At 64.9% G+C, this 86384-nt stretch carries 80 protein-coding genes and 1 tRNA gene; 36 read left to right on the forward strand and 45 right to left on the reverse strand.

What is annotated here, in order from left to right; translation table 11 throughout:
• Window positions 1-143 precede the first annotated feature (143 nt).
• The 5 genes from ASG57_RS18635 to ASG57_RS18655 all read right to left on the reverse strand — a co-directional run bounded on the left by ASG57_RS18635 (window position 144) and on the right by ASG57_RS18655 (window position 6966).
• Window positions 144-971 carry a CarD family transcriptional regulator gene (locus ASG57_RS18635; protein ID WP_080654871.1) on the reverse strand — a complete coding sequence of 276 codons (828 nt, stop codon included), beginning with the start codon at window positions 969-971 and terminating at the stop codon, window positions 144-146.
• Window positions 972-1315: 344 nt separating this feature from the next.
• The gene (gene fdxA / locus ASG57_RS18640; RefSeq protein WP_024339238.1) at window positions 1316-1654 is read right to left on the reverse strand and encodes a ferredoxin FdxA; all 339 of its coding nucleotides are present in this window, start codon (window positions 1652-1654) and stop codon (window positions 1316-1318) included.
• 132 nt (window positions 1655-1786) lie between these two features.
• A complete protein-coding gene (locus ASG57_RS18645; RefSeq protein WP_080654872.1) occupies window positions 1787-2038 on the reverse strand; it encodes an RNA-binding S4 domain-containing protein in 252 nt (83 codons plus the stop codon).
• A gap of 21 nt (window positions 2039-2059) precedes the next feature.
• Entirely contained in the window at window positions 2060-5494 is a 3435-nt protein-coding gene (locus tag ASG57_RS18650) for a helicase-related protein (RefSeq protein ID WP_057196964.1), read from the reverse strand.
• A 617-nt stretch (window positions 5495-6111) separates the two neighbouring features.
• Window positions 6112-6966, reverse strand: coding sequence for a DUF3108 domain-containing protein (locus tag ASG57_RS18655; protein WP_502690803.1), 855 nt, complete (start codon window positions 6964-6966; stop codon window positions 6112-6114).
• A gap of 507 nt (window positions 6967-7473) precedes the next feature.
• Here ASG57_RS18655 and rpmB point away from each other — a divergent pair.
• The 5 genes from rpmB to ASG57_RS18680 all read left to right on the forward strand — a co-directional run bounded on the left by rpmB (window position 7474) and on the right by ASG57_RS18680 (window position 11393).
• The gene (rpmB, locus tag ASG57_RS18660) at window positions 7474-7782 is read left to right on the forward strand and encodes a 50S ribosomal protein L28 (RefSeq protein WP_057196965.1); all 309 of its coding nucleotides are present in this window, start codon (window positions 7474-7476) and stop codon (window positions 7780-7782) included.
• A 422-nt stretch (window positions 7783-8204) separates the two neighbouring features.
• Entirely contained in the window at window positions 8205-9071 is an 867-nt protein-coding gene (locus tag ASG57_RS36835) for a DUF3732 domain-containing protein (protein WP_230646688.1), read from the forward strand.
• A gap of 21 nt (window positions 9072-9092) precedes the next feature.
• Complete coding sequence (locus tag ASG57_RS18670; RefSeq protein WP_057196967.1) at window positions 9093-9572, forward strand: hypothetical protein; 480 nt, start codon at window positions 9093-9095, stop codon at window positions 9570-9572.
• Window positions 9573-9638: 66 nt separating this feature from the next.
• Entirely contained in the window at window positions 9639-10970 is a 1332-nt protein-coding gene (locus ASG57_RS18675; protein WP_057196968.1) for a T6SS phospholipase effector Tle1-like catalytic domain-containing protein, read from the forward strand.
• A gap of 171 nt (window positions 10971-11141) precedes the next feature.
• Complete coding sequence (locus ASG57_RS18680; protein WP_024339245.1) at window positions 11142-11393, forward strand: PilZ domain-containing protein; 252 nt, start codon at window positions 11142-11144, stop codon at window positions 11391-11393.
• Window positions 11394-11436: 43 nt separating this feature from the next.
• On the opposite strand, the gene ASG57_RS18685 is transcribed toward ASG57_RS18680, so the two are convergent.
• From ASG57_RS18685 to cobS, 5 genes are all read right to left on the reverse strand, one after another.
• Complete coding sequence (locus tag ASG57_RS18685) at window positions 11437-11844, reverse strand: hypothetical protein (protein WP_024339246.1); 408 nt, start codon at window positions 11842-11844, stop codon at window positions 11437-11439.
• Between the two features lie 260 nt (window positions 11845-12104).
• Window positions 12105-13217, reverse strand: a complete 1113-nt coding sequence (locus tag ASG57_RS18690) for an NADH:flavin oxidoreductase/NADH oxidase (protein ID WP_057196969.1) — start codon at window positions 13215-13217, stop codon at window positions 12105-12107.
• 153 nt (window positions 13218-13370) lie between these two features.
• A complete protein-coding gene (locus ASG57_RS18695; protein ID WP_057196970.1) occupies window positions 13371-14468 on the reverse strand; it encodes an esterase-like activity of phytase family protein in 1098 nt (365 codons plus the stop codon).
• Window positions 14465-16369 (reverse strand): cobaltochelatase subunit CobT, encoded by a 1905-nt coding sequence (gene cobT, locus ASG57_RS18700; RefSeq protein WP_024339249.1) that lies wholly within the window; start codon window positions 16367-16369, stop codon window positions 14465-14467. Before cobT ends, ASG57_RS18695 begins: the two co-directional genes overlap by 4 nt.
• Window positions 16370-16545: 176 nt before the next feature.
• Complete coding sequence (cobS, locus tag ASG57_RS18705; protein ID WP_057196971.1) at window positions 16546-17544, reverse strand: cobaltochelatase subunit CobS; 999 nt, start codon at window positions 17542-17544, stop codon at window positions 16546-16548.
• A gap of 295 nt (window positions 17545-17839) precedes the next feature.
• Between cobS and ASG57_RS18710 the strand changes: the two genes are divergently transcribed.
• The gene (locus ASG57_RS18710) at window positions 17840-18499 is read left to right on the forward strand and encodes a DedA family protein (protein WP_057196972.1); all 660 of its coding nucleotides are present in this window, start codon (window positions 17840-17842) and stop codon (window positions 18497-18499) included.
• A 63-nt stretch (window positions 18500-18562) separates the two neighbouring features.
• Here the strand turns inward: ASG57_RS18710 and ASG57_RS18715 are convergent, their stop codons facing one another.
• A complete protein-coding gene (locus tag ASG57_RS18715; RefSeq protein WP_024339252.1) occupies window positions 18563-19783 on the reverse strand; it encodes a citrate/2-methylcitrate synthase in 1221 nt (406 codons plus the stop codon).
• 84 nt (window positions 19784-19867) lie between these two features.
• Here ASG57_RS18715 and ASG57_RS18720 point away from each other — a divergent pair, with 84 nt between their 5' ends.
• Window positions 19868-20962, forward strand: coding sequence for a citrate synthase/methylcitrate synthase (locus ASG57_RS18720; protein ID WP_057196973.1), 1095 nt, complete (start codon window positions 19868-19870; stop codon window positions 20960-20962).
• A 153-nt stretch (window positions 20963-21115) separates the two neighbouring features.
• Complete coding sequence (locus tag ASG57_RS18725) at window positions 21116-21352, forward strand: hypothetical protein (RefSeq protein ID WP_057196974.1); 237 nt, start codon at window positions 21116-21118, stop codon at window positions 21350-21352.
• 85 nt (window positions 21353-21437) lie between these two features.
• Here ASG57_RS18725 and ASG57_RS18730 read toward each other — a convergent pair whose 3' ends face one another.
• A complete protein-coding gene (locus ASG57_RS18730; protein WP_024339255.1) occupies window positions 21438-22070 on the reverse strand; it encodes a J domain-containing protein in 633 nt (210 codons plus the stop codon).
• A gap of 127 nt (window positions 22071-22197) precedes the next feature.
• Here ASG57_RS18730 and ASG57_RS18735 point away from each other — a divergent pair, with 127 nt between their 5' ends.
• The gene (locus tag ASG57_RS18735; protein WP_024339256.1) at window positions 22198-22467 is read left to right on the forward strand and encodes a BolA family protein; all 270 of its coding nucleotides are present in this window, start codon (window positions 22198-22200) and stop codon (window positions 22465-22467) included.
• 163 nt (window positions 22468-22630) lie between these two features.
• Here the strand turns inward: ASG57_RS18735 and ASG57_RS18740 are convergent, their stop codons facing one another.
• The 3 genes from ASG57_RS18740 to ASG57_RS18750 all read right to left on the reverse strand — a co-directional run bounded on the left by ASG57_RS18740 (window position 22631) and on the right by ASG57_RS18750 (window position 25813).
• The gene (locus ASG57_RS18740; protein WP_024339257.1) at window positions 22631-23983 is read right to left on the reverse strand and encodes a hemolysin family protein; all 1353 of its coding nucleotides are present in this window, start codon (window positions 23981-23983) and stop codon (window positions 22631-22633) included.
• Between the two features lie 67 nt (window positions 23984-24050).
• Window positions 24051-25193 (reverse strand): 3-dehydroquinate synthase, encoded by a 1143-nt coding sequence (gene aroB / locus ASG57_RS18745; RefSeq protein ID WP_057196975.1) that lies wholly within the window; start codon window positions 25191-25193, stop codon window positions 24051-24053.
• A complete protein-coding gene (locus tag ASG57_RS18750; RefSeq protein WP_024339259.1) occupies window positions 25190-25813 on the reverse strand; it encodes a shikimate kinase in 624 nt (207 codons plus the stop codon). The genes aroB and ASG57_RS18750 overlap by 4 nt, the downstream gene beginning before the upstream one ends.
• A gap of 171 nt (window positions 25814-25984) precedes the next feature.
• Here ASG57_RS18750 and ASG57_RS18755 point away from each other — a divergent pair, with 171 nt between their 5' ends.
• The 4 genes from ASG57_RS18755 (at window position 25985) to ASG57_RS18770 (ending at window position 30283) form a co-directional block, all read left to right on the forward strand.
• A complete protein-coding gene (locus ASG57_RS18755) occupies window positions 25985-26131 on the forward strand; it encodes a hypothetical protein (protein WP_035698066.1) in 147 nt (48 codons plus the stop codon).
• Between the two features lie 17 nt (window positions 26132-26148).
• Window positions 26149-27105 carry a site-specific tyrosine recombinase XerD gene (xerD, locus tag ASG57_RS18760; RefSeq protein WP_024339260.1) on the forward strand — a complete coding sequence of 319 codons (957 nt, stop codon included), beginning with the start codon at window positions 26149-26151 and terminating at the stop codon, window positions 27103-27105.
• Between the two features lie 270 nt (window positions 27106-27375).
• Entirely contained in the window at window positions 27376-28338 is a 963-nt protein-coding gene (locus ASG57_RS18765) for an acetyl-CoA carboxylase carboxyltransferase subunit alpha (RefSeq protein ID WP_024339261.1), read from the forward strand.
• Between the two features lie 424 nt (window positions 28339-28762).
• Window positions 28763-30283, forward strand: a complete 1521-nt coding sequence (locus tag ASG57_RS18770; protein WP_051160668.1) for a L,D-transpeptidase family protein — start codon at window positions 28763-28765, stop codon at window positions 30281-30283.
• Between the two features lie 182 nt (window positions 30284-30465).
• Here the strand turns inward: ASG57_RS18770 and ASG57_RS18775 are convergent, their stop codons facing one another.
• From ASG57_RS18775 to ASG57_RS18805, 7 genes are all read right to left on the reverse strand, one after another.
• Entirely contained in the window at window positions 30466-31161 is a 696-nt protein-coding gene (locus tag ASG57_RS18775; protein ID WP_057196976.1) for a branched-chain amino acid ABC transporter ATP-binding protein, read from the reverse strand.
• Window positions 31154-31888, reverse strand: coding sequence for an ABC transporter ATP-binding protein (locus tag ASG57_RS18780; RefSeq protein WP_024339264.1), 735 nt, complete (start codon window positions 31886-31888; stop codon window positions 31154-31156). The genes ASG57_RS18775 and ASG57_RS18780 overlap by 8 nt, the downstream gene beginning before the upstream one ends.
• Window positions 31875-32966, reverse strand: coding sequence for a branched-chain amino acid ABC transporter permease (locus ASG57_RS18785; RefSeq protein WP_057196977.1), 1092 nt, complete (start codon window positions 32964-32966; stop codon window positions 31875-31877). The genes ASG57_RS18780 and ASG57_RS18785 overlap by 14 nt, the downstream gene beginning before the upstream one ends.
• A 71-nt stretch (window positions 32967-33037) precedes the next feature.
• Window positions 33038-34255: a substrate-binding protein gene (locus tag ASG57_RS18790; protein ID WP_024339266.1), complete on the reverse strand. Its 1218-nt coding sequence runs from the start codon at window positions 34253-34255 to the stop codon at window positions 33038-33040.
• Window positions 34256-34259: 4 nt separating this feature from the next.
• Window positions 34260-35117 carry a branched-chain amino acid ABC transporter permease gene (locus tag ASG57_RS18795; RefSeq protein ID WP_024339267.1) on the reverse strand — a complete coding sequence of 286 codons (858 nt, stop codon included), beginning with the start codon at window positions 35115-35117 and terminating at the stop codon, window positions 34260-34262.
• 36 nt (window positions 35118-35153) lie between these two features.
• Window positions 35154-36668: an amidase gene (locus ASG57_RS18800; protein ID WP_024339268.1), complete on the reverse strand. Its 1515-nt coding sequence runs from the start codon at window positions 36666-36668 to the stop codon at window positions 35154-35156.
• Between the two features lie 166 nt (window positions 36669-36834).
• On the reverse strand, window positions 36835-38019 hold the full coding sequence (locus ASG57_RS18805) for a substrate-binding domain-containing protein (RefSeq protein ID WP_024339269.1): 1185 nt from the start codon (window positions 38017-38019) through the stop codon (window positions 36835-36837).
• Between the two features lie 179 nt (window positions 38020-38198).
• On the opposite strand from ASG57_RS18805, the gene ASG57_RS18810 reads away from it, so the two are divergent.
• Window positions 38199-38642 carry a MarR family winged helix-turn-helix transcriptional regulator gene (locus ASG57_RS18810; protein ID WP_024339270.1) on the forward strand — a complete coding sequence of 148 codons (444 nt, stop codon included), beginning with the start codon at window positions 38199-38201 and terminating at the stop codon, window positions 38640-38642.
• Between the two features lie 428 nt (window positions 38643-39070).
• Here the strand turns inward: ASG57_RS18810 and ASG57_RS36840 are convergent, their stop codons facing one another.
• Together ASG57_RS36840 and secA are read right to left on the reverse strand one after the other, a co-directional pair.
• Window positions 39071-39475: a DUF6006 family protein gene (locus ASG57_RS36840; RefSeq protein WP_080654873.1), complete on the reverse strand. Its 405-nt coding sequence runs from the start codon at window positions 39473-39475 to the stop codon at window positions 39071-39073.
• Window positions 39476-39793: 318 nt separating this feature from the next.
• Window positions 39794-42634 carry a preprotein translocase subunit SecA gene (gene secA / locus ASG57_RS18815; protein ID WP_057196978.1) on the reverse strand — a complete coding sequence of 947 codons (2841 nt, stop codon included), beginning with the start codon at window positions 42632-42634 and terminating at the stop codon, window positions 39794-39796.
• A 352-nt stretch (window positions 42635-42986) separates the two neighbouring features.
• Between secA and ASG57_RS18820 the strand changes: the two genes are divergently transcribed.
• The 3 genes from ASG57_RS18820 (at window position 42987) to mutT (ending at window position 45685) form a co-directional block, all read left to right on the forward strand.
• Window positions 42987-43925: a peptidylprolyl isomerase gene (locus ASG57_RS18820; protein WP_057196979.1), complete on the forward strand. Its 939-nt coding sequence runs from the start codon at window positions 42987-42989 to the stop codon at window positions 43923-43925.
• A 102-nt stretch (window positions 43926-44027) separates the two neighbouring features.
• The gene (argJ, locus tag ASG57_RS18825) at window positions 44028-45269 is read left to right on the forward strand and encodes a bifunctional glutamate N-acetyltransferase/amino-acid acetyltransferase ArgJ (protein ID WP_057196980.1); all 1242 of its coding nucleotides are present in this window, start codon (window positions 44028-44030) and stop codon (window positions 45267-45269) included.
• Between the two features lie 5 nt (window positions 45270-45274).
• The gene (gene mutT, locus ASG57_RS18830) at window positions 45275-45685 is read left to right on the forward strand and encodes an 8-oxo-dGTP diphosphatase MutT (protein WP_024339274.1); all 411 of its coding nucleotides are present in this window, start codon (window positions 45275-45277) and stop codon (window positions 45683-45685) included.
• 72 nt (window positions 45686-45757) lie between these two features.
• Here mutT and ASG57_RS18835 read toward each other — a convergent pair whose 3' ends face one another.
• Window positions 45758-46606, reverse strand: a complete 849-nt coding sequence (locus ASG57_RS18835; RefSeq protein ID WP_057196981.1) for a methyltransferase domain-containing protein — start codon at window positions 46604-46606, stop codon at window positions 45758-45760.
• Window positions 46607-46670: 64 nt separating this feature from the next.
• On the opposite strand from ASG57_RS18835, the gene ASG57_RS18840 reads away from it, so the two are divergent.
• From ASG57_RS18840 to ASG57_RS18855, 4 genes are read left to right on the forward strand one after another with little or no spacing between them, the layout of a single operon-like run.
• Complete coding sequence (locus ASG57_RS18840; protein WP_057196982.1) at window positions 46671-47480, forward strand: ComF family protein; 810 nt, start codon at window positions 46671-46673, stop codon at window positions 47478-47480.
• 35 nt (window positions 47481-47515) lie between these two features.
• On the forward strand, window positions 47516-47791 hold the full coding sequence (gene grxC, locus ASG57_RS18845) for a glutaredoxin 3 (RefSeq protein ID WP_024339277.1): 276 nt from the start codon (window positions 47516-47518) through the stop codon (window positions 47789-47791).
• Entirely contained in the window at window positions 47788-48666 is an 879-nt protein-coding gene (locus tag ASG57_RS18850; RefSeq protein WP_057196983.1) for a carbon-nitrogen hydrolase family protein, read from the forward strand. The genes grxC and ASG57_RS18850 overlap by 4 nt, the downstream gene beginning before the upstream one ends.
• A complete protein-coding gene (locus ASG57_RS18855) occupies window positions 48663-49148 on the forward strand; it encodes a DUF1178 family protein (protein ID WP_057196984.1) in 486 nt (161 codons plus the stop codon). The genes ASG57_RS18850 and ASG57_RS18855 overlap by 4 nt, the downstream gene beginning before the upstream one ends.
• Here the strand turns inward: ASG57_RS18855 and ASG57_RS18860 are convergent.
• The 3 genes from ASG57_RS18860 to ASG57_RS18870 all read right to left on the reverse strand — a co-directional run bounded on the left by ASG57_RS18860 (window position 49145) and on the right by ASG57_RS18870 (window position 51565).
• Window positions 49145-50044, reverse strand: a complete 900-nt coding sequence (locus ASG57_RS18860) for an EamA family transporter (protein ID WP_057196985.1) — start codon at window positions 50042-50044, stop codon at window positions 49145-49147. The two genes, ASG57_RS18855 and ASG57_RS18860, sit on opposite strands and share 4 nt — an antisense overlap.
• A gap of 271 nt (window positions 50045-50315) precedes the next feature.
• Window positions 50316-51083 carry a bifunctional 2-polyprenyl-6-hydroxyphenol methylase/3-demethylubiquinol 3-O-methyltransferase UbiG gene (gene ubiG / locus ASG57_RS18865; protein WP_057196986.1) on the reverse strand — a complete coding sequence of 256 codons (768 nt, stop codon included), beginning with the start codon at window positions 51081-51083 and terminating at the stop codon, window positions 50316-50318.
• A gap of 14 nt (window positions 51084-51097) precedes the next feature.
• Entirely contained in the window at window positions 51098-51565 is a 468-nt protein-coding gene (locus ASG57_RS18870) for a PH domain-containing protein (protein ID WP_024339282.1), read from the reverse strand.
• A gap of 152 nt (window positions 51566-51717) precedes the next feature.
• Between ASG57_RS18870 and ASG57_RS18875 the strand changes: the two genes are divergently transcribed.
• The 5 genes from ASG57_RS18875 to ASG57_RS18895 all read left to right on the forward strand — a co-directional run bounded on the left by ASG57_RS18875 (window position 51718) and on the right by ASG57_RS18895 (window position 58872).
• Window positions 51718-52974 (forward strand): aspartate kinase, encoded by a 1257-nt coding sequence (locus ASG57_RS18875; protein WP_057196987.1) that lies wholly within the window; start codon window positions 51718-51720, stop codon window positions 52972-52974.
• Window positions 52975-53346: 372 nt separating this feature from the next.
• Window positions 53347-55614, forward strand: coding sequence for a phosphoenolpyruvate--protein phosphotransferase (ptsP, locus tag ASG57_RS18880; RefSeq protein ID WP_024339284.1), 2268 nt, complete (start codon window positions 53347-53349; stop codon window positions 55612-55614).
• Window positions 55615-55670: 56 nt separating this feature from the next.
• Entirely contained in the window at window positions 55671-56756 is a 1086-nt protein-coding gene (prfA, locus tag ASG57_RS18885) for a peptide chain release factor 1 (RefSeq protein WP_024339285.1), read from the forward strand.
• A gap of 3 nt (window positions 56757-56759) precedes the next feature.
• Window positions 56760-57638 (forward strand): peptide chain release factor N(5)-glutamine methyltransferase, encoded by an 879-nt coding sequence (prmC, locus tag ASG57_RS18890; protein WP_024339286.1) that lies wholly within the window; start codon window positions 56760-56762, stop codon window positions 57636-57638.
• Between the two features lie 460 nt (window positions 57639-58098).
• On the forward strand, window positions 58099-58872 hold the full coding sequence (locus ASG57_RS18895) for a DUF4167 domain-containing protein (RefSeq protein ID WP_024339287.1): 774 nt from the start codon (window positions 58099-58101) through the stop codon (window positions 58870-58872).
• Between the two features lie 53 nt (window positions 58873-58925).
• Here ASG57_RS18895 and ASG57_RS18900 read toward each other — a convergent pair whose 3' ends face one another.
• Complete coding sequence (locus ASG57_RS18900; RefSeq protein WP_057196997.1) at window positions 58926-59672, reverse strand: class I SAM-dependent methyltransferase; 747 nt, start codon at window positions 59670-59672, stop codon at window positions 58926-58928.
• Between the two features lie 107 nt (window positions 59673-59779).
• On the opposite strand from ASG57_RS18900, the gene gloB reads away from it, so the two are divergent.
• Together gloB and ASG57_RS18910 are read left to right on the forward strand one after the other, a co-directional pair.
• Window positions 59780-60547 (forward strand): hydroxyacylglutathione hydrolase, encoded by a 768-nt coding sequence (gene gloB / locus ASG57_RS18905; RefSeq protein WP_024339289.1) that lies wholly within the window; start codon window positions 59780-59782, stop codon window positions 60545-60547.
• Window positions 60548-60578: 31 nt separating this feature from the next.
• Window positions 60579-61001, forward strand: coding sequence for a cupin domain-containing protein (locus tag ASG57_RS18910; RefSeq protein ID WP_024339290.1), 423 nt, complete (start codon window positions 60579-60581; stop codon window positions 60999-61001).
• Window positions 61002-61007: 6 nt separating this feature from the next.
• Here the strand turns inward: ASG57_RS18910 and yddG are convergent, their stop codons facing one another.
• The 3 genes from yddG to ASG57_RS18925 all read right to left on the reverse strand — a co-directional run bounded on the left by yddG (window position 61008) and on the right by ASG57_RS18925 (window position 64166).
• Complete coding sequence (gene yddG, locus ASG57_RS18915; protein ID WP_024339291.1) at window positions 61008-61877, reverse strand: aromatic amino acid exporter YddG; 870 nt, start codon at window positions 61875-61877, stop codon at window positions 61008-61010.
• A 141-nt stretch (window positions 61878-62018) separates the two neighbouring features.
• The gene (gene phbB, locus ASG57_RS18920) at window positions 62019-62744 is read right to left on the reverse strand and encodes an acetoacetyl-CoA reductase (RefSeq protein ID WP_024339292.1); all 726 of its coding nucleotides are present in this window, start codon (window positions 62742-62744) and stop codon (window positions 62019-62021) included.
• Between the two features lie 243 nt (window positions 62745-62987).
• Complete coding sequence (locus ASG57_RS18925) at window positions 62988-64166, reverse strand: acetyl-CoA C-acetyltransferase (RefSeq protein ID WP_057196988.1); 1179 nt, start codon at window positions 64164-64166, stop codon at window positions 62988-62990.
• A 308-nt stretch (window positions 64167-64474) separates the two neighbouring features.
• Between ASG57_RS18925 and phaR the strand changes: the two genes are divergently transcribed.
• Both phaR and ASG57_RS18935 read left to right on the forward strand, forming a co-directional pair.
• Complete coding sequence (gene phaR, locus ASG57_RS18930) at window positions 64475-65059, forward strand: polyhydroxyalkanoate synthesis repressor PhaR (protein ID WP_024339294.1); 585 nt, start codon at window positions 64475-64477, stop codon at window positions 65057-65059.
• 42 nt (window positions 65060-65101) lie between these two features.
• Window positions 65102-65722, forward strand: coding sequence for a class I SAM-dependent methyltransferase (locus tag ASG57_RS18935; protein ID WP_024339295.1), 621 nt, complete (start codon window positions 65102-65104; stop codon window positions 65720-65722).
• Between the two features lie 46 nt (window positions 65723-65768).
• On the opposite strand, the gene ASG57_RS18940 is transcribed toward ASG57_RS18935, so the two are convergent.
• Window positions 65769-66656 (reverse strand): branched-chain amino acid aminotransferase, encoded by an 888-nt coding sequence (locus tag ASG57_RS18940; RefSeq protein ID WP_024339296.1) that lies wholly within the window; start codon window positions 66654-66656, stop codon window positions 65769-65771.
• 110 nt (window positions 66657-66766) lie between these two features.
• On the opposite strand from ASG57_RS18940, the gene ASG57_RS18945 reads away from it, so the two are divergent.
• Window positions 66767-67702, forward strand: coding sequence for an alpha/beta hydrolase (locus ASG57_RS18945; protein WP_024339297.1), 936 nt, complete (start codon window positions 66767-66769; stop codon window positions 67700-67702).
• A gap of 9 nt (window positions 67703-67711) precedes the next feature.
• Here the strand turns inward: ASG57_RS18945 and ASG57_RS18950 are convergent, their stop codons facing one another.
• Entirely contained in the window at window positions 67712-67957 is a 246-nt protein-coding gene (locus ASG57_RS18950; RefSeq protein ID WP_024339298.1) for a hypothetical protein, read from the reverse strand.
• Window positions 67958-68167: 210 nt separating this feature from the next.
• On the opposite strand from ASG57_RS18950, the gene ASG57_RS18955 reads away from it, so the two are divergent.
• Window positions 68168-69037 carry a hypothetical protein gene (locus ASG57_RS18955; RefSeq protein ID WP_057196989.1) on the forward strand — a complete coding sequence of 290 codons (870 nt, stop codon included), beginning with the start codon at window positions 68168-68170 and terminating at the stop codon, window positions 69035-69037.
• A gap of 20 nt (window positions 69038-69057) precedes the next feature.
• On the opposite strand, the gene ASG57_RS18960 is transcribed toward ASG57_RS18955, so the two are convergent.
• Window positions 69058-69522, reverse strand: coding sequence for an Lrp/AsnC family transcriptional regulator (locus tag ASG57_RS18960; RefSeq protein ID WP_024339300.1), 465 nt, complete (start codon window positions 69520-69522; stop codon window positions 69058-69060).
• Between the two features lie 162 nt (window positions 69523-69684).
• On the opposite strand from ASG57_RS18960, the gene ASG57_RS18965 reads away from it, so the two are divergent.
• A complete protein-coding gene (locus ASG57_RS18965; RefSeq protein ID WP_057196998.1) occupies window positions 69685-70698 on the forward strand; it encodes a 1-aminocyclopropane-1-carboxylate deaminase in 1014 nt (337 codons plus the stop codon).
• Window positions 70699-70742: 44 nt separating this feature from the next.
• On the opposite strand, the gene recQ is transcribed toward ASG57_RS18965, so the two are convergent.
• The 5 genes from recQ to ASG57_RS18990 all read right to left on the reverse strand — a co-directional run bounded on the left by recQ (window position 70743) and on the right by ASG57_RS18990 (window position 77718).
• Window positions 70743-72608, reverse strand: coding sequence for a DNA helicase RecQ (recQ, locus tag ASG57_RS18970; protein ID WP_057196990.1), 1866 nt, complete (start codon window positions 72606-72608; stop codon window positions 70743-70745).
• A 107-nt stretch (window positions 72609-72715) separates the two neighbouring features.
• A complete protein-coding gene (locus ASG57_RS18975; protein WP_024339303.1) occupies window positions 72716-73459 on the reverse strand; it encodes a polysaccharide deacetylase family protein in 744 nt (247 codons plus the stop codon).
• Between the two features lie 106 nt (window positions 73460-73565).
• Window positions 73566-74564 carry a homoserine O-succinyltransferase MetA gene (gene metA / locus ASG57_RS18980; RefSeq protein WP_057196991.1) on the reverse strand — a complete coding sequence of 333 codons (999 nt, stop codon included), beginning with the start codon at window positions 74562-74564 and terminating at the stop codon, window positions 73566-73568.
• Window positions 74565-74576: 12 nt separating this feature from the next.
• A complete protein-coding gene (locus tag ASG57_RS18985) occupies window positions 74577-75878 on the reverse strand; it encodes an O-acetylhomoserine aminocarboxypropyltransferase/cysteine synthase family protein (protein ID WP_024339305.1) in 1302 nt (433 codons plus the stop codon).
• A 268-nt stretch (window positions 75879-76146) separates the two neighbouring features.
• Entirely contained in the window at window positions 76147-77718 is a 1572-nt protein-coding gene (locus ASG57_RS18990; RefSeq protein WP_057196992.1) for an amidase family protein, read from the reverse strand.
• A gap of 454 nt (window positions 77719-78172) precedes the next feature.
• Here ASG57_RS18990 and ASG57_RS18995 point away from each other — a divergent pair, with 454 nt between their 5' ends.
• Together ASG57_RS18995 and ASG57_RS19000 are read left to right on the forward strand one after the other, a co-directional pair.
• A complete protein-coding gene (locus ASG57_RS18995) occupies window positions 78173-78850 on the forward strand; it encodes a nitroreductase (protein ID WP_057196993.1) in 678 nt (225 codons plus the stop codon).
• 33 nt (window positions 78851-78883) lie between these two features.
• Window positions 78884-79999, forward strand: coding sequence for a L,D-transpeptidase family protein (locus ASG57_RS19000; protein WP_230646690.1), 1116 nt, complete (start codon window positions 78884-78886; stop codon window positions 79997-79999).
• Window positions 80000-80011: 12 nt separating this feature from the next.
• Here the strand turns inward: ASG57_RS19000 and ASG57_RS19005 are convergent.
• Window positions 80012-80101 (reverse strand) — tRNA-Ser (locus ASG57_RS19005).
• A gap of 195 nt (window positions 80102-80296) precedes the next feature.
• Here ASG57_RS19005 and ASG57_RS19010 point away from each other — a divergent pair.
• Window positions 80297-80638 (forward strand): hypothetical protein, encoded by a 342-nt coding sequence (locus tag ASG57_RS19010; protein WP_024339309.1) that lies wholly within the window; start codon window positions 80297-80299, stop codon window positions 80636-80638.
• A gap of 90 nt (window positions 80639-80728) precedes the next feature.
• On the opposite strand, the gene ASG57_RS19015 is transcribed toward ASG57_RS19010, so the two are convergent.
• The 4 genes from ASG57_RS19015 to ASG57_RS19030 form a co-directional block, all read right to left on the reverse strand.
• On the reverse strand, window positions 80729-82192 hold the full coding sequence (locus ASG57_RS19015; protein ID WP_057196994.1) for a trehalose-6-phosphate synthase: 1464 nt from the start codon (window positions 82190-82192) through the stop codon (window positions 80729-80731).
• Window positions 82193-82435: 243 nt separating this feature from the next.
• The gene (gene otsB / locus ASG57_RS19020; protein WP_057196995.1) at window positions 82436-83254 is read right to left on the reverse strand and encodes a trehalose-phosphatase; all 819 of its coding nucleotides are present in this window, start codon (window positions 83252-83254) and stop codon (window positions 82436-82438) included.
• Between the two features lie 4 nt (window positions 83255-83258).
• The gene (locus ASG57_RS19025) at window positions 83259-84746 is read right to left on the reverse strand and encodes an MFS transporter (RefSeq protein WP_024339312.1); all 1488 of its coding nucleotides are present in this window, start codon (window positions 84744-84746) and stop codon (window positions 83259-83261) included.
• A gap of 581 nt (window positions 84747-85327) precedes the next feature.
• Window positions 85328-86384, reverse strand: a 1057-nt coding sequence (locus tag ASG57_RS19030) for a methyl-accepting chemotaxis protein (RefSeq protein ID WP_162250065.1), incomplete at its 5' end; no start/stop codon positions are given.

Consider the following 86384-nt stretch of genomic DNA (forward strand, 5'->3'; position numbering starts at 1 on the left):
TGATCCCGATCCTCGCCGGCTATGTATCCCATGAAAATGGCCACCCCGTTCCCGAGGCGGCCATCCTAGCCGATTTGCCCGGCTTTCCACACAGCCTGAAGCGGCCGGGCTTTTGATCTGTTGCGGTCGAGGCAGCGAGGGGCTTACGCCGCCTCGTCGGCGACGGTGGTGTCGTCGCCATCGGTATCATCGGCATCGCCCTCGGCATCCGTGTCACCCTCGCCATCGGCGGCTTCCGCCTTGGCGTTGGCGCGACGCGGGCTCTTGGCGAGCTGGGCCTCGATCTCCTTGACCGCTTCGGTCTCGGTCGAGTGCTGCACCACCGCGATCTCGCGGGACAGACGGTCGAGCGCTGCCTCATAGAGCTGGCGTTCGCTGTAGGACTGCTCCGGCTGCGATTCCGAGCGGTAGAGATCGCGCACGACTTCCGCGATCGCGACGATGTCGCCCGAATTGATCTTCGCTTCGTACTCCTGGGCACGGCGCGACCACATGGTCCGCTTGACGCGGGCGCGGCCCTTGAGCGTCTCCAGCGCCTTCTTGACCAGCGCCGGATCGGACAGCTTGCGCATGCCGACATTGGCGACCTTGGCGGTCGGAACGCGCAGCGTCATCTTGTCCTTGATGAAGTTGATGACGAACAGCTCAAGCTTGGCCCCGGCGATCTCCTGCTCCTCGATGGCGAGGATCTGGCCGACGCCGTGAGCGGGATAGACGACGAATTCGTTGGCCTTGAAGCCCTGACGCTGGGTCACGACCTTCTTTTCCTCGACCTTCGGCGCGGCAGCGGGCTTGGTGACGGCGGGCGCCTTGGCAGGCGCAGCAGCAACAGGGGCCTTCGTCGCGGGCTTGGCAGCGGGAGCCTTGGCAGTCACGGGCTTGGCGGCAGCAGACTTCGCAGCGGCAGGCTTGGCGGCAGCAGGCTTGGCAGCGGTCGCTTTCGCGGCCGGTTTGGCAGTCTTGTTAGGCATTGCGCTTCTTTTGTTCTTCGAGGACTTTGCAGCCGGCGCCTTCGTCGCGGTCCGACCCTTGGATGCGCTACGGCTGGCCGCGGCGACTTTTTTGGCCTCCTTATGGGAAGCCCTCGCTGAAGTACTCTTTTTACGCGTTTTCTGTGACACAGCCTGCGCGCGGAAACTGCCACGCCCCTGTTCGACATTTGGTTTTCACGGGAACCCAGAGGGGCCAACGGGCTGACGGGGTTCGGCTTAATGTGCCCAATATAGCACATTTCCCGCAAAAATCAATGATTTAGGGGTCTTCAGGGCTGGTTTTCGGCGGAAGGGCCGCTATTAGGGTTAAGTTTGGGCCCGAATTAATCGCCGGAGCCCGGGTTCGGAGAAAAATATTTCTCGAACTTGCCCTCCATGCCGTCGAACTCCTTGGCGTCGGCAGGCGATTCTTTCTTCTGGGTGATGTTCGGCCAGCTCTTGGCGTACTCGGCGTTGACCCCGAGCCACTTTTCCAGGCCCGGTTCCGTGTCCGGCTTGATGGCGTCGGCAGGGCATTCCGGCTCGCACACGCCGCAATCGATGCACTCGTCGGGGTGGATGACGAGCATGTTGTCGCCCTCGTAGAAGCAATCGACCGGGCAGACCTCGACGCAGTCGGTGTACTTGCACTTGATGCAGTTTTCAGTGACGACGTAAGTCATCCAACGCTCCGAAAAGCTCTTTCAAAAGTCGCGGCTTGCGTAGCGCGGATGGCCCGGCGCCGCAAGATCGGGAAGGCCCGATCATGACGGCTTTGTGCGCTTGATCGACCAAGAAATGAATAAGAAGCGCAATTAATTGCGCGTCCCGAGCTCCTCATAGAGGACCCGCGCCGAGGCCGCATCGCCGCGGCGTTCGTTGAAGGCGATGACCTTCAGGACGCGGACGGTGCGATCGAGCGCGATGGTGAGGACGTCGCCGGCCTTGATCGCATGCCCGGGCGATGTCTCGCGCGCGCCGTTGACGCGGACGTGGCCGGTGACGACGAGCTCAGCGGCCGAGCTGCGCGCCTTCACCACACGGGCGTGCCACAGCCATTTGTCGATGCGCTGCCGCTCGGTCGTGGGCTACTCCTTCCGCCCCGAGAGCTGCTCCTTCAACGCGGCGAGCTTGGCGAAGGGCGAGTTCGGATCAGCCGGACGATCGCGCTCGCGCGGGTTCGCGCTCGAGGCGTAGGGACGCAGCGACGGACCGCCCTGGCGATCGCGCCCCTTGTCGCGGTCGCGGCCGCGATGCTCGCGGCCCTTGTCACGATCGCCGCCGAATTTGCCCTTGTTGTCGCGGTTGCGATCGCGATCCTTGTTGTCGCGATCCTTGCCCTGGAAGCTGCGATTGCGGTCGTCGCGGCGATCGCCGCCCTCGCCACCTTCGCGGCCCTTGCGGAAGTCCTTGCGATGTCCGCCATGGCGATGGCCCGGCTTCGCGCCTTCGGCCGCTTCACCGGGCGCGGCGCTCGCCGCACCGGGTGCAGCTCCAGTCTCAGCACCCGGCTGTGTGCGCGGCTGGTTGTGGTGACGCTGATGGCGATGGCGCTCGTGGCGCGGCTTGCGATCCTCGTGACGGCCGGCGGGACGCCAGACTTCGACGAGTTCGGGCTCTGCGGGCGCGGCCGGAGCCTCGGGCGCCGCAGCGTCGGGCGATGCGGCAGCTTCAACCGCGGCAGTCTCGGCAGCAGCGGCTTCGAGCCCGGCAGCCTCGGTGGACGCAGGAGCCTCTTCGGCCGGCGGCGCTATGCCGGGGGCATCTTCGGGCGTGACGGGAGCCTCGGGAGTCGCTTCGAGCGCCGGCTCCTCTTGAGCGGGCTCGTCGCGCGGCTCCATTCCGGGCGCGTCTTCGACCGTGACAGCTTCGACAGCGGCTTCGGTCGCGGGAGTCATTTCCGCCGGCAGGCCGGCAACGGCCTCTGCCGCAGTCTCGGTCGAGGTCTCCGCGCTGCCTTCGACCGGCGGCGTCTCGGCCACGACCGTCTCTGTAGCGACCGTTTCTGCAGCGACCGTCTCGGCCACGACAGGCTTCGGCGGCAGCGGCGGACGCTTCTCCATGCGATAGCCGAGCGCGCGCAGCACCGAGGCGAAGTCCTCGCCGGCCGAGCCGGTGAGCGAGGTCATCGCCTGTGTGACGACGAAGCTGCGGCCGTCGAACGCGCCGGCCGGCTTTTCGCCGGGCGAATTCTCGCGCCAGGCCAGCGCCGGGCGGATCAGATCGGCCAGCCGCTCCAGGATGTCGACGCGAACGGCGCGTTCGCCGGCCTGCTTGTAGCCGAGCACGCGATAGGCGTCGCGCGGCAGAGCCTTGTCGACCGGAAACGAGGTGCGGCCCGACGATGCCAGATGCTGCGCGCCCGAGAGCGCGGAGAGATCGACATTGTCCTGCTTCAGCGCCCACAACAGCGCTGCGAGCGCACGCGCGGCGGGCTTGAGCAGGCCCGGGAAATAGATGTGATAGGCGCCGAAGCGGACGCCGTATTTGCGCAGAACGGCGCGCGAGGGCTGGTCGAGATCCTTCAGCTCGTTCGCGATCTTGGGCCGCTCCAGCACGCCGAGCGCCTCGACCAGCTGATAGGCGATGCCGCGAGCGATGCCGGTGACGTCCTCGGCCTTCGACAGCTCGAACATCGGCCCGAGCAGCTTCTCGATATGCGTCTTGAGCCAGAGCTCGAGCCGCGCCTGCACCTTGTCGCGAGGGGGGCCGGTCAGGCGCTCGTCGGAGATGATGCGGATGCGCGGATGCAGCGCCTCGTCTGCGGCAGACAGTCGCGCCACGGCATCGCCGGTCCAGCGGATGATGCCTTCGGAGGTCAGCACGAACTGCTCGTCCGGGGCATTGCCCAGCTTTTCGGCGCGGGCGTTGATCTCGCCGGCGAGCACGGCTTGCGCTGCAGCCTGCAAGGCTTTCGCATCGGAGCCGGCTTCCGCCGCATCCGGTGCAAAGGTGAAGCCGTCGAGGCGGCCGATGACATGGCCTTCGACGATGACTTCGCCGGTCTTGCCGATTTCAGTATTCAAGCTCGTGTTCTCCCGCAGGCGGCGCATCAATACACTGGTCCGGCGATCAACGAAACGCTCAGTCAAGCGTTCATGGAGCGCATCCGATAATTTATTTTCGACTTCCCGCGTGATCCCCTGCCAGCGCTCGGGGTCTCTCAGCCAGTCGGGGCGGTTGGCCACGAAGGTCCAGGTGCGGATCTGCGCGATTCGGGCCGACAGCGTGTCGATGTCGCCGTCGATGCGGTCGGCCTGGGTGACCTGGGCCTCGAACCAGGAATCGGGGATGCATCCCTTCTGCATCAGGAAGCCGTACAGCGTCGTCACCAGCTCGGCATGGGCGGCCGGCGACAGCTTGCGATAGTCCGGGACCTGGCAGGCTTCCCACAGCCGCTCCACCGCAACCTTGCCATGCGCGATATCGCGCACCTCGCCGTCGCGGGCGGCGTGATCGAGCACGCGCATGTCCTCGGCGATCGGCGCGCGCGTCAGCGCCTCATGGCCTGGAGCGAGGTTGAGCGAGACCTGGAGCGCGCCGAGCGAGGAGAAATCCAGCCTGGCGTTGCGCCATTGCAGCACCTTCACGGGATCGAAGGTGTGGTTCTGCAGCGCGTTGACGAGCTCGGGCTCGAACGGCGCGCAGCGGCCCGTGGTGCCGAACGTGCCGTTGCGGGTGGCGCGGCCGGCGCGGCCGGCGATCTGCGCGAATTCGGACGGCGTGAGCCGGCGGAACTGGTAGCCGTCGAACTTGCGGTCGGAGGCGAAGGCGACGTGGTCGACGTCGAGATTGAGGCCCATGCCGACGGCGTCGGTGGCGACGAGATAATCGACGTCGCCGTTCTGGAACATCGCGACCTGCGCATTGCGCGTGCGCGGGCTGAGCGAGCCCAGCACCACGGCGGCGCCGCCGTGCTGGCGCCGGATCAGCTCGGCGATGGCGTAAACTTCATCGGCCGAGAACGCGACGATGGCGGTGCGGCGCGGCTGGCGCGTGATCTTGCGGTCGCCGGCGAATTCGAGCTGCGACAGCCGGGGCCGCGTGATCATGGAGACGCCCGGCAGCAGCCGCTCGATGATCGGCCGCATCGTGGCGGCCCCAAGCAGCAGCGTCTCGTCGCGGCCGCGGCGGTTGAGGATGCGATCGGTGAAGACGTGGCCGCGCTCGAGATCGGCGGCGATCTGCACCTCGTCGACGGCGAGGAAGGAGACGTCGAGGTCGCGCGGCATCGCCTCGACCGTCGAGACCCAATAGCGCGGGTTCTTCGGCTTGATCTTCTCTTCGCCGGTGACGAGCGCGACGCTGGCTTCACCGGCCCTGGCGGCGATCTTGTTGTAGACCTCGCGCGCGAGCAGGCGCAGCGGCAGGCCGATCATGCCGGAGGGATGCGCGAGCATCCGCTCGATGGCGAGATGGGTCTTGCCGGTGTTGGTCGGCCCGAGCACCGCGGTGACGCCCGCGCCAGGCACTCGATCGTGAAGGGCGCGCTCGGAAGCGAAGGGGGAGGAGGAAAAAGCCATGTGTGGGGATTAGGTAGTGCCGATTTGGGCGAATGTCAGTGCTGGATGGGGCGGTGTGGGGGCTGGCAGTGTCAGCCATGTCTCCGAACGCCGGGCGGCCAGCCACGCGCTCCGCTGTCATGCCCCGGTGTGGGAACGCCCATCCCCCGAACCCCGCGCAACTGTTTCACTTTGCGACGCTTTTCCCGTTCGCTTTAAGCTTCGGAACGACTCTAGAACGAATCGCGGCCGAATCGCTGACTCCCGATTGAGTCCTGTTCCGTTCCCGCAACATGTCGCGGGACTCGCAATGGCTGCGCACTAGATGGAGTTTTGCGCAGGCGCACAAGCGGGCGAGACCGTTAAAACTGGGGACGGCCCCGAGTCGAATCAGAATCGGGCAGGAGTCAAATGGATTCCCGGCGCGTCATGCGCGGGCTTGGCCCGCATCCATCGTCTTCGAAGCGGATGGATGGCCGCCTTCCCAACCCATTTTGCAAAACAACCCCATGCACAGTAGGCAAGTCGTTGAAATCATTGGGGCCCGCTTCCGGACCCGATTTCGTTCGCCATTCCGTGGCGCGCCCCCTGGCGCGAGGGCGGAATGACGCCGAGAGAGAGCGAGCTGCGCAGCGCGCCTACTGCGTCTTGGCGACGCGCGGGGGCTGGGCCGAGGTGACGAAGCTGGTGGCTTCCAGCATGGCCGGCCCCAGCGGCGTCGGCACCTTCAGCCAGAACGGGACCAGGATGCGCGTGCCGGCGATGGGGGCGAACGCGATCTCCATGTTGCGCTGGGCGGCGAGGTACTTGATCACGGGGCGATCAGGGATGTAGCCGGCGATCGGCACGAAATAGATCGAGCAGACCACGACCGGGCCCTTGTAGCCCTTTTCCGCCTTCACCGTGTCCATGCGCTTGAAATCGAGCTTGAGTTCGTAGCGCATGCGGCCGTCGAACACCGGCGCCGCGTTGCGGCAGGCTTCCGGCGAGACGGGATCGCCGGTGCCGGGCACGCGCAGCAGCGAGGCGGTCATGGGGTCCCAGACGCCGCGGCGATGCGCCTCGGTGACGACGATGCGGTCAGGATCGACCGGCGGCTCCGGCAGGATGGAGAAATCCTTCACATTGCCCTTGTCGAGGGTGATGCGGATTTCCTCGGTCTTCTTCTGGGTGGTGGTGGAGGCCTGGTAGCCGGTCGCGACCAGCGCGCCACCCACGACGCGCCCCTGGCTGGCGCCGGTGCCGGCCCCGCCGGTGAACGACTTGAGCAGCCCCGAGGTGCCGCCGGAGGCGGCCGCCGAGAACACGTCGTCCTGGATATCGATGTTCCAGGCGCCCTTGCCGACGGGAATGCCGGCCAGCGAGGCCTCATATTGCGCCTCGAGCTTGCCCTGCGCCGCCGCCGGCGCCGCGCCGAACGCCAGGCCGGACCCGAGGCCCAGCGCGCAAAGCGCCACCAGCCTGCCGGCAAAACGCGGACGGACCGGGCGCAGCTCTTGCGCAAAATGAGGCGTTGTCGGCACGAAACAATCCAATCGGAGCGCGATGCGCTGTTACTTAAGCCAAAAACCGCGGCAAGCAATGTAGCCGGGCCCGAAAGGGCCGGGAACTCCACTGGACTCATCAAGCGCGAATACGCCCTTTATGTGATGGTAAGGCGCGACAAACATTGCCGTTTTGATGATGGGGCGGCTGCCGCGGGCTCCCGCCTCTCCCGCTCTCTCCGACGTCATGCCCCGGCTCGATCGGGGCATCCGGTACGGCGCGGCTCCTCTGGCCAGCCGCGCCGCCTCGGCGTACTGGATCGCCCGGTCAAGGCCGGGCGATGACACCAGGGTGGCGGCACGAAAACCCGCGTCCCAACAGCCCCGAAAACTTGACGCAACGCCCCTTCCCCCCTATACGTCCGCCCGCTCCCTGCAAGGACGAAAGAATTTGCCCCCGTGGCGCCCAGAATGGCGGCCGCAGATCGTTGGGGGCTTAGATTGAGGATTTCTACCATGTCTCGCCGCTGCGAACTGACGGCCAAGGGCCCCCTCGTCGGCCACAAGGTCAGCCACTCCAACATCAAGACCAAGCGCCGCTTCCTGCCGAACCTCGTCAACGTGACGTTCCAGTCGGAGGCTCTCGGCCGCAACGTGCGCCTGCGCGTCTCCACCAACGCGGTCAAGAGCGTCGACCACAATGGCGGCCTCGACCCCTTCCTGCTCAAGGCCGACGCCGACAATTTGTCGCCGCGCGCCCTCGAGCTGAAGCGCGCCATCCAGAAGAAGGTCGGCGACGCCGCTCCGGCGAAGCAGGCGAGCTGAGTTTTTTGAATCGGGCGGGGGCTAGGTTGCGTCGCGTGGCGTAGGCTTAGCCGAGTAGAGTTTGAGTGGCGGCCGGATCGGAAGATCCGGCCGTTTTTGTTGTGTATCAACGTAGCGGCATCCTACTGCGAGGACTCCCTTCGTTGCGATTCGCAGCCTATGCTTTAGCCCTATTTGCCATCAACCGCGGCGTGCATAAAAAGAAAAGGGAGAAAGACGTCTCGGTCCACGAAGTAGGGGCGGAATGAACGTTGCTGTAAAGGCTGCAAAGCATGCTGCACCCGGGCCATATTTGGGCTTCGCGCTGCAACCGGTTCGACTTTGCTATCACCTTCTGACTTGTCCCAGCGGGGCTCAGGTCTCCTTGGAATTATTAGATGATGTAGCTAGCCGAGCTTAGTGGAGGCGGCAGAGGCAAGCTGATGCAGCTTTGCGACAGTCTCGACGCCCTGGACGTAAGGCTCAAGTCCCTTCCAAGCGTATCAGGCACGCTTGACAAAGAAATGCTCAGACAGCGATCGGCCACAGAGGAAGTACTCAGCCAGCTGAACGAAACTCGAAATGAAATTTCCAACTTGGAACGAGCTTCCGAGATCGCACGTGAAGCTACCAACCATTTTGATCGGGTTGAACGTTTCTTAGGGCGTCTTGAGCAAGCACTGCAGTTGTATGACCGTGCGGACCAATCGTCAAACCTGCGTACGGAGATCGCCGCACTTCGAAAACAAATCGAAGATGTTCAAAAGGTCATTTCCGAAGCAGAGATCCGTCGCAAATTGAGCAATGCTCTTGCTAGAGTTGAGAGCATGACCAGCCAAATGGTCCCCCAACTCGATGCTGAATGGCCGGGTGCACCAGTCAAACTCATAATTGAGGACCTTACGATCAAAGTAATTCGCGGTAGTCGAGACGACTATCTTTGGGAAATCGGCAGTGGTGCAAATTGGCTTGCATATCACGTTAGCCTGACGCTTGCACTGCAAAAGTTCTTCCTGACAGAGCCCCAACATTTCGTACCGGGTTTTCTGGTCTACGATCAACCGAGCCAAGTCTATTTTCCAAAGCGGGCCGCGAGCGATGATACGGCCGAGGGTTTCACTCTCCGTGATCAAGACGTCGTAGCTGTCCGCAAGATATTTGCCCTGTTGGGGCGAGAAGCGGAAGCCGCCGGCGGTCGCCTTCAGATTATCGTGCTTGATCATGCTGACGAAGGCGTTTGGGGTGACCTTCCCGGAGTCGCTCTAACCGAAGAGTGGCGCGGCCAAGCTCTTGTACCTTCCGAATGGTAGTCTTAGCGAGTCCGGCCAAAGATGTCAGAATACGATAACTTCATTGACAAGTTTCGAGAGAGTTTGCGTCACGTCGAGAGTTCCATCGCAATCGCCCTGAATGCGCATTTGGAGATCGAAGGGAATCTCGACGACTACTTGAACGCCATCTTTGCCCATCCGAAATATCTTCACCAGGCTCGTCTATCCTACTACGACAAGCTGGCGGTGGCACGCGCATATACGCCAATTGCACATGACAGGCCAGAATGGGAAATGATGACACTGATCAACACGATCAGGAACAGGATCGCGCACCGTAACAAGGACGAGGTTCTACAGATTGACGTAAGCCGATTACGAGCCATTGTATTCCAGGCTTTTGAGAAGCTCCAAGCTGAACTGACGGGCGCTGCCCCTAGCGAAGTCATAATTTACGCGACTGCTATTTGCTGCGGCTTCTTGCTTGTACTGACAGAGGAAGTGTCGCAAACCGAAAGGGTCCGAATTCACAGCGAATAGATTCGACGCACACTTCCTCATTTCCCACTATACTCGCCCCGGTAGCATCACCCGGAGGCGCAGCCCATGGAGTCCGCAGCCACCGCCGATCGCAAGACGGAGCCGAAGCATCTCGTCATCTGCTGTGACGGCACCGGCAACGAGATCAGCGAGAACATCTCCAACGTCCTGAAGCTCTATCGCTGCCTGCGCAAGACGGACAGGACGCAGCCGCGGCAGATGGTGTTCTACGATCCCGGGGTCGGCACGGTGACGGAGCCGACGACGTGGCACCGCTTCAAGGCCAACGTCAACATGGTGCTGGGGCTCGCCACCGGCTACGGGCTCGATGACAATTTGCTCTCGGCCTATTGCTTCCTGGTCCAGCATTACGCGCCCGGCGACAGGATCTACCTGTTCGGCTTCTCGCGCGGGGCCTACACGGTGCGCGTGCTGGCGGGGCTGATCCACAAGATCGGCCTGATCTCGCCGGAGCAGGCGAACCTCGCAGGGAGCGGGCTGATCGCCTACAAGCAATATTCCGGCACCGGGCACGGCAACGATGCCGCCGACGTCGAGGACGTCGCTTTCGACGAGAGCGGGCCGGTCCCTAAGGACAAGTTCGATCTCGCCGCGCAGTTCGCGCGCATCACCTCGACGCGGTGGCCGACCATCCACTTCGTCGGCGTATGGGACAGCGTGGCCAGCGTGATCGTGCCGCGCCCCGACCGCCTGTTCTGGCCGAGCCTGGAGGAGCTTGCCTTCACGCTGCGCAACCCCAGCATCAGGATCTTCCGGCAGGCGATCGCGATCGACGAGCGGCGCTGCATGTTCCGCCTGAAGCAATACCGCGAGCCGCAGGAGTTCTGGAGCAACCGCTACGTGCCCGACGAGAAGAAGGTGCCGCAGGACATCCGGCAGGTGTGGTTCGCCGGCGTGCATGGCGACGTCGGCGGCGGCTATCCGGAGGCGGAGAGCGGGCAATCGAAATATCCGCTGCTGTGGATGATCGCGGAGGCCGCGAAGGCCGGGCTGAAGTTCAACCCGCGCACCGTGAACCAGCTCGCCTGGGGCGTCCAGCGCAAGAACTCGCCGTTCCACTACGTGGCGCCCGCCTTCACCGGCAAGACCGGCACGCTGCACGATTCCATGAACTGGGCCTGGCGCCTGCTGGAATATGTGCCGAAGCGCGCGACATACAGGGAATGGCCGGAGCGCAAGGTGGTGCTCGGCTTCTACATCCCCGACGCCGAGCCGCGCGTCATTCCCGAGGGCGCGCATGTGCACGAGAGCGTGCTGAAGCGGATGGCGGTGGAGCCGGACTACCGGCCGGTGAACATGCCGAAGGACTACGTGACCGTGCCGATGCCGGTGGAGCCGGGGGCGGACCTGGAGGCGGGGGAGATGGCGGAGCCGTGAGGATCGCGGCACGCTGTCCCTTACCCTCCCCTGGCGGGTGGCCAGCTACCGCCGCTTTTCAGCTTCGCCGACACTTTTCATTAAAATTCTCCTCCGCGCCTTAGCCGGATCGCATCATCTCCTTGCGATCATTCGGCACGATCACCGCGAACCTGCGGACTTGGAGGAGACGTGCCACAGCATCCGCGCCGATTTACCCGCGTGAAGCCCGCAGGGCTGGTGTCGCGGCAGGCCAAGATCATCACCGACCCGCGCGCGCCGGTGATCCCCTGCACGCTGATCGACTATTCGCCCGGCGGAGCCTGCGTCGATCTCGGCGGCCAGGTGAAGATTCCCGATCGCTTCGAGCTCCTGCACGTCAACACCAAGAAGCGCTGCCGCATCGCGTGGAAGCGCGGCACGCGCGTGGGCGTGGTGTTCTAGAGGGGGTGTGCTCGCGGCGCGACCTCTCGCACCACGACCGCAGCTACTTCCGCATCCTCGCCTTTGCGCCGGCGACAATCTGCATGACCACGCCGGCGAGCCAGCCGGCGAACACGAGCCAGGTCCAGGTCATGTGCGGGTCGAGCCGGAGCACGATGACGACGACGGAGACGAAGGCGGTGAGCGTCGCAAACAGCGTGCCGGCGGCGCTCATGAACTCGGCGGCGTCGATCTGGCTGTGCGCATCGTCGAACGGCATCTGCGGCGTGTCGATGCCGAGATAGAAGCCGATGGCGCCGAGCAGCATCATCAGCAGCAGGAAGCCCTGCGTCGTCAGCATCGGTATAGCCGACCCGACATGGGCGCCGACGAACAGCCCGCAGGCGGCGCCCGCCATCGCAAGGCCGACGCGCTCGAAGATGTGAGCCGCTTTGCGGACAGGATAACGCATGGGCAGCCCCTCCATTGCCTCTGGTTTCGCGGAAGGTTAGGCCAGTTTGGCGGGCCGTGGAAGCTCGGGGGAGTTACGGAGGGGTGAAGAACACCTGAATCACCTTGTGCACGCCTGCCTACTATTGTCATCGCGAGCCAACGGCTCAGCGCTTCGCGCGGCCCGATGACAGGCTCCGCGAAGCAATCCAGAGTCTTTCCGTGGAGGGATGCTGGATTGCTTCGCTGCGCTCGCAATGACGGGGGGCGGCAGCGCGCTGCCTACCTAGCGCCGAACGTGGTCTTGCCGAACAGCTCCTTCTGGGTCGAGGGCTGCGAGCGCCAGTATTGCGGCGGGGCTTCGACCTGGCCGCCGAGCTCGGCGGCGGCGTGCCAGGCCCAGCGCGGGTCGTAGAGCATGCCGCGGGCGAGCGCGACCATGTCGGCCTTGCCCGATGCGACGATCTCTTCGGCCTGCTTCGCTTCCGTGATCAGGCCGACGGCGATGGTGGGCAGGCCGGTCTCGCGCTTGATCGCGTCCGCGAACTGCACCTGGTAGCCGGGGCCGAGCGGGATCTTCTGCAGCGGCGAGACGCCGCCGGAGGACGCATCGATCCAGTCGACGCCGCGCGCCTTCAAGGCTTTCGCGAACGCGACGGTCTGCGCCAGGTCCCAGCCGCCCTCGACCCAGTCGGTCGACGACACCCGCATGCCGACCGGCTTGTCGGCGGGGAATGCCGCGCGGACCGCGTCGAACACTTCCAGCGGGAAGCGCATGCGGTTCTCGAGGCTGCCGCCATATTCGTCGGTGCGCCTGTTCGAGATCGGCGACAGGAATTGATGCAGGAGATAGCCGTGCGCGCCGTGCACCTCGATGGCGTCGATGCCGAGCCGCGCGGCGCGCCTGGCGGAATCGACGAAGGCCTCGCGGATGCGCTTCAGGCCCGCTTCATCGAGCGCGAGCGGGGCGGCCTCGCCTTCCTTGTGCGGCACCGCCGACGGGCCGACGGTCTGCCAGCCGCCCTCGCTCACCGGAATCAGCTGGCCGCCGTCCCACGGCCTGGCACTGCTGGCCTTGCGGCCGGCATGGGCGAGCTGCATCGCGATCGCGGTCGAGGAATATCTGCGCACCGAGTTGAGGATCGGCTTCAGCGCGGCTTCGCAGGCGTCGCTGTAGAGCCCGAGGCAGCCCGGGGTGATGCGGCCGATCGCCTCCACATGGGTCGCCTCGATGCAGAACATCGCCGCGCCCGACAGGCAGAGATTGTTGACGTGGGTGAAGTGCCAGTCATTGGCGACGCCATCCTCGGCCGAATACTGGCACATCGGCGACACCACGAGACGGTTCTTCAGGGTCAGGCCGCGCAGCTTGATCGGGGAAAACAGGACGGACATGCGGGGAGTTCCGGGGAAGGAGGATGATGCGGGAGAGTGTAGTGGGCGCGCGGCGGATTGCTAGTTGCGCGGCGGGAATGGGGGGTAGCCCGGGCGTGCATTTCCGCAATGGCGTTTTGAAGCAAGCCAGCGTCCCCACCGAGACAGACTGCCCTACTCCGTCAGCGTGAATTGCAGCAGCAGGGTCCGCTGCAGCATCGAGAAATTGTCGTCGGAGATCAGCGTCAGCACCGTCTCGCCTTCGCTCGTGACGTGGGCGTCGATGGCTTCCATGTTGTCGATCTCGTGACCGAGATCGGCGGCGAACAGCGCGGGACCGTCGACCAGCGCGCCCGGCGCGATCGATTTCAGCGGGATCGCGCGGATGCGGATGTTGACGCCGGTGAACCAGGAGAATTTGCGTTCGAGGATGAGCAGCTCGCCCGAGGGCAGCAGCACGGCATCGCTGATGTCGTAGGTCTCGGTGCGCCGCACGCTGAACTGGCCGGGCGAGGCGCCGCCGATCAGGAAGGCGATGAGATTGCCGTCGGCATCGAGCGCGCGCTCGGAGAAGGCGATCAGGCTGCCCGCGAGCGGCAACTTCTGGTCTTTGCCTTTCGGCACGGCCACCATCGCCTCAAGCCCCTTGTTGTAGGGCAGCTTGCGCAGGGCCGGCGGGATGGCGATCGCCTCGCCGCGGGCGCGCGTGCCGCCCTTGGCGAAATCGTAGCGCAGGATCTGGTTGACGCGCTCGAGCCCGACATAGACGAGATTGCCGTCGCGCGCGAGCGACTCGGTGTCGTACCAGAGCTTCTTCTCGGTGATCGGCCGGCCGTCGGGGCCCAGCACCGGCGCGGCCTCGACATCGGCAAGTCCGGTCATCTCGCGGCCGGAATAGCGGATGGCGCCGGTGAACCAGCCGCCCTGGTCCGAGATGGCGAGGAAGCGCTCGCCCCTGCCGTCGAGGAAGCGGAGGCCGGACAGGCCGCCGAAGCCGCGATAGGGCGAGGTCAGCACCAGGCCGCTGCGATAGTCCAGCGAGCCGAAGCGCGTGCGCGAGCGGTCGCGCGGCTCGAAATTGGGAATGGGGCGCGCATTGACCTCGACGCTGACGGGCTCCGCGACCGCGTGCTCGACCTGAAGCGCGCGTTGAGCCGTTCTTGGCGGCGGCTCGGCCGCGGCCTGCGCCTGCGCGATGCGGGAGACGGCGAGAGTGGAAAGTCCCGCCGCGGCGTGCCCAAGGAAGCTGCGGCGGGACGAATGCGTGCTCACGAATGCAATTTGCGTCGCGGGCGACCGGGGGCTTGCGTGGGCGCCGTGTTGGTCTCGCTGAACAGCTCGGCGAGCTTCTCGGTGATGGCGCCGCCGAGCTCTTCGGCGTCCACGATCGTCACCGCGCGGCGATAATACCGGGTCACGTCATGGCCGATGCCGATCGCGATCAGCTCGACCGGCGAGCGGGTCTCGATCTCCTCGATGATGTGGCGCAGGTGCCGCTCGAGATAATTGCCGGGATTGACCGACAGCGTGGAATCGTCGACCGGCGCACCGTCCGAGATCATCATCAGGATCTTGCGCTGCTCGGGCCGGCCGAGCAGGCGCTTGTGCGCCCAGTCCAGCGCCTCGCCGTCGATGTTCTCCTTCAGCAGCCCCTCGCGCATCATCAGGCCGAGGTTCTTGCGCGCGCGGCGCCAGGGGGCATCCGCCGACTTGTAGATGATGTGGCGGAGATCGTTGAGGCGGCCGGGATTGGCCGGCTTGCCGGCGGCAAGCCACGCCTCGCGCGATTGCCCGCCCTTCCAGGCGCGCGTGGTGAAGCCGAGGATCTCGACCTTGACGCCGCAACGCTCCAGCGTGCGCGCGAGAATGTCGGCGCAGGTCGCGGCGACCGTGATCGGGCGGCCGCGCATCGAGCCGGAATTGTCGAGCAGCAGCGTCACCACGGTGTCGCGGAACGTCGCCTCCTTCTCGTGCATGAAGGACAGCGGGTGATAGGGATCGGTGACGACGCGCGACAGCCGCGCGGGGTCGAGGATGCCCTCTTCGAGGTCGAACTCCCAGGCGCGGTTCTGCTGCGCCATCAGCTTGCGCTGCAGGCGGTTGGCGAGGCGGGCGACGATGCCCTGCAGGTGCGCGAGCTGCTTGTCGAGATAGGCGCGCAGGCGCTCCAGCTCGTCATGGTCGCAGAGGTCCTCGGCGGCGATGACCTCGTCGAACTTGGGCGCGAAGGCGTGGTATTCCGGCCCGCGCGGCTCGTTCTTGCCGTGCTGGTTCGGGCGCGTCGCCTCGCCCGGCGTCTCGTCGTCGCCGAGCTCGCCGTCGTCGAAGGTGTCGGATGTCGAGGCCTGCGCGCTTTCCATCGCGCTCTCGCTCATCTCCTCGCTCGAGGCCTGCGCCTGGTCGGCGCTCATCTCCTGCGCGGCGTCGGAATCGGGCGAGCCCTCGGCGCCGGACTGGTCGTTGTCGCCGTCCTGGTTCTCGTCGTTCTCGTCGTTGTCCTCGCTGTCGGCGCTGCGCTCGTCGCCGAGCTCGAGCGCCGAGAGCAGGTCATGCACGGCATCGCCAAACTTGGACTGGTCCTCGAGCACGCCGTCGAGCCGGTCGAGCCGCTTGCCGATCTTGTCTTCGAGGATCGGACGCCAGAGGTCGACCATCTTCTTGGCCGCGGCCGGCGGCGCCATGCCGGTCAGGCGCTCGCGCACCAGCATCGCCAGCGCATCGGCGAGCGGCGCGTCGGCGCGGTCGGTGATCTCGTCGAACTTGCCGCGATGGAAATGGTCGTCGAGCATCGCGGTGAGGTTCTTGGCAACGCCGGCCATGCGGCGCGCGCCGATCGCCTCGACGCGGGCCTGCTCCACCGCCTCGAACACGCCGCGCGCCTGCGGATTGCCGGGCATCAGCTTGCGATGCACCTTGGGATCGTGACAGGCGATCTTGAGCGCGATGGAATCGGCATGGCCGCGCACGATCGCAGCGTCGCGCTTGGTCATCTTCCGAGCCGGCTCGGGCAGCCGCGCCTTGCCGGGCGCAAGGCCCGGGCGCTCGGCCGCGAAGGTGACGTCGAGCTCGGGCGCTTTCGCGATCGCCTTCAGGCAGGAGGCCACCGAGCGCTTGAACGGCTCGGTCGGCGCTTCCTTGGTGTTGCGGAATTTGGAGTTGGAGGTGGTGCTCATCTCGATCTCACCGTCGTCCCAGGCTCAACCCGAGCCGTCGTCCCCGCGAAGGCGGGGACCCATAACCACAGGGAGCAGTTAGTGAGGTACTGACGGCCCCGCTCTTCGCAAAACCACGGCCTGTGGTTATGGGTCCCGGATCTGCGCTGCGCTGGTCCGGGACGACATCCCACACCTCAGCTCAGCGCCACGTTCACCGCCGATTCCGGCAGCTCGGCGTTGAAGCAGCGCTGGTAGAATTCGGCGACCAGGGGACGCTCGAGCTCGTCGCACTTGTTGAGGAAGGTGACGCGGAAGGCAAAGCCGATGTCACCGAAGATGTCGGCGTTTTCCGCCCAGGTGATCACCGTGCGCGGGCTCATCACCGTCGACAGGTCGCCGTTGGCGAAGGCGTTGCGGGTGAGGTCGGCCAGGCGCACCATCTTGTTGACGATGTCGCGGCCCTCCTGGGTGCGATAGTGCTTGGCCTTGGCCAGCACGATCTCCACTTCCTCGTCGTGGCTGAGATAGTTCAGCGTGGTGACGATCGACCAGCGGTCCATCTGGCCCTGGTTGATCTGCTGGGTGCCGTGATAGAGGCCCGAGGTATCGCCGAGGCCGACGGTGTTGGCGGTCGCGAACAGGCGGAACGCCGGATGCGGCTTGATCACCTTGTTCTGGTCGAGCAGCGTCAGGCGGCCGGAGACCTCCAGCACGCGCTGGATCACGAACATCACGTCCGGCCGGCCGGCGTCGTATTCGTCGAACACCAGCGCAACGTTGTGCTGCAGCGCCCAGGGCAGGATGCCGTCGCGGAATTCGGTGACCTGCTTGCCGTCGCGGACCACGATGGAGTCCTTGCCGACGAGATCGATGCGGCTGATGTGGCTGTCGAGGTTGACGCGCACGCAGGGCCAGTTCAGGCGGGCGGCGACCTGCTCGATATGGGTGGATTTGCCGGTGCCGTGATAGCCGGTCACCATCACGCGGCGGTTGCGGGCGAAGCCGGCGAGAATGGCGAGCGTGGTGGCGCGGTCGAAGCGGTAATCGGAATCGACTTCGGGCACGTGAGGATCGACTTCGGAATAGGCGGGCACTTCGAGATCGCTGTCGATCCCGAACACCTGGCGCACCGACACCTTCATGTCGGGCAGACCGGAAACTTCCTCAACTTTGGACAGGGCGGCGGTCGTCATCAATCCTCCGAGGTCCCGGGCGGTCCCGAAACCGGTTATTCGCACGTTGGCTGCGGCTGGGTGCTGGAAAGCAACCTATCAGAGACAACGAGCCGGCAGAAGCCCGGGCAACAATCAAAGTTCCGTTGTCTTTTCATTTAGATAGGTAAGGAACGCAGTTTTTGGAGGGCTGCCTTGCGAATCACGCCCAATTTCCCTGCGATTTGGGCGCAGCAGCCCGCGATGGCACTGTTGCGGCATGGGCCTGCCCATGTAGGGTCCGAACTCCAGCTCTCCAGCCGGCCGCAGAGACGACGTGACATCCTTCCTCGATCCCCTCATCGCCTTCGTCTCGGCCCATGCCTGGCTCGGCTATCTCACCCTGTTCCTGGCGGCGCTGCTCGAAGCCGTGCCGGTGGTGGGATCGGTGATCCCCGGTTCGACCATCATCCTGGCGCTGAGCGCGCTGGTCCCGGGCGGCGAGCTGCAGCTGCCATGGGTGCTGCTCGCGGCCGCAGCCGGCGCGCTGCTGGGAGACGGCTCGGCCTACTGGATCGGCCACCGCCGCCAGCGCGAGATCCTCAGCACCTGGCCGCTGACCAATTATCCCCGCGTGGTCGCCGAGAGCGAAAACTTCTTCAACCGCTTCGGCACGTGGGCCGTGTTCTTCGCCCGCTTCGTGCCGCCGATCCGCGCCTTCGTGCCCGTCACCGCAGGCGCCCTGGGCATGGCGCCTGCGAGATTCTACGCCGTAAACATCCCGGCGATCCTGGCTTGGGCCCCCGCGCATGTGCTGCCGGGCGTTCTCGCGGTCACCGCGCTGCACGATTATGCCGGGCTGCATCATCACGAGCATGTCGGCAAGCATATCTGGATGCTGACCGTGGTGGGCGTTGCGGTCACGGCGAGCGTTGGGATGTGGATCTATCGCCGTCGGCGGAACGGCGCTGCCGCCGTGGCCAAGCCGGGGGAGTAGGCTGCTGCGACGCCATAGGTGTCGTCCCTGCGAACGCGGGGACGACAGCCCGGCATCGAGCTTCTAACCAGCAGCTCCCGCCCGACGCCCCGGCGCAGGCCCCACATATCTCGCCCTCGGCCTGATCAACTTCCCGAACTGCAATTGCTCGCTGGCATGCGCGATCCAGCCGACGCTGCGGGCCATCGCGAACAGAGCGAGCTCGCTGCCGGCGGGCAGGCGCAGCGCGTGCACGAGGACGGCGAGCGCGTAGTCGATATTGACGAATTCGCCGGTGGCTTCGGCGATCCGCTCCGGCACCTCGCGGGTGAACTTTCGCGGCGCCCCGGCGCGCGACAGCGCATTGAGCAGCGATTGCGCGCGGGGGTCGCCCCGCTTGTAGACACCATGGCCGAAGCCGGCAAAGCGCTCGCCGAGCGCGACGCGCTCGCGCACCATCGGCTCGACATCGCGATCGACCAGCGCTTTCACCAGTTGCGAGGCCAGCACGCCGGCACCGCCATGCTTCGGGCCCTTGAGCGCGGCGAGCCCGGCGATGACGGAGTCGTAGAGGTTGAGGCCGGTCGAGGCGGCACAGCGTGCGGTGAAGGTCGAGGCGTTCAGCTCGTGATCGGCGAGCAGCACCAGCGCGCGGCGGATCAGGTCGGGCGCATGCTTGTTGTCGGCCACCCAGGCCCCGGCAATCTGCTGATGCAGCGGCTCGGCCGACGGCTCGGCGTTGAGCATGGTCGCAACCAGCAGGCGGACGATGCGCGCACCGACGAGCGCGCGGCCGTCGGGCGCTCGGGTGAAGGCGCGGGGATCGGCGCTCGCGGCCAGCGCGAGCACGGCGATGGCGCGGTCGATCGGCGCGGCCCGGCGCGCGGCTTGGCCGATCGCGCGCATCTCATCGGAAATCTCCGGCTGATTGTCCGGATCGAACGGATCGACGCCGGAGACGTCCCAGAGCAGCGTCGCCGTGTGCTCAAGCGTATCGCTCTCGGAAAGATCGACGCAATTGACGCCGCGGTAGATCGCACCCTCCTCGGTGATGGTCGAGATCTCGGTGTCCATCACCGGCAGGTCGGCATCGAAGCTACGCAGTCCGCGCGGCTCCGGCGACGGCACGCGGCGCTCCTTCAGCGCGCGGACGTCCTCGGCGCGGTAGCGGTTCTTCCTGGAGTCCGGCGTCGGCTCGGAGCGGATCAGGCCGCGGCTGACATAGGCGTAGAGGGTGGCCGGGGAAACCGCGAGCTCGGCGGCGGCTTCCCGGGCAGACAAGTAGAGCGCCGAAGAATTTTTCATGTTGATTTATGTAATCAAGATTGATCAATGTGTCGAGAGGCCTGACCTTTCCCCTGCGTGCGATGCAAAAGGGAGATTTGGGCCATGAACATCCACCTCACCAAAAGCCAGATCGGGCTGGACGGCGTTCCCGCGGCCGAGACCGTGCTGAGTCACGTCGACGGCGAGCGCGGCGAGCTGATCATCGCCGGCGAGCATGTCGGCCGGCTGGCAAGCCAGTCCAGCTTTGAAGGCGTCACTGCCCGGCTCTGGAACGGCGCCAGCAAGAGCAATCTCAGCGAAGCCAATGTGCGGGCAAGCCTGGGCACGGCGCGCGAGCGCGCCTTCGCACGGCTCGGCGACCTCCTGCCGGCGACGCGCGGCATGGGCATCGTCGACGGGTTTCGCGCAGGCGTCGCGGGGCTTCGTGCAGAGAACGGGCTGGCGCACGAGGCGACCATCGTCGGCGCGTTGCCGATGATCGCGGGCGCGCTGGTTCGCCGCGCCAAGGGGCTCGAGCCGGTCGCGCCCGATCCGAATGCGAGCCATGCCGCCGATACGCTGCGGATGCTGCGCGGCTCCTCGCCGGAGCCGCGCGAGGTCGCGGCGCTCGACGCGTATCTCGTGACGGTCTGCGATCACGGCATGAATGCGTCCACCTTTACGACGCGTGTGGTGGCCTCGACTCAGGCCGACCTGTTCGCCGCCATCACCGCCGGCTATTGCGCGCTCACCGGCCCGCTGCATGGCGGCGCGCCGGAGCCGGTGCTGGAAATGCTCGATGCGATCGGCTCAAGCGATCGCATCCGGCCCTGGGTGGATGCAGCGCTCGCGCGCGGCGAACGGCTGATGGGCTTTGGCCATCGCGTCTATCGCGTGCGCGATCCGCGCGCCGACGTGCTCAAGGCTGCGATCGAGCGGCTCGCGGCGGACGGCGCCGACCTGCCCTTTGCCGGCGAGGTCGAGGCCTATATCCGCAGCGCGCTGCGCAAGAAGAATCCGGATCGGCCGCTGGAGACCAATGTGGAGTTCTTCACCGCGATCCTGCTCGATGCGCTGGCGATTCCGAGGCAGGCGTTCACGCCGGTCTTCGCTGTCGCGCGCGCCGCAGGCTGGACCGCGCATGCGCGCGAGCAGCAGCGGACCGGGCGCCTGATCAGGCCGAGCTCGTCCTATGTGGGCGCGATGCCTGCGGACTGATCGCGAGCGACCTCCGGCCTGCCGAATCCATCACCGGGCATTCTGCGAGCATGACGAAGGTTTCAGCAGGCGATCCGGAACGATAACGCGCGCTGCGCATTCATGCTTGCCCCAACGAATGCCTTCTCAGGGGCAGGCAACAAAGGAACGGTAATGAAGAAACTCTCCTACGCCCTCGCTGCAGGAACGCTGCTCGCTCTGTCGTCACTCGCAATGCCAGCCCATGCGCTGACGGCTCATCCGATCCCGGGCGCTGCGGTCTCGGCGGACGTCGTGAACGCTCGCTATCATTACGCTCCGCGACGAGTCTGCACCGTACGCACGGTCGTCAAGCGCGGCTATCACGGGCGTCGCATCGTCAAGCGCGTCCGCGTCTGCCGGGTGAGGTGACGTTGATGGTGCCGTCCGCTTCCGGGTGGACGGCATTCATTATGAGCTTGGAAAGCATGCGTGGAAGCAAGGCGCCTGCCGCACCCTACGCCTCCCGAACCACCGTCTTCAGATAATTGTACGCCTTGATGATCTCGATCAGGCGATCTTCGGTGGAGCGGTCGCCGCCATTGGCGTCGGGGTGGTGCTGCTTGACCAGCGCCTTGTACTTCGTCTTGACGTCGGCGAGCGTGGCGCTGGGGCCGAGGCCCATGACCTGGAGCGCCTTGCGCTCGGCATTCATCACCTTGCGCGTCTCGGCCTTGGGCTGGGCTTCGGGACCCTTCCGCCAGTTGGCGCGGCCATTGATCTCCGAGAACATGCTGAACGGATCGGACGCCATGTCGATTTCGGCTTCCGCATTCTTCTTGCCGCCATTGGCGCCCATCTTCCAGGTCGGGCGGTGGCCCGTCAGCGCATCCTTCTGGTAGCGCGCGACGGCGTCGGCATTCATTCCGGAAAAGAAATTGTAGTTCTGGTTGTACTCGCGCACATGATCCAGGCAGAAATGCCAATACTCGCGCTGGTTCTCGCGCCCCTTGGGCGCCCGATGCGAGCCCTTGTTCGCGCAGCCCGCCCACTCGCAATTGACGGCGGTGTCGCGCGGCTTCACTTCCGGCTGCTTGCCGCGCGGCTTGACGCGGATGGAGTCGAAGAACTTTGATGAATCGATCGGCATGGCTGACTTTGACTACGCAATGCAAAAACCTTCAAGTCTTGACATTGCAATTCGCTGAGCACCCGGTCGCAATGACCTTGGACGTCCGGGTATTGACGGAGTGCGATCGCGCACCTTAATGGCACACATGGCTATGAAAGACACTATCAGCAACAAGTTGCAGGAAGCTTTCACGCCGGAAAGCCTGCAAGTCGTCGACGAGTCACATTTGCATGAGGGGCACGCCGGCCATCGGGCGGGCGGCGAGACGCACTTTCGCGTCTATATCGTGTCTGATGCCTTCAAAGGGAAGAGCCGGGTCGACCGCCATCGCATGATAAATTCGGCGCTGGCCGCGGAACTCTCCGGCGGCGTGCATGCGCTCGCGATCCAGGCACAAGCGCCGGGGGAAGGCTGATGCTGCCCTCCCGTCCCGGACGAGCTTTCACATAATTGAATCGTTCGTCATGCCCGGGCTGGACCCGTGCGCCCCACGTTCATTCGCGCAACAGCGTAGACGTGATGGTCGGGTCAGGCCCGGCCATGACGATGTGGAAACTCCGACGACCAAATCTGCTGCGTCAAAACGACGTGCCGGCCCGCCTCGGCTTGGCCTCTTCCAGCTCGGTCTCGCGCGGCACCGGTGAAATACGGAGCGCGGTGATGCGGTTGCGCTCGCGGCGGAGGACACGGAAGCGGAAGCCGTGGAAGGTGAAGCTCTGGCCGCGGTCGGGGATCGATCGCGCCTCGTGAATGACGAGGCCGGCGACCGTCGTTGCCTCTTCATCGGGCAGATGCCAGTCGAGCGCGCGGTTGAGATCGCGAATCGGGACCGAGCCGTCGACCACGACAGAGCCATCGGGCTGGCGGCGCACGCCTGCGACCACGACATCGTGCTCGTCGGAGATATCGCCGACGATCTCCTCCAAGATGTCTTCGAGCGTCACGAGGCCCTCGACCTCGCCGTACTCGTCCACGACCAGCGCGAAATGCGTCTTGCGGCGTCGGAACGCCTTGAGCTGTTGGGAGATCGGCCGCATCTCCGGCACGAACCAGGGCGGCAGCATGATGGTGGTGACGTCGATGCGCGACGTGTCGCCCTCCGACGCGCGGATGGCCCGCAGCAGATCCTTGGCGTGCAGAATGCCGATGATGTTCTCCGACTTCTCGCGCCACAGCGGAATGCGTGTGTACTCGGTAGCCAGCACCTCCCGCACCAGCTCTTCCGGCGGCAGGTCGGCATTGATCATCACCATGGCGGTGCGGTGAACCATCACGTCGGACACGGTCAGCTCGCCGAGGCGGAAGACGTTGTGAATATACTCGGCCTCACCGCTCTCGATCTTGCCGTGCACGGCCGATTCCTCAACCAGGCCTTCGATCTCCGAATCCGTCAGGATCTCGTGCTGCGAAAACTCCTGGACTCCGATCAGACGCAGGATCGCGCCCGAGGCCGTGTTGAGGCACCAGCTCAGCGGATAGAACACGAGATAGGACACATGAAGCGGATACGCGATCCACTGCGACACCGGCATCGGCTCCCTGATCGCAAGCGTCTTCGGTACCTGCTCGCCGATGATGATGTGCAGCGAAGAGAAAACCAGGAAACCCGCCACGAACGAGGTGAAGTGCAGCGTGGCTTCCGACAGTCCGAGCGGGCTGAGGACCGGGCTCAGCAGCGCAGACACGGTCGGCTCGCCGATCCAGCCGAGCCCGAGGGAGGCCATGGTGATGCCGAGCTGGCAGCAGGCGAGATAGGATTCGATGTTTCCCATCATGGCCTGCAGCAGGTGCGCGCCGAAGCGGTTCTGCTCGACCATGGCCTTGACGCGGAAGCCGCGGCTCTTCACGAGTGCGAACTCCGCCGCCACGTAAAACGCGTTGGCAGCGAGCAAGAGGACCGCAAGCAGCAGATTGATCGAGATCGAACTCATGTTTGCCTCGCGACCGCCGTGACCGTCCGCCCTTCCGTGTGGGCGGCATGTCCGGACGATCCCGCCATCATTGCGACAGCTTCGATTTCAGGAAATCCCGCACCAGCGCCGGCTCGACGTCCTTCGCGATCACCGCGCGTCCCACCGCTTCGAGCAGGATGAAGGTGAGCTTGCCGCGCTTGACCTTCTTGTCCTGCGCCATCAGACCCATCAGCGCGTCGGCATCGGCGAGTCCTTCCTGCGCGAAGCCCGCGATGTCCTGCAAGCGCGTCGGCAGCCCCGCCTCGATCAGATGACGCTCGACCCGCGCTGCGTCGGCTTCGCCGATCATGCCGAGCTTCGCCGAGAACTGTGCCGCCAGCGTCATGCCGATCGCGACACCCTCGCCGTGGAACAGGCGATCGGAGAAGCCGGTCGCAGCCTCCAGGGCATGACCGAAAGTGTGGCCCAGATTGAGCAGCGCGCGTTCGCCGGTCTCGCGCTCGTCGCGCGCGACGATCCCCGCCTTGGCACGGCACGAGGTCGCGATGGCGTGCTCGCGGGCCGCGCCGCCCTTGACGATGTCGGAATGGTTCTTCTCCAGCCAGGTGAAGAAGGCCTCGTCGCCCAGCACGCCATACTTGGCGACCTCGGCGTAGCCAGCCCGGAATTGGCGCGGCGACAGCGTGTCGAGCACGGCGGTGTCGGCAATGACCAGCACCGGCTGGTGGAAGGCCCCGAGCAGGTTCTTGCCCTGCGGCGAGTTGATGCCGGTCTTGCCGCCGACGGATGAATCGACTTGCGCCAGCAGGGAGGTCGGCACCTGCACGAAATCGACGCCGCGGCGCAGGATCGCGGCCGCAAAGCCGGCGAGATCGCCGACCACTCCGCCGCCGAGCGCGATGACGAGATCATTGCGCTCGATCTTCGCGGCGATCAGGGCCTCGCTGACCTTCTCGAGGCCGGCGTAGGTCTTGGAGATTTCGCCTTCCTCGACCACGATGCGTGAGGTCGGAATTCCGCTGGCGGCGAGCGAAGCTTCGGTCGGCTCGAGCCAGTGCTTCGCAACGGTGCGATCCGTCACGATCGCGGTGCGGACACCGGGGCGCAGGCGCGCGAGCCGTTCGCCGACCGAGGCCAGCACGCCGCGGCCGATGACGATGTCATAGGCGCGATCGCCGAGCGCGACGTCCACCTTGACCGGATCGGAATGCTTCAATGGCGCAGTCATCTTAACGCACTCGCAACGTCGGCAGGTGGTTGGGCGGCGTGTCCGCCGCAGAGGCGGGCGTGCAGCGCCTCGATGCATTCCTCGACGATCTTGTCGTGGGGCACGTCGCGCGAGGCGATGGTGAGGTCGGCATCGGCATAGACCGGCTCGCGCTCGGCGAGGAGGCGGGCCACGGTTCCTTCGGGGTCGGCGGTCTGGAGCAGCGGACGGTCGGCACGGCGGCGCACGCGGCGCATGATGACGTCGTGGTCCGCCCTCAGCCAGATCGAGATCGCTTTCGCCGCGATGCGCGTGCGCGTCTCCTCCCGCATGAACGCGCCGCCGCCGGTCGCCAGCACCACGGGTCCGCTCTCGAGCAGGCGCGCGATCACCCTCGCCTCGCCGTCGCGGAAATGCGGCTCGCCGTGGTGCTCGAAGATTTCCGGTATGGTCATGCCGGCTGCCGCCTCGATCTCGGTGTCGGCATCGACGAAGGGCAGCTTGAGGCGGGTCGCCAGGCGGCGGCCGATGGTGGATTTGCCCACCCCCATCATGCCGACGAGCACGATCGAGCGCGCACCGAGCGCCGACAGGATGTCGGCCTCGGGCGAAGCAGGAAGCGGCAACGCGGCGTCGGACATGTCTCGCTCGATCGGATCTCGCTCGATCTACCGCCAAAGGCAGCAGGCTTCGGCCACCTATACGACCCCACAGGGGCCCTCGCCAGAGGACTCTTGCCATGAAAGGACGAACATGTTGGATGATTTCATTGATTAATTTGTCCGTCCGGCCCCGTCTCCGAGATCTCGCCGATGCCCAGCCTGTTCCGCTTCCTGACGGTCGTCGCCGTGATCGCAGGCATCGTCTACGCCGCGGTTTTCGCGTTGGCGAATTTCGTCAGTCCCAAGTCGCGGGAGATGATCGTGACGATCCCGCCGGATAAGTTTCTCAAGAAATAGGAGCTAGCCTCCGGGGCATGCGCACCAAGCCCTCAGACACCAAGCTCATCGGCCTGTTCCTCGACATGCTCGCCGCGGAACAAGGTGCCGGGCCCAACACGCTCGATGCCTATCGCCGCGACCTCGCCGATTTCTCGGAGTTCCTGGGCCGAGCCGGCCACAATTTTGCGGATGCGGAGACGCAAACGCTGCGCGACTATCTTGCCCACCTCGACGCCCGCGGCTTCAAATCCACCAGCGTCGCACGTCGGCTGTCGGCGATGCGGCATCTCTATCGCTTCCTGCTGAACGAGCGCATCCGGACCGACGATCCCGCCGCGATCCTGTCCGGCCCCAAGCGCGGCCGCGGACTGCCAAAGGTGCTGTCGATCGCAGACGTCGATCGCATGCTTCGCCGCGCCAAGGAATTGAGCGAGGCGCAAGACGCCTCTCCATCGAAACGGATGCGAAGCTTGCGGCTCTATTGCCTGCTCGAGGTGCTCTATGCCACGGGCCTGCGCGTCTCCGAGCTGGTGGCGCTGCCGCGCTCGGCGGCCAAGCGTGATGCACGCATGATCGTGGTGCGCGGCAAGGGCAACAAGGAGCGGCTGGTGCCGCTGAACGAGGCCTCGCGCCAGGCGATGGCCGATTATCTCGCCGCGACGGAAGCCGCCAAGGGCGACAAGAAGAACAGCTTGGCCGCCTCGAAATGGCTATTCCCGTCCTTCGGCGAAAGCGGGCATCTGACGCGGCAGCATTTTGCCCGCGACCTCAAGGAGCTCGCGGTCGCATCGGGCCTGCAGGCCCGGCTGGTGTCTCCGCACGTGCTGCGCCACGCCTTTGCGAGCCATCTGCTGCACAATGGCGCGGACCTGCGCATCGTGCAGACCCTGCTCGGCCACACCGACATCTCCACGACCCAGATCTACACCCATGTGGTCGAGGAACGGCTGAAGAGCCTCGTGCGCGACCTGCACCCGCTGGCGGAGAAGTGAGTTTTCCGTAGCCCGGATGGAGCGCAGCGAAATCCGGGATTCTCACCTTGCGGGTAGACCCCCCGGGTTGCGCCGCGCTTCATCCGGGCCAGGGGCGACCCATGAAACCGCCTTGACTTCGGCCACTTCTCCGCAGAAAGAGCCGGGGCCTTTCGACTGATTGGCGGGCTCGCTCGCAGCGCACAGGTCAACCCATTGAAGAAGCTACACTTCTTTCCGACAATCTAAATCCGCTTCGCCGCCTCGCCCCGTCCTCCCTATATTGAGTTGATGCAAGACCAGATGCGCAGCTATCTCGACTTTGAAAAGCCCGTTGCCGAGCTCGATTCCAAGCTCGACGAGCTGCGGGCCATGGCAGCCTCCGGCACCGACATTGCCGAGGAAGTCTCGCGCATCGAGGACAAGGCGGCGCAGGCGCTGGCCGACCTCTATCAGAACCTGACGCCCTGGCAGAAGACGCTGGTGGCGCGGCATCCGCAGCGCCCGCATTTCAACGACTTCATCAAGGGCCTGATCACCGAATTCACCCCGCTCGCCGGCGACCGCAAGTTCGGCGAGGACGAGGCGCTGGTCGCCGGCTTCGGCCGTTTCCGTGGCGAGCCGATCTGCGTGATGGGCCAGGAAAAGGGCGATTCCACCGAGAGCCGCATCCGGCACAATTTCGGCATGGCCCGGCCGGAAGGCTATCGCAAATGCGTGCGGCTGATGGAGATGGCCGAGCGGTTCGGCCTGCCCGTGTTGTCGCTCGCCGATTCGGCAGGCGCCTATCCCGGCATCGGCGCCGAGGAGCGCGGCCAGGCCGAGGCGATCGCGCGCTCGACCGATGCGTGCCTGGCACTGACCGTGCCGAACGTTGCCATCATCACCGGCGAGGGCATGTCGGGCGGCGCCATCGCCATCACCACCGCCAACAAGGTGCTGATGCTGGAGCACGCCATCTACAGCGTGATCTCCCCCGAGGCCGCCTCCTCCATCCTCTGGCGCGACGGCACCAAGGCGCAGGAAGCCGCCAACAACATGAAGATCACCGCCCAGGACATGCTCCGCTTCGGGGTGATCGACGCCATCCTGAAGGAGCCGGTCGGCGGCGCCCACCGCGACCCCGCCGCCATGATCGCCACCACGGGCGATGCGATCGCCAAGGCCTTCGACGAGCTGCGCGGGCTTGATGGCGAGGCCATCCGCAAGCAGCGGCGGCAGAAATTCCTGGAGATCGGCCGGAAACTGGGCTGATTTGGCATTGGGCCGTCATTCCGGGCGTCCAAAGGGCGAAACCGGAATGTCGGGCCGGGCCAGGTAACCCCGCATTAACCCTTTTTTTGCCCAAATCGGCGATCTGAGTGGTGATGGGCCCGAAAAGCCCAAGTCCGGCCCAAAGTCGCGTCCATTCAGTCTTCGTTGACCATGCCACTGGGCCAACGCCCTCGTGATCCCCGCTCGGGTTGCGACCACATGACCCAGAGGTTAGAATTTTAATCAATGGCTTCAGGGCATAAGCGCTGGAGCGTGGTCTGAAAAACCCGTCCCAGGCGGGCCCGGTCATCCGGTCGGATCGTGCTCCAAACGATTGGGGTTTGCGCTCGCTGCCCGGCACGGTGTGGGGTCGATCTTGATTTCTCGTTCGCTTGCTCGCGCGCTCTTGGCTTCGGTTGCGCTGATGACGGCCGGCGTCCTGCTCTCGGGCTGCAACACCGACCAGGTCTCGCTCGCGACCAACGCCAAGGCCAACCAGCCGGTGCCGCCGAAGCTGATCGCCGCGATGGCCGAGAAGGACATGGACCTGCAATCGCCGATCCTGGTCCGGCTGTTCAAGCAGGAGGCCGAGCTCGAGATCTGGAAGCAGACACGGAGCGGCCAGTTCGCCCTGCTCAAGACCTATCCGATCTGCCGCTGGTCGGGCGACCTCGGACCGAAGGTGCGCGAAGGCGACCGGCAGGCGCCGGAGGGATTCTACTCGATCAATCCGAGCCAGATGAATCCGCAATCGGCCTATTACCTGTCGTTCAACACGGGTTACCCGAACGCGTTCGACAAGGCGCTGGGGCGCACCGGCTCGCAGCTGATGGTGCATGGCGATTGCTCCTCGCGCGGCTGCTACGCGATGACCGACGAGCAGATCGCGGAGATCTATTCGCTGGGGCGCGAATCCTTCTTCGGCGGCCAGAAGGCATTCCAGCTGCAGGCCTATCCGTTCAAGATGACGCCGGTGAACATGGCCAGGCACCGGAACAACCCGAACATGCCGTTCTGGAAGATGATCAAGGAAGGCTATGATCATTTCGAGGTGACGCGGCAGGAGCCGAAGGTCGATTTCTGCGAGAAGAAATACGTCTTCGATGCGGCAAAGCCTGCGGACGCCAAGCGTGACCCCGTGTTCGACGCCTCGGCGAAATGCCCGGCCTATGTGATCCCCGAGGAGATCGCCAGCGCTGTCCGCCAGAAGCAGGCGAAGGACGAGGCCGAATACGCAAGGCTTGTCGCCAAGGGCACGCCCGTGGCGCGCCTGAACACCGGCATCGACGGCGGCATGAACAAGGTGTTCGCCGCGAAGATTCCGGAAGGCTCGACCGGCCTGTCCGAGAGCGCCGAAGGCACCACGCTGCAGATGCTGGCGATGGCGAAGGCGCCCGGCACGATCCCCAGCCACGTCAACCCGCCCAAGCCGAATCTCGACGCCGTGGCATCCGCGCCTGCATCGCAGGAAGAGCCGGTCGTCGCGGTGAACGCGCCCGCCAGCACCCGCGTTGCCAATGCTGCGCTGGCGAATAAATCCCAGGAGAAATCACAAGGCGGCGGCTTCTTCTCCAATCTCGGACGCAAGATGGGCATCGGCTCGTCGGAGACGACGGCGACCACGCCGCCGGCGCAAACCACCGCCTCGGTCGCTCCGGCCACCACGACGCCGAATCCGCCAACCGCGGCGTCGCGGCTCAAAGCCGCCGTGACACGGTTCGTGCCCGGGCACGACAAGTCCAAGGATGCCGCGAAGGAGGCGCCGAAGCCGATCGTTGCGGCCAAGCCCGCCGAGCCGGCGAAGCCCGACACGCGTCTCGCCCAGACGCGCCCCGCGCTGAAGCCGTCGGTGAGCGATGGCGCGAGTGAAGCGACGCAGATCATGGGCGCCGCTCCGGTGGTGCAGTCGAACTCGTTCGAGAGCCGCTTTGGGGCGGTGAGGTAGCGGGCGACTTTCGGTTTCGCTCCACACTCGCACTGTCATCGCCCGCGAAGGCGGGCGATGAGCCTTCCAGAGACGCTTGTGGTTGAACCGAGAAGCCGCAGCGTACTGGGTGCCCCGCCATCGGCGGCATGACAGTCGAAGTGGGCAGCGAGCACAGCGGCTCACTCACGAACAACTGGCGCCTACGGCGCCAGATAGCGCATCAGCTCCGGATTGCTTCTCACCTCGCCCGCCTCGCCTTGCAGCGCGACCCGGCCGCGGTCGAGCACGTAGGCGTAGTCGGCGACGCGCAGCGCCAGGTCGAGGTGCTGCTCGACGATGATGACGGCGATCTCCTTGGCGAGATCGATCAGGCGTTCGGTGATCTCCTCGATGACGCCGATCCAGACGCCTTCGGTGGGCTCGTCCAGCAGCAGCAGCTTCGGATCGCCCAGCATGGCGCGGCCGATGGCGAGCATCTTGCGCTCGCCGCCCGAGAGCGTGCCGGCAGGCTGGTCGAGGCGCTGGCCGAGCTTGGGGAAAATCGTCAGCACGCGGTCGACGGCAGAGGCATCCTTGCGCGCGAGCGAGCCGACGGCGAGATTGTCGCGCACCGACAGGCGCGCGAACACCGAATGCTCCTGCGGCACGTAGCCGATGCCGGCGCGCACGCGCTCCTGGGTGGCGCGGCGGCTGATGTCGCGGCCGTCGAAGGCGACCTCGCCCTTCCACGCCGGCAATTCGCCGACGATGGTCTTCATCAGCGTGGTCTTGCCGGCGCCGTTGCGCCCGAGCACGGCGACGCCGCCGCGCCAGGGAATGCCGAGGTTGACGTCGAACAGGACCTGGCTGCGGCCGTAGCCGGCGTCGAGATGCTTGATGTCCAAAAATTCAGGCACGGCGCAGATAGATCTCCTGGACGGACTTGTTGGCCTGGATCTCGGACACCGTGCCGGATGCCAGCACCTTGCCCTGGTCAAGCACGGTCAGCCGATCACAGATGTCGCGGATGAAATCGAGGTCGTGCTCGACGATGACGAGCGAGCAATGCTGCTTGATCGGCTGCAGCAATTCGCCGGTGACGCGGCGCTCCTCCAGGCTCATGCCGCCGGTCGGCTCGTCGAGCAGCAGCAGCTTCGGCTTGCCTGCCAGCGCCATCGCGATCTCCAGCCATTGCTGCTGGCCGTGCGACAACGCCGCCGCCGCCTCGAAGGCGCGGTCGGCGAGCCGGAACTGGGTCAGCATGGTCATGACCTGGTCGTGCAGGAGCCCGCGCGTGCGCGAGAACACGAGATCGAGCAGCGAGCACTGCGCCTGCAGCGCGAGCAGGATGTTGTCGTAGAGCGTCAGCGACGGCAGCACGGAGGTGATCTGGAATTTCAGGCTCATGCCGGCGCGGGCGCGCTCGGTCGGCGTGAACTCGGTAATGTCGGTGTTGACGAACGACACCTTGCCCTGCGTCGGCACCTCGGCGCCGGCGATGCACTTCATCAGCGTGCTCTTGCCGGAGCCGTTCGGGCCGATCAGGCCGTGGAATTCGTTCTCGCCGACGGTGAGCGAGGCGCCATCGAGCGCGGTCAGCTTGCCGAAGACTTTCTTGACGCCGGCGGCTTCAAGGAGCGGCATTGCGCTTCTCCTTCGGCTTGGCGCCAAAGCTGCCGACGCGCTCGCGCTCGCCGAGCACGAAGCTGATCAGGCCGAGCGGGCGGAACAGGATCACGAGCAGCAGCAGCAGACCGAGGATGATCGGCCAGATGTCGCGGTAATTGTCCGAGAGCCAGAAGCTGACGCCCTCGACGATGATGGCACCGATCACCGCACCAATCAGCGTGCCGGAGCCGCCAAACAGAACGTAGAGCACGACCTGGGTCGAGACCACGACGCCGACCATGTTGGGCCAGACAAAGCCTTCGTGAAAGGCATAGAGGCTGCCGGCGAGACCGGCGACGGCCCCGCCGATGGTGAAGATGATCGCTTTCAGATGCTGCGCCTTGTAGCCGAAGAAGGCGATGCGCTGCTCGTTCTCGCGCAGGCCGGCGAGCGCAAGACCGAATTGCGAGCGCACCAGGAAACGGCACAGCAGATAGACCACGACGAGGATGCCGAGCACCAGATAGTAGAAGGCGGGGCCCTCGGTGAAATCATAGCTGCCGAGCGACATCGGTGCGATCGAGGGGATGCCGTTCTGGCCGCCGAGATAGTACCAGCCGCGCGCGAGGCGATCGGCGGCGTAGGAGCCGGTCAATGTGCCGAGCGAGACGAAGATGACGCTGGAGGGATGCCGGCCCAGCAGCAGGAAGCCGCCGAGCAGCAGCGCGAAGGTCAGGCCGATCAGCGTGCCCGCCGGCAGCACCAGAAGGATGTTGGTGACGTTGAGGTCACGCGCGAGCAGCGCCACGCCGTAGCCGGCCGAGCCGAAGAACAGGGCCTGTCCGAAGCTCATGATGCCGGCATAGCCCCAGACCAGGTCGAACGACAATGCGAACAGTGCCAGGATGATGACGCGCGTCGCGAACACCGTGAGATAGTCCTGCAGCACCAGCGGCGCGAGCAGCGCCGCGACGAGCACGACGCCCTCGACGATAGGCAGGACTTTTCGTGCGGTCGGTCGCTCGGCTGGCACGCCTTCTGCCACCGAAACATCCGCCTCATCCACGACGGCGGCGTGGATCGCTTGCTTGGCTGCACCCATGAACTTCAGCATTCCGAGTTAAAGCACCTTGCGGCGGGCACTGCACCTCTCCCCCCGGGGGGAGAGGTGACGAGCGGCGCGCGTCAGCATTCCTTGGGATCGACGAGGCCGCTACTGCGCGCAACGATCTCGTAGTTTCCGCCCTTGGCGACCGCGGTGTACATCTTCATCTTGCAGTGCCGCTTGCCCGGAACCATCTCGGCGGGTCCGCCGGGACCCTCGGCGATCTTGGCGTGATCGAGCGCGGCCGCGACCGATTCGCGGTCGATCTTGCCGGCTTCCTTGACCGCAGCTTCCCACAGCTTGAGACCGCGATAGGTGCCGGTCGCGGCACTGCCGGCAGCGAAGAGGAAGTTGCCGGGGAAGTCCTTCTCGTAAGCGGCCTGGATCTTGGCGTCGAACGGGTTCTCCTTGGTCAGCACCTTGAAGTAATCGAGACAGCTGGCGAGGCCTTCGATCTCGGCGGCCTGGTTGATGTTGAGCGTGTTCTCGTCATAGTAGACGCAGGCGAGCCGCCCGCCGTTCTTGAGGAAGCCGGCCTCATAGAGCTGCTTGAAGAACGGGCCGACGCCGGGCGGGATGACGGTGTTGAAGACCACGTCCACCTTGTTGGAGATGATGCGGTTGACGGTCGATGAGAAATCGACCTGGTCGAGCGGATAATATTCTTCGAACACGACCTCGCCGCCGTTGGATTCGATCACCTTGCGCGCGTAAACGTTGAGCGTGTGCGGCCAGACGTAGTTGGCGCTCGGCAGCGCGAACTTCTTGCCGCCGTTCTTGATCAGCCAGGGGATGAACTCGTCGCATTGCTGCGCCGGGGTCGGGCCGGTGCAGAACAGATAGGGCGTGCACTCCTTGCCCTCGTAGAGCTGCGGGTAGATGTAGAGCGTCTTGCCGCGCGCCACGATCGGGTCCTTGATCGCGTTGCGCATCGACGAGGTGATGCCGCCCAGCACCATGTCGACCTTGTCGCGCTGAATCAGCTTGCGCACGTTGCCGACCGCGACGGATTCGTTGGAGGCGGTATCCTCGATGTAGAGCTCGAGCGGACGGCCGAGCAGGCCGCCGGCGGCGTTGATCTCCTTGATCACCATCTTGGCGACGTTGGCGTCAGCGTTGCCGGCATAGGCGATCGGACCAGTGAGATCGGTGGCGATGCCGACCTTGATCGGGCCCTCGGCCGCGTTGGCCCAGGGCGCCGGGATCACCCAGCTGCCGACGCCGGTTGCGACGGCTCCGGAAGCAAATGCGAAATTGGAAAGAAAGCGACGTCGCGTGAGCTGAGTACGATCGAACATGTGATTAAACCCCTTTTCCAGCGATGAGGCCCTGCGGGCGGAATTTGATGAAGACGATGGCGAGGACGAAGACGAGGACGTCGGCGACGACGGGCGCCATCACCCAGGGCAGCGCGGCGCTGAGCGTACCGATGACGCCGGCACCGGCAACCGGTCCGATGAACGAGCCGACACCACCGACCATGACCGCGACGAAGCCCTGGATCAGGAAGCGCAGGCCGAGATCGGCGAACAGGCTGAACACCGGCACGATCAGCGCGCCGGCAAGCCCGGCAAGCGCCGCACCGAAGGCGAAGGTCGCGCCGTAGATCAATGGCGTTGAGATGCCGGAGGCACGTGCCAGCGACGGATTCTCCAGCGTCGCCCGCACGCGCAGGCCAAAGCTCGTGCGCGACAGCAGCAGATAGCAGGCGCCCATCACCAGGAGCGTGATGACGATGATGGTGAAGCGCCAGGCCGAGATGTGCATGGCGCCGATATCGATCGAGCCGCCGATCGGCTCCGGCACGGTGAGATAAAAGCCGCCGATCAGGCCGCGCACGGATTCGCGGATGATCAGGCCGAGCGCATAGGTGCCGAGCATGGCGACAATCGGCGCGGCATAGAATCGTCGGATGATCAGCGCCTCCAGCACGAAGCCGAGCGCGCCGACCACGAAGGGCGCTGCGACCATGCCGGCCCAGATGGGCAGGCCCTTGGCATAGGCGAGATAGGTGATGTAGGCGCCGAGCAGGACGAACTCGCCCTGCGCGAAGTTGAAGATGCCCATCATGCTGGCGATGATCCCGAGCCCCAGCACGATCAGGACAATGATCGCGCCGAAGCTCAGGATCTCGAACGCCGCAACGAACGCGTTAGCCATGCGCTGCTGTTCCGCCCGTCTGCATTGATGGTCCGCTCACATCTTCTTCCAATCGCCGATCTTCTCGAAGGCGTGGGCGGCGCGGTAGATGGTGGACTCCTCGAACATGCGTCCGACCAGCATCAGGCCGACCGGCAGACCGTCGACCATTCCGCATGGCAGCGACATTGCCGGATGATGCGTGATGTCGAACGGCGCGGTGTTGGAGATCATCTCCAGCGCGCGCGCAACGTATTCCTCGCGGCTGGCATTCGGCTCCGGCAGCTTAGTGGCCTTCATCGGCGTCGTCGGCAGCAGGAGCAGATCGTAGTCCTTGAACGCCTTGTCGTAGGCCGCCGTCAGCCGGCGCGAGATGTTGAGGGCCTTGCCGTAGAAGCGGGGACCGAAATTGTTGTTGATGTAGGTGCCGAGCAGCATGAACAACTTGGTCGTCTCGGACAGCGAGTCCGCCTGCCGGCGCCAGCCACGATGAAAATCCATCAGCGAGGTCGAATACAGATCGCCGCGGCTGAGACCGTAGCCGTCGCCGAACATCATGGTCTGGGTCAGGCCCTCGGTGCCGATCGGGGTCCAGATCGCGCCGCCCAGAAGATGCATCGGGACCGAGATGGTCTCCACGCTGGCGCCCAGATCCTTGAAGCGCTTTGCGGCCTCGCGGACGCTTTCGTTCACCGCGGCCTCTGCCGTCGGCTGCTCGAAGCCCTCCTTGAGGATACCGATCTTCATTCCCTTGACGCCCTGGCCGAGCGCCTTGGTGTACTCCTCGACCTTCGGCGCCTTGATGCGCGGATCGTAGCCGTCGTCGCCGGCGAGCACTTCAAGCAGCAGCGCGTTGTCTTCGACCGTTGCGGTCATCGGGCCGGTATGGTCGACGTAGATCTCGATCGGCATGATCCCGGTATAGGGCACGAGGCCCCAGGTCGGCTTCATGCCGTAGATGCCGCAGAACGAGGACGGCATGCGGATCGAGCCGCCCTGATCGCCGCCGATTGCCATGTCGACCTCGCCGAGCGCGACGACGACACCCGAGCCCGACGACGAGCCGCCGGCCGAATAGCCCATCTTGTGCGGATTGTGCACGGGTCCGTAGGAGCCGGTGTGACTGCCGCCGGAGAGGCAGAAGTGCTCGCAATGCACCTTGCCCTTGATCTCGGCGCCGGCATCCAGCATGCGCGTGACGATGGTGGCGTCGAAGTCGGGCACATAGCCTTCCAGCGTCGACGAGCCATTGGTCATGGGCACGCCGGCCAGCATGATGTTGTCCTTGAGCGCGACGGTCTTGCCCTTGAGCTTGCCGCTGGCCGCACCCTTCACGGTCGACTTGCGATACCAGGCATTGCGCGGATTCTCTTCAGCCGAAGGCCGATAGCCCGGCGTGCGCGGATATTTCACCTCCGGCAGCTCGTCCGGCATCGTGGCAACGAGGTTGTAGGCTTCGATCGAGCCTTGCATCAGGCCGCGGAACGAGGCGACGTCATCATCGGTGAGCGAAAGGCCGCATTGCTCGGCGACACTGCGAAGTTGGGCTGGCGTGGGAAGGGCAACTGTCACGGCGCTCTCCTTGAAGGCTTCTTGATCCCTGGCGTTGGTCGGAAGCCACATCTGCTCGCGCCTGCATGGCACGGCCCGATCGGCTTCGCGTCGTTACTAGAGACGGAAATATTTTCCTTTTCAAGTATTATTTCGAAGACCGCTGCGACGGATCAGCAGCCGCCTCTCAGAGCGCCTTGATGATCTTGAAGTCGAGACCGTCGGCTTCAGCGAGATACATCGGCATCTCGGCACGGCCATCGCGAAGAGTTACAGGACCACGGCCGGCCGAGTAGACGGTGTTGCGCGCGGCCTTCAGCAGCGGCCGAAACGCCAGCGAGCCGGCGCGATTGGCAACGGATTCGAGGAAACGCAGCCCCTCATAGTTCGACTGACCGACGGAGCCGACCGGCGGCGCGTTGGCGCCGAACATGGCCTGGTAGCCGCCGAGAAACTCGTCGTTGGCGCGCGAGGCCATGCAGTTGAAGTAGCCGGACGCACAGAACAGATTCTCGGTGTTGTCGGCGCCGATGCCGAGCAGCACCGTCTCGTCCATCGCGCCCGCAAGCCGCAGCGTCGACGTCGCCAGGCCCGCTTCCGCGAAGGCGCGGTTGAAGGTGATGCTGTCGGTGCCGATCAGCGAGATCAGCACCACGTCGGGTCTTGCCGCACGGATGCGGGCCAGATGCGGCTCATGATTGTCCTCGCCGACGGGCACGAACTCCTCGCCGACGACCTGGCCGCCCGCCTCCTTGATGTAGCGCTTGACCGCGCGATGCGATTGCCATGGCCAGACGTAGTCGCTGCCGATCAGATACCAGCGCGCCGCCTTCTTGACCTCGGCGAGCCAGTGGATCGACGGCCGGCTCTGCCACCGCGGCGTTTCGCCGATCGCCATGACGCCGGGCGTGCGCTCGCCGCCTTCGTAGACGGGCGTATAGATGTAGGGGATGCGGTTGCCGGTGACCTTGCGCAGCGCGACGCGGACCGCGCTGATGTGCGAGCCCATGATCAGGTCGACTTCATCGAGGGCGATCGCGTGCTCGGCCCGCCGCACCACGTCTTCGATCGGGCCGCCGGAATCGTAGATCGTGAGCTCGAGCTCGCGGCCCAGAATGCCGCCGCGCTTGTTGATCTCGGCGACCGCCAACATTGCGCTGTTGGTGGAGGTCGGCCCCCAGATTCCGGGCGAGCCGGTGAAAGTGAGGAAATTGCCGATGCGCAGCTTGTTGCGCGCGCCGCGGCGCTTCATGACCTGCGCGTCGAATGGCGACAGGTCGACATCCGCCGCCGGTGACGACAAATTCCTGAACAGCAATGACGGCGGCAACGCCGGACCGCCGTGAGCCGGGAAATTTACCGTCGCGCGCACGCCAACTCCTGCCTGGTACCAGACCTGAAAGCACATTCTTCGGGCGGCCGCGGCTTCCGCCCGTTTGTTGGGCAATGATCCTATTTTGGAAATATTGAATATTCAAGAATTGAAGTGCATATAGATGCAGCATCGATTGCAAGACATTCACTCATTTGGGTCAAGACGAAGTCTTAGCCGTGGCAAAACCGTCGAAAGAAAACACCCCGATCACCGAACATCTCGCCTACCTGCTCGCGCAAGCCAACCGGGAGATCAACCGGCAGCTCGAATTGCGGTTGAGCAAGGAGGGCGTGCCGGTCGAGCAATGGCGCATCCTGAAGGTGCTGTCGGATGGCAACGGCCATTCGATGGGCGAACTCGCGGATGCCGTGCTGCTCAACCATCCGACCCTGACGAAGATGATCGACCGCATGGTCTCCGACACGCTGGTCTATCGCGTGCAGGATCCCAACGATCGCCGCAAGGTGCTGATGTTCATCTCCGATCGCGGCAAGGTGCTCTGCAGGAAGCTCAACTCGCTCGCGGTGGACCAGGAGGAGCACATCCTGGAGAGCTACGGCGACAAGTCGACGAGCGAGCTCAAGCGGCTGCTGGAGAGCCTGATCGACAGTTCGAATTAGGCTTCGTGAACTCGAGCGTGGCGCCTTGCGAGGCGGACACACTCACCTGCCGCTCTGTGCAGGGGAGAGTCACGCATCTCAATGTACGGAGCGAGTCCTTTCCGTCCAGCAAGTATGGCAACCCCGAGCAGGTGGAAGTTCTGCCGCTCGCAGCGATACATTTCAACTCCAACGCAACCAGTTGAAGGTAAGATTCAAGGTGCAGGGTTGCGACCGAGGAGCGGGGGAGTTTGGATTGTCATCCCAATGTACTCGCGGGTGGAACTTGTATCATCGCTCCCGCGGTCTCCTGAGCGGATAGGGCTGATCGGACGGCGCAACCTAGGCGGCATCTTCAACCGACTTCGTCGTGCAGCGTTGCCTTCTTATTCAGCGCTTAGGGCTCGCCCGGCAGCCATGTGGAGGACGAGCAGGCCGCGCTTGATGCATCACCGCCAGCACGAGAGGGCATAGCGTTGGCCGTTCCAGGTCGTCCAGCCCACGGCCTTGTTGCTCACCGGTTTGGCCAGGTACCATTTATTGCCATCAGCGTGGTGGAAGTAGACGCCGCCCTGCGTTCCGCTGCGTGGATTTGTCAACTTCACCCATCGCGAGCCATTATCCGAGAAGCTGCCCGACCAGCGTACTCCCGAGCTGCTCGTGCAAGTGCCGCCGTTGCAGGTGGTCTGACTGTCATCAACTGCAACCCATTTCATCCGGGCCGACCGGCCGTCTATGTTGCACGACCATGTTCCGCCCCACCATCCGACCACCTGGCTCGCAGGGGCAGAACCGCAGGCTAAGAAACTGAGGGCAAGAGCACAGAAGGCAGTCGGCAGCGCGCGTTTGGGCATTGTCTGGTTTCCAATTTTCTGGACCGCGTATTGTGATTCAATCACAACACAGATTGAGCTCTGTTGAGGTGATTCAGATCACAAAGAGCAGCGGCGAAGATTGGATGCCTACCCGACGGCGTTCTCCGGGAGAACGTCTCGCGGTTTGAGCATAGGCTTTCCTGGTGTCGAAGGCCCTTCAGCCGCGCAGCCGGACCGACGACGGTCGCCGGCAGTCTGCGGACGCAGCAGCATCGGAAATGCATCGGAAGCATTCAACGCATGGCGAACTCGCGGGCCAAACAGCAACGCGAGTTCGCCAGGTCTTGAGATCACCGATCAGGCATACCGCCCGTGGCAGTGCTTGTACTTCTTGCCGGAGCCGCACGGGCAATCCTCGTTGCGGCCGACCTTGCCCCAGCTGGCGGGGTTCTTGGGATCGCGCAGCGCGGCGTCGCTGGCCTGGGCGCCGAGCGAAACGCTGGCGAGCGCCATCTCGTCCTCGCCGGTGTTCGGATCGAACTTGTGCGCTTCCATCGGCGGCAGCGCCGGAGCTTCCTGCTCCGGCGGGACGATCTCGACCCGCATCAGCTGCGCCGTGACGGCCTCGCGCAAGTGAGCGCTCATCTCCTGGAAGAGATTGAAGGCTTCCGTCTTGTACTCCTGCAACGGATCGCGCTGGCCGTAACCGCGCAGGCCGATGACCTGGCGCAGATGGTCGAGCATGATCAGGTGCTCGCGCCAGAGATGGTCGAGGGTCTGGAGCAAAATGGTCTTCTCGACGTAGCGCATCACGTCGGGCCCCCATTGCGCGACCTTGGCGGCCATGTGCTCGTCGGCCTTGGTCTCGATGCGGGAGAGCAGCTCCTCGTCGGCGATGCCCTCTTCCTTGGCCCATTCGTCGACCGGCAGGTCGAGATCGAGCACGCGCTTCAATTCGTCCTTGAGCCCGGCAACATCCCACTGTTCGGCATAGGCATGCTCGGGGACGTGCTTGGCGACGAGATCGTCGATGAAGGCATGGCGCATGTCCGTGACGGTCTCGGCAACGCTCTCGTCCTTCATCAGCTCGATGCGCTGATCGAAGATCACCTTGCGCTGGTCGTTCTGGACGTTGTCGAACTTGAGCAGGTTCTTGCGGATGTCGAAGTTGCGCGCCTCGACCTTCTGCTGCGCCTTCTCCAGTGCCTTGTTGATCCAGGGATGGATGATGGCCTCGCCCTCCTGCAGGCCGAGACGCTGGAGCATGCTGTCGAGGCGGTCCGACCCGAAGATGCGCATCAGATCGTCTTCCAGCGACAGGAAGAACTTGGAGCGGCCGGGATCGCCCTGACGGCCGGAACGGCCGCGCAGCTGGTTGTCGATGCGGCGGGATTCGTGGCGCTCGGAGCCGATGATGTAGAGGCCGCCGGGCTTCTTCACGGTCTTGGCCGGCTTGGAGCCCTTCGCCGGCTCGAGCTCGACGGTCTCCTCGGCCTTCAGCACGATCTCGCGGAAATGCGCGATGTCGGCCTTGATCTGCTCGATCTTCCTGGCCTTCTCGGCCTCGTCCTCGATTCCTGCGGTCTCCTGCTGGATGCGCATCTCGAGCGAGCCGCCGAGCTTGATGTCGGTGCCGCGGCCGGCCATGTTGGTCGCAATCGTGATCGCGCCGGGCACGCCGGCTTCAGCGACGATATAGGCTTCCTGCTCGTGGAAGCGTGCGTTCAGCACCGCGAACAGCTTGGCCGGCTTGCCGGCGCGGGCCGCGGCATAGAGCTTGTCGAGCGCGTTCTCCTTGCCGAAATCGATCTGCTTGTAACCGTTCTTCTTGAGAAACTCGGCGAGCACCTCCGATTTCTCGATGGACGCCGTGCCGACCAGCACCGGCTGAAGCCGTGCATTCGCGCGCTCGATCTCGGCGAGGATCGCGCGGTATTTTTCCTGCTGGGTGCGGTAGACCTCATCGTCCTCGTCGAGGCGCGCGACCGGCAGGTTGGTCGGGATCTCCACCACCTCCAGCTTGTAGATGTCGAACAATTCGTCCGCTTCGGTCGCGGCCGTGCCGGTCATGCCGGCGAGCTTCTCGTACATGCGGAAGTAGTTCTGGAAGGTGATCGAGGCCAGCGTCTGGTTCTCGGGCTGAACCTGGACGTGCTCCTTGGCCTCCAGCGCCTGGTGCAGGCCTTCCGAATAGCGGCGGCCCGGCATCATGCGTCCGGTGAACTCGTCGATGATGACGACCTCGTCGTCGCGGACGATGTAGTCCTTGTCGCGCGTGAACAGCGTGTGGGCGCGAAGCGCCTGGTTGATGTGGTGCACGACGGAGACGTTCTCGACGTCGTAGAGCGACTCGCCCTTGAGCTGGCCGGCATCGCGCAGCAGCGTCTCGATCTTCTCCATGCCGCCTTCGGTGAGCGTCACGGTGCGCTGCTTCTCGTCGACGTCGTAGTCGGTCTTGTCGAGCTTGGGCAGGAAGCTGTCGATGGTGTTGTAGAAATCGGATCGGTCGTCGAGCGGACCGGAGATGATCAGCGGCGTGCGCGCTTCGTCGATCAGGATGGAGTCGACCTCGTCGACGATGGCGAAGTAATGCGGCCGCTGGACCATGTCCTCGAGCCGGTACTTCATGTTGTCGCGGAGATAATCGAAGCCGTATTCGTTGTTGGTGCCGTAGGTGATGTCGCAGGCATAGGCCGCCTTGCGCTCGGCGTCATCGAGGCCATGGACGATCACGCCCGTGGTCATGCCCAGGAAGCCGTAGATCTGCCCCATCCAGCCGGAGTCGCGGCGGGCGAGATAGTCGTTGACGGTGACGACGTGGACGCCCTTGCCGGCGAGCGCGTTGAGATAGACCGCGAGCGTTGCCACCAGCGTCTTGCCTTCGCCGGTCTTCATCTCGGCGATGTCGCCCTCGTGCAGCACCATGCCGCCGATCAGCTGGACGTCGAAATGGCGCTGGCCGAGCGTGCGCTTGGCCGCCTCGCGCACGGTGGCGAAGGCAGGCACCAACAGGTCGTCGAGCGTCTTGCCGTTCGCGAGCTGCTGCTTGAATTCCGCGGTGCGGGCCTTGAGCGCCTCGTCAGAGAGCTTTGACAGCTCGGGCTCCAGCGCGTTGATCGCGTTGACGCGGGACTGATATCCCTTCACCCGCCGGTCGTTGGCGGAGCCGAAAAACTTGCGGGCGAGCGCGCCGATCATGCTTAGTTCCTGTGTTCGCGAATTAACCGCGTTGGCCTAAGAAGTTGTCACCCGCCTGCCTATCAACTCACCGTGACGCCTCGTGGCGTCAGAGCCCGGACTGCGGGGGTCGTCCGCCATATGGGTGGGAATTGGGCAAGTCTGGGTTCAACGGCCAAAAACGCAGCAAAATAAACGCTATCGCCATGGTCGCGACCGGCCAGAGATATGGCCCGGTCAGGGCCTTGTCAACGGCGGGCGCATTGCGGCTAATTCATCATTTTGACAGACTTTTCGCGTTGCCAAGCCCCCCTGAATTGGGCGAGTGTCCGCCCCGCTCGAGCAGCCCCCTGCTTCAACATAAGGATTTTCCATGACCACCTCGTTCCCGGTAACCACCGGCCAGCGCTTTCGCCATGCGTCCGCCCTGGCTGGGAGCCTCGCTCTGGCGCTGTCCCTGGCGTTCGCGGGCCCGCTCCGGGCCGCCGATGATCCGGTGCTGGCGAAGGTCAATGGCGCGGAAATCAAGAAGAGCGACGTCACCATGGCCGAGGAGGAACTCGGGCCGAGCCTCGCCCAGATGGACCCGGCGACCAAGGACGAGAACGTCCTGTCCTTCCTGATCGACATGAAGATCGTCAGCAAGGCTGCCGAAGACAAGAAGATCGCCGACAGCGAGGAGTTCAAGAAGCGCCTGGCATTCGCCCGCAATCGCCTCCTGATGGACAGCCTGCTCGCCAGCGAGGGCAAGGCCGCGACCACGCCGGACGCCATGAAGAAGGTTTACGAGGAGGCCTCCAAGCAGATCAGCGGCGAGCAGGAGGTGCGCGCCCGCCACATCCTGGTCGAGACCGAGGACGAGGCCAAGGCGGTGAAGGCCGAGCTCGAGAAGGGCGCCGATTTCGCCGAGCTCGCCAAGAAGAAGTCCAAGGACCCGGGCTCCGCCGACGGCGGCGACCTCGGCTTCTTCACCAAGGAGCAGATGGTGCCGGAGTTCTCGGCCGTGGCGTTCTCGCTCGAGCCCGGCAAGATCTCCGATCCGGTGAAGTCGCAGTTCGGCTGGCACGTCATCAAGGTCGAGGAAAAGCGCAACCGCAAGGCGCCCGATTTCGAGCAGGTCAAGGCCCAAATCGAGCAGTACGTGACCCGCAAGGCCCAGGCCGAATATGTCGCCAAGCTGCGCACCGAAGCCAAGGTCGAGCGGCTGAACCAGCCGGCGGCGGATGCGTCCAAGGACGCCAAGTCCGATGCGAAGCCGGCGGACACTGCCAAGCCGTCCGACAGCAAGATGGCGCCCCCGGCGAAGAAGTAAGAATTCGCTGTCACTTCGCGGACGCCAATAGTATCTAACGTCGCAATGGCCGGGGGATCCCCCGGCCATCTGCATGTCCAGACCCCACCAAGGCGCCCCGCGATGTCCTCCTCCGTCTCCCCGCTCGCCCCGAAGACCGTCCCCGACATGCCCGTGATCGCGGGCGTCCGTCTTGCGACGGCCGAGGCCGGCATCCGCTACAAGAACCGCACCGACGTGCTGCTGGCGGTGATGGACAAGGGCACGGCGGTCGCCGGCGTCTTCACCAAGTCGAAGTGTCCCTCGGCGCCGGTCGAATGGTGCCGCGCCAAGCTGAAAGGCGGCAAGGCGCGCGCGCTGGTGGTCAACTCCGGCAACGCCAATGCCTTCACCGGCAAGACCGGCCGCGCCTCGACCGCGCTGACCGCGAAGATCGCGGCCAAGGCGGTCGGGTGCAGCGAGAGCGAGATCTTCCTGGCCTCGACCGGCGTGATCGGCGAGCCGCTGGATGCGACCAAGTTCGACGGCGTGCTCGGCCGTCTCGCCGGGACCGCCGAGCCCGGCGACTATCTCGCCGCGGCCAAGGCGATCATGACCACCGACACTTTCCCGAAGGTCGCGACCGCGACCGTCAAGCTCGGCAAGGCCAAGGTCACCATCAACGGCATGGCCAAGGGGGCCGGCATGATCGCGCCCGACATGGCGACCATGCTGTCCTTCATCTTCACCGACGCGCCGATCGCGCCCGCGGCCCTGCAGGCGCTGCTCAAGGCCGGCGTCGAGGACACCTTCAATGCGGTGACGATCGACGGCGACACCTCGACCTCGGACACGTTGCTGGCGTTCGCGACCGGCTCGGCCGCCGAACACGGTGCGCCGCGGATCAGCCGCGCCAGCGACCCCAGGCTGAAGGCCTTCGTCAAGGCTTTCAACCAGATTCTGGCCAATCTCGCCGAGCAGGTGGCTCGCGACGGCGAAGGCGCGCGCAAGCTGGTCGAGATCACGGTCGAAGGCGCCAAGACCAAGGCCTCCGCACGCAAGATCGCGATGTCTATCGCCAACTCGCCGCTGGTGAAGACCGCGATCGCGGGCGAAGATGCCAATTGGGGCCGCGTGGTGATGGCGGTCGGCAAGGCCGGCGAGCCGGCCGATCGCGACAAGCTCTCGATCTCCTTCAACGGCATCCGCGTCGCCAAGAACGGCGCACGCGATCCGTCTTACGACGAAGCGCAGGTGTCGGAAGCGATGAAGGCGCCGGAGATCGCGATCAGGGTCTCGCTCGGGCTCGGCAAGGGCCGCGACCGCGTCATGACGTGCGACCTCACCAAGGAATATGTCGCGATCAACGGGGACTACCGGTCCTAGGCAGCATGGCCGATCTCAAACTGACATTGGTGGTGGCCTGCGCGCTCGTCGATGCCGACAAGCGCGTCCTGATCGCGCAGCGCCCAGAGGGCAAGGCGCTGGCCGGCCTCTGGGAATTTCCCGGCGGCAAGCTCGAGGCGGGCGAGCGGCCCGAGCAGAGCCTGATCCGCGAGCTCCACGAGGAGCTCGGCATCACCGTCGCCGAGCCCTGCCTGGCGCCACTGACGTTTGCGAGCTACGGCTATGAGACCTTTCACCTGTTGATGCCGCTCTACATCTGCCGGCGCTGGGAAGGGCAAGTTACGGCGCGCGAAGGCCAGACCCTGGCCTGGGTCCGCGCCAACAAGCTGCGCGACTATCCGATGCCGCCCGCGGACATACCGCTGATCCCGCACCTGATCGATCTGTTGATGTGAGCACGGGCTCACACGGCAAGAGCCGGGCCTGCATGGTTCGAGACGGCGCTTACGCGCCCCTCACCATGAGGATCACTCCTTCCCCGCCTTCTTCACCGCCTCCGCAAGACTCGCCTTCGCCGACCCCGGCTTCAGCGGCTGCTGCTGGCTGGCATGCGGCGCCCAGCCGGAGAGCCACACGATGTCGAATGTCGCGCGGATGCGGCCGTCGGCATCGGCGAAGCGCTCGGCGTAGATTTCGGCCATGCGCAGCAGCGTTGCGCGCCGCGTCGGCGTGCGACTCCGCTCGATCAGCACATTGGCCGCGCCCATGCGGCGGAGATCCTGCATCAAGGCGAACGCATTGCCATAGCGCACCACGACACGGTCGACGTCGGTGACCGGCAGCGCGAAGCCCGCCCGCTGCAACAGCGCGCCGACGTCGCGGAGGTCGGCGAACGGCGCCACGCGCGGCGACACCCCGCCCTCGCATTCAGCCTCCGCCGCGGCAAACGCCTGGCGCAGCTCAGTGAGGCTGTCGCCGCCGATCATCGCGGCGAGCAGCAGCCCGTCCGGCTTCAACGCCCGGCGAACCTGCGCAAGCACACCCGGGAGGTCATTGACGAATTGCAGCGCCAAAGCCGAAACGACGAGATCGAGGCTTTCCGGCGCGAACGGAAGCTCCTCCGCGCCAGTCGCATCGGGCGCAATCCGTGTGATGGACGGAAGCGGTGTACGCAGCGCCGGCAGCCCGCTGCCGGGCGTCCAGAGGTCAGCCGGCGCCTGAAACTCGCGCATCACCGCCGCCAGCCGGTCCGACATGTCCTCGGCCACGCGATCGAGCAGGAATGTCACCTCGCCCAGCGCCTGCGCGCGCCGCTGCCGCGCGTTCAGCAAGGCGCGATCGAACAAGGCGGGCGGGGTTTGCGGGGTCTGAGCCATGCCGCTGGTTACGCCGATCTCCACGCTTCTGGCAATCCGCTGCGCGCAGCGCTAGCCTTGCCTCATGGAAACCGAAGCTGGCCCTACCCGTTCCATCGGCGCGCCGTTGCGGGCCGCGTGGACGGCTGGCCGACACGTGCTGTCGCGCGCGGCGCGGCTCGCGCTCGACATCGCGCTGCCGACACAATGCGTGTCCTGCCAGGAGCCGGTCGATGGCGAAGGCGTTTGCGCTTCGTGCTGGGGGCGGCTGTCGTTCATCGAACGGCCCTATTGCCCGCGGCTCGGCATTCCCTTTGTGTATGACCCCGGTCCCGACATGCTGTCGATGGAAGCGATCGCCAGCCCGCCGGCCTACCAGCGCGCCCGCGCGGCGGTGCGCTATGACGACGTCGCCCGCACCTTGGTGCATGCGCTGAAATACCAGGACCGCACCGATCTGGCGCCGGCCATGGGCCGCTGGATGGCGCGCGCCGGCAGCGAGCTGCTCACAGGCGCCGACATGCTGGTGCCCGTCCCCCTGCATTGGCGGCGAGCCTGGCGGCGCCGCTACAACCAGTCCGGAGCTCTGGCGCGTGTCATCGCCCTGCAGAGCGGAGTGAGGGTGCGAGGCGACGTGCTGCGCCGGGTGCGCGCCACCGAGCAGCAGATCGGCCTGTCGCGGGCCCAGCGCGCCACCAATGTGCAGGGCGCATTCCAGGTATCTCCAGAGCGTCAGGCCGAGGTCCAGGGCCGCCGCATTGTCCTCGTGGACGATGTCCTCACGTCAGGGGCGACGCTGGATGCCTGCGCGCGGGTCTTGCTCCGCGCCAGGGCCGCCCAGGTCGACGTGCTGGTCTTTGCCCGGGTTGTCGAGAGCAGCCCCGGTCCCATATAATTCAATGACTTCATGACATGAGAGCGCCAGACGAGATGACCGCTGCTGTCGAGATCTACACGAGGCCGGGCTGCGGCTATTGTTCCGCCGCCAAGTCGCTGCTGACCCGCAAGAAGGCGACCTTCACCGAATTCGACGTCGCCAAGAACTCGGCCTGGCGTCAGGAAATGTACGACCGCGCCGGTCAGGGCTCGACCTTCCCGCAGATCTGGATCGGCGGCACCCATGTCGGCGGCTGTGACGATCTCTATGCGCTCGACCGCGAAGGCAAGCTCGACGGCATGCTCCAAAGCGTCAAGGCGGTCTCATGAGCGAGGTCAGGACCTTCACCGCCGCCATGGTGCAGATGCGCACCGGCCTGATGCCCGGGCCGAGCCTCGAGCAGGCCACCAAGCTGATCCGCCAGGCTGCGGCCAATGGCGCCGACTACGTGCAGACGCCCGAAGTCAGCAACATGATGCAGCTGAACCGCAAGGCATTGTTCGAGCACCTCCAAAGCGAAGAGGACGACACCTCGCTGAAAGCCTATCGCGCGCTCGCGGCGGAGCTGAAGATCCATCTCCATGTCGGCTCGCTGGCGCTGCGCTTCTCGGCTGAAAAGGCGGTCAACCGCTCCTTCCTGATCGGGCCCGAGGGCAATGTGCTCGCGAGCTACGACAAGATCCACATGTTCGACATCGAGCTGCCGGACGGCGAGAGCTATCGGGAATCCGCGAACTACCAGCCGGGCGAGACCGCCGTGATCTCCGACCTGCCCTGGGGCCGCATCGGGCTGACGATCTGCTACGATGTGCGCTTCCCCGCGCTCTATCGCGCACTCGCCGAAAGCGGAGCATATTTCATCACGGTGCCGTCGGCCTTCACCCGCAAGACCGGCGAAGCACATTGGCACGTGCTGCTGCGCGCCCGTGCGATCGAGACCGGCTGCTTCGTCTTCGCCGCGGCCCAGGCCGGCCTGCACGAGAACAAGCGCGAGACCTACGGCCATTCGCTGATCATCGATCCCTGGGGCGAAATCCTCGCCGAGGGCGATGTCGAGCCCGGCGTCATCATGGCCAGGATCGATCCGGCCAAGGTCGAGACCGCCCGGCGGGCAATCCCTTCGCTCCAGCATGGCCGCCGCTTCGGTGTCTCCGATCCGAAGGCGGGCCCGGATCACCTGCACCTTGTGCGGGGATCGGCATGATCCGCTACGCGCTTCGCTGCGACCGGAACCACGAGTTCGAGAGCTGGTTCCAGAGTTCGTCGGCCTATGATTCCCAGGTGAAGCGGAAGCTCGTGACCTGTCCGATCTGCGGCTCGGCCAAGGTCGACAAGGCGATCATGGCGCCGCGCATCGTCGGCAAGAAGGGCCGTGGCCGCGCGACGCCGCCACCGGAACCAGTCGCGACGGCCGCGACACCCGACGCTGCGGCCTCAGGACCGACCTCGCTGCTGATGGCGCAGGAGCGCGAGTTGCGCGCCAAGCTCAAGGAGCTGCGCGATCACATCGTCAAGAACGCCGACAATGTCGGCGAGCGTTTTGCCAACGAAGCCCGCGCAATGCATTACGGCGACAAGGAGCATCGCCCGATCTATGGCGAGGCCTCGCCCGAAGAGGCGAAGTCGCTGATCGAGGAAGGCATCGAGGTCTCGCCGCTGCCGACGCTGCCGGAAGACCGGAACTAGACGCCGACCAGCACCGCAACACCGATCACGATCAGCGCGATGCCTGCAAGCTCGCGCGGCGCGATCGACTGCTTGAACGAGTAGTAGGCTACTCCTTGCGCGAACAGCACCTCGATCAGCGCGAGCGTGCGGACGTTGGCGGCCGCCGTCAGCGCGAACGCCAGGAACCAGAATTGCGACGCGAAAGCGCCCGTGAAGCCCGCGAGCATCGACGGGCGCCATAATTTGAGGATTCCCCGCAACACGTCAGGCGCGCGCCAGAGCAGATAGATCGTCAGCACCAGCGTCTGCACGAACAGGCCAAGCACCAGCGTGAACGAGGCCGCAGTCACGAAGGAGACGCCGGGAACGTTGATGATCGCGCCGCGAAAACCGACAGCGGAGAGCGCGAACGCTGCCGCCGCGACGAGGCCGGTGATGGTCGGCTTCAATTCGGCAAAGCTCTTCTCGCCGCCGGGCCGCAGCGCGGTGATGACCACGCCGATCGTCGCGATCACGATCGCCAGCACCTTCAGCCACGTCAGGTGATCGCCGAGGAAGACGAAGCCGAAGATCGCGGTCTGGATCGCCTCGGTCTTCAGATACGCCGTCGTCACCACGAAGGAGCGGTCGTTCATCGCGAGCAGCATCAGGCCGGTGGCGACGATCTGGCTGAGCGCGCCGAGCAGCAGCCATGGCCAGAACAGGGTCGGCGGCAAGCCGAGATGATCGCCGGTGCCGATCAACACCACGCCGAGAAACAGCAGCGAGAACGGAAAGCCGAACAGGAAGCGGATATTGGTCGCGCCCCAGGTCCCCAGCGGCTTCGTCAACGACCGCTGCATCGCATTGCGCGCGACCTGACCCAGCGCGGCAATGATCGTGAAAGGGATCCAGAGGCTGGCAATGGTGAGCATAGGGGCGGCGAACGGGCGCTAGCAGGAAATCAACGCGGCCAGCCTGCAAGTTGAACCCAACCCGGTCAACCGCACGGACGTCATGGGAGCGATGCTCTCGCAACAAATTCGGCGTCGTCCCTGCGCACGCAGGGACCCATTACCCCAAGGAGCCGTTTTTCGGCAGCCGCCAACCTGCACATCTCACACCATCCGCGCAACGACAGATCCGCGGTATGGGTCAATGCGACACTGCCCCCAGCGGTGAGAGCTCGCGCGCCGCTCATTCCCCTCACACCATCGCTTCCGCGACCACCATGTAGTTCACGTCCATGTCGGACGAGAGGGACCATTTATCAGCGAATGGGCTGTAGACCACGCCGGTCTGCTCGGTGATCACCAGACGGTTGTCGAGCAGGTGTTTTGCGAGCTCGTCGGGGGTGACGAACTTGTTCCACTCGTGGGTGCCGCGCGGCAGCCAGCGCAGCACGTATTCGGCGCCGACGATGGCGAGGGCGAAGCTCTTCCAGTTTCGGTTCAGCGTCGAGACCACCATCAGGCCGTTCGGCTTCAGCATCGAGGCGCAGCGCTTCAGGAAGACGCCGACGTCGGTGACGTGCTCGACCACCTCCATTGCCAGCACGATATCGAAGCGCTCGCGCGGGTCGACCTCCTCCACCGTTGTGCAGCGATAGTCGATCGCAAGATGGCTCTTGTCGGCGTGCAGCTTCGCCGCGGCGATGTTGCTTGCCGAAGGATCGATGCCGACAACCTGCGCACCCAGGCGCGACAGCGGCTCGCAGAGCAGGCCGGCGCCGCAGCCGATGTCGAGCACGCGCAAGGACCCGAGACAACTGAGGCTTCGCACGTTGCGTTCGAACTTGCGGCAGGCGGCGTCGCGGATGTAGCCGAGCCGCAGCGGGTTGATCCGGTGCAGCGGCGCCATCTTGCCCTTGGGGTCCCACCACTCCGCCGAGAGTTTCGAGAATTTTGCGATCTCGGCGGCATCGACGGTCGAGCCCGGCTGGGCAGAAAGGGAAGGATTTTGCTGCATGCTCATGGTGGTGCGCGGTCCTACCGCGTGGTGATCGAACTACGGAAGGCGAGCGGCGAGGCGATCGTCCGGATGGTTTCGCGACCTTCACCGACCCCGTTGATGGTCACATCGCCGTAGTTGAGAATACGTCCAAGAATCGTCTGGTTGACATCGACGCTCTCGACCTTGTCCAGCGCCATCTCGAAGGTGCGGCGCTGGATGAACCCGGTCTTGTGCACCACCCTGAGGTTGGTGACGTCGGTCTCGGTGGTGAAGCGATGGAACCAGCCCTTGATGGTCCAGTACAGTGCGGCCAGAGCCACGAGGCCGGCGCCTCCCAGGCAAAGCAGAAAGAGCCAGTCGACGGTCACCTGCCGCGACAGGATGAAGAGGGCCAGCGCCACGATCCAGGCCATGATGGCCGGAAAGTAGAAGATCCAGTGCGCATTGGTCGAATACAGGACCCGCTCGCCCGGTTGCAGGATCTCGTCGATGTAACGCGCCATGCCTCGGTTAACCCACTACCCCGCGTCCTGCCTCCGCAGGAACCCGCTTGCCCCCGGCCCCGCCGCTCTGTATACGCGCGGTCGGTATCCGCGAGGCAGCCGTCCGGTGCGGGTCACCATACTGATCCTTATGAAGGAATGCACGCGTCGTCATGAGCCGCCTCGTGATGAAATTCGGCGGCACGTCCGTCGCCAATATCGAACGTATCCGCAACGTTGCACGCCATGTGAAGCGTGAGGTCGACGCCGGCCACGAAGTGGCCGTGGTCGTCTCGGCGATGGCCGGCAAGACCAACGAGCTGGTCGCCTGGTGCACCGAGGCCTCGCCGATGCATGACGCGCGCGAATACGACGCCGTGGTCGCCTCGGGCGAACAGGTGACCTCGGGCCTGCTTGCCATCGTGCTCCAGGGCATGGGCATCCAGGCTCGCTCCTGGCAGGGATGGCAGATCCCGATCAAGACCAGCGACGCCCATGCCTCGGCGCGGATCGAGGACATCGACGGCAGCGAGATCATCAAGCGCTTCCAGGAGCGCAAGGAGGTCGCGGTTATCGCAGGCTTCCAGGGCATCAACCCCGAGACCAATCGCATCACCACCCTCGGCCGCGGCGGCTCCGACACGTCGGCCGTGGCGATCGCCGCCGCCGTCAAGGCGGATCGTTGCGACATCTATACCGACGTCGACGGCGTCTACACCACCGACCCGCGAATCGTGCCGAAGGCCAAGAGGCTCGACAAGATCGCATTCGAGGACATGCTGGAACTCGCCTCGCAGGGGGCAAAAGTGCTCCAGGTGCGCTCGGTGGAACTCGGCATGGTCCACAATATGCCGATTTTCGTCCGCTCGAGCTTCGACAAGCCCGAGGATATCGACCCGCATGCCAACCAGCCGCCCGGCACGCTGATCTGCAGCGAGGAGGAGATCATGGAAAGCCACGTCGTCACCGGCATCGCCTTTTCAAAGGACGAGGCCCAGATCTCGGTGCGCCACATCGAGGACAAGCCCGGCGTTGCGGCATCGATCTTCGGCCCGCTGGCGGACGCCAACATCAACGTCGACATGATCGTGCAGAATGTTTCCGAGGACGGCAAGACCACCGACCTCACCTTCACCGTGCCGGCCGCCGACTATACCCGCGCAAAGGATACGATTACCGCCGCCAAGGGCAAGATCGGCTATGCGCGGCTCGATACGGCCACCGACGTCGCCAAGATCTCGGTGATCGGCAGCGGCATGCGCAGCCATGCCGGCGTCGCGGCCCAGGCGTTCTCGGCCCTCGCCCGACGGAACATCAACATCCGGGCCATCACAACCTCCGAGATCAAATTCTCGGTCTTGATCGATACCGCCTACACCGAGCTTGCGGTACGCACCCTGCACACGCTCTACGGCCTCGATCAAGCCTAAAGCACGACCCTCGTCGCGCTTCAGATTGTCGTTGAGCATGGCCTTTCCGGAAAATCGCGTCACGCTTTCCGGACCATATCTAGGCTAATTTTCTCTTAGCGGTCGCAGCAAACGCGAAGGTGTACACACCTTCGCGTTTGGCAGGCGTTTTGCTTGGCAAAACAAGCCTCAATTCGCTATACGGCGAACAGGGTGGGCTGCCGCAGACTGTGTCCCAGTTCAGGCGGCGCTGATTCGGCGCAAGCGCTAGATCTCAAGTAGATTTCGGTTTGTGCCTGCGCCGGACGAACAATTTTGGTTGTTTTTCTGGAACTTTGGGTTAGCCGCCGGCCGATACCGCCGGGCCCGGCAGACGGAGGAGATTGACGGTTCATGCGGAGCGCGTCGGGAGGTCCCCGCGTCTTGTTGAGACGGCTCCGCGAGACCATGGCGGAGCAGGTCTCGGCCCAGGAGCGGCTGGACAAGATCGTGGTGCTGATCGCCGCCAACATGGTGGCCGAGGTGTGCTCGGTCTACGTGCTGCGCATCGACAACACGCTGGAGCTCTACGCCACCGAAGGTCTCAATCGCGAGGCCGTGCACCACACCGTGCTCAGCGCCCATGAGGGCCTGGTCGGCCTGGTCGCCAGCGAGGCGACGCCACTCAATCTGAGCGACGCACAGAGCCATCCGGCCTTCTCGTTCCGCCCCGAGACGGGCGAAGAGATCTACCACTCGTTCCTCGGCGTGCCGATCCTGCGGGCCGGCAACACCCTCGGCGTGCTGGTGGTGCAGAACCGCGCCAAGCGCAACTATGTCGAGGAGGAACTCGAGGCGCTGCAGACCACTGCGATGGTGCTGGCCGAGCTGATCGCCTCGGGCGAATTGTCGGCGCTGGCCCAGCCGGGCCAGGAGCCCGCTGCGCGCCATTCCGCGCAGAAGGTCGGCGCGATCCTGTCGGAGGGCATCGCGCTCGGCCATGTCGTGCTGCACGAGCCGCGCGTCGTCATCAAGGACTACATCGCCGAGGACCTGCCGAAGGAGATCAAGCGGCTCGACACCGCGCTCGCCAAGCTGCGCGCCGATCTCGATCGCATGCTGGAGCGCGGCGACGTCGCCGAAGGCGGCGAGCATCGCGAGGTGCTGGAAGCCTACCGCATGTTCGCCAACGACCAGGGCTGGTCGCACAAGCTGCACGAGGCCGTCGCCACGGGCCTTACCGCGGAAGCCGCCGTCGAGCGCGTGCAGTCCGACACCCGCGCGCGCATGCTGCGCTCCACTGACCCTTACTTGCGCGACCGCCTGCACGATCTGGAAGATCTCGGCTATCGCCTGATGCGGCAGCTCGTCGGGCAAGACCACGCGCCTTCGCGCGAGCAATTGCCCGACAACGCCATCGTCATCGCCCGCGCGATGGGCCCGGCGGCGCTGCTCGACTACGACCGCAAGCGCCTGCGGGGCATCGTGCTGGAGGAAGGCACCGCCAATTCGCACGTCTCCATCGTGGCGCGCGCGCTCGGAATCCCCGCAGTCGGCGAAGTGCCGAACGCGCCCGGCATCGCCGATCCCGGCGATGCCATCATCGTCGACGGCACCTCCGGCTCGATCTATGTGCGCCCGTCGCAGGAGGTCGAGGCGGCGTTCGCCGAGCGCGTGCGCTTTCGCGCCCGCCGCCAGGCGCAGTATCTGGCGCTACGCGACCGGCCCTGCGTCACCAAGGACGGCCAGAACGTCGAGCTGATGATCAACGCAGGTCTCGCCATCGACCTGCCGCATATCGAGGACACCGGCAGCGCCGGCATCGGCCTGTTCCGCACCGAGCTGCAATTCATGGTCGGCCAGAGCCTGCCGCGCACCAGCGATCAACTCGCGCTCTATCGCACCGTGCTGGACGCGGCGGGCAGCAAGCCCGTCACCTTCCGCACGCTCGATATCGGCGGCGACAAGGCGCTGCCCTATATGGAAGCGGTGATCGAGGAAAATCCTGCGCTCGGCTGGCGCGCGATCCGGCTCGGGCTGGATCGTCCGGGCCTGTTGCGCGGGCAGATCCGCGCATTGCTGCGGGCCGGCGGCGGCCGCGCGCTGCGCATCATGTTCCCGATGATCTCGGAGGTCGCCGAGTTCGACGCGGCGAAAGCGCTGGTCGAGCGCGAGCTCACATATCTGCGCCAGCACGGCCACACGCTGCCGGAACGTATCGACATCGGCACCATGGTCGAGGTGCCCGCCCTGCTTTACCAGCTCGACGAGCTCCTGAAGAAGGTCGATTTCATCTCGGTCGGCTCCAACGATCTGTTCCAGTTCCTGTTCGCGGTCGATCGCGGCAATGCCAAGGTCTCCGAGCGCTTCGACACCATGTCGGCGCCGATCCTGCGCGCGCTGCGCGATATCGCACGCAAGGCGCACGCGGCGAAGAAGTCGCTCTCGCTCTGCGGCGAGATGGCGTCGAAACCGATCGGCGCGCTGGCGCTGATCGCGCTGGGCTACCGTTCGCTGTCGCTCTCGGCAACCGCGCTCGGCCCCGTCAAGGCAATGGTGCTCGACCTCGACGCCAGGAAGGCCGAAGCCGTGCTCGGCCCGCTCCTGGACGCGCCGGCGGGCAGCGTCTCGATCCGGCAGAAGCTGACGGAATTTGCCGAAGCCGAGGGCCTGGCGTTGTAGCGAGCCTGTCGCCGCGTCCTGCCGCCTCGCTCCTTTCCGCTATTGAGACTGAACCGATGTCGTCACTTCCCGAAGCCAAACTGGACCTCCTGCTCGCGCATCACGCCTCGCTCGAGGCTGAATCGCTGGGACAGCTCACCTCCGAGCGGTACGTGCAGATCACGCGCGAGCTCGCCGAGATCACCCCGCTCGTCGAGGCGGTGAAGACCTATCGCTCCGCGGTCAAGGAGCTCGCCGATACCGAAGCCCTGATCGCCGATCCCGCCACCGATGCCGAGATGCGCAGCATGGCGGAGGCCGAGCGCGGCGAGTTGACGTCAAGAATCGAGGAGCTGGTCCAGAAGATCCGCGTCGCGCTGCTGCCGAAGGACGCCATGGACGACCGCAACGTGGTGCTGGAAATCCGCGCCGGCACCGGCGGCGACGAGGCTTCGTTGTTCGCCGGCGATTTGTTCCGGATGTACGAGCGCTTCGCCAGCCTTCAGGGCTGGAAGGTCGAGGTGATCTCCGCCAGTGAAGGCACCGTCGGCGGCTTCAAGGAAATCATCGCGGAGGTGCAGGGCCGTGGCGCCTTCTCCAAGCTCAAGTTCGAATCCGGCGTGCACCGCGTGCAGCGCGTGCCCGATACCGAGACGCAGGGACGCATCCACACGTCCGCGGCGACGGTCGCCGTGCTGCCGGAAGTCGAGGATGTCGACGTCGAGATCAAGAACGAGGACCTGCGCATCGAGACAATGCGCGCGCAAGGCGCGGGCGGCCAGCACGTCAACAAGACCGAATCGGCGATCCGCATCACGCACATCCCGACCGGCATCGTGGTGATGATGCAGGACAGCCGCTCGCAGCACAAGAACCGCGCCTCTGCCATGAACATTCTGCGGTCGCGCATCTACGACGCCGAGCGGCAACGGGTCGACGCCGCGCGCTCGGCCGAGCGGAAGGAGAAGGTCGGCTCCGGCGACCGCTCCGAGCGCATCCGCACGTACAATTTTCCGCAAGGCCGCGTCACCGATCACCGCATCAATCTGACGCTCTACAAGCTGCCGCAGGTGATCGCGGGCGAGGCGCTCGGCGAATTGATCGATGCGCTGACGACGGAGCACCAGGCCGCGCAGCTCGCTGCACAAGGCGCGGCGGCCTGAGGCGTGAGCAATCCCTTCACCGGACAATCCATCGAAGGCGCGCGGCGCGCGCTCGCTGCGCGACTGAGGTCGGCACAATTCGACGAGGCCGAGCTCGACGCACGCATCCTGATCAGTGCGGTACTCGGCCTCGACCTCACCGGCCTGATCACGCAGGCCGGCCGTCCTCTCACCGCGGCCGAAGCATCGCGGCTGGCGCAGCACGCAGAGCGCCGTATCGCCGGTGAGCCGGTGGCGCGCATTCTCGGGACACGCGAGTTCTGGGGCCTGCCATTCCGCCTGTCCGAGGCAACCCTGGTCCCGCGCCCCGATACCGAGACCGTGGTCGAGCTTGCGCTGGAAGTCTTTCGCGAGCGGCCGACGCCTCATCCGCGTATCGCCGATCTCGGCACCGGATCGGGCGCGATCCTGCTCGCGCTGCTGCACGAAATCCCCGATGCTTTCGGCGTCGGCACCGATCTCAGCCAGAACGCGCTCAGAACCGCCAGGGACAATGCCGCGGCGCTCGGCCTCGCCGACCGCGCCGCCTTCGTCGCCTGCTCCTACGCCGCGGCGCTCCGCGGCCCGTTCGACCTCATCGTGTCCAATCCCCCCTATATTCCCTCCGCCGAGATTCCGAAATTGAGCATCGAGGTCCGCGAGCACGATCCTCATCTGGCACTCGACGGCGGCAATGACGGCTACGACGCCTATCGCGCATTGATCCCTCAGGCCGCCGAGCGCCTCTCCCCGGCCGGCGCGGTGATCGTCGAGGCTGGCCAGGGCCAGGCCCAGAATATTGAAACCTTGATGAGGGGGGCCGCGTTGTCGATCGACAGGCCACCCAAGACCGATTTGGCCGGCATTCCCCGGGCCGTTTCGGCCCGAAAAATGCCCCCATAAAAGCCGGATTGAACTGCAAAAACCTCTTGGAATATCGCCTGGGAACGACTACGTTCCGTTCAACACATCGGTGCCGGCCCCGTAGACCTACGGGCGAAAGCCGGGCTCTCGGGCGAGAGCATTACTGATAAGGTTCCAAGCCGCAGGTCCTGTTGAGCGCGATGGCCAGTGGAGCTGCGCTGCTCTCCGACCGCAAAGTGAACGAAAGCCTGATATTGCGCTTGAACACTTACGCAAGACAGCTGGGCTTGTTTCGGCAAGCGAAATGAATGGGTTCGCTGGCACTGAATGCTGGCGGGTGGGGAACGCGTCTTTGTTGAACGCGACGGTCGACGAACATCGGCAGGGTTCGATCCGCTCTTGCACGCGGTGCGCGTGAGAGATGTGGGCCCATGTCACCCGATCACTCCTAGCAATCAGTAATGCGTGCAACCTTTAGGGCTGGAATTAAAGGCAGGACATGAGAAACGGTCAAAACAAGCAGCGGATGCGCAACCGCAACAACAATAACAACAACAACCGGCGCGGCCAGAATCCGATGACCCGGGTCTACGAGTCCAACGGACCGGACATCAAGATTCGCGGCACCGCCTCGCACATTGCCGAGAAATATCTCCAGCTTGCGCGTGACGCGCGCTCCTCCGGCGACCCCGTTGCGGCCGAGAACTATTACCAGCATGCCGAGCATTACTTCCGCCTGATCGCGGCGGCTCAGGAGCAGTTCCGGCAGAACCAGCAGCCGCGCGGCGATGAGCCGATCAGCAACAGCAGCGACGACGGCGAGGACGATGGCGAGAATTTCTCGGCCTTCGGCCAGGAGCCGGGCTTCGTCCCGCAGCCCCAGCAGCAGCCCTTCATGCGCGACCGCGACGGGCAGCGCGATCACCACCAGCGTGACCCTCAGCAGCGCGACAGCCAGCCGCCTTATCAGCGCGACAACCAGCAGCCCCGCGAGCACCGCGAGCGCGATCATCGTCCGCAGCCGCAATATCAGCCGCCGCCAGCTAACCAGCCGCAGCCCGTCATTGCCGATGCCGGCGGCGTCGACCGCTTGCCCTCCTTCATCACCGGCGCGCAGCCGCAGGTGAATGTCGGCGCGAATGGCGGCCAAGGTGGGTTCGAGGGCGGTGGTGGCGAGCGCTTTCCCCGGCGGCGTCGCCGTCCGCATGGCCCGCGCCCCGAGCGCGAAGCCGCCCCGGTCGCCTCCAGCGACGAGGTCGCCCCCGGCGAGTAGCCTCTTCCGATCTTCTGACCTGAATCGTCCCGGCTTCGCCGGGACGATTTGTTTCAGCTGCGTGTCGCCGTCGTCGAGGAGGGCACCAGCACGGGCTTGCCGAGCGAAGGAATGAGCCGTGCGCGCTCGCGCTTGGCGGGGATCGCGCGGTAGACCTGCTTGGTCGCCTCCACGATATGAACGCCGGCAAAGGGCAGCGACAACGCTGCTCCGGCGCGCTCCCACATCTGCGCCGATCTCAGCACCCAGCCGCCGGCATAGGGCGGCATGAACAGCGCCTCGCCCCAGGCGGTCGGCGTGAACCAGGTCTGGCGGAATAGCTCAGTGATCTGCGATCGCGAATAGGGCCGCCCGTGACCGAACGGCGTGTTGTCTGTGCGGGTCCACATTCCGCGCCGGTTCGGGATCACCGCGATCACGCGACCGGACGGCGATAGCACGCGCCACACCTCGCGCAGCAGCGCGGCCGGATCGTCCGACATCTCCAGCGCGTGCACCAGGAGGATGCGGTCGACCGCGGCGTCAGGAAGCGGCAGTGAGAATTCATCGACCAGCGAGGCCAGCGCCGGCCGTCCGGTAGGCCATTTCAGGACACCCTGGGCGGCCGGCATGAACGCAATGCAGCGCTCGGCATCCTCGCGGAACAACCCCAGATAAGGCGTGGGATAGCCGATGCCGAGCACGCGCTGGCCCTCGGCGCGGGGCCAACGCTCCCTGATGCCGCGATTGATCATCTGCCGCGCCACGATGCCGAGGCGGCGGGAATAGAACTCGCGGAGGTCGACGACGTCGATGGTCATGACGGGCAATGTATCATGCACGCGCCCGGCGCTGCGCGCGGAATATTGCATTGCCTGCGCGACGTTAACGCCATATTTGTCGGGCGGGGTAGCGCGATGGAGATGACATGGCCGCCGAAATTCGTACTTTCACCTGTTTAAACGACAATTTCGGTTACCTGATCCACGATGTGGAAACCAAGGCGACGGCGTCGATCGACGCACCGGAGGCCGGCCCGATCCTCGAGGCCCTGGAGCGCGAGGGCTGGCAGCTCACCGACATCCTGATCACCCATCATCATGGTGATCATGTCGGCGGGGTCGCTGAACTCAAGCAGAAATACAATTGCCGCGTCGTCGCGCCGCACGACAAGACGACGAAGATCGCCAACGTCGATCTGCGCGTCGCCAATGCCGACGTGGTCAAGATCGGCAATCTGCTGGCGCGCGTCGTGGAGACGCCGGGCCATACGCTCGACCACATCTCTTACGTGTTCGACACCGAGAAGGCGGTCTTCGCAGCCGACACGCTGTTCTCGATCGGCTGCGGCCGCGTCTTTGAGGGCACCTATCCCATGATGTGGGATTCGCTCCTGAAGCTGCGCGCCCTGCCCGACGACTTCAAGCTCTATTGCGGCCACGAATATACGGCGTCCAACGTCAGGTTCGCGCTCACCATCGAGCCGGACAATGCGGCGCTGCAGGCGCGCGCCGCGGAGGTGACGAAGCTCCGGGCCGAGAACAAGCCGACCATTCCCACCCTGCTCGGCGAGGAGAAGCGCGCCAACGTGTTCCTGCGCGCCGACGAACCCTCGGTCGCGGCCAAGCTGCACATGAAAGGCGCAGACCCCGCCTCGGTGTTCGGCGAGCTGCGCGAGCGCAAGAACAAGTCCTGAAGATCAGACGAACAAATCCTGGCGGGGATCGATGCCGACCGCAGCCGAGATCATCGCGCGCCTCGAACTCCGGCCGCATCCGGAAGGCGGGCATTACCGGGAGACGTTTCGCGACCAGGCCACCGACGCCAACGGGCGGTCGCGCTCGACCCTGATCTATTTCCTGCTCGCGCGCGGCGAACGCTCGCACTGGCACCGCGTCGATGCGGTCGAGACCTGGCATTATTACGCCGGCAATTCTTTGATCCTGCGCATCGCCCATGAGGGTTGCTCGCAACACGAGGTGCGGCTGGGCTCCGACCTCGTCGGCGGCGAGCGGCCGCAGGGTATCGTGCCTGCGAATGCCTGGCAGATGGCCGAAACCACGGGCGAGTGGACGCTGGTCGGCTGCACGGTGGCGCCCGCATTCGAGTTCGCAGGATTCGAGCTCGCACCGAACGGCTGGGAGCCGTAGCTCCCCTCACCTCTTCCGCAACACCATGTCCTTCGCCGCGATCAAGCCACCGCCCGCGATCAGGATTGCGGCAAGCGCGATGCTGGCGCTGGCTTTGGCAAAACCGGCTGCAATGAGGAATCCGGTCGAAAGCAGCGGCGTCGCGTAGGAGGCGGCGCCGAGCACGCGGATGTCGCCGCGCTTCATGCCGATGTCCCAGGCGTAGAAGGCGGCGCCGACGGGGCCGATCCCGAGTGCGATGACTGAAAGCCATTGCACCCTGGTCTCCGGCCACACCGTGGTCTCGAGCAGGCCATGCATCAGCGCGGCCAGCGCGGCCGTGGCAAGGCAGAAGCCCGCGACGGCGTCGGTCGGCACCGCCTTCAACCGGCGCGACAGCACCGAATAGGTCGCCCAGACGAAAGCTGCGATGAAGGCCGCGATCAATCCCGGTACCGCGCCCGGCGCGAAGCCGGAGGTGTTGCCGGCGAACAGCAGCACGGTGCCGACGAGGCCGAGCACGGCGCCGATGATGTGATGCGCAGCCAGACGCTCGCCGGGCAGGAATGACGAGAACAGCACGATCAAGAGCGGCCACAGGTAGTTCAGAAGGCCGGCTTCGGCCGGTGGCGCGAAGCGCAGCGCGAGAAAGTACAGCGCGTGATAGCCGAACAGGCCGCCGACGCCGACGACCCAGACGACGAGCGGCTGGCGCAGGCTTTTCGTCGCCCCATTCCGCCCGATCCAGGTGAGCAGGCCGACGAGGCCGCCGATCGCAAACGTCATCGCGGCGAGTTGAAATGCCGGGATCTTCCCGGTCGCCACCGTCATTACCGACAGCAGCGACCACATGAGGATCGCGGTCAAGCCGATCAGTGTGGCGGTGCGGGGAGTCATCGGCCCAATGTTTCCGTCATGCCGGGCTTGTCCCGGCCATCCACGCTCTTCCGTGGCGACGGCTGTTGTAAGGCCGTGGATGCCCGGGACAAGCCCGGGCATGACGAGGCGGAAAATATCAGCCCGCGTGATGCGATCGCATCACACCATGTACTGGCCGCCGTTGACCGTCAGGGTCGAGCCGGTGATGAATCCGGCATCGTCGGCCGCGAGGAACACGACCGCGCGCGCAATCTCTTCGGGCTCGCCGAGACGGCTGGCCGGTATCTGCGGAATCACGTTCTTCTCCAGAACGTCCTTGGGGACCGCCTGCACCATTTCGGTGTTGATGTAGCCGGGGCAGATCGCGTTCACTGTGATGCCGCCCTTGGCGTTCTCGAGCGCGAGCGCCTTGGTGAAACCGATGTCGCCGGCCTTCGCCGCGGAATAGTTGACCTGCCCGAACTGCCCCTTCTGGCCGTTGATCGAAGAGATGGAGATGATGCGGCCGAACTTGCGCGCGCGCATGCCCTCGATGACCTGGCGCGTCATGTTGAACAGCGAGCCGAGATTGGTGTTGATGACGGCGTTCCACTGCTCGAGCGTCATCTTGTGGAAGGCGGTGTCACGGGTGATGCCGGCATTGTTGACCAGCACCTCGATCGGCCCGAGATCGGCCTCGACCTTCTTCACGCCCTCGGCGCAGGCATCGAAGCTGCTGACGTCCCATTTGTAGACCGCGATGCCGGTCTCGGCCTTGAACTTCTCGGCCGCCGCATCGTTGCCGGCATAGCTCGCCGCGACCTTGTAGCCGGCGGCTTTCAGCGCCTTGCTGATCGCAGCACCGATGCCCCGCGTACCACCCGTGACCAATGCAACACGTGCCATGTCGAAATTCCCTTCCCTTGGACTCTTCGGACGTTTCTGGAGCGATCGTTTTTAGCGTTGGATTATGCGGTTGGTTTGACGGACATCAAGAACAAAACGCCCGGCGTCGAGCCGGGCGTTTTTCTTTAGTCGAGGCTTGCGTGGTTGCGAAGAATATTTGATTTGCAGCCGCTGCCTTTTTAGTCGCGTGCGACGCACGCGCCGACGTGTGCGGCGCACGCGTCGGCGCGTGCAAGCTCGCCGTCAGTCGCGCGCCAGGCACATGGCGATGCCCATGCCGCCGCCGATGCAGAGCGTGGCCAGACCCTTCTTCGAATCGCGCTTCTGCATCTCGTGCAGCAGCGTCACCAGCACGCGTGAGCCGGATGCGCCGACCGGATGGCCGATCGCGATCGCGCCGCCGTTGACATTGACCTTGGAGGTGTCCCAGCCGAGGTCCTTGTTGACGGCGCAGGCCTGCGCCGCGAAGGCCTCGTTGGCTTCGATGAGATCGAGATCGCCGACATTCCAGCCGGCCTTCTTCAGCGCGGCGCGCGAAGCCGGGATCGGACCCGAGCCCATGATCTTCGGATCGACGCCGGCCTGTGCCCACGACACGATGCGCGCGAGCGGCTTCTTGCCTTCCTTGGCCGCCTGCTTGGCAGTCATCAGCACCACGGCGGCAGCGCCGTCATTGATGCCGGACGCAGAGCCCGCTGTGACCGTGCCGTCCTTCTCGAAGGCGGGCTTGAGCTTGGCCATGGCATCGAGCGTGGCGCCATGACGCGGATATTCGTCCGCGCTGACGACGACGTCACCCTTGCGGGTCTTGATGGTGACAGGAACGATCTCGTCGTTGAACCTGCCCGCCTTCTGAGCGGCCTCCGCCTTCTGCTGCGAGGCGACGGCGAATTCGTCCTGCTGGGCGCGGGTGATCTGCCACTGCCGCGCGACGTTCTCGGCGGTATTGCCCATATGGTAGCCGTTGAAGGCATCCCACAGACCGTCCTTGATCATGGTGTCGACCAGTTCGAGGCCGCCCATCTTGACGCCGCCGCGCAGGTGCTGGGCGTGCGGGGCCATGCTCATCGATTCCTGGCCGCCGGCAACCACGATCTCGGAATCGCCGTTGAGCAGCGCCTGATAGCCGAGTGCGACGGTGCGCAGACCCGAGCCGCAAAGCTGGTTCACGCCCCAGGCCGGGCTTTCCACCGGAATGCCGGCGGCGATCGAAGCCTGACGTGCCGGGTTCTGGCCCTGGGCGGCGGTCAGGATCTGCCCCATGATGACCTCGGAGACGCGGCCGGGCTCGATGCCCGCGCGCTCCAGCGCGGCCTTGATGGCGACTGCGCCGAGGTCATGGGCGGGAAGGGTCGCGAACGCTCCGTTGAAGCTTCCGACCGGGGTGCGGGCGGCGCTGACGATGACGACATCGTCTGACATGGGCATCTCCTGGGTTTGAAATGGGGGCAGACGGGGCTGGGGAAAACGGCTCGCCAGTCTCGAATGGCATCCTGTTAACGTCGTTGAGGCATGTCAATCGGACGGTCTCCGAATTCATGCCGCAACGCATTCAAAATAGCGTTCTTGGCGCTTTCGCAAGCAGGATTTTGCTCTGCAATTAACCGTGCCGCACAAAACGGTAGCGTGAGCCCTTTGAAAATGCTTATTTTGTTGCGTTGCGTACTCTTCCCGCCCTGCGGCATTTGCCCGTCAGGTTCCCGTTCTCCGCGTTTTGCAAGTGAGAGCCCATGGCGAAATCAGACCAACCCACCACCATCAAGAAATACGCGAACCGCCGGCTCTATAACACCGGGACGAGCACCTACGTGACGCTGGAAGACCTTGCCGCCATGGTCAAGGATGGCGAAGATTTCCTGGTCTATGACGCCAAGACCGGCGACGACATCACCCGCTCCGTGCTTGCCCAGATCATCTTCGAGCAGGAGAACAAGGCCGGCCAGAACCTGCTGCCGACCACCTTCCTCCGCCAGCTCATCCGCTTCTACGGCGACAGCATGCAGATGGTGGTGCCGAAATATCTGGAGCAGTCGATCGCGACCCTGACCCAGGAGCAGGAGAAGTTCCGCAAGCAGATCGCCAACACCCTGTCCGGCACTCCTTTTGCTCCCCTGGAGGAACAGGTCCGCCGCAACATGGAGCTGTTCCAGCAGACCTTCTCGATGTTCAAGCCGTTCGCAGCGCCCCGTTCGGCCACTACCCCGGAGCCCGACGCGAATGCCGAGGCGCCGAAGGACAGCAACATCGACGATCTGCGCCAGCAGATGAAGGAAATGCAGGAACGCCTCGAGCGGATGTCGAAAAAGGACGAGTAGGTCTTCTTTCAAGCCAGCCGCCCCAAGCCGAAAGGATGCGCCATGTCCGATCGAAGTGCGCATTGGGAGAACGTCTACCTCACCAAGGGCGAAGCCGAGGTCAGTTGGTTCCAGAACAGCCCGGCGACCTCGCTCGACCTGATCCGCGCTGCAACTCCCGACCATGGCGCAGCCATCATCGATATCGGCGGCGGAGCATCACGACTGGTCGATGCGCTGTTGCAGGACGGATATCGCGACGTCAGCGTGCTGGATCTTTCGGCGAATGCGCTTGACGCAGCAAAGAAGCGGATCGGCGGAGCAGCCTCGATGGTCGACTGGATCGTTGCCGACGCGACGACGTGGCAGCCGGCGAAGACCTACGAGGTCTGGCACGATCGCGCCGCGTTTCATTTCTTGACCGACCCGCGCGACAGGGCCGCCTATGTCGAGCGCCTTCGGTCGGCGGTCGCTCCCGGCGGCAACGTCATCATTGCGACGTTCGCGCCCGATGGTCCCGAGAAATGCAGCGGCCTGCCGGTGCAGCGGCATGACAGCGCGAGCCTTGCGGCGGCGCTCGGCCCGGAGTTCGAGCTCGTCGAGACGCGAAGCGAGACGCATCACACGCCATGGGATTCCACGCAGGCGTTTCAGTTCAGCCGGTTTCGGAGACGCGGCGCGTGAGCCACCGCCGCGCTCGCCATGATGGCGTTCGCGGAAACAGCTCGCGTCAAGCCGCCTGCTTCATCGCATGCGCAAAGTCCCAATACAGTTTGCGCGCTCTCGCATAGAACGGCCCCGGCTTCAGTTCGCGCTCGTCGATGCGGATCACGGGCGCGACCTTGGCGAAATTGCCGGTGGAGAAGATCTCGTCGGCGGCCAGGAAATCGGCATAGCGCAGCGTCCTCTCGACCACGGTGATGCCGTCGCCGCGAAGCAGGCTGATGACGCGCTGGCGCGTGATGCCGTTGAGGAAGGTGCCGTTCGGCACCGGCGTAAACACCACGCCGTCCTTGGCCATGAACACGTTGGAATTGCCAAACTCGGCCACGTTGCCGAGCATGTCGAGCATCAACGCGTTCTGGAAGCCGCGGGAAGCAGCTTCCGCTAGCGCACGCGAATTGTTCGGGTAGAGGCAAGCCGCCTTTGCCTCGACCGGCGCGCATTCGGCGGTGGGCCTTCGGAACGGCGACAGCGTGATGGCGTTGCCCACGGGTTTTGGCATCGGCGCCTCGTAGATGCACAGGCACCAATTGGTGGTTTCGGGGTCGAACAGCACGCCGCCGCCCGAACCGTTCTGCGCCCAATACATCGGACGGATATAGAGCTCGGCATAAGGTCCAAAGCGCGCAATGCCCTCGCGCGCGAGCGTGAGCCAGGTGTCGGTATCGACCACCGGCTTGAGGCCGAAGTTGAGCGCAGACTGGTTGGCGCGGGCGATGTGGCGGTCGAGGTCGGGGGCGACACCCTCGAACGCGCGCGCGCCGTCGAACACGATCGATCCGAGCCAGGCCGCATGCGTCCGCGGGCCCATGATCGGCACATTGCCGTCGTGCCATTTACCCTCGAAGAAGGTCCAACTCGGCGAATATTCAATGGGTTTCTTGATTTCGGCCATGACCGGGCCTCCCCTGGAACCATCCGGGCACTATTGTCCCAATTTCTAAACGATTTGCTGCGGGGGCTTCGTGAGTTACCCTTTTCCCTCGTGAGAGAAAGGAGAGATCGATGCCGCTCGATCCACTCGCAAAGCGTTTGTTGACCATGATGGCGGCGGCCGGGCCGCAGGCGCGGAGCAGACCGAGCGTGGAGGCGCGGCGGCAATCGCTGGCAAAGCTGATGCAGTTCGCGCGCGCCGAGGCGCCGGATGTGGCGACCTCCGATGGCACGCTGACTGGCCACGCCACTGAACTGGCCTATCGCCTCTACACGCCGGCAAGCGCCGAGGAGCTCGCGCCGGGCTTCGTGTTCTTCCATGGCGGCGGGCTCGTCGCCGGCAGCATTGCCACGCACGACCGTATCGCGGCCGCGCTGGCGCATGCCACCGGTTGCCGCCTCGTATCGGTCGAGTACCGGCTCGCCCCGGAGCACAGATTTCCCGCCGCCGTCGATGACGCGATCGCCGCCACCGAATGGGTGGCGCGCGAGGCCGCATCTCTCGGCATCGACGCGGATCGTCTGGTGATCGGCGGCGATTCCGCCGGAGCTACGCTCGCGGCGATCGTGTGCCAGGAGGCGGCGCAGACCGCCGGCCTCTCCATCGCCGCGCAATGCCTCATCTGCCCGGTGCTGGATTTCGAGGAGACCTCGCCCTCACGCGAAGCCTTTGCCGAGGGGCACCTGATCGATCGCGCCACGATCGAAGCCGATCTTTCCGACTATCTGCCTGACGACATCGATACCGCAGATCCGCGCGTCTCCCCGTTGCGCGCAACGCGGCTCACCGGACTGCCGACCGCGATCATCCACACCGCCGAGTACGACCCGATGCGCGACGAAGGCAACGCCTATGCCCGCAAGCTGCTCGCCGCGGGCGTCGCCGTCGAGCATGTCTGCCACGACGGCATGGTTCACAATTTCCACGCCATGGGCGCGATCCTGCCGCAGGCACAACTCGTGTTGTCGCAGATCGGAGAACAGGTGCGGAGGGCTGTGAAGAGGTGAGCACGCGAATCACACGCGTGCATCGAGAACCGCCCTGGCCGCGACAACGTATTCAGGCCAATGCGCGTCCGCATAACGCTCCGCCTGCCGCGCGCAATTGATGTCGGGCGCATGCGCGGCGGCGATCATGCGCGCAAAGCGTTCTTCGGCAACCGTCACATCATCGGCCGCCGACGCCGGTGTGGCCGTCACGGCAGTCGGAGCGGCGATGAGCCCCGCCATTCCGGCGAGCAGGATGCGGCGCGACGTGTTCATGGCTTCGTCCTCCATGGTCCGGCCCGAGCTATAGCCGGCGAGAGTCGGTGCGATCACGGCAGGGTAGCCGCGCGCATCGATGCAGTCCATCGTGCGGATAGCCCTTGACCTCAGGAACGATCGCGTTCCATTTAGCGGGCCGCTCGGTAACCAGAGTTCCGCGCATCGGATTGTCACGTGTCAAGTCACAACCCATCGCATCGTCCGGATTTGCGCGCTGTTGCGATGGGGCTGGCCTGTCTTGCCATCTCGGCGAGCGCCGCTTTCGGCGAGGCCGACGACGATGAAACGGCAAAGCCGGCTATTCCGAACATCTACCTCGATCTGCGCACGAACTATGCGAAAATCCCGTCGGGCACCCTCGGACTCGGATTCGGAAACACCTCGCTATCAGCCGCACTCCAGGCCCTGGCGGTGCGTCGCGGCGCAACGCTGCCGCACGGCTTGCCGGCCACGACAGCGATTGCCATCGACCTGCCGTTGACCGTCGACGTCAGCGACCGCGTCTCGCTGTATGGCGGCGTGTCGGGCTCTACCACTGACGACGGCCGCGGCTGGTCCTCCTTCGACATCACGAGCTGGAACATTGGCGTGCAGGCCGACCTGTACCAGCAGAATGGCGGAACGATTCCGACCATCACGCTGCAGTCGACCCTGACGCAATCGGTCCCGAACGAACAGGGTATGACGAATTCGTTCAACAACATCCTGGAGTTCGACTACGCGCTCGACGAGGACGAGACGCGGGGCTGGCTGGCCGGCACGCAATACACCACCACCGCCATTGCCAGCCCGTTCGCCAACATCGGAACGAATACGATCCTCTATGCCGGCGGCTACTACCAATGGCCGAGCAACTGGAAGTTCACCGGGCGCCTCGGCGTGCAGTCCTTCGGTGGCGCACAGCTCGCGGGGCGGACGATCGCGGAGTCCTTCACCCAGCCGATCCTGCGGCTCGACCTCGATCGCATGGACGACAACGACAACCGGCTGTTCGGTATCACCGCGCTGATCGCGTGGGCGCCGAAGCCGTCCTACCAGCTGACGCTACGAACGCCGCTCTACGCCGTGCGCAATTAGGCATAGCGCAGGATAGCCGCTCAAAACTCCAGCGGCGCGTTGTCGACGACTTCCTTCATCACGAAGAAGGTGCGGGTCTGGCGCACGCCGGGCAGCGCGATGAGCTGCTCGCCGTGGATGCGGTTGAAATCCTCCATGTCGCCGACGCGGATCTTGAGGAAATAGTCGAAATCGCCGGCGACGAGATGGCAGTCGAGCACGCATCTCAGTTTGGTGATCGCCTGTTCGAAGGAGGCAAAGCTCTCCGGTGTCGAGCGGTCGAGCACGACGCCGACCATCACGAGCGTGCCTTTCGCCACCTTCTTCGGCGCGACCATGGCGCGCACGGCGGCAATGAAGCCGTCCTCGAACAGTCGCTGGGTACGGCGATGGCATGTGGCGGGGCTGATTGCGACCGTCTCCGCCAGCTCGGCGTTGCTGAGCCGGCCGTTATTCTGAAGCAATCTCAACATCTTGAGATCAATTCGATCGAGCCGGGACGACATGGAAGAAGCTTTCTTTCAATGACAGCTTTGCGGAAGAAACCATAGCAGAGGACGTCCTTCTCGCAAGATATAGTGCAGCATTGCCGCAATATTCGAAAGCACATTTGCCCCGGCCAATGCTAGCTGCGTCCCCAGACCATTTGCCAATCGGGATGACCAATGATGCTGGAAAAATTCGCGCGCTATCCGCTGACCTTCGGCCCGACGCCGATCGAGAAGCTGGAGCGGCTGTCAAAACATCTCGGCGGTAACGTCGAAATCTACGCCAAGCGCGAGGACTGCAATTCCGGTCTCGCCTATGGCGGCAACAAGCTCCGCAAGCTTGAATATATCATCCCCGATGCCATCGCCTCGAATGCCGACACGCTGGTCTCGATCGGCGGCGTGCAGTCCAACCACACCCGCATGATCGCCGCGGTCGCGGCCAAGATCGGCATGAAGTGCCGCCTCGTGCAGGAGGCCTGGGTGCCGCACGAGGACGCGGTCTATGACCGCGTCGGCAACATCATGCTCTCGCGCATCATGGGCGCGGACGTGCGCCTGGTCGACGAGGGCTTCGACATCGGCATCCGAAAGAGCTGGGAGCAGGCGATCGAGGAGGTGAAGGCAGCGGGCGGCAAGCCCTATGCGATTCCCGCCGGCGCCTCCGTGCACAAGTTTGGCGGCCTCGGCTATGTCGGCTTCGCCGAGGAGGTGCGCAAGCAGGAAGCCGAGCTGGGCTTCAAGTTCGACTACATCATCGTCTGCACCGTCACCGGCTCCACCCATGCCGGCATGCTGGTCGGTTTTGCGGCGGATGGCCGTGCCCGCAAGGTGATCGGCATCGACGCCTCCTTTACGCCCGCGCAGACCAAGGCGCAGGTGCTCGAGATCGCGCAGAACACCGCTCAGCTCGTCGAGCTCGGCAAGGAGATCGTCGCCGACGACGTCGTGCTGATCGAGGACTATGCCTATCCCGCCTATGGCGTGCCGTCGGAGGAGACCAAGGGTGCCATCCGCCTCACCGCGCGTCTCGAAGGCATGATCACCGACCCCGTCTACGAGGGCAAGTCGATGCAGGGCCTGATCGACCTTGCGAAGAAGGGCCATTTCGAGAAAGGCGCGAAGATCCTCTACGCCCATCTCGGCGGTGCGCCGGCGCTGAACGGGTATGCCTATGCGTTCAGGAATGGGTGAGGCATCAGAAGGGCGGCTCTCGCTCTTGTCTTCGTCATTTCCTCTTACCGCGTCCTGATGATCTGCAGCAGCTCGTCGCCGTAATGCTCGAGCTTCTTGTCGCCGATCCCCGGCACGGTGCGGAGTTCGTCCAGCGTCGTCGGCCAGGCCCGGACGATACCGTCGATGGTGGTATCGTGCAGCACCACATAGGCCGGCACGCCGCGTTCGCGGGCGACGTCTGAACGCCACGACCGCAGGCGCGCACGCAGCTCGGGATCGACATCGCCTTGCGGCGCGCCGGCCGCAGGCGCGAGATCGCCGCGGCGGGATCTAGCGCGGCTCGAACGGGTGCGGGTGCCGGTCGCTTCCTCGCGCAGCCACACCTCCGTTTCACCGCGCAGCACCCCGCGCGAGGACTCTGTCAGTTTCAGCGCTCCGAACGCTTCGCTGTCGCTCTGCAAATGGCCCATCGCCACGAGCTGCCGCAGCACCGTGCGCCACTGCTTTTCGTTGAGCTCGCGGCCGATGCCGAACACCGACAGCTTGTCGTGACCGAACTGCGTGACCTTCTCGGTCAGGCGCCCGACCAGCACGTCGATCAGATGCATCGCGCCGAAACGCTGGCCGGTGCGATAGGCGCAGGACAGCAGCTTCTGCGCCAGCACCTTGCCGTCGCGCATCTTGGGCGGCGTCAGGCAATTGTCGCAATTGCCGCAGCTCTCGCCCATCGCGATCTCGCCGAAATAGGCGAGCAGCCGCCGGCGCCGGCAATGCGGCGTCTCGGCAAGGCCGACCAGCGCATCGAGCTTGCCGATCGAGACCCGCTTGAACTCATCCGAAGCGTTGGACTCGTCGATCATGCGGCGCTGCTGCACGATGTCCGAGAGGCCATAGGCCATCCAGGCCGTCGACGGCTTGCCGTCGCGGCCCGCTCGCCCCGTCTCCTGGTAATAGGCCTCGATGCTCTTGGGCAGGTCGAGATGGGCAACGAAGCGCACGTCAGGCTTGTCGATGCCCATGCCGAACGCCACGGTCGCGACGATGACGATGCCGTCCTCGTTGAGGAAGCGGTCCTGGTTGCGCGATCGCACGCTGCCGTCGAGGCCGGCATGATAGGGCAGCGCCGCAATGCCGGCCTCCTGAAGCGCGGCGGCGACCTCCTCGACGCGGTTGCGTGACAGACAATAGACCACGCCGGCATCGCCGGCGTGGCGCTCGCGGATCAATTCCTTGAGCTGCGACACCGGGCTGCGCTTGTCCACGATCTCGTAGCGGATGTTGGGCCGGTCGAAGCTCGAGACGAATTGCGGCGCGCCGGTCAGATGAAGCCGTTCGACGATCTCCTTGCGGGTCAGCTCGTCGGCGGTCGCGGTCAGCGCGATGCGCGGCACGTCGGGAAACCGATCGGCGATGATGGAGAGCCCCACATACTCGGGACGGAAATCATGGCCCCATTGCGAGACGCAATGCGCCTCGTCGATCGCAAACAGCGCCACCTTCGCCTGCGCCAGCAGCGACAGGCAGCGCGGCGTGACCAGCCGTTCCGGCGCGACATAGAGCAGGTCGAGATCACCCGCGAGCAGGCGCCGCTCGATATCGGACGCCTCCTGCGGCGTCAGCGACGAGTTCAGGGCGGCGGCATTGACGCCGGCATCGATCAGCCCGGCGACCTGGTCGCGCATCAAGGCGATCAAGGGCGACACCACGATGCCGCAGCCTTCGCGCAGCAGTGAAGGGAGTTGATAGCACAGCGACTTGCCGCCGCCGGTCGGCATCAACACGAGGCAATTGCCGCCCTGGGTGACGTGACGGATGATCTCGCCCTGCGCGCCGCGGAAGTCCGGCAGGCCGAACACCGAATGCAGCACCGACAGCGCGTCGTGGCCGTTGGCCGGTACAGGGACGGTAGCGGTGGAGGGAGCGGACATGGGCGCGCTGGGAACAAGGCCGTGAGATTCGTCACGAGGCCAGTCGCATGCTGGCGACGGCGTGGCAAGTCTATCTTCCCGCCGCGCCAGCGGCGAGAGGCGGGAAGCTAGGCTCCGATCCGCCGCAACGCTTCTGCGACCGTGACGATCGGCATGTTGCGCTTGCCGGCTGCCGCCAGCGCATGCCGCATCAGGTCGGGCGTGCAGCCATAGGGGCTCGGCCGATCGGTGACGTCGTGGCCGTAGAAGATGAGCCAGCCGCCGCTTGCGACCGCCTCGTCGAAATAGCGATCAACTCCTGCCTTGTCGATCTCGCAATCGATCAAGGGCGAAGCACGCAGGAACTGGAGGTCGATGACATCGCTGTTGACGCCGGGAAGAATGCCACGCGCGGAACGGAAGGCCTTTGTGAGTTGCGGCTTGCGCCAGATCGAGGCGACCCCATAGGGATAGGCGAAGTTCTCCAGTGTGATCGAGGAATCGATGCCGCGGAAATAGGAGCGGTTCCGTTCGATCTCGCGAGCCATCGCGCCCTCGTCGAGAGTGGCGGAGTTCCGGTGCGAGTAGGTATGGCAGGCAATCTCGTGACCGGCGCGGTGGAGCCGCACGATCGCGTCATTCGACAGGCCGTGCCAATGCTCCGACGGCTGATCGATCAGACTGCCGGCGAGATAGAACGTCCCGCGGCCGCCATGCTTCTCCAGAAGCTCGGCGCCCTCGCTTGCCGCGCTATCGGGAGCATCGTCGAAGGTAAAGCTCACCATCGGCGCATGCGCGGGCAGTCGGTGCGGCGCGGCTCGGAAATGCCGAGCCAGCCGATTACTCACGCGTCCCTGGAGTGCCGACCACACGCTGCGTTTCCCGTGATTTCCCTGTTGGCGCTACTGAAACATTCGTGCGCTGGTTGAGGCAAGCCTAACGCTTGGGTAATCCTAACGCGGCACCAAGACGCCTACGCTAGCGTACCGCCGCAGACGCATCGGCGGCCGCGCCGAGATAGCGCAACCAGTTGCGGAATAGCACCGCCGCGGCGCTGCCAGCGCCGATATCGGCGCGCAAGTTCAGCCTGGGCAGCTCGTTGCTGAGCGCCGGATGGCGCTGATGTGCCGCCCTCTTCTCGAAGCGAGCCAGCTTCTCTTCCGTCGCTGCGTCAAAATAGCTCACCGGCAGGCGTGGATAGTTGTCGCGCTCGCGCGCGAGATAGCGGCCGATGTCGCGCAGATATTCTCGCTGGAGCGACAGCGCGTCGTATTCCGGATGGCCCTGGAAGAACACGAAGCGGCTGGCATATTGGCGGATGAAGACGTCGACGCCGGCTTGGGCCGAACGTGTCAGCACTTGATAACCGGCCTGCTCGAGGTCGCTCTCGGCGATCTCGTTCAGGCGGGAATGCGAGACCTTGAAAGGCGCGGGCGCGGCGCGTGTCAGCGAGTCGGCCGTTACGACGTCGCAATCGAAAACGCCGTGACATTTGGCCGGCAACCGCCGCCGTTCGATGCCATCGAGGTGCAGCACCGCCGCATGGGCGGCAAGGCACGACCAGATCGTCGAGCGCGTATTGATCTTCGCCCAGTCGATGAGGTTCGTGAGGTCGCGCCAGTAAGGCTCCTGATCGAGCTCGGGCGCGATCGGCTCTGCACCGGTCACGATCAACCCATCGAATTTGCCGCGCTCGAGATCGGAGAGGTCGGAGTACTCGCTCTCGATATGCCACTTCGCTTCCGGCGAGCGCTTTACGCTGGGAAGCGAGAAGCAGTAGAAGCGGATACGGCGCGGGCCTGCTGCGGCTTGGAGCAGCTTCATGAACTGGCGCTCGGTGGCCTTCAGCGCCGGATCCGGCATGTTGTTGACGAGCCCGATGGTGAGTTCGTCGCCGGCCTCGCGCGCGAGATCGTGCTCGGCCGGCACCAGCGCCGGGCCGGCGATGACTTGATCCTTGTCGATCAAGATCGTCATGGGCAGCGCCGCCTACTCCGCAGCCTCGAGACGGGCCGGCGAACAGGCCCTTTCCAGCGCCTGGTCGATGTCCTCGATGATGTCCGAGACATGCTCGATGCCGATCGACAAACGGATGGTCTCCGGCAGCACGCCAGCGGCGCGCTGCTGCTCCGCCGACATTTGCCGGTGCGTGGTCGAAGCCGGATGACAGGCCAGCGACTTGGCGTCGCCGATATTGACGAGGCGGGTGATCAGCTTCAGTGCATCGTAGAAGGACTTGCCGGCTTCCATGCCGCCCTTGATGCCAAAGGTGAACAGGGAGGAGGCGTTGCCGTTCAGGTACTTCTGCACCAGCGGATAGTAAGGACTGTCAGGGAAACCGCTGTAATTGACCCAGGCGACACGAGGATCGCCGCGCAGGAATTCGGCAACCTTGCGCGCATTCTCGACGTGGCGCTCCATGCGCAACGCGACGGTCTCGATGCCCTGCAGCAGCAGGAAGGCATTGAACGGCGACAGCACCGAGCCCATGGTGCGCTGATAGACGCTGCGCGCGCGCTCGATATAGGCGGTGCGGCCGAAGCGCTCGGCATAGACGAGGCCGTGATAGGAGGCATCCGGCTTGTTGTAGGCCGGGAAGCGCTCGGCATATTTGGCCCAGGGGAAATTCCCGGAATCGACGATGGCGCCACCCAGCGTGGTGCCGTGGCCGCCCAGGAACTTGGTCAGCGAGTGCACGGCGATGTCGGCGCCGTAGTCGAACGGCTTGAGCAGGATCGGGGTTGCGACAGTGTTGTCGACGATCAGCGGCACGCCGTGCGCATGCGCGATCTTTGCCAGTGCTTCGATGTCGCAGACATTCCCGGCGGGATTGCCGATTGTCTCGGCGAAGACGGCGCGGGTGTTCTCGTCGATCAGCCTCGCCATCGCATCCGGCTTGTCGCTCTCGGCGAAGCGGCCGGTGATCCCCTGGCGCGGCAGGATGTGCGAGAGCAGCGTGTGCGTGGTGCCGTAGAGCTGCGGCACTGAAACGATGTTGCCGCCGTGATCGGCGACGTTGACGAAGGCGAAATGCAGCGCCGCCTGACCGGTCGCGACCGCGAGCGCGCCGACGCCGCCTTCGAGTTGGGCGATGCGCTTCTCCAGCACCGCGCTGGTCGGATTGGCGATACGGCTGTAGCGAAAGCCTTCGGTCTCGAGATTGAACAGGGCGGCGCCGTGATCGGCGCTGTCGAAGGCATAGGCCGCGGTCTGGTAGATCGGCACGGCCACCGCATGCGTGGTGGCTTCGGGCTCGTAGCCGGCGTGAATAGCAATCGTCTCGTTGCGCATTATGCCACCTCCGCGTGGGGCGGGCCGCACTTATTAGCCTGTATGAGGCATGTGCGTTGTCCGCCGCTCCTCTGTTAGAGGCGGGTGGTAAAGCGGACAATAATTCGCCTAGAGATCGAGGAAGTAACCCTAATGCTTGCCAGGGAATTGGCCGGCATTCGGGTTAATGCGGATTAACAAATTGCTGCGTCCTGCCGCGGCGGTTGCGTGCCTCTGCCCTCTCCCGGCTTGGAGAAGGCAGATCGACGCGGCATCAGGGAAGGTGCACCTAAGACATTTGCTCCCACAGCTGGCGGGCGAGCACGCCGGCGCGCTTCTCGATCGCGGCCGCAGCATCGAGCGCGAGATCCTCGCGATAGCGCCCGGCAATCAGCTGCACGCCGATCGGCTTGCCGTCGTGCAGCGCCACCGGCACGACCGCGCCCGGGAGCCCCAGCACATTGATGGCGGAGATGAAGCGGATCTCGCCCCAGAAGATCTCGCGCACGCGCTCGGCGCTGATGGTGTCGTCACGCGGGCCTGGCGTCGGCTTCACCGTGGTCGGCGCCAGCACGACCGGATACTCCTCGAAGAACAACTGCCAGGCGCGGATATGGCCGTTGCGCGCGGCGGTCGCCTGCATCCAGCCCTTGAGATCGAGCACATTGGCCTTGGCCTTCATGCCGCCCCAGGCCTTGTGAAAATCCTCGGACGTGACCTTCAGCATGCCGGCTTCCTGCATCACCACGGTCTCGTTGGTGATGATGTCGCACCAGGTCTGCCAGACACCGTTGATGTCGGGCACCTCGACCTCGCTGACGCGATAGCCAGACCGCTCGAGATGGTCGGCGGCCTGGCGCAGCGCGGCGGAGACAGACGGATCAACGTCCATGTCCTCGGGGATTTTGGCCAGCGCGACCTTGATCGGTCCTTTCGGCCGTTCGCCGACCAGCGGTGCCGGCACCCACCAGGGGTCGCGCGGATCGCGCTGGCTCATGACCTCCAGCGCGAGGCGAACGTCGGCGACGTGGCGGGCGAGCGGCCCCTGCGCCGACATCAGATGTGCCAGCATCGGCCGCTCGGCCGTTGCGCTCTCGTTGAATGCGGGGATGCGGCCCTGCGTGGGCTTGATGGTGGCGACGCCGTTGCAATGCGCCGGCCAGCGCAGCGAGCCCCCGATGTCGTTGCCGTGGGCGATGGTGCCGATGCCGGCGGCGACCGCCGAGCCCGCTCCGCCCGAGGAGCCGCCGCAGGTGATGTCCGGGTCCCAGGGATTCAGCGTCAACCCGTGCAGGGGATTGTCGGTGAAGCCCCGGAAGGAGAATTCCGGCGTGTTGGTCAGGCCGATGACGATCGCACCGGCCTTCTTCAGGTTGCGGACAACAGGCGCGTCGGAGGGGGCGATCAGGCCCTTGTTGGCCGGCACGCCGTTGAAGTTGGGCCGACTCTGGAAATCGACGTTTTCCTTGATCGTGATCGGCACGCCGTGCAGAAGGCCGAGATCGCCGCCCTTGGCACGCTGCTTGTCGGCCGCATGGGCCGCGGCAAGCGCCTCTTCCGAGAGATCGACGACGACGGCGTTCAGCTTCGGATTGACCGCGCGCATCCGTTCGAGATGGGCCTCGACCGTCGCGACCGCAGAGATGGCGCCGGAGCGGATGGCCGCGGCGGTCTCCACCGCCGACCATTGCCAGGCCGGTCCCTTGGGAAGACGCGGTGCGGCGGACCTGCGCGGCGCGGACTTCCTTGCCGGCTTCGCGACGGCACTCTTGCGGCCGGAGTTCGCCTTCTTCGCGGTCTTCGCCGCCTTCTTCGACGCACTCTTCTTCTTAGAAGCCTTCTTAGTCGCCGTCTTCGCCACGCCAGCATCTCCTTGAAATTGCGCAGCGGAGGTTACGGAGGAGATGCGGCCCTGTACAGGTGCGTTTCTGCATGGCGCATTGATAGAAGGTCTGCCACACCGCGCCCGCGCGTTCATCGATTTCATCGCGGAGCCAGCGCGGGTAACCGATCCGACGCTAAAGCGAGCGGGGGATGGGAAGTGGAGGTCCTACGGTGAGGCGCGATGGAGTAGAGAGTGTCAGTCAAGCCAGAATGTGAGATCAAAGGCAGCGTGGACCGGAATTTGACACGTTGGGCAAATCAGAGGCCCAATTTGCTTCTACCGAAACTCGCAGAATGACGGCGTGCGCGAGATTGACGCGACCATGTTCTGCGTGGCTGGATCCTTAATGACACCCGTCGTCGCTTGCGCGAGGGTGCCGAAACCACGAAAATCGCAAGCGCTCAGAACTTGTCAGGGGGACTCCACACAAATGCAGTTTGATGACGTCATTCTCGGTCGCCGAAGCATCCGCGGCTACAAGTCCGATCCGGTCCCCAAGGAGCTGATTGCGGAGATCATTGGTTTGGCGATGCGCGCTCCATCATCGATGAACACCCAGCCCTGGAATTTCTATGTCATTACTGGCGAACCGCTGGATCGAATCCGCGCCGGCAACACCGAACGGATGCTGGCAGGCATCCCACAGTCGCGCGAGTTCCGCACGGGCCAGGCTTTTTCGGGCAAGCACCGCGACAGGCAGGTCGGCGTCGCCAAGCAATTATTCTCAGCAATGGGAATCGAGCGCGACAATATGGAGAGGCGCCAGGACTGGGTGCTGCGCGGCTTTCGCCAGTTCGACGCGCCCGTCTGCGTGATCATCACCTATGACCGCATGCTTGATGGTAGCGACGATACGCCCTTCGACTGCGGCGCCGTGGCGACGGCCCTGGTCAATGCCGCGTGGTCTCGCGGGCTCGGCGCCGTGATCAACAGCCAGGGCATCATGCAATCCCCCGTGGTGCGCGAGCACGCGGGCATAGCCGACGATCAGATCATCATGAAAAGCATTGCTCTTGGCTGGCCGGATGAAACTTTTCCTGCGAACGCAGTGGTGTCGGAGCGCAAGTCCGTTGAGGAAGCGACGGTCTTCGTTGGGTTTGAGACGTAGCGGCGCACGGTCGGAAAGGCTGGAGGCACAGTGGTGATCCGCGCCATGGTCCGACCTATCCTTGCGCTGGCGGCGGCTCTTGCCACTGCCTTGGCGCCTGTCATTTGTCTCGGCGAAAGCAGCAAGCCCTTGCCGGCCAAGGCAACGAGAGAACTACCCGCTGAGCTGCTCGCGCTGCTTGAGCAGAAGAAGATGCCGAAATATTCACCTATCGTCGTACGTATTTTCAAGGAGGAGGCCGAGCTCGAGGTCTGGAAACAGGACGCGACCGGCCGCTTCCAGATTCTCAAGACCTATCCGATCTGTCGGTGGTCGGGAGATCTCGGGCCGAAGCTGTACGAAGGCGACCGACAGGCTCCGGAAGGGTTCTATACGATTACACCTGAGTTGATGAATCCCAACTCTAACTTCTACCTTTCGATCAACCTGGGCTACCCCAACGCATTCGACAAGGCGCACAAGCGCAACGGCAGCTTCCTCATGATCCACGGCGACTGCTGGTCGAGCGGTTGCTATGCCATGACCGACGAACAGATCAGCGAAATCTATTCGTTGGCGCGCGACTCATTCCTCGGCGGCCGCCCGTCGTTCCAGGTCCAGGCCTATCCGTTCCGCCTGACGCCGGCAAATCTGGCGCGGCATCGAAACAGTCCCAACCTGACCTTCTGGAAAATGCTCAAGGTCGGCAACGATCATTTCGAGACGACGCGTCTCGAACCCAAGGTGGATGTATGCGACCGCCGTTATGTATTCGATGCGCAACCACCTCCAAGTTCGCGGCACCCTCTCGCATTCAGCGCAAACGAAAAATGCCCGCCCTTCGTCGTCAATCCCGAAATCGCGCGAGCGGCGTGGCAAAAGCAGCACGCCGACGAACGCGCATACGCGCAATTGGTCGAAGACAATGTGCCGGCGGCCCCGATCTACAGCGGACTCGACGGCGGCATGAACAAGGCTTTCCATGCGCGGTTTCCCGGCCGAGTAACGCTTGCGAAAGTGATGCCGTATGCGTCCTACCTGCCGCAGCTCCCACCGATCCCGTGGACCGACCGTGACGGCTCATTGACGAGCAAATGGTTTGGGAGTTCGTTCGCCGGGTCGGTCGTGTGTGATGCGGCTGCTGGCGGCTCGCCGTCGGGCCGCTGCTGAACAACAACGTGGTGGCGGAGAGAGTGGGATTCGAACCCACGGTACGGTTTCCCGCACACACGCTTTCCAAGCGTGCGCCTTAAGCCACTCGGCCATCTCTCCGGAGCGCCCTCTCTTGAAGGGGCGCCGATGATTTTGCAAGGGATCGCGGGGCAAATCGGGTTATTTTCCGCAACTTGTTGTTTTTTAAAGACATTGCCCAGCGCTATATGCACCTTGGCCCGCTTGCCGGCTGAACCTGAGGCGGGTTCGGCGCGACGATTCACGGGAAGCCCACCAGACCCGACCGAGCACATCATGCCCGTCAGCAAGACCATGGCCGCCCTGGGCCTGATTTTGACCCTCGGCTCCGTCCTCGCAGTACCCGCCGCCGCACAGGTCTGCAGCCGGCAAGGCGCCGACGTCAGCTGTGACGACGGCCGGCGCGGGATGCTCTCGGGCGATGCCATCCTCTGGCCAGATGGCACGCGCTCGAGCTCGACGCCGCATCAGAGCGTGATCATCGGCAACAAGAGCTCCGTGCATGTGGGCCCCGGCGTGTTCGTCGGCCAGGGCAAGGGCGTGGTGCCGCTGGACAATCCGAACGCGCCGAACAAGCGGCAATGCGCGATTCTGGATGGCGTATCGTATTGCTATTGAAGGCGGGCGCTATGGCTGTTTGCCGTCATGCCCGTGGCAGATGGCCGGGTCGAGCCCGGCCACGAGGGGTCGATAGACCCGAGAATAATCTCAGATCAACCGCACGCCAGAGATTGCCGACTTCAGCCAACGCAGCGCCTGCGGCGGTTGGGCTGCGAGCGGGGCAACGGCAGCCTTCTCGGTCCGGCACTTCTCGAGCTTGGCGACGAAATCGGCGGACCATTGCTGGATCGTGTGGCAACGCAGCTTCTTCATCATCGCGTCCCAGCGCATCTTGCGCTCGGTCAACGGCATGGATGCGGCGACCGCGATCGCGCGGGCCATGCCGTCGATGTCGTGCGGGTTGACCAGCAGTGCGGCGTCGAGCTCGTTGGCCGCGCCCGCGAACTTCGACAGTACCAGTACGCCGGGATCGGCCGGGTTCTGGGCGGCAACATACTCCTTGGCGACGAGATTCATGCCGTCGTGCAGGGGCGTCACCACGCCGATCTGCGCGGTGCGGTACAGACCCGCGAGCACGGCCTGGCTGAAGCCCTTGTTCAGATAGCGGATCGGCGTCCAGTCGACCTCGCCATGGCGGCCGTTGACGTCCGAGACGAGGCGGGCGACCTCGTTCTGGAGATTGCCATAGGCCTCGATGCCGCCGCGCGAGGGATTGGCGATCTGGAGCAGCGAGATGCCCCGCGCAAACTGCGGATGCTCGGTCCAGAGCCGGTCGAAAGCACTGATTCGGTTGAGGAGGCCCTTTGAATAGTCGAGCCGGTCGACGCCGATCGCGAGGCGCTCGCCATTGAGGCTGCGGCGCAGGCGCGATACGTCGGGATGGGAGACCGACTTCGCGGCGTAGGCCGCAAACTTCTCCGCATCGATGCCGATCGGAAACACTTCGCAGCGGGTGCGCCCCTGCTGCGAGATCGCGACGCCGTCCTCGATCGCGAGGCCGAGCTCGCCGCCGACATAGCCGAGGAAGTTCTGGCGATCCTCCTCGGTCTGGAAGCCGAGCAGATCGTAGGCCAGCATCGCCGTGACCAGCTCGCGATGGTTCGGCACGCCCTGCATCACGGTGGTAACGGGCCACGGCGTATGCAGGAAGAAGCCGATCGGGTCATCAACGCCGAGGTCGCGCAGCTCGGCGCCGAGCGCGAGGAAATGGTAATCCTGCACCCAGAACGCAGTCTGTGGCTTGCGGAAACGCATCAAGGCCCTCGCCATGAAGGCGTTGACCTCGCGATAGCTGACATAATCGTCCCGCGAGACACGGATCAGATCGCTGCGGGAGTGCAGCGCCGGCCACAGCGCCGAATTGGCGAAGCCTTCGTAATAACCGCCGTAATGTGCCGCCGGCAAATCCAGCGTCGCGATTGCACCCGTCCCGAGCGCCTCGATTTCGGCGAAAGGTTCTTTCTGGTGTCCATCCCGCACGCGCCCGGAGGAGCCCACCCAGATCGCACCGGAATGTTCCACAACTGGAAGCAAGGCTGCTGCAAGGCCGCCCGTCATGGGCTCGTTCGGCTTGCCGCGGGCGACGCGGTTTGAAACGACAACTAAGTTCACAGGTCGTCCCCTCCTGTTCATTCCACCCCGTTTAACTGCCGTTCATCAATATGGTTCCTGATCATCGTTTCAACCAATTGAAACCAAAATCGGGCGGGCGCGTTGGCACTGGTTTCGCTCGCGGAACCCACCCGATTCGCTTGGAAAAGCATCCCTTCGGGTCTCTCCCGCAGCACGCATGGCGCCGCGCGACGGCGCCGTGCTCGAAGACCTTTGTGTCTGCGGCGTGGCGCAGCCTTCGTTTCACCTTGGATCGAGCAGGCGCGCGAGGAACGCACGGACGTCGGCTGGCGCATCGAAGTGACCGTTCACGCCCATGGCGCGGCGACCGACCGAGAACGCGAGCCCATCCATGTCGGGCATGATCGCGAACACGGTCTCGTCCGTGACATCATCGCCGATGAAGATCGGGCGACGTCCCTTGAAAGGCTCGTGCTTCATCAGCTCGCATACCCCGGTTGCCTTCGTGAAACCGGAATGCTTGATTTCGCAGACGAACTTGCCAGGCAGCACCTCGATCGGCGCATTGGGCAACTCTGCGCGGACCAGCGAAACGGCTTCGTAGATCGCCTTTTCCGCATGCGGCGCGAGGCGGTAATGCAGCGCCAGCGAATAGCCCTTGTCCTCGAGCAGAATGCCCGGACTGAGTTTGGCAAGCGCCGCGAGCCGCCGCTTCAGCTCCTTGTCCAACGGCGGCGCGTGCACGGCCTCCGCTTCATTGTCCGCCGACAGCCGCATCTCGGCGCCGTGACCGGCCACGGCGCGGAACACGTCGGGCGCAAAGATCAGGTCGATGTCGTTGAGGGAGCGACCGCTGACCAGCGCCAGCGCGCCGGAGGTGCGCTCGGTCAGATGCTTCAGCGTTTCCGACAGGCCCGGCGGCACCCATACCTCGCGCGGCGTCGGCATCAGATCGAGCAGCGTGCCGTCAATGTCGAGCAAAATGGCAAGTTCATCGAGATGCGGGACGAGCGCATGCGGCACCGGCACCGCATCCGGTGCATCGCCGTCCGGTATGGTGCGCTTCTGGTCCATCGCCATGTCCGCAAGTTCCGATTTCATCAGTCTACTCCATAAAGGCGAGCGGACGCGCGATCTGTTCGAGCGATTTGCGCTCCGCCGCCACGGCATAGCGCCCCGCCACGATCGCTGCCACGATCATCAGGGCCGCCCCCAGCAGATAGCCGGCGAACACGCTGTTGCGCGACCCCGTGTCGATCAGCGCACCGAACAGTGCCGGTCCGATCACGCCGCCGATGCCGGTGCCGACCGCATAGAACACCGCGATCGCCAGCGCACGCACCTCGAGGGGGAAGGTCTCGCTGACGGTGAGATAGGCCGCACTCGCGGCGGGTGACGCGAAGAAGAAGATCACCATCCAGGCAATCGTCTGTCCCTGCGCGCTCAGCACACCAATCGAGAACAGATAGCCCGACAGCGCCAGCAACAGGCCCGACGCGCCATAGGTGAACATGATCATGGTGCGGCGGCCGAGCGTATCGAACAGGCGGCCGAGCAAGAGAGGCCCGAGGAAATTGCCGGCAGCGAAGGGCAGCAGGTACCAGCCTACGTGATCGGAGCGGATGCCGTAGAAATCGGTCAGCACCAGCGCGAAGGTGAAGAAGATGGCGTTGTAGAAGAACGCCTGTGCGCTCATCAGCACGAGGCCAACCAGCGCACGCTGACGGTAGAGCGAGAACAGCGTGTGGAGAACCTCTGCAATCGGCGTGTGGTCACGCATCCTCAGCCGAATCTTGGTGAAGCGCCCGCCGCTCGTATCCTGATTGTGCCCGATCACCGAACGCTCGATGTCGCCGACGATGGCATGGGCCTCGTCGGGTCGTCCATGAATCATCAGCCAGCGCGGACTTTCCGGGATCCACATTCGCATCAGGAGCACGACAAGGCCGAGGGCCGCGCCGATGAGATAGGCGAGTCGCCAGCCGAGGTCGGGATCGATCACGGCGGGATCAAGCAGCACGATGGCGGCGACCGCGCCCATCGCGGCGCCGATCCAGAAGCTGCCGTTGATGACGAGATCCGTCCAGCCGCGATAGCGAGCCGGCACCAGCTCCTGGATGGTCGAGTTGATCGCGGTATACTCGCCGCCGATGCCCGCGCCGGTGAGGAATCGGAACAGCGCGTAGCTCGCGACATCCCATGACAGGGCCGTCGCGGCCGTCGCCGACAGGTAGAGCGCGAGCGTGATGAAGAACAATTTCTTGCGGCCGATGCGATCGGTGAGCCAGCCGAAGCCGAGAGCGCCTAGCACGGCGCCGGCGAGATAGGCGGAGTTCGCGATACCGAGATCGAGATTGGAGAAATGCAGCGAGTTGCTCTGCTTCAGCGCGCCGGAGAGCGCACCGGCCAATGTCACCTCAAGTCCGTCGAGTATCCAGGTAATGCCGAGCGCGAGCACGACGCGGGTGTGGAAACCGCTCCACGGCAGCGCATCGAGCCTCGAGGGAATGCTGGTCTCCACGATACGGTCGGCCGCCGTCGCCGCCGGGACTACGGGTGCATAGTTCAGCGCTGGACTTTGCTGCAATTCCATCGGTTGTTGCGTCTGATCAATGGAAGCAGCCCCGTCCCAGGTGACGTGGACGGGGTCGATCCGATCATGGGAGTGCGGCATTCTGCCTGCCACCTGCGACAACGCCTGCGAAGTGGCCGGGTTCCCGCGGGAAGGCCCGTCGACACCGCTCGATGCGATGGAGCCGCAAGGGCTCGATGCATGGCTCACGTCAGAAAGACGACACATTCACGGAAGACAGGCGCCCGGATCGGCGCTGTCGATGCTGACGTTCTGCAGGTGGCCCGAATCCCTGCCAAGCCCAATCCTGTGGGTATGAACCACTAATCCAAGCGCGCCGGAGAGCGCGCTTGCCCGGGGACGACAGCGGAGGGTGGTGCGATGGCGGTTAGCCTATCGCACGCCCCTACGCGGCCCTGATCGTCGCCATGAAGCGGTCGAGCTCGGCGCGCAGGCGGGTGCTCTCGCTCGACAGGGTCTTGGCCGAATTGAGCACCTCTTCCGAGGCAGATCCGGTCTCGGCGGCACCGCGGTTGGCACATTGGTCATCAGCATGAGCGCCGCCGCGAAGGTCNGACGCTCTTCCGATCTAGGCCGCGAGCTTACGCGGCCCTGATCGTCGCCATGAAGCGGTCGAGCTCGGCGCGCAGGCGGGTGCTCTCGCTCGACAGGGTCTTGGCCGAATTGAGCACCTCTTCCGAGGCAGATCCGGTCTCGGCGGCACCGCGGTTGACCTCGCCGATGTCGGTAGCCGCAGTCTGGGTGCCCTGCGCGACCGTCTGGACGCTGCGGGCGATCTCCTGCGTCGCCGCGCCCTGCTGCTCGACCGCGCTCGCGATCGACGTCGAGATCGACGAGATCTGGCCGATGGTCGCGCCGATCTCCTTGATCGCAGCGACCGATTCGGCGGTGGCGCCCTGCATGCCTGCAATGTGCGAGGAGATCTCGTCGGTCGCCTTCGCCGTCTGGCTTGCCAGCGACTTCACCTCGCTCGCAACCACTGCAAAGCCGCGGCCGGCCTCGCCGGCGCGGGCGGCCTCGATCGTGGCGTTGAGCGCCAGCAGGTTGGTCTGCTCGGCGATCGCCGTGATCAGCTTGACCACTTCGCCGATCTGCTGGGCGGCATGCGACAGCTTGCCGATGCGACCGTCGGTCTCCTTGGCCTGCACCACGGCSGCTTCGGCGATCCGGCTGGAATCGCGGACYTGGCGGCCAATCTCCTCGACCGAGGCCGACAGCTCCTCGGTCGCGGTCGCGACCGACTGCATGTTGGACGAGGCCTGCTCGGAGACGCCGGCGACCTGGCTCGACAGGCTTTGCGTGGTCTCGGCGGTGCGGGTCAGCGTCGAGGCCGCCGATTCCAGCTGCACGGCCGAGGCCGAGACGTTGGAGACGATGGCGCCGACCGCGCTCTCGAAATCGTCGGCGAAGCGGATCAGCTCGGCGCGGCGGCTTGCGGCCTGCTCCCGGTTCTGGGCTTCGCTGGCGGCGGCGTCGCGCTCGGCCTTGGCGACCGCCTGAACCTTGAACTCCTCGACGGCACCCGCCATCTCGCCGATCTCGTCCTTGCGGCCGAGGCCGGGCAGCACGACGTCGAAATTGCCGGCGGCGAGCTCGCGCATCGCCTTGCACATCGCGATCATCGGACGCGAGATGCCG

The organism is Bradyrhizobium sp. Leaf396, assembly GCF_001424605.1.
GTDB lineage: Bacteria > Pseudomonadota > Alphaproteobacteria > Rhizobiales > Xanthobacteraceae > Bradyrhizobium > Bradyrhizobium japonicum_C.

Excerpts from the sequence above, each read along its gene's own strand:
- ASG57_RS18635 (WP_080654871.1), bottom strand. The coding sequence starts at position 971 with ATGCCTAACAAGACTGCCAAACCGGCCGCGAAAGCGACCGCTGCCAAG.
- fdxA (WP_024339238.1), bottom strand. The coding sequence starts at position 1,654 with ATGACTTACGTCGTCACTGAAAACTGCATCAAGTGCAAGTACACCGAC.
- ASG57_RS18650 (WP_057196964.1), bottom strand. The coding sequence starts at position 5,494 with ATGGCTTTTTCCTCCTCCCCCTTCGCTTCCGAGCGCGCCCTTCACGAT.
- rpmB (WP_057196965.1), top strand. The coding sequence starts at position 7,474 with ATGTCTCGCCGCTGCGAACTGACGGCCAAGGGCCCCCTCGTCGGCCAC.
- ASG57_RS36835 (WP_230646688.1), top strand. The coding sequence starts at position 8,205 with ATGCAGCTTTGCGACAGTCTCGACGCCCTGGACGTAAGGCTCAAGTCC.
- ASG57_RS18670 (WP_057196967.1), top strand. The coding sequence starts at position 9,093 with ATGTCAGAATACGATAACTTCATTGACAAGTTTCGAGAGAGTTTGCGT.
- ASG57_RS18675 (WP_057196968.1), top strand. The coding sequence starts at position 9,639 with ATGGAGTCCGCAGCCACCGCCGATCGCAAGACGGAGCCGAAGCATCTC.
- ASG57_RS18685 (WP_024339246.1), bottom strand. The coding sequence starts at position 11,844 with ATGCGTTATCCTGTCCGCAAAGCGGCTCACATCTTCGAGCGCGTCGGC.
- ASG57_RS18690 (WP_057196969.1), bottom strand. The coding sequence starts at position 13,217 with ATGTCCGTCCTGTTTTCCCCGATCAAGCTGCGCGGCCTGACCCTGAAG.
- cobT (WP_024339249.1), bottom strand. The coding sequence starts at position 16,369 with ATGAGCACCACCTCCAACTCCAAATTCCGCAACACCAAGGAAGCGCCG.
- cobS (WP_057196971.1), bottom strand. The coding sequence starts at position 17,544 with ATGACGACCGCCGCCCTGTCCAAAGTTGAGGAAGTTTCCGGTCTGCCC.
- ASG57_RS18715 (WP_024339252.1), bottom strand. The coding sequence starts at position 19,783 with ATGAAAAATTCTTCGGCGCTCTACTTGTCTGCCCGGGAAGCCGCCGCC.
- ASG57_RS18720 (WP_057196973.1), top strand. The coding sequence starts at position 19,868 with ATGAACATCCACCTCACCAAAAGCCAGATCGGGCTGGACGGCGTTCCC.
- ASG57_RS18725 (WP_057196974.1), top strand. The coding sequence starts at position 21,116 with ATGAAGAAACTCTCCTACGCCCTCGCTGCAGGAACGCTGCTCGCTCTG.
- ASG57_RS18730 (WP_024339255.1), bottom strand. The coding sequence starts at position 22,070 with ATGCCGATCGATTCATCAAAGTTCTTCGACTCCATCCGCGTCAAGCCG.
- ASG57_RS18735 (WP_024339256.1), top strand. The coding sequence starts at position 22,198 with ATGGCTATGAAAGACACTATCAGCAACAAGTTGCAGGAAGCTTTCACG.
- ASG57_RS18740 (WP_024339257.1), bottom strand. The coding sequence starts at position 23,983 with ATGAGTTCGATCTCGATCAATCTGCTGCTTGCGGTCCTCTTGCTCGCT.
- aroB (WP_057196975.1), bottom strand. The coding sequence starts at position 25,193 with ATGACTGCGCCATTGAAGCATTCCGATCCGGTCAAGGTGGACGTCGCG.
- ASG57_RS18750 (WP_024339259.1), bottom strand. The coding sequence starts at position 25,813 with ATGTCCGACGCCGCGTTGCCGCTTCCTGCTTCGCCCGAGGCCGACATC.
- ASG57_RS18755 (WP_035698066.1), top strand. The coding sequence starts at position 25,985 with ATGCCCAGCCTGTTCCGCTTCCTGACGGTCGTCGCCGTGATCGCAGGC.
- xerD (WP_024339260.1), top strand. The coding sequence starts at position 26,149 with ATGCGCACCAAGCCCTCAGACACCAAGCTCATCGGCCTGTTCCTCGAC.
- ASG57_RS18765 (WP_024339261.1), top strand. The coding sequence starts at position 27,376 with ATGCAAGACCAGATGCGCAGCTATCTCGACTTTGAAAAGCCCGTTGCC.
- ASG57_RS18770 (WP_051160668.1), top strand. The coding sequence starts at position 28,763 with ATGACGGCCGGCGTCCTGCTCTCGGGCTGCAACACCGACCAGGTCTCG.
- ASG57_RS18780 (WP_024339264.1), bottom strand. The coding sequence starts at position 31,888 with ATGCCGCTCCTTGAAGCCGCCGGCGTCAAGAAAGTCTTCGGCAAGCTG.
- ASG57_RS18785 (WP_057196977.1), bottom strand. The coding sequence starts at position 32,966 with ATGCTGAAGTTCATGGGTGCAGCCAAGCAAGCGATCCACGCCGCCGTC.
- ASG57_RS18790 (WP_024339266.1), bottom strand. The coding sequence starts at position 34,255 with ATGTTCGATCGTACTCAGCTCACGCGACGTCGCTTTCTTTCCAATTTC.
- ASG57_RS18795 (WP_024339267.1), bottom strand. The coding sequence starts at position 35,117 with ATGGCTAACGCGTTCGTTGCGGCGTTCGAGATCCTGAGCTTCGGCGCG.
- ASG57_RS36840 (WP_080654873.1), bottom strand. The coding sequence starts at position 39,475 with ATGCCCAAACGCGCGCTGCCGACTGCCTTCTGTGCTCTTGCCCTCAGT.
- secA (WP_057196978.1), bottom strand. The coding sequence starts at position 42,634 with ATGATCGGCGCGCTCGCCCGCAAGTTTTTCGGCTCCGCCAACGACCGG.
- ASG57_RS18820 (WP_057196979.1), top strand. The coding sequence starts at position 42,987 with ATGACCACCTCGTTCCCGGTAACCACCGGCCAGCGCTTTCGCCATGCG.
- argJ (WP_057196980.1), top strand. The coding sequence starts at position 44,028 with ATGTCCTCCTCCGTCTCCCCGCTCGCCCCGAAGACCGTCCCCGACATG.
- mutT (WP_024339274.1), top strand. The coding sequence starts at position 45,275 with ATGGCCGATCTCAAACTGACATTGGTGGTGGCCTGCGCGCTCGTCGAT.
- ASG57_RS18835 (WP_057196981.1), bottom strand. The coding sequence starts at position 46,606 with ATGGCTCAGACCCCGCAAACCCCGCCCGCCTTGTTCGATCGCGCCTTG.
- ASG57_RS18840 (WP_057196982.1), top strand. The coding sequence starts at position 46,671 with ATGGAAACCGAAGCTGGCCCTACCCGTTCCATCGGCGCGCCGTTGCGG.
- grxC (WP_024339277.1), top strand. The coding sequence starts at position 47,516 with ATGACCGCTGCTGTCGAGATCTACACGAGGCCGGGCTGCGGCTATTGT.
- ASG57_RS18850 (WP_057196983.1), top strand. The coding sequence starts at position 47,788 with ATGAGCGAGGTCAGGACCTTCACCGCCGCCATGGTGCAGATGCGCACC.
- ASG57_RS18855 (WP_057196984.1), top strand. The coding sequence starts at position 48,663 with ATGATCCGCTACGCGCTTCGCTGCGACCGGAACCACGAGTTCGAGAGC.
- ASG57_RS18860 (WP_057196985.1), bottom strand. The coding sequence starts at position 50,044 with ATGCTCACCATTGCCAGCCTCTGGATCCCTTTCACGATCATTGCCGCG.
- ubiG (WP_057196986.1), bottom strand. The coding sequence starts at position 51,083 with ATGAGCATGCAGCAAAATCCTTCCCTTTCTGCCCAGCCGGGCTCGACC.
- ASG57_RS18870 (WP_024339282.1), bottom strand. The coding sequence starts at position 51,565 with ATGGCGCGTTACATCGACGAGATCCTGCAACCGGGCGAGCGGGTCCTG.
- ASG57_RS18875 (WP_057196987.1), top strand. The coding sequence starts at position 51,718 with ATGAGCCGCCTCGTGATGAAATTCGGCGGCACGTCCGTCGCCAATATC.
- ptsP (WP_024339284.1), top strand. The coding sequence starts at position 53,347 with ATGCGGAGCGCGTCGGGAGGTCCCCGCGTCTTGTTGAGACGGCTCCGC.
- prfA (WP_024339285.1), top strand. The coding sequence starts at position 55,671 with ATGTCGTCACTTCCCGAAGCCAAACTGGACCTCCTGCTCGCGCATCAC.
- ASG57_RS18895 (WP_024339287.1), top strand. The coding sequence starts at position 58,099 with ATGAGAAACGGTCAAAACAAGCAGCGGATGCGCAACCGCAACAACAAT.
- ASG57_RS18900 (WP_057196997.1), bottom strand. The coding sequence starts at position 59,672 with ATGACCATCGACGTCGTCGACCTCCGCGAGTTCTATTCCCGCCGCCTC.
- gloB (WP_024339289.1), top strand. The coding sequence starts at position 59,780 with ATGGCCGCCGAAATTCGTACTTTCACCTGTTTAAACGACAATTTCGGT.
- ASG57_RS18910 (WP_024339290.1), top strand. The coding sequence starts at position 60,579 with ATGCCGACCGCAGCCGAGATCATCGCGCGCCTCGAACTCCGGCCGCAT.
- yddG (WP_024339291.1), bottom strand. The coding sequence starts at position 61,877 with ATGACTCCCCGCACCGCCACACTGATCGGCTTGACCGCGATCCTCATG.
- phbB (WP_024339292.1), bottom strand. The coding sequence starts at position 62,744 with ATGGCACGTGTTGCATTGGTCACGGGTGGTACGCGGGGCATCGGTGCT.
- ASG57_RS18925 (WP_057196988.1), bottom strand. The coding sequence starts at position 64,166 with ATGTCAGACGATGTCGTCATCGTCAGCGCCGCCCGCACCCCGGTCGGA.
- phaR (WP_024339294.1), top strand. The coding sequence starts at position 64,475 with ATGGCGAAATCAGACCAACCCACCACCATCAAGAAATACGCGAACCGC.
- ASG57_RS18935 (WP_024339295.1), top strand. The coding sequence starts at position 65,102 with ATGTCCGATCGAAGTGCGCATTGGGAGAACGTCTACCTCACCAAGGGC.
- ASG57_RS18940 (WP_024339296.1), bottom strand. The coding sequence starts at position 66,656 with ATGGCCGAAATCAAGAAACCCATTGAATATTCGCCGAGTTGGACCTTC.
- ASG57_RS18945 (WP_024339297.1), top strand. The coding sequence starts at position 66,767 with ATGCCGCTCGATCCACTCGCAAAGCGTTTGTTGACCATGATGGCGGCG.
- ASG57_RS18950 (WP_024339298.1), bottom strand. The coding sequence starts at position 67,957 with ATGAACACGTCGCGCCGCATCCTGCTCGCCGGAATGGCGGGGCTCATC.
- ASG57_RS18960 (WP_024339300.1), bottom strand. The coding sequence starts at position 69,522 with ATGTCGTCCCGGCTCGATCGAATTGATCTCAAGATGTTGAGATTGCTT.
- ASG57_RS18965 (WP_057196998.1), top strand. The coding sequence starts at position 69,685 with ATGCTGGAAAAATTCGCGCGCTATCCGCTGACCTTCGGCCCGACGCCG.
- recQ (WP_057196990.1), bottom strand. The coding sequence starts at position 72,608 with ATGTCCGCTCCCTCCACCGCTACCGTCCCTGTACCGGCCAACGGCCAC.
- metA (WP_057196991.1), bottom strand. The coding sequence starts at position 74,564 with ATGACGATCTTGATCGACAAGGATCAAGTCATCGCCGGCCCGGCGCTG.
- ASG57_RS18985 (WP_024339305.1), bottom strand. The coding sequence starts at position 75,878 with ATGCGCAACGAGACGATTGCTATTCACGCCGGCTACGAGCCCGAAGCC.
- ASG57_RS18995 (WP_057196993.1), top strand. The coding sequence starts at position 78,173 with ATGCAGTTTGATGACGTCATTCTCGGTCGCCGAAGCATCCGCGGCTAC.
- ASG57_RS19010 (WP_024339309.1), top strand. The coding sequence starts at position 80,297 with ATGCCCGTCAGCAAGACCATGGCCGCCCTGGGCCTGATTTTGACCCTC.
- otsB (WP_057196995.1), bottom strand. The coding sequence starts at position 83,254 with ATGAAATCGGAACTTGCGGACATGGCGATGGACCAGAAGCGCACCATA.
- ASG57_RS19025 (WP_024339312.1), bottom strand. The coding sequence starts at position 84,746 with ATGGAATTGCAGCAAAGTCCAGCGCTGAACTATGCACCCGTAGTCCCG.